The sequence below is a fragment of the Pseudoxanthomonas sp. CF385 genome, assembly GCF_900104255.1.
Taxonomy (GTDB): Bacteria; Pseudomonadota; Gammaproteobacteria; order Xanthomonadales; family Xanthomonadaceae; genus Pseudoxanthomonas_A.
On sequence record NZ_FNKZ01000002.1, the window covers coordinates 731,047 to 844,547 of the forward strand.

The 113,501-nt window shown below is 68.0% G+C and carries 105 protein-coding genes, 1 other RNA gene, 1 pseudogene and 1 riboswitch (2 of these 108 only partly in view); of the genes and pseudogenes, 48 read left to right on the plus strand and 59 right to left on the minus strand.

The window, feature by feature from the left end; all coding sequences use genetic code 11:
- The 19 genes from BLT45_RS13645 to BLT45_RS13740 form a co-directional block, all read left to right on the plus strand.
- Window positions 1–557, plus strand: the 3' portion of a protein-coding gene (locus BLT45_RS13645) for an NRDE family protein (RefSeq protein WP_093301008.1). It extends 214 nt beyond the left edge of the window; 557 of the gene's 771 nt are visible here — the last part of the coding sequence; the start codon falls outside the window, past its left edge; it ends in the stop codon at window positions 555–557.
- 286 nt (window positions 558–843) lie between these two features.
- Entirely contained in the window at window positions 844–2,064 is a 1,221-nt protein-coding gene (locus BLT45_RS13650; RefSeq protein ID WP_093301010.1) for a tyrosine-type recombinase/integrase, read from the plus strand.
- A gap of 155 nt (window positions 2,065–2,219) precedes the next feature.
- Window positions 2,220–2,855 (plus strand): hypothetical protein, encoded by a 636-nt coding sequence (locus BLT45_RS13655; RefSeq protein ID WP_139188021.1) that lies wholly within the window; start codon window positions 2,220–2,222, stop codon window positions 2,853–2,855.
- 94 nt (window positions 2,856–2,949) lie between these two features.
- Complete coding sequence (locus BLT45_RS13660; protein ID WP_093301014.1) at window positions 2,950–3,147, plus strand: helix-turn-helix domain-containing protein; 198 nt, start codon at window positions 2,950–2,952, stop codon at window positions 3,145–3,147.
- Window positions 3,144–3,371 carry a hypothetical protein gene (locus tag BLT45_RS13665; protein ID WP_093301016.1) on the plus strand — a complete coding sequence of 76 codons (228 nt, stop codon included), beginning with the start codon at window positions 3,144–3,146 and terminating at the stop codon, window positions 3,369–3,371. Before BLT45_RS13660 ends, BLT45_RS13665 begins: the two co-directional genes overlap by 4 nt.
- Complete coding sequence (locus BLT45_RS13670) at window positions 3,371–4,228, plus strand: hypothetical protein (RefSeq protein ID WP_093301018.1); 858 nt, start codon at window positions 3,371–3,373, stop codon at window positions 4,226–4,228. Before BLT45_RS13665 ends, BLT45_RS13670 begins: the two co-directional genes overlap by 1 nt.
- Window positions 4,228–5,493: a replicative DNA helicase gene (locus tag BLT45_RS13675; protein WP_093301020.1), complete on the plus strand. Its 1,266-nt coding sequence runs from the start codon at window positions 4,228–4,230 to the stop codon at window positions 5,491–5,493. The genes BLT45_RS13670 and BLT45_RS13675 overlap by 1 nt, the downstream gene beginning before the upstream one ends.
- Before the next feature lie 71 nt (window positions 5,494–5,564).
- Window positions 5,565–6,242, plus strand: a complete 678-nt coding sequence (locus BLT45_RS13680) for a helix-turn-helix domain-containing protein (protein ID WP_093301022.1) — start codon at window positions 5,565–5,567, stop codon at window positions 6,240–6,242.
- Window positions 6,239–6,421 carry a hypothetical protein gene (locus tag BLT45_RS13685; RefSeq protein WP_093301024.1) on the plus strand — a complete coding sequence of 61 codons (183 nt, stop codon included), beginning with the start codon at window positions 6,239–6,241 and terminating at the stop codon, window positions 6,419–6,421. The genes BLT45_RS13680 and BLT45_RS13685 overlap by 4 nt, the downstream gene beginning before the upstream one ends.
- A gap of 72 nt (window positions 6,422–6,493) precedes the next feature.
- Entirely contained in the window at window positions 6,494–7,066 is a 573-nt protein-coding gene (locus tag BLT45_RS13690) for a hypothetical protein (protein ID WP_093301027.1), read from the plus strand.
- A 241-nt stretch (window positions 7,067–7,307) separates the two neighbouring features.
- Window positions 7,308–8,126, plus strand: coding sequence for a hypothetical protein (locus BLT45_RS13700; RefSeq protein ID WP_217629566.1), 819 nt, complete (start codon window positions 7,308–7,310; stop codon window positions 8,124–8,126).
- A 43-nt stretch (window positions 8,127–8,169) separates the two neighbouring features.
- Entirely contained in the window at window positions 8,170–8,460 is a 291-nt protein-coding gene (locus BLT45_RS13705) for a hypothetical protein (protein ID WP_139188022.1), read from the plus strand.
- Entirely contained in the window at window positions 8,457–9,014 is a 558-nt protein-coding gene (locus BLT45_RS13710; protein ID WP_093301038.1) for a hypothetical protein, read from the plus strand. Before BLT45_RS13705 ends, BLT45_RS13710 begins: the two co-directional genes overlap by 4 nt.
- 214 nt (window positions 9,015–9,228) lie before the next feature.
- Complete coding sequence (locus BLT45_RS13715; RefSeq protein ID WP_093301040.1) at window positions 9,229–9,456, plus strand: hypothetical protein; 228 nt, start codon at window positions 9,229–9,231, stop codon at window positions 9,454–9,456.
- Between the two features lie 124 nt (window positions 9,457–9,580).
- Window positions 9,581–9,904 (plus strand): hypothetical protein, encoded by a 324-nt coding sequence (locus tag BLT45_RS13720; protein WP_093301042.1) that lies wholly within the window; start codon window positions 9,581–9,583, stop codon window positions 9,902–9,904.
- 276 nt (window positions 9,905–10,180) lie between these two features.
- Window positions 10,181–12,046 carry a DUF262 domain-containing protein gene (locus tag BLT45_RS13725; RefSeq protein ID WP_093301045.1) on the plus strand — a complete coding sequence of 622 codons (1,866 nt, stop codon included), beginning with the start codon at window positions 10,181–10,183 and terminating at the stop codon, window positions 12,044–12,046.
- A gap of 295 nt (window positions 12,047–12,341) precedes the next feature.
- On the plus strand, window positions 12,342–14,003 hold the full coding sequence (locus BLT45_RS13730; RefSeq protein WP_254771890.1) for an Eco57I restriction-modification methylase domain-containing protein: 1,662 nt from the start codon (window positions 12,342–12,344) through the stop codon (window positions 14,001–14,003).
- 16 nt (window positions 14,004–14,019) lie between these two features.
- Entirely contained in the window at window positions 14,020–14,919 is a 900-nt protein-coding gene (locus BLT45_RS13735; protein WP_175455854.1) for a XamI family restriction endonuclease, read from the plus strand.
- A gap of 398 nt (window positions 14,920–15,317) precedes the next feature.
- The gene (locus tag BLT45_RS13740; protein ID WP_139188023.1) at window positions 15,318–16,328 is read left to right on the plus strand and encodes an SH3 domain-containing protein; all 1,011 of its coding nucleotides are present in this window, start codon (window positions 15,318–15,320) and stop codon (window positions 16,326–16,328) included.
- A 413-nt stretch (window positions 16,329–16,741) separates the two neighbouring features.
- Here BLT45_RS13740 and rnpB read toward each other — a convergent pair.
- The 4 genes from rnpB to rsmI form a co-directional block, all read right to left on the minus strand.
- Window positions 16,742–17,105, minus strand: an RNA gene (gene rnpB, locus BLT45_RS13745) — RNase P RNA component class A.
- Between the two features lie 147 nt (window positions 17,106–17,252).
- On the minus strand, window positions 17,253–19,037 hold the full coding sequence (locus tag BLT45_RS13750) for a DUF885 domain-containing protein (RefSeq protein ID WP_217629567.1): 1,785 nt from the start codon (window positions 19,035–19,037) through the stop codon (window positions 17,253–17,255).
- Window positions 19,038–19,138: 101 nt separating this feature from the next.
- Window positions 19,139–20,917 (minus strand): DUF885 domain-containing protein, encoded by a 1,779-nt coding sequence (locus tag BLT45_RS13755; protein WP_217629568.1) that lies wholly within the window; start codon window positions 20,915–20,917, stop codon window positions 19,139–19,141.
- 60 nt (window positions 20,918–20,977) lie between these two features.
- A complete protein-coding gene (gene rsmI, locus BLT45_RS13760; protein ID WP_093301060.1) occupies window positions 20,978–21,799 on the minus strand; it encodes a 16S rRNA (cytidine(1402)-2'-O)-methyltransferase in 822 nt (273 codons plus the stop codon).
- A gap of 224 nt (window positions 21,800–22,023) precedes the next feature.
- Between rsmI and BLT45_RS13765 the strand changes: the two are divergent.
- Window positions 22,024–23,280 (plus strand): annotated as a pseudogene (locus tag BLT45_RS13765) (penicillin-binding protein activator); the annotation flags it as partial.
- A complete protein-coding gene (locus tag BLT45_RS13770) occupies window positions 23,270–23,647 on the plus strand; it encodes a YraN family protein (protein ID WP_093302100.1) in 378 nt (125 codons plus the stop codon). The pseudogene BLT45_RS13765 and the gene BLT45_RS13770, both read left to right, overlap by 11 nt.
- A gap of 4 nt (window positions 23,648–23,651) precedes the next feature.
- Here the strand turns inward: BLT45_RS13770 and BLT45_RS13775 are convergent, their stop codons facing one another.
- On the minus strand, window positions 23,652–25,055 hold the full coding sequence (locus BLT45_RS13775; RefSeq protein ID WP_254771891.1) for an FAD/NAD(P)-binding protein: 1,404 nt from the start codon (window positions 25,053–25,055) through the stop codon (window positions 23,652–23,654).
- Between the two features lie 234 nt (window positions 25,056–25,289).
- On the opposite strand from BLT45_RS13775, the gene BLT45_RS13780 reads away from it, so the two are divergent.
- Window positions 25,290–26,666, plus strand: coding sequence for an FAD-binding oxidoreductase (locus BLT45_RS13780; RefSeq protein WP_093301066.1), 1,377 nt, complete (start codon window positions 25,290–25,292; stop codon window positions 26,664–26,666).
- Window positions 26,667–26,681: 15 nt separating this feature from the next.
- Here BLT45_RS13780 and BLT45_RS13785 read toward each other — a convergent pair whose 3' ends face one another.
- The 12 genes from BLT45_RS13785 to BLT45_RS13840 all read right to left on the minus strand — a co-directional run bounded on the left by BLT45_RS13785 (window position 26,682) and on the right by BLT45_RS13840 (window position 37,353).
- Window positions 26,682–28,262: a CocE/NonD family hydrolase gene (locus tag BLT45_RS13785; RefSeq protein WP_093301069.1), complete on the minus strand. Its 1,581-nt coding sequence runs from the start codon at window positions 28,260–28,262 to the stop codon at window positions 26,682–26,684.
- Window positions 28,263–28,405: 143 nt separating this feature from the next.
- Window positions 28,406–29,362: a thiamine-phosphate kinase gene (gene thiL / locus BLT45_RS13790; RefSeq protein WP_093301072.1), complete on the minus strand. Its 957-nt coding sequence runs from the start codon at window positions 29,360–29,362 to the stop codon at window positions 28,406–28,408.
- A gap of 50 nt (window positions 29,363–29,412) precedes the next feature.
- Window positions 29,413–29,880: a transcription antitermination factor NusB gene (gene nusB / locus BLT45_RS13795; RefSeq protein WP_093301075.1), complete on the minus strand. Its 468-nt coding sequence runs from the start codon at window positions 29,878–29,880 to the stop codon at window positions 29,413–29,415.
- 38 nt (window positions 29,881–29,918) lie between these two features.
- On the minus strand, window positions 29,919–30,386 hold the full coding sequence (gene ribH / locus BLT45_RS13800; RefSeq protein ID WP_093301078.1) for a 6,7-dimethyl-8-ribityllumazine synthase: 468 nt from the start codon (window positions 30,384–30,386) through the stop codon (window positions 29,919–29,921).
- A gap of 63 nt (window positions 30,387–30,449) precedes the next feature.
- Window positions 30,450–31,544 carry a 3,4-dihydroxy-2-butanone-4-phosphate synthase gene (gene ribB, locus BLT45_RS13805; protein WP_093301081.1) on the minus strand — a complete coding sequence of 365 codons (1,095 nt, stop codon included), beginning with the start codon at window positions 31,542–31,544 and terminating at the stop codon, window positions 30,450–30,452.
- Entirely contained in the window at window positions 31,541–32,143 is a 603-nt protein-coding gene (locus tag BLT45_RS13810) for a riboflavin synthase (protein ID WP_093301084.1), read from the minus strand. The genes ribB and BLT45_RS13810 overlap by 4 nt, the downstream gene beginning before the upstream one ends.
- Window positions 32,144–32,281: 138 nt before the next feature.
- Window positions 32,282–32,450: riboswitch (FMN riboswitch) on the minus strand.
- An 82-nt stretch (window positions 32,451–32,532) separates the two neighbouring features.
- Entirely contained in the window at window positions 32,533–33,297 is a 765-nt protein-coding gene (locus BLT45_RS13815; protein ID WP_093301087.1) for a class I SAM-dependent methyltransferase, read from the minus strand.
- Between the two features lie 8 nt (window positions 33,298–33,305).
- A complete protein-coding gene (ribD, locus tag BLT45_RS13820; protein WP_093301090.1) occupies window positions 33,306–34,403 on the minus strand; it encodes a bifunctional diaminohydroxyphosphoribosylaminopyrimidine deaminase/5-amino-6-(5-phosphoribosylamino)uracil reductase RibD in 1,098 nt (365 codons plus the stop codon).
- On the minus strand, window positions 34,400–34,912 hold the full coding sequence (locus BLT45_RS13825) for a GNAT family N-acetyltransferase (protein WP_093301093.1): 513 nt from the start codon (window positions 34,910–34,912) through the stop codon (window positions 34,400–34,402). The genes ribD and BLT45_RS13825 overlap by 4 nt, the downstream gene beginning before the upstream one ends.
- Before the next feature lie 3 nt (window positions 34,913–34,915).
- Window positions 34,916–35,452, minus strand: coding sequence for a transcriptional regulator NrdR (nrdR, locus tag BLT45_RS13830; protein ID WP_056878001.1), 537 nt, complete (start codon window positions 35,450–35,452; stop codon window positions 34,916–34,918).
- 9 nt (window positions 35,453–35,461) lie between these two features.
- Window positions 35,462–36,715 carry a serine hydroxymethyltransferase gene (gene glyA, locus BLT45_RS13835; RefSeq protein ID WP_093301096.1) on the minus strand — a complete coding sequence of 418 codons (1,254 nt, stop codon included), beginning with the start codon at window positions 36,713–36,715 and terminating at the stop codon, window positions 35,462–35,464.
- Window positions 36,716–36,843: 128 nt separating this feature from the next.
- Window positions 36,844–37,353, minus strand: coding sequence for an RcnB family protein (locus BLT45_RS13840; protein WP_093301099.1), 510 nt, complete (start codon window positions 37,351–37,353; stop codon window positions 36,844–36,846).
- 220 nt (window positions 37,354–37,573) lie between these two features.
- On the opposite strand from BLT45_RS13840, the gene ettA reads away from it, so the two are divergent.
- Window positions 37,574–39,241: an energy-dependent translational throttle protein EttA gene (ettA, locus tag BLT45_RS13845; protein WP_093301102.1), complete on the plus strand. Its 1,668-nt coding sequence runs from the start codon at window positions 37,574–37,576 to the stop codon at window positions 39,239–39,241.
- A gap of 76 nt (window positions 39,242–39,317) precedes the next feature.
- Here ettA and BLT45_RS13850 read toward each other — a convergent pair whose 3' ends face one another.
- Window positions 39,318–40,109, minus strand: a complete 792-nt coding sequence (locus BLT45_RS13850; RefSeq protein WP_175455855.1) for a DUF3667 domain-containing protein — start codon at window positions 40,107–40,109, stop codon at window positions 39,318–39,320.
- 195 nt (window positions 40,110–40,304) lie between these two features.
- Between BLT45_RS13850 and BLT45_RS13855 the strand changes: the two genes are divergently transcribed.
- The gene (locus tag BLT45_RS13855) at window positions 40,305–41,387 is read left to right on the plus strand and encodes a methyl-accepting chemotaxis protein (RefSeq protein ID WP_093301109.1); all 1,083 of its coding nucleotides are present in this window, start codon (window positions 40,305–40,307) and stop codon (window positions 41,385–41,387) included.
- Window positions 41,388–41,400: 13 nt separating this feature from the next.
- Here the strand turns inward: BLT45_RS13855 and BLT45_RS13860 are convergent, their stop codons facing one another.
- Window positions 41,401–41,724, minus strand: coding sequence for a Rieske (2Fe-2S) protein (locus tag BLT45_RS13860; protein WP_093301111.1), 324 nt, complete (start codon window positions 41,722–41,724; stop codon window positions 41,401–41,403).
- Window positions 41,725–41,814: 90 nt separating this feature from the next.
- Here BLT45_RS13860 and BLT45_RS13865 point away from each other — a divergent pair, with 90 nt between their 5' ends.
- The 4 genes from BLT45_RS13865 (at window position 41,815) to BLT45_RS13880 (ending at window position 44,825) form a co-directional block, all read left to right on the plus strand.
- A complete protein-coding gene (locus BLT45_RS13865; RefSeq protein ID WP_093301114.1) occupies window positions 41,815–42,087 on the plus strand; it encodes a hypothetical protein in 273 nt (90 codons plus the stop codon).
- A gap of 66 nt (window positions 42,088–42,153) precedes the next feature.
- Window positions 42,154–42,861, plus strand: coding sequence for a fumarylacetoacetate hydrolase family protein (locus BLT45_RS13870; RefSeq protein ID WP_093301116.1), 708 nt, complete (start codon window positions 42,154–42,156; stop codon window positions 42,859–42,861).
- Window positions 42,862–42,938: 77 nt separating this feature from the next.
- Window positions 42,939–43,343: a large-conductance mechanosensitive channel protein MscL gene (gene mscL / locus BLT45_RS13875; RefSeq protein WP_093301118.1), complete on the plus strand. Its 405-nt coding sequence runs from the start codon at window positions 42,939–42,941 to the stop codon at window positions 43,341–43,343.
- A gap of 93 nt (window positions 43,344–43,436) precedes the next feature.
- Window positions 43,437–44,825 (plus strand): M28 family peptidase, encoded by a 1,389-nt coding sequence (locus BLT45_RS13880; protein ID WP_093301120.1) that lies wholly within the window; start codon window positions 43,437–43,439, stop codon window positions 44,823–44,825.
- 99 nt (window positions 44,826–44,924) lie between these two features.
- On the opposite strand, the gene BLT45_RS13885 is transcribed toward BLT45_RS13880, so the two are convergent.
- From BLT45_RS13885 to cysD, 6 genes are all read right to left on the minus strand, one after another.
- Window positions 44,925–45,761 carry a TrmH family RNA methyltransferase gene (locus tag BLT45_RS13885; protein WP_093301122.1) on the minus strand — a complete coding sequence of 279 codons (837 nt, stop codon included), beginning with the start codon at window positions 45,759–45,761 and terminating at the stop codon, window positions 44,925–44,927.
- A 79-nt stretch (window positions 45,762–45,840) separates the two neighbouring features.
- Window positions 45,841–46,383 (minus strand): GNAT family N-acetyltransferase, encoded by a 543-nt coding sequence (locus tag BLT45_RS13890; RefSeq protein WP_093301124.1) that lies wholly within the window; start codon window positions 46,381–46,383, stop codon window positions 45,841–45,843.
- On the minus strand, window positions 46,376–49,510 hold the full coding sequence (locus BLT45_RS13895; protein ID WP_093301126.1) for an efflux RND transporter permease subunit: 3,135 nt from the start codon (window positions 49,508–49,510) through the stop codon (window positions 46,376–46,378). The genes BLT45_RS13890 and BLT45_RS13895 overlap by 8 nt, the downstream gene beginning before the upstream one ends.
- Window positions 49,511–49,515: 5 nt before the next feature.
- The gene (locus tag BLT45_RS13900; RefSeq protein WP_093301128.1) at window positions 49,516–50,613 is read right to left on the minus strand and encodes an efflux RND transporter periplasmic adaptor subunit; all 1,098 of its coding nucleotides are present in this window, start codon (window positions 50,611–50,613) and stop codon (window positions 49,516–49,518) included.
- 151 nt (window positions 50,614–50,764) lie between these two features.
- Window positions 50,765–52,654: a sulfate adenylyltransferase subunit CysN gene (cysN, locus tag BLT45_RS13905; protein ID WP_093301130.1), complete on the minus strand. Its 1,890-nt coding sequence runs from the start codon at window positions 52,652–52,654 to the stop codon at window positions 50,765–50,767.
- Window positions 52,654–53,565: a sulfate adenylyltransferase subunit CysD gene (gene cysD / locus BLT45_RS13910; protein ID WP_093301132.1), complete on the minus strand. Its 912-nt coding sequence runs from the start codon at window positions 53,563–53,565 to the stop codon at window positions 52,654–52,656. Before cysD ends, cysN begins: the two co-directional genes overlap by 1 nt.
- A 202-nt stretch (window positions 53,566–53,767) precedes the next feature.
- On the opposite strand from cysD, the gene BLT45_RS13915 reads away from it, so the two are divergent.
- From BLT45_RS13915 to BLT45_RS13940, 6 genes are all read left to right on the plus strand, one after another.
- Window positions 53,768–55,633 carry an assimilatory sulfite reductase (NADPH) flavoprotein subunit gene (locus BLT45_RS13915; protein ID WP_093301134.1) on the plus strand — a complete coding sequence of 622 codons (1,866 nt, stop codon included), beginning with the start codon at window positions 53,768–53,770 and terminating at the stop codon, window positions 55,631–55,633.
- A gap of 96 nt (window positions 55,634–55,729) precedes the next feature.
- The gene (gene cysI / locus BLT45_RS13920) at window positions 55,730–57,433 is read left to right on the plus strand and encodes an assimilatory sulfite reductase (NADPH) hemoprotein subunit (protein WP_093301136.1); all 1,704 of its coding nucleotides are present in this window, start codon (window positions 55,730–55,732) and stop codon (window positions 57,431–57,433) included.
- Window positions 57,430–58,143: a phosphoadenylyl-sulfate reductase gene (locus BLT45_RS13925; RefSeq protein WP_093301138.1), complete on the plus strand. Its 714-nt coding sequence runs from the start codon at window positions 57,430–57,432 to the stop codon at window positions 58,141–58,143. The genes cysI and BLT45_RS13925 overlap by 4 nt, the downstream gene beginning before the upstream one ends.
- A 141-nt stretch (window positions 58,144–58,284) precedes the next feature.
- Window positions 58,285–59,547, plus strand: a complete 1,263-nt coding sequence (locus BLT45_RS13930) for a sensor histidine kinase (protein ID WP_093302105.1) — start codon at window positions 58,285–58,287, stop codon at window positions 59,545–59,547.
- The gene (locus BLT45_RS13935; RefSeq protein ID WP_093301140.1) at window positions 59,544–60,314 is read left to right on the plus strand and encodes a LytR/AlgR family response regulator transcription factor; all 771 of its coding nucleotides are present in this window, start codon (window positions 59,544–59,546) and stop codon (window positions 60,312–60,314) included. Before BLT45_RS13930 ends, BLT45_RS13935 begins: the two co-directional genes overlap by 4 nt.
- 110 nt (window positions 60,315–60,424) lie before the next feature.
- Window positions 60,425–60,784 carry a hypothetical protein gene (locus tag BLT45_RS13940; protein ID WP_175455856.1) on the plus strand — a complete coding sequence of 120 codons (360 nt, stop codon included), beginning with the start codon at window positions 60,425–60,427 and terminating at the stop codon, window positions 60,782–60,784.
- An 11-nt stretch (window positions 60,785–60,795) separates the two neighbouring features.
- Here the strand turns inward: BLT45_RS13940 and BLT45_RS13945 are convergent, their stop codons facing one another.
- Window positions 60,796–61,140, minus strand: coding sequence for a hypothetical protein (locus tag BLT45_RS13945; protein ID WP_093301142.1), 345 nt, complete (start codon window positions 61,138–61,140; stop codon window positions 60,796–60,798).
- Between the two features lie 86 nt (window positions 61,141–61,226).
- Window positions 61,227–62,210: a LysR family transcriptional regulator gene (locus BLT45_RS13950; RefSeq protein ID WP_093301146.1), complete on the minus strand. Its 984-nt coding sequence runs from the start codon at window positions 62,208–62,210 to the stop codon at window positions 61,227–61,229.
- Between the two features lie 173 nt (window positions 62,211–62,383).
- Here BLT45_RS13950 and cysG point away from each other — a divergent pair, with 173 nt between their 5' ends.
- Both cysG and cysK read left to right on the plus strand, forming a co-directional pair.
- Entirely contained in the window at window positions 62,384–63,838 is a 1,455-nt protein-coding gene (gene cysG / locus BLT45_RS13955; RefSeq protein ID WP_093301149.1) for a siroheme synthase CysG, read from the plus strand.
- Between the two features lie 21 nt (window positions 63,839–63,859).
- Complete coding sequence (cysK, locus tag BLT45_RS13960; protein ID WP_093301152.1) at window positions 63,860–64,834, plus strand: cysteine synthase A; 975 nt, start codon at window positions 63,860–63,862, stop codon at window positions 64,832–64,834.
- 180 nt (window positions 64,835–65,014) lie between these two features.
- On the opposite strand, the gene BLT45_RS13965 is transcribed toward cysK, so the two are convergent.
- The 4 genes from BLT45_RS13965 to BLT45_RS13980 form a co-directional block, all read right to left on the minus strand.
- Entirely contained in the window at window positions 65,015–65,401 is a 387-nt protein-coding gene (locus BLT45_RS13965; protein ID WP_093301155.1) for an SMU1112c/YaeR family gloxylase I-like metalloprotein, read from the minus strand.
- A 1-nt stretch (window position 65,402) separates the two neighbouring features.
- On the minus strand, window positions 65,403–66,959 hold the full coding sequence (locus tag BLT45_RS13970; protein WP_175455857.1) for an MDR family MFS transporter: 1,557 nt from the start codon (window positions 66,957–66,959) through the stop codon (window positions 65,403–65,405).
- A 140-nt stretch (window positions 66,960–67,099) separates the two neighbouring features.
- Entirely contained in the window at window positions 67,100–68,191 is a 1,092-nt protein-coding gene (locus BLT45_RS13975) for an HlyD family secretion protein (protein ID WP_093301157.1), read from the minus strand.
- A gap of 8 nt (window positions 68,192–68,199) precedes the next feature.
- Entirely contained in the window at window positions 68,200–68,673 is a 474-nt protein-coding gene (locus tag BLT45_RS13980; protein WP_093301159.1) for a MarR family winged helix-turn-helix transcriptional regulator, read from the minus strand.
- Between the two features lie 116 nt (window positions 68,674–68,789).
- Here BLT45_RS13980 and BLT45_RS13985 point away from each other — a divergent pair, with 116 nt between their 5' ends.
- Window positions 68,790–69,401, plus strand: a complete 612-nt coding sequence (locus BLT45_RS13985; protein WP_093301161.1) for a DUF6498-containing protein — start codon at window positions 68,790–68,792, stop codon at window positions 69,399–69,401.
- Window positions 69,402–69,477: 76 nt separating this feature from the next.
- Here the strand turns inward: BLT45_RS13985 and BLT45_RS13990 are convergent, their stop codons facing one another.
- The 7 genes from BLT45_RS13990 to gap all read right to left on the minus strand — a co-directional run bounded on the left by BLT45_RS13990 (window position 69,478) and on the right by gap (window position 79,601).
- Window positions 69,478–70,482 (minus strand): class I fructose-bisphosphate aldolase, encoded by a 1,005-nt coding sequence (locus tag BLT45_RS13990; protein ID WP_056877970.1) that lies wholly within the window; start codon window positions 70,480–70,482, stop codon window positions 69,478–69,480.
- Window positions 70,483–70,610: 128 nt separating this feature from the next.
- The gene (pyk, locus tag BLT45_RS13995) at window positions 70,611–72,080 is read right to left on the minus strand and encodes a pyruvate kinase (RefSeq protein WP_093301164.1); all 1,470 of its coding nucleotides are present in this window, start codon (window positions 72,078–72,080) and stop codon (window positions 70,611–70,613) included.
- A gap of 268 nt (window positions 72,081–72,348) precedes the next feature.
- Entirely contained in the window at window positions 72,349–72,990 is a 642-nt protein-coding gene (locus BLT45_RS14000; protein WP_093301166.1) for an HAD hydrolase-like protein, read from the minus strand.
- Window positions 72,987–74,162 (minus strand): phosphoglycerate kinase, encoded by a 1,176-nt coding sequence (locus tag BLT45_RS14005; RefSeq protein WP_093301168.1) that lies wholly within the window; start codon window positions 74,160–74,162, stop codon window positions 72,987–72,989. The genes BLT45_RS14000 and BLT45_RS14005 overlap by 4 nt, the downstream gene beginning before the upstream one ends.
- Before the next feature lie 74 nt (window positions 74,163–74,236).
- Window positions 74,237–75,604, minus strand: coding sequence for a DUF3999 family protein (locus tag BLT45_RS14010; protein ID WP_093301170.1), 1,368 nt, complete (start codon window positions 75,602–75,604; stop codon window positions 74,237–74,239).
- Entirely contained in the window at window positions 75,601–78,351 is a 2,751-nt protein-coding gene (locus BLT45_RS14015; RefSeq protein WP_093302119.1) for a DUF2339 domain-containing protein, read from the minus strand. Before BLT45_RS14015 ends, BLT45_RS14010 begins: the two co-directional genes overlap by 4 nt.
- A gap of 245 nt (window positions 78,352–78,596) precedes the next feature.
- Entirely contained in the window at window positions 78,597–79,601 is a 1,005-nt protein-coding gene (gene gap, locus BLT45_RS14020) for a type I glyceraldehyde-3-phosphate dehydrogenase (protein ID WP_093301172.1), read from the minus strand.
- Window positions 79,602–79,764: 163 nt separating this feature from the next.
- On the opposite strand from gap, the gene BLT45_RS14025 reads away from it, so the two are divergent.
- The 7 genes from BLT45_RS14025 to BLT45_RS14055 are packed head-to-tail and all read left to right on the plus strand — an operon-like array spanning window position 79,765 to window position 84,512.
- A complete protein-coding gene (locus BLT45_RS14025) occupies window positions 79,765–80,385 on the plus strand; it encodes an OmpW/AlkL family protein (protein WP_093301174.1) in 621 nt (206 codons plus the stop codon).
- A 57-nt stretch (window positions 80,386–80,442) separates the two neighbouring features.
- Window positions 80,443–81,258, plus strand: coding sequence for a S1/P1 nuclease (locus BLT45_RS14030; protein ID WP_093301177.1), 816 nt, complete (start codon window positions 80,443–80,445; stop codon window positions 81,256–81,258).
- Window positions 81,259–81,278: 20 nt separating this feature from the next.
- Complete coding sequence (locus BLT45_RS14035) at window positions 81,279–81,773, plus strand: hypothetical protein (RefSeq protein ID WP_093301180.1); 495 nt, start codon at window positions 81,279–81,281, stop codon at window positions 81,771–81,773.
- A gap of 26 nt (window positions 81,774–81,799) precedes the next feature.
- A complete protein-coding gene (gene modA / locus BLT45_RS14040; RefSeq protein WP_093301183.1) occupies window positions 81,800–82,585 on the plus strand; it encodes a molybdate ABC transporter substrate-binding protein in 786 nt (261 codons plus the stop codon).
- Window positions 82,586–82,592: 7 nt separating this feature from the next.
- Window positions 82,593–83,294 carry a molybdate ABC transporter permease subunit gene (modB, locus tag BLT45_RS14045; protein ID WP_093301186.1) on the plus strand — a complete coding sequence of 234 codons (702 nt, stop codon included), beginning with the start codon at window positions 82,593–82,595 and terminating at the stop codon, window positions 83,292–83,294.
- A complete protein-coding gene (locus tag BLT45_RS14050; RefSeq protein WP_093301189.1) occupies window positions 83,294–83,911 on the plus strand; it encodes a molybdenum ABC transporter ATP-binding protein in 618 nt (205 codons plus the stop codon). The genes modB and BLT45_RS14050 overlap by 1 nt, the downstream gene beginning before the upstream one ends.
- A 40-nt stretch (window positions 83,912–83,951) precedes the next feature.
- Window positions 83,952–84,512 (plus strand): flavin reductase family protein, encoded by a 561-nt coding sequence (locus BLT45_RS14055; protein ID WP_093301192.1) that lies wholly within the window; start codon window positions 83,952–83,954, stop codon window positions 84,510–84,512.
- Between the two features lie 3 nt (window positions 84,513–84,515).
- On the opposite strand, the gene BLT45_RS14060 is transcribed toward BLT45_RS14055, so the two are convergent.
- The 3 genes from BLT45_RS14060 to BLT45_RS14070 are packed head-to-tail and all read right to left on the minus strand — an operon-like array spanning window position 84,516 to window position 87,074.
- On the minus strand, window positions 84,516–85,037 hold the full coding sequence (locus BLT45_RS14060; protein WP_093301195.1) for an energy transducer TonB: 522 nt from the start codon (window positions 85,035–85,037) through the stop codon (window positions 84,516–84,518).
- Window positions 85,037–86,716 (minus strand): TonB family protein, encoded by a 1,680-nt coding sequence (locus tag BLT45_RS14065; RefSeq protein WP_093301198.1) that lies wholly within the window; start codon window positions 86,714–86,716, stop codon window positions 85,037–85,039. Before BLT45_RS14065 ends, BLT45_RS14060 begins: the two co-directional genes overlap by 1 nt.
- Window positions 86,706–87,074, minus strand: coding sequence for a BlaI/MecI/CopY family transcriptional regulator (locus BLT45_RS14070; protein ID WP_093301201.1), 369 nt, complete (start codon window positions 87,072–87,074; stop codon window positions 86,706–86,708). Before BLT45_RS14070 ends, BLT45_RS14065 begins: the two co-directional genes overlap by 11 nt.
- A gap of 111 nt (window positions 87,075–87,185) precedes the next feature.
- Here BLT45_RS14070 and BLT45_RS14075 point away from each other — a divergent pair, with 111 nt between their 5' ends.
- Window positions 87,186–89,129, plus strand: a complete 1,944-nt coding sequence (locus BLT45_RS14075; RefSeq protein WP_093301204.1) for an acetyl-CoA hydrolase/transferase C-terminal domain-containing protein — start codon at window positions 87,186–87,188, stop codon at window positions 89,127–89,129.
- Between the two features lie 60 nt (window positions 89,130–89,189).
- On the opposite strand, the gene tkt is transcribed toward BLT45_RS14075, so the two are convergent.
- The 13 genes from tkt to BLT45_RS14140 form a co-directional block, all read right to left on the minus strand.
- On the minus strand, window positions 89,190–91,187 hold the full coding sequence (gene tkt / locus BLT45_RS14080; protein ID WP_093301207.1) for a transketolase: 1,998 nt from the start codon (window positions 91,185–91,187) through the stop codon (window positions 89,190–89,192).
- Between the two features lie 100 nt (window positions 91,188–91,287).
- Window positions 91,288–92,601 carry a dicarboxylate/amino acid:cation symporter gene (locus BLT45_RS14085; RefSeq protein ID WP_093301210.1) on the minus strand — a complete coding sequence of 438 codons (1,314 nt, stop codon included), beginning with the start codon at window positions 92,599–92,601 and terminating at the stop codon, window positions 91,288–91,290.
- A gap of 141 nt (window positions 92,602–92,742) precedes the next feature.
- Window positions 92,743–94,416: a BatD family protein gene (locus BLT45_RS14090; protein ID WP_093301213.1), complete on the minus strand. Its 1,674-nt coding sequence runs from the start codon at window positions 94,414–94,416 to the stop codon at window positions 92,743–92,745.
- The gene (locus tag BLT45_RS14095) at window positions 94,413–96,179 is read right to left on the minus strand and encodes a VWA domain-containing protein (RefSeq protein ID WP_093302123.1); all 1,767 of its coding nucleotides are present in this window, start codon (window positions 96,177–96,179) and stop codon (window positions 94,413–94,415) included. Before BLT45_RS14095 ends, BLT45_RS14090 begins: the two co-directional genes overlap by 4 nt.
- Window positions 96,176–97,198 (minus strand): vWA domain-containing protein, encoded by a 1,023-nt coding sequence (locus BLT45_RS14100; RefSeq protein WP_093301216.1) that lies wholly within the window; start codon window positions 97,196–97,198, stop codon window positions 96,176–96,178. The genes BLT45_RS14095 and BLT45_RS14100 overlap by 4 nt, the downstream gene beginning before the upstream one ends.
- Window positions 97,195–97,647, minus strand: coding sequence for a DUF4381 family protein (locus BLT45_RS14105; protein WP_093301219.1), 453 nt, complete (start codon window positions 97,645–97,647; stop codon window positions 97,195–97,197). Before BLT45_RS14105 ends, BLT45_RS14100 begins: the two co-directional genes overlap by 4 nt.
- A gap of 2 nt (window positions 97,648–97,649) precedes the next feature.
- Entirely contained in the window at window positions 97,650–98,546 is an 897-nt protein-coding gene (locus BLT45_RS14110) for a DUF58 domain-containing protein (protein WP_093301222.1), read from the minus strand.
- A gap of 31 nt (window positions 98,547–98,577) precedes the next feature.
- Entirely contained in the window at window positions 98,578–99,591 is a 1,014-nt protein-coding gene (locus tag BLT45_RS14115) for an AAA family ATPase (RefSeq protein WP_093301223.1), read from the minus strand.
- 164 nt (window positions 99,592–99,755) lie between these two features.
- On the minus strand, window positions 99,756–101,702 hold the full coding sequence (locus BLT45_RS14120) for a type IV pilus secretin PilQ (RefSeq protein ID WP_093301225.1): 1,947 nt from the start codon (window positions 101,700–101,702) through the stop codon (window positions 99,756–99,758).
- Window positions 101,703–101,716: 14 nt separating this feature from the next.
- Window positions 101,717–102,229, minus strand: a complete 513-nt coding sequence (locus BLT45_RS14125; protein ID WP_093301228.1) for a pilus assembly protein PilP — start codon at window positions 102,227–102,229, stop codon at window positions 101,717–101,719.
- Window positions 102,230–102,240: 11 nt separating this feature from the next.
- Complete coding sequence (pilO, locus tag BLT45_RS14130) at window positions 102,241–102,930, minus strand: type IV pilus inner membrane component PilO (RefSeq protein ID WP_093301231.1); 690 nt, start codon at window positions 102,928–102,930, stop codon at window positions 102,241–102,243.
- Window positions 102,927–103,697, minus strand: coding sequence for a PilN domain-containing protein (locus BLT45_RS14135; RefSeq protein WP_093301233.1), 771 nt, complete (start codon window positions 103,695–103,697; stop codon window positions 102,927–102,929). Before BLT45_RS14135 ends, pilO begins: the two co-directional genes overlap by 4 nt.
- Window positions 103,697–104,755, minus strand: a complete 1,059-nt coding sequence (locus tag BLT45_RS14140) for a type IV pilus assembly protein PilM (RefSeq protein ID WP_093302128.1) — start codon at window positions 104,753–104,755, stop codon at window positions 103,697–103,699. Before BLT45_RS14140 ends, BLT45_RS14135 begins: the two co-directional genes overlap by 1 nt.
- 216 nt (window positions 104,756–104,971) lie before the next feature.
- Here BLT45_RS14140 and BLT45_RS14145 point away from each other — a divergent pair, with 216 nt between their 5' ends.
- Both BLT45_RS14145 and BLT45_RS14150 read left to right on the plus strand, forming a co-directional pair.
- On the plus strand, window positions 104,972–107,395 hold the full coding sequence (locus BLT45_RS14145) for a penicillin-binding protein 1A (protein WP_093301236.1): 2,424 nt from the start codon (window positions 104,972–104,974) through the stop codon (window positions 107,393–107,395).
- A 101-nt stretch (window positions 107,396–107,496) separates the two neighbouring features.
- On the plus strand, window positions 107,497–108,150 hold the full coding sequence (locus tag BLT45_RS14150) for a hypothetical protein (protein ID WP_093301239.1): 654 nt from the start codon (window positions 107,497–107,499) through the stop codon (window positions 108,148–108,150).
- A 132-nt stretch (window positions 108,151–108,282) separates the two neighbouring features.
- Here BLT45_RS14150 and BLT45_RS14155 read toward each other — a convergent pair whose 3' ends face one another.
- The gene (locus tag BLT45_RS14155) at window positions 108,283–108,687 is read right to left on the minus strand and encodes an Lrp/AsnC family transcriptional regulator (RefSeq protein ID WP_093301241.1); all 405 of its coding nucleotides are present in this window, start codon (window positions 108,685–108,687) and stop codon (window positions 108,283–108,285) included.
- A 104-nt stretch (window positions 108,688–108,791) separates the two neighbouring features.
- On the opposite strand from BLT45_RS14155, the gene BLT45_RS14160 reads away from it, so the two are divergent.
- Window positions 108,792–109,292, plus strand: a complete 501-nt coding sequence (locus BLT45_RS14160) for a cysteine hydrolase family protein (RefSeq protein ID WP_093301244.1) — start codon at window positions 108,792–108,794, stop codon at window positions 109,290–109,292.
- Window positions 109,293–109,346: 54 nt separating this feature from the next.
- Here the strand turns inward: BLT45_RS14160 and BLT45_RS14165 are convergent, their stop codons facing one another.
- The 4 genes from BLT45_RS14165 to recG form a co-directional block, all read right to left on the minus strand.
- Window positions 109,347–110,636 (minus strand): citrate synthase, encoded by a 1,290-nt coding sequence (locus BLT45_RS14165; RefSeq protein ID WP_093301246.1) that lies wholly within the window; start codon window positions 110,634–110,636, stop codon window positions 109,347–109,349.
- 258 nt (window positions 110,637–110,894) lie between these two features.
- Window positions 110,895–111,137: a type B 50S ribosomal protein L31 gene (locus BLT45_RS14170; protein WP_093301249.1), complete on the minus strand. Its 243-nt coding sequence runs from the start codon at window positions 111,135–111,137 to the stop codon at window positions 110,895–110,897.
- Between the two features lie 74 nt (window positions 111,138–111,211).
- Window positions 111,212–112,150 (minus strand): nucleoside hydrolase, encoded by a 939-nt coding sequence (locus BLT45_RS14175; RefSeq protein ID WP_093301251.1) that lies wholly within the window; start codon window positions 112,148–112,150, stop codon window positions 111,212–111,214.
- Window positions 112,151–112,217: 67 nt separating this feature from the next.
- Window positions 112,218–113,501, minus strand: partial view of an ATP-dependent DNA helicase RecG gene (gene recG / locus BLT45_RS14180; RefSeq protein ID WP_093301254.1) — the 3' portion only. 822 nt of this gene lie beyond the right edge of the window; 1,284 of the gene's 2,106 nt are visible here — the last part of the coding sequence; its start codon lies beyond the right edge, outside the window; it ends in the stop codon at window positions 112,218–112,220.

The window sequence follows — 113,501 nt, forward strand, 5'->3', positions numbered from 1 at the left end:
CGGCCATCGTCGTTCCGGGCGCACCGTCGCGCGGCCAGCTCGCCACGGGATTCCTGGCCTCGCCGGATGGCGCGGACCATCGCACCGCCGGTCTGCTGGTGGCGGCGGAGTCCTTCGCACCGTTCAACCTGGTGCTGGCCGATGCGACGACCTGCGAGTACCTCAGCAACTACCCCACACCCCGCCGCATTCCGTTGGCACCGGGCGTGCACGGGCTGTCCAATGGAGACCTAGACGAACCTTGGCCGAAGACGGTTGCACTGAAGGCGCGGCTGGCGACCTGGATCGCCGCCGGCGACGAGGATGTGGCGCCACTGTGGGCGGCGTTGGCCGACGAAACGCCCGCACCGGACGAGCGCCTTCCGGATACCGGCGTAGGCCTCGACCTCGAACGCCGGCTCTCTCCCGCCTTCATCCGCGACACCCGCTATGGCACCCGCGCCAGCACGCTGATCGCCATCGACCACCATGGCCACGGTTGGATCAGCGAGCGCCGCTTCGGACCGGAAGGCGTATTCGAAGGCGAGACGACGTTGCGGATTGGCATCGAGGCGTAGCGCATTCGCGACTCACGTCGCTCCCACATGAGAAACAGAACAGCCGCTCCTAATAGCCCCCTGAGTCAGGGGGCGGCGAGCGCACCGCGCGAGCGGGGGTGTGGCAGCGAAGGCCTGGGGCCCAAAGTTCGCACTGCGAACTTTGGGAGCTTCAACGCGCTTCGCGTTGAAGCTGGCGGCGGAGCCGGCCACTTAACTGATCCGGAAAATCCCTTGTTCTAGGGGCTTTGAGCTGGTCCATCGTGTCGGCGTACCCGAAAACGTACCCAATACTAAGGAAAGCCCCATGCTCACCCTGTCTACGATCAAGGCCGCCAAAGCCCAGCCCAAGCCATACCGCCTGCCTGACTTCGGCGGTCTGTTTCTGCAAGTACAGCCGTCCGGCGGAAAGGTCTGGCGCTTGCGCTATCTCCGTCCCGGCACGCGGAAAGAGAACATGCTGAGCTTCGGCTCGTTCCCGACCGTCTCGCTGCAGGACGCCCGTGAGGCCCGCGAGGATGCCCGGCGGCTGCTGAGCCGCGGAATCGACCCCGGCATGCGAAAGAAGACCGAGAAGCTGGTGACGGCCCAGAAGGCGGCTAGCACTTTCGGCGCCATTGCCGACGAGTACTTTGACAAGCGGGCACGGGAGACGGACGAAGACCCGTCCAAGCGAGAACGCAGCCGCTACGACAACCACCTGAAACCCATCATCGGCAACGTGCCGATTGCCGACGTGACGGCACCCATGCTGCTGTCCGCTTTGCGCAAGCCCGAGGCCGCCGGCAAACTGGAAACCGCTCGTCGGCTGCGGGCCATGTCTGGGCGCATCTTCCGCTACGCCATCGCCACCGGGCGTGCCACCCGCGACCCGTCCGCCGACCTCGTGGGTGCATTGACGATGCCGACGCCGACCAACTTCGCCGCGGCCACCGACCCGAAAGACCTGCCCGACCTGCTGCGCGCACTGTGGAGCTATGCGGGTGGGCCGATTGTCTCGGCCGCCCTGCAACTGACTCCCCTGCTGTTTGTTCGCCATGGTGAACTGCGCTCGGCTCGCTGGGCCGACATTGACCTCGATGCGGCCGAGTGGCGCTTCTCTGCGAGCAAGACCAAAACGCCGCACATCGTTCCGCTGGCAACGCAGGCCATTGAGATTCTCACCGAGCTGCACAAACTCACGGGACGTGGTGCATACGTGTTCCCCAGCGCCCGTGGGGGTGACCGCCACATGTCTCAGGTCGCCACTCTCTCCGCTATGCGTCGCATGGAACTGCCCGCCGACCTCGTGACCAATCACGGCTGGCGTGCCACAGCCCGCACGTTGCTGGACGAAGTGCTGGGCTTCCGTCCCGACGTCGTCGAGCACCAGCTCGCGCATGCAGTGAAAGACCCGTTGGGTCGTGCGTACAATCGCACCTCCCACCTGCCGGAGCGCAAGGTGATGATGCAGGCGTGGGCGGACTATCTGGACAGCCTGCGTACCGGCTCGAATGTTGTGGCGATTGAATCGCGCCGGAGCGCGTAAGGAAAGCAATGGGGAGGACGACTGACCGCCTGCGAAAGCACCACCCGTCACGCGGCCATGAAACGGTGTTCGACCGGTCAGATTTCACTCGATTGCTGGAAACTCATCTTGGTAGCACCCTCACCTCCGTGCGGCCGGAGGACATTACGCGCCTGATGTTCGCCATCGGTATCGCAGCGTCAGAGGAGTCGAGGATCACGGCCGGGCATGAGTCGAGGAAGGACAGCCTCGCGGCGCTCAGAGCGATGTTCCGCCTGCCTGATGACGATCTGATCGCCGTGTTACCGACTTGCGATATGGCGACGTTCGGCCGAATCCAAACAGCACAGACCGAGCTGGACTACCGCCGTAACGGGATTCCCATCGTCGAAGTGCCGAGCTCGACGCTCACTGATGCCGACGAGGTGGACGCTAGGCTGATCCATAGGCGGTCCATCGAGTTACCGACAACCGGGCGGCAACTCTACCTGCCAATGGGCATTGACGGCCTGCGTGAAGCAGTAGCGGAAGCAATCGCGGTCGCTGAACAGGAAACCGGTAGTGCGGGCAACAAGTCCAAGCCGCACATGGAAGATCTGGCGGAAGCCTGCAACGATTTCATGAGGAAGTACCCACTACCCAGAAGAAAGCACGATGCTCCATCGCGCGATGTACCCCTGTCCGCACCGGTGAGGTTCGCCACCGAGATTTACGCGCTGGCGGGAATGAACGGCATTGGTGACTCGAGGGTTGAGCAGCTACTTACTCGTGCGAGGAGGCGTACGGAGAAGGGAAATTGTAAGCCTGCCTGAAATTCCCAAATAAGTAGGGATACATCCCCTCTCACGGTTAGCAAAGTGTCCAGCAAGGGCGGCAGTGGTCGCCGAATGGCAAAGGACATTTTGTATGACGTTTCATCCGAACGACCTCCTCGATGAAAAGGAGGCGGCGAGCTACCTGAAATTCAACGCCAAGACGCTGCGCAACTGGCGGGCGACCAAGCAAGGTCCGGAGTGGGTGCGCGTCTCCACGCGCTCCATCCGCTACCGCTTCTCCGATCTGGAAGCCTTCATCGCCGCTTCGACGGCGAAGGTGGTTCCGTGAGCGCCCCGGAATCCGTTACCGACTCGGCGCTGGTGTGGGTTGATGGTCACCACTTCGTGTTCATGCACCGTGGTCGCGAGGTCTGGAGCTGCTGGCCGGCCGACACCAAAGACGTGGACATGCTGCTGGAGGTGATCCTGCCCGAGAAGAACTGGTTCACCCTCGATCATCGCAACCAATTCGTGAATCTGTTGGAGGCGCGCTTCGGCGCGAAGTTCCGCTAATGCGCGACTATGGGAAGGTTCACACTTCGTTCTGGGAAAGCCCGTCGGCGCGCGCGCTGACGGGTGATGGTCGCTACCTCGCGCTGTACCTGTTGACCTGCAAACACAACACCACTGCGGGCGCGTTCCGTTTGCCGGATGGCTATGCGTGCGAAGACCTGCAGTGGACGTTTGAGCGGCTCCACGAGGTTTTCCGCGAGCTGATCGAAAGCGGCTTCGCTACCCGTTGCGAAGTTTCGAAGTGGGTATTCATCCACAAGCATCTCGACTGGAACCCGCCCGAGAATCCGAATCAGGGCAAAGCCGTCGCCAAGGTCGCGGCGATGGTGCCCGAGTCTTGCAGCTGGAAGCAGGAGTTCGAAATGGTCTTGAGCCGTTTCCAGACCGTTCCTCAGAGCACCCGCAACCCTTCGGAAACCGTTCCGGAACCCTTCGCTAACCAGAAACAGAAGCAGAAGCAGAAGCAGAAGAATGATGGCGCTGGCGCGCCCGAATCCAGCTTTGAGAATCTGAGCAACGAAGGCAGTGAGGAGCTCGCACAGATCACCAAGCAGCCCGCTGCCCTCGGCGTCTGCGAATTGATTGCCGAGGGCATCGATCCGCAGCACGCCAAGGACTGGCTGAAGGTGCGCAAAGACAACCGCGCGCCGCTCACTCAGACCGCGTGGGACGGCGTGAAGGCAGAAGCAGCGAAGGCAGGGATCACTCCCGCTCAGGCTGTCGAGATTGCCGCTACGAGCTCGTGGCGCGGCTTCAAGGCAGACTGGGTCATGAGCGGCAGCATGAAACAGGGCACGGCCGCTGAGGTCTCCAAGGCGAGCCAGCCCGGCGGCGGGCGCAAGCGGCTGGGCTCGTAATGCAGACTCCCATCCATGCGGAAGAAGCCGTACTCGGCGGCATCTTGCTCTGCAACGACAACTATCACGACGCGGCCCGCTGGCTGACGGCCGATCACTTCACGTCCATGACTCGCAAACGAGTGTGGGGCGCGCTCCGCGAGCGCATCCTCTGCGGGGAGCTGGCCGACACGATCACCATCGCCGAGAGCCTGCCGAATGATGCGGACGAAGTGTTCGCCCTCGTCGAGGCTTGCGTAACCGCCCGGACGGTTGATACGTACATCCGCATCGTCCACAACAACTGGCGGCTCCGTGAGGCAGCCCGGATCGGGGCAAGCCTGATTGCCAGTAGCCGCGAAGGTGGGGATGGCGTGAACGAAGCCATTGGCGCGCTGCTGCGGCTCAACGCGACGGTGACGGAACACGAGTTCACCGGCCAGCAGGCGATGCGCATGGCGTTCGATCAGGCCCGCGCCGCATACGAGAACGGCGGCAAACTCCCCGGCATCACGACCGGCCTCAACAAGCTGGACGCGATCCTCGGCGGCTTCCACGACTCCGACCTGACCATCATTGGTGGCCGTCCGGCGATGGGCAAAACCGCATTTCTGCTGGGCTTGGCGGAAGCGGCGGCGCAGTCTGGAGTTCCCGTGGGCCTGATCAGCGCCGAGCAACCTGCGATCCAGATCGGCATCCGTCGCGTCTCCCTGTCCTCGGGCGTGGCCGCCGCCCGCATCCGCTCTGGCCAGTTCGAAGAGGAGGACTGGGGCAAGCTGGTGTCGGGGATGACCAAGTCCAAGGATGCCCCGGTTTGGATCTATGACCGCAGCGCCGTGACGCTGGATGAGCTGATCAGCGTCGCGCGCAAGTGGAAACACACCCACGGGATTCGCGCCTTGTTCGTGGACTATGCGCAGCGCATCACGGTGCCCGGCACTGACCGCATCACGGAAGTTGCGACCGTGGCGCGCGGCCTGAAGAACCTCGCTCGTGACCTCAACATCCCGGTGATCGCACTCGCTCAGGTCGTGAAGGGTGTCGATACCCGCGAGGACAAGCGCCCGAATGCTGGCGACCTCGCCAACTCCGACGAGCTGACCCGCGAGGCGGACCAGATCCTGATGCTCTACCGGGACGAGGTCTACAACGCTGACACCCGGAACAAGGGCACTGTCGAGGTTCTGATCGAGAAGAACCGCAACGGCCCGATTGGTTTTGAGCACTTCGCCTTCTTGCCCGAGACGATGAAATTCGCTGACCTCACGCCTGAGCCGGAATTCTAGTCACAAGCACGAGCCCCCACTCCACTACGGTGCCGCTCTGCACCGCGATTCTCACCAAGGAAGCAAAACCAATGAATGACTTTCGAACCCTCAGCCGCACCGGCACCTGTGATGCAGCCGACACCGATGAACCCATGGGCGTGTTCGAGATCCTGAACTCCTCCATGCCCGCCGCTACCAGTGCTGCATTCATTGCCACCAAGCACGATCAAGACGCCTTGATCCGCACCATCGGTCAGCGGATGCGTGAGGCTCGCGAGCTGTGCAACCTGACTCAGAGCGAGGCGGCGCGCCGGTTGGGCTACGCCAACCCCTCCAAGTTGTCGAAGGTGGAGGCGGCAACCGACACGAATAGCGTTCCGCTGTGGCTGATCCATAGCGCCAGCAAGTTGTATGAGGTCAGCGTGGACTACTTGTTCGGTATCACGGACGACTGGGAGACCGGTGTGCCGCGCGGTACGCAGGCGTTCCTACTCGACGCATGGCAGAAAATGCGCGAACGAGACCTGCTGGCGCTGGATCGCCTGCACCGGGAAGTCGTCGCGGTCAGTGGTGGCGCCGGTGCAATGCTCTGCGCGGTCAAGGAATTGTCGGCCGCCATCAGTCTCTATTGCAGCCGCAATCCCGGCTTCGCTGAGACCCTCGGCTCGGCGACCGTGATGCACCGTCTCGGCCGGCTGGAAGCGGCAGCAACCGTTGCCGAAGTTGATCTGAGGAAGCTGCGCCTCTCTTCGCAGGAGGTCGTATGACCAGCGCCCTGACCAGCCCCGACCCCGATACCAGCCACTCGACGCAAACGCTCCCTGCAGAGTCCGAATACGTGAGCGGCGGCGACACGACGTTCGTGAGCACGGAAGCTCTCGACCGCCGGACGTTCGATGAAATGGAGCGCTTGGCCCTACGCCCCTACCGTTGGGGATCGACCTAAAGTACGGAAAAAGGGCCCGAAAGCCCGCTTAGAGCGGCGAGAACATGACTCCACCATATAGGAGTCATACGAATGAAGATCCAGAACACGTTGCCGACGATCGACGGCCCGACCATGATGGAACTCTCCCGCTCGGGCGTGCTCGCCGAAGCGAATGAGGTCCGCAAGACCATCCAGCGCGCTCTGGGCGAGCTGAACCCGGCCGGCGTCGTTTCGCTCGCCCTGAGCCTCAACCCCGATGACCCGCCGGCCTCCGCCCTCTCCAAGGTCAAGGCCGGCATCGGCGAAGCCGTCAGCGCGCTGGCAGCCGCCGGCACCGCTTCGGGCAATGCGCACCGCGCTGAGCAACAGCGCCTCGCCGGCACCGTGGCTGCGGCGACGCATCGCACGCTGCAGATCGCCGGCGAGCTGGCGAACATCAAGGCGCGAATTCGGTCGGGTGAGTACCACGAGAACGGCAAGCGGGATCGCCTGCGCGCAGCGGGCCTCGACGGCGAAGAACTGGACCGCGCTGCCGCGCCGTTCGATGCGAGCGCCCTGAACGCCGAGCACGCCACACTGGTCAAAGAGCAAGACGCCCTCGAAGCGTTCCTCCGCAGCCGCGATTCGAAGCACTTGCCGGAAGGCTTCGAGGTTTCCCCGTAATGGGCGCGCCCTGCCGCGCCACCACTGGCCGCCCGCCCAGCGCCTCCGGTGTCCGCGCCGAGGCTGCGCGCCACGCCCGTGACAGTGTGCGCGTGCTGGCCGAGGTGGCTGCCAGCCACGCCACTTCCGTGCCTGACCGCGTGCGCGCAGCGGAGATCATCTTGACCTTTGCCACCCTCCGCAAGGACCGCAGCAAGGACACTCGCCCGGCACAGGAGGGGGCGACGGCATGAGCGGTGGCTTGGAGATCAGCATCGTGTCGCGCACCCTGAGTTCCGAGTGGCATGGCCTCTCGACGCACTTGATCGCCAAGTTCTACGAGGTGGCGCAGCAGGATGGCTCTTGGGTCGATGCCGGCAAGGGCGTGACGGTATGTGCTCCGCTCACTGAGGCCGAAATCGACGCGACGCTCAACTGGCAGAGCCCGTTCGAGCAGTCCGGCCCCGAATCCTCCATGCCCGCGCTCATGGCGATGCTGCAGTCCGGGGCCATCCAACCCGTGCTCAACTCGCTCGATAGTCTCGCCGAAACCGTGACGGATGCGACCGGCACGGCGCGCGTACTGAATCCCGTCAAAGACAAGGTCGCCGCGGGGCTAAAAGCCGGCGCACGGGGGCTGGAAGGCCGCACCGGCATCACGCGCTTGAACTCCATGCAGGTGTTCTCCGGAATGCCGCCCGTCAAGATCACGGTCGTCGCCCTATTCCGGGCATGGAAAGACCCCGCCAAGGAAGTCGAGGCGCCAGTGAATCAGCTCATGTCGTGGGCATTGCCGGAGCAATTGAGCGACATGGGCCCGCTCCTTTCCCGAGCGGCCGACTACGCCGCTGGGGGCTCCACTTCGCCCACCGACGTGCTCGCGCCCTCCAAGGCTCCCAGCAAGATCGCGATGACCTACAAGGGCAAGACCTACGCGCCGCTGGTGATCGAGTTCATTGGCCAGCCCATCGCATCCCCCGTGAGCAGCGACGGCCGCTACGTCGAAATGCTCGTGCCCATGACCCTTTGCACGCTGACCGCGCTGGACAGGGGAGACTGGAAGCGAATCAACGGCGGCTAACGTCTGCCACAGCAATGAACAACCGGAATAGGAGCAGGAAAACGTGGAAACCGAGAATGTGATTGCGCAGACGGGGATGCAGGTTTACGTCGCCTCGCTGATGGCCATGAAAGAGGACATGGCCACTTTCCGCTCAGATCTGGGCGCCGCCTTCGACGCGATTGACGACGCCGGCCTCCTGCGGCTCATCCGGGTCGCCTACCACGACGGCGAGCACGTCACGGACATGACCGGCCGAATCGACGCCTGCCAGTCCGCGATCAAGCGCGCACTGAGCGGTGGTGCTCTCGATTTCGCGCAGCGGCTCGCCGCCATGGAGGAGGGAGCGCCGTGACCGCGAAGAAGGCGCGGCGCAAAGCCGCCAAGGCACCGCCGGAGGCGAAGAACGGGCGCCCGACCAAGTACCGCCCCGAATTCGCCGAGCAGGCTCGCAAGCTGGCCCTGCTGGGCTTCACTGACGAGAAGATGGCCGATTTCTTCGAGGTCGAAGTCCGCACCATTTATCGCTGGAAGGCTGAGCACGCCCAGTTTTGTCAGGCCGTAAAGGCGGGCAAGGACGATGCCGACGCCACGGTCGCCAACACCCTGTATCGGTCGGCGCTCGGGGGCGGCACCGTCACGGAAGTGAAGCAGGAAACCGACGCCGACGGCAAAGTCATCCACCGGAAGACCGTGAAGGAACTCCCCGCCAACGTTACCGCGCAAATTTTCTGGCTGAAGAACCGACAGCCCCAGCAATGGCGGGAGAAGGTCATCGTCGAAGACGCGACGCCGCCGGAAGTGATCGCCGAGACGGCGGCCCGCTTCGACGAAATCATGCGAATTGCACGCGAGCGCCAGCGCACGATTCTGGCGACCCGTGGACTGCTGCAGGAGGGAGAGCAGTGACGGGGAAGACCGCACACGCCCCGCCCCGCTTTCGCGCCTCCGAAAGGCGCCGCATGGCAGCTCTCTGTGCACTGTCCGGCGATGAGGTCATTGGCGCGTCGCTGGCAGATCCGGCGCCGATGCGGATTCGCCGACCCGCGCCGAAGTCCCGAAACCGCCGCAAGAAGCCGTGAGCCATGACCCGCAGAACCCTCAAACCCTAATGGATGGACCAATGACGTCTGAAACGACAACCACCGGCATGCTGCGCGACGCAATCCGTGCACCCTACGTGAAACCCGAGGAGCCGAAGATGCGCGCTCAGGCGCGACAGAATCTCCGTACGGCGGTAGCCGCCTTGAAGGTCGAGATCGCTGCCAGCGCGGTCTACATGGCGCAGCCCCAGAAGAGGCGGATCACTGAACTGGCGAAGACACTGGAGGCGCATATCCAAATGCTGTAGACGCCCGATCTGCAAGCCATGGAAATACCGCTATTGATACCTGAAACAATACCCGTAGGGCGTCGTATCGCAGCCCGCAGCGCTCCATCATGCTCCCCACGCAATCACGCAACCGGGAGCCACCATGATGAACCTTCGCCCGACCCCAGCCGTCGCCCTGTCCAGCCTCTACGTCACCGTGAAAGAATTGTGTGCATCGCAGGATGCTGCGCTCATGCAGATCCTCACCATGGCCAAGCTGGCGCGGAACGGGCTCAACGACGACATTGAAGACGCAGCGGAACATGCCGGACATGTCCTCGACGCAATCATGCGAATCGCTGCGGCAATCATTGCTGACCTCGACGTGGCCCAGAACGAGATTGAAGATGCCCGTCTGCGTGGCGGCGAGACGGGTGACGGTTCGACCCTTGCTTCATCGCCGTTCGCGTCCCCGCAGCCGTTCTGAGGCCGGTAGAATCTTCCATGTCCGGCGGTGCGCGCGAGCTTGCCATCCGCACCTGCAAGTAGTCCATGTCCACCCTCGGGGCTACGCCGGACACCCACGCAACGGCCGCAACTCATGGCCGCTTGCTTTTTTTTGGCACGGTACCGGACTGTTTGGCCGGCACCGAAAACTGGACGACCCAAACCACAAGCAAACGGCTCGGAACTTCCTGGCGACGGCCCTGGACGGCGATCCTCCGGCATAATCTCCCTGGGCTTACTCAGCAGAGGGAAGGGCATGAAGTCGGAAACCTGGACGATCCAACAGGTGTTCCAGGAACGCCGACAGTACAAGGTGCCGTTCTACCAACGCGCATATGTATGGACGCTCAAAGGGCAATGGGAACTGCTCTGGGCGGATATCAAGGACAAGGCCAACGAACGGCTCACTGGGGTCAAGCCTGCACCTCACTTCCTCGGCGCCATTGTTGTTGAACCCCAGGAACGCATTGCGCTGCGCGGCGTCGATACTGCGCACATCATCGACGGCCAACAACGGCTAACAACGCTTCAGTATGTGCTGACCGGCTTTCGCTTAGCAGTGCGGGAACTTGGGATCAAGGAAGTGGACTCGTTCCTATCGTCGGTCTTGGACAATCCCCATCCCGATACGATGGCAAACCCCGATGTTGAAGTGTTCAAGGTGTGGCCGACCTTCAGCGATCAGGCACATTTTACTGCGTCGATGACCTCTGATTCATTGACGCAGTTGAAGCAGCGCTATCCCGATCACTTCACCCAAGCCGGAAACATCCGCAAGATAGGCAGCCTCCACCCTGGCTCCCTGGAAGCCGTCTGGGCCTTCGCTGACTGGGCGAAGGAATGGATACAGGCCAACGGTGCGGCCAGTGCGGAAGCCCTGGTGATGGCCGTGCTTCAAGACCTCAAGGTGGTGCTCATTTCGCTAGAACGGGGCGATGATGCCCAGGTGATTTTCGAGACATTGAACGGACGCGGCGCCGAACTCCACGCGACCGATCTTATCCGCAATCACTTGTTCATGAGCATGGATCCGGCCACCGAAGACCCGGCCCAGCTCTACGAAACGAAGTGGAAGCAGTTTGAATCGCCACAGTGGAAACAAGGCGAAACTCGCGGGCGCATGACCAAGCCACGCCTGGAATGGCTGGTCTACAACTTGATTCGAGCGGAAACCGGACAGGAAGGCGATCTTGCCCGGCTGTATGTCGATTTCAAGGATTATACGAAAACGCTCACGGCCACACGGCAATTGGAAGTGCTGGATACCTATGCCAGCCACTACCTGGACCTGCTGACTAAGAAGGGCGACCGACCCATTGCCGGATTTGGTCGCCGCCTCGCTGCCTATGACGCCACGACGACTCATGCCCTAGCCTTAAAAGTTTCAACGGCCAACCTCGCACCGAGCGACCAAGCTGCGATCTTCAATAGCCTAGTTTCCTACATCGTGCGCCGTCAGGTCTGCGGCCTGACCACGAAGAATTACAACAACACTTTTATGTCGCTACTGCGCCAGTGGTCGAAGGGGGCGCTGACGCATGACGCCTTCAAGGCGCTGCTGGGCGTGTCCCAGGCCGACGCCACCCGTTGGCCAGATGACGCCGAGTTCACACAGGCCCTGGTCCACGCACCGTTGTATCCCGGACGCTTGGACGCGCCGCGTTGCCGTTGGCTGCTAACCGAACTGGAAGGCTATCTGCGCAGCCAGAAGAAGAGCGAGGAACCGCAGGCACCCGACCTCTCGAATCTGGACATCGACCATCTCATGCCTCAGTCGTGGTTTGAGTATTGGCCCCTGCCGAAGGGCGACAAGGGCACGAAGATCGAAGCGGATGCCGCCTACTTGCTGGAGCTCACGGGCGGCACCTTGAGCGACCATCAGGCCGCGATCCGCACCCGCATGAGAACGGTGCCTTCACTGGGCAACCTCACACTCTTGAACTTGAGTGTGAACCGCGAAGCCCAGAACAAGGCTTTCCCAATCAAGCAGAAGCTTTTCATCGAACACACGAACCTTAGCCTGAACACGAAGCTGATTGCCTTGGACTCGTGGGACGAAACCACCATCGCCCAGCGTGGCGCGTTGCTGGCAGACGCGGCGGTGAAGATCTATCCGCGGTGAGTTGAAACCCGCCCCTGTTCGTTCCACATGGCCGTCCCAGTTGCTGCCCCACCCAAAACAGCACGCGGACTGCATGTGTCTCCTGGGCTGGCCTTGGTGAACGCGCACTTGGTACTGCCCATCGACGGCGGCATCGGGTCAGCCTCAAGTGCTCGATCTCGGTCAGCTGATACTCGCCTCACAGGGAGGGGGTGGAGGGGGGTGTATCAACCCATGAGACGCGTATGGTAAAAATGCGTTACCGGCCTGGCCTGTCCATTGTGGACACGCTGGGCCATTGCACGGATGAGAGGCCATGACAGGTGCCAAGAAAAAGCCTGCCGCTGCCCGCCGTGCCCCAGCCATGAGCAAGGGGCATCTGCAGGCGCCCCGGCTGATTAAGAACGAACGCGAATTGGTGGCGCTGTGTTTGGCGCTGCTGGGCCCACGCCCGAAGCTTTCGCCACCCGAGCGGGCGCTCGCCAACGGCGTGCGTCCCTTGGCCGAACGTGCCCTGGTCAAGCGAGCCCGGGACTACATTCGCAAAGGCGCAGACCCCCTCGGTGGGGTTTTCTTGCGCCTGCGCACCCCGGCGGTTCGCCGCGACATGGGGGCGGTCTACACCCCGGACCCCATCATCCAGTCCATGCTCAATTGGTCCGCCGACCAAGGCGTACCGGAGCGGGTGGTAGACCCTGGAGCGGGCTCGGGCCGCTATTTGCTGGCGGCAGCCGAGCGCTTCCCCAACGCCAAGTTGGTCGGAGTGGAGCTGGACCCCCTCGCCGCCCTCATGCTTCGGGCCAACATCGCGGCTCGCGGGCTGACGGCACGCGCCACGGTGGTGGTCGAGGACTTCCGTCTGGCGGAGCTGCCCTCGGTGAAGGGCAAGACCCTTTACCTGGGAAATCCGCCTTACGTGAGGCACCACGACATCGGCGACGACTGGAAGCAGTGGTTTGCCGTGTCCGCCAAGGCGTATGGGGTCAAGGCCAGCAAGCTGGCCGGCCTCCATATCCATTTCTTCCTTCGTGCCCTGCAGCTGGCGAAGCCTGGTGACGTGGGAACGTTCATCACGTCCGCCGAGTGGCTGGACGTGAACTACGGTGCCACGCTCCGGCGCCTGCTGGCCGAGCGCCTGGGTGGCGTGGCTGTCCATGTGCTGGACGCGCGCGCGCGCCCGTTCGAGGACGCTGCCACCACGGCCGCCATCACCTGTTTCCAGGTGGGGGGGCACTCCGACGGCCTTCGAGTCCGCTCGGTGGAAAGCCTGGAAGCACTCAACGGCTTGAGCAAGGGCGACGTGGTGCCGTGGGAGCGCGTCCAAAGCGCGGCCCGCTGGTCACCGCTTTTCCGGCCGGCTCGCCCCATTCCGCAAGGCTACGTGGAGCTGGGCGAACTGTGCCGGGTCCACCGCGGTCAGGTGACCGGCGGGAACAGCGTCTGGATTGCGGGTGAGCACGCCACCGCTCTCCCTGACAGTGTGCTGATGCCCACCATCACCAAGGCGCGCGACCTGCTTTCGGCCGGGGAGCAGCTAAACAGCCCGGAAGCGTTGCGCCGTGTCATCGACATTCCGGCAGACCTGGATGCGCTGAACGACGAAGACAAGCAATCCGTGGAACGCTTCTTGAAGTGGGCCAAGGCCCAGGGAGCGGACGGCTCCTACATCGCGCAGCATCGGCGTGCCTGGTGGGCGGTCGGCCTCAAGGCCCCTGCCCCCATCCTCTCCACCTACATGGCTCGCAGGGCTCCGGCCTTTGTCCGCAACCTGTGCGACGCCCGGCATATCAACGTAGCCCATGGGCTCTACCCCCGCCAAGAACTGCCGGAGGCAACGCTGGACACCTTGGCGGCCTGGTTGCGTTCGAATGTCGTCACCGACGATGGTCGGACCTACGCGGGTGGGCTGACCAAGTTTGAACCGAAGGAACTGGAGCGCGTCTTGGTGCCAAGCCTGGAAACGCTGGCCGGTCAGTGAGACGCGAGGAATGCGCGTGGACCAAGCATTGAGGGACTATCACAAGGACCAGGCGGCCCGCGCCCGTGAAATCTATATCCAGTCGCGTACGTCTTCCACAGACGTTGCCGACTGGAAAGCAGCCGTCCTAGATGCCAGGCGCTCCATCAAGCAAGCCCTTCGTGCTTCGAATTACTTAAGAGACGTCGGGGCCGCGGTCCTTGCTGACAGCGAGCACACGCGCGTATTCCGATACGCCCTGGCACCACCCCTGAGCAAAGACCAGTTCGCCCTCTGCTATCCGATCGCCAAGGGCGTCACCGGAAAGGCGAGGAAGCTGGCGGTGGCCAGCGCTTTTGCGCAGTCCATTCAAGACCGCAGGGACCAAGCCCTTACCCCTTGGCTGTTAGCTGGACGACTGCCTTCCCGGCAGGAGCTGAAGAAGTTTTTTTGGTCGATAGGCCCGCTGCTGGCCCAGCAACAATTCGCTACCGCTCAGCGCAACAGGCTGGCGAGGCTTCAAGAAAGCCAGGTAACGGCCATCCTCGACGCTAGCGGCTGGGTGAAACTGCAATCATCCCTTCTCGATGTAAAGGCCGCTCTTCCGCAACGGCACTACATGCACAAGACCCGCTTCGCCACCAACACGGCCACCCCTCAAGAAGTGGACGTAGCGCTGGGATTGCCTAACACGGTGGTGTTGGCAATGGAGTGTAAGGTTTCGAACGACGAGACCAATTCGGTCAAACGCATTAACGACGTGCTGAAGAAAGCGCACGCATGGAAAGACCACTGGGGTAGCTTCGTCAAAACCGCAGCTGTGCTCCAAGGTGTCATTGCCGCAAAAGACGTTATGCGACTGCTTGATGGCGGCGTCGAAGTCTTCTGGTCCCACGACCTACCTCGGTTTGAGCGCTGGCTCTCCGAGAACGCCTGAACCTTCTGCGTGCTGTGAGCTAAAAAGACATCGCCCCGGCCATCTTGACGGATGACCGGGGCGGCCTACTTTGAAGGGAAGGCCCCTGCGTATTAGGCATGCCGTGTATGGCCGCTTAAGCTGGAAAGCGGCACCTATAAGCCGCTCGCAACCCTATGTATGAAGACTACGAACTGAGCGCGAAGCAAGCCCACGCCGAGCGCCACAACCCCCGACGGCCATGAGTGCTTTTGTCGGAGCTGATGGCGAACTATGCTCTCGGATAGATGCCTCTTCCGAAGTGCGATACGGAATGACCACGGCACCGAAAATCAGTCTCGCCTTGACCTTGGCCTGAGGTGAATGACAGAGCAGTTCTATATGGTCAAGACGGCACTAAATTCGATAGAGATCGCAACATGGACCAAACTGAACTCAATCGTCTTCTGAATCAGATCGATCCTCTGCGTAGTGTGCGCGACATTCTGACTCAGAAGAACGGTATTGCCGCCTCATTGAATGAAGGTAAGCGGTTGCGTGACCTTGCAATGCCCACCCAAGCATTGCAACGCCTGGCCAAGGAGCAGCAAGAGCATTTCGCTTCACTGCTTCGTATCAACAACAGCTTTGCTGACCAGTTCAAACAGATGCAGGTGGTCGCCGATGCAATGCGGCCATCGCGCGTGCTAGGTGAAGCCTTCAACTCATACGCTAAGCGCGCAGCGTCAATGGCGCGCTTAGTAGAAGATATGCACGCGCCTTATGAATCAGTTCGCAAGGTATTGCTGCCTGACCACTTGCGAATAAGCGAGGTAGTTAAGCGCTTCTCGGCCAACACTGTTGCCGAGCAACTAGCGACCTATGTCCTCGATCAAGCCACAATCGACGAACTTTCGCCCGAAGGTCTCGACGAACAGCTGGTCGAGCTGAGCGCCGTTCTCGTGAATGTACGTGCTGCCGAGACCGAAGGCAGCGCCAGGCTAACTTGGGAGCAGTGGCTGGCGCTCGCGACTACGATCATGACCATCTTGATGTTCTGGTATCAATTGCGCGACTCAAAGGCGATGGAAGAGCGCCTTTCTAGAGCGATAACGACGGGCAACTCTCAGATCGAGACCCGTATCGAGACATATTCCCAAACGACGGAGGCAAAACTGGCTGAGCTCACTGCAGCCATCGAGGACCTGAAGCCGAGCAGCCATGCCCCCCCTTCCTCCCAGTACGCCGTCATAGTTGACGTATTACGAATTCGCAAGAAGCCAGAAGGCGAGGAGATCGCGCGCGCTTATGCAAATCAGATCGTCACGGTCACCGGGAAAAAAGGACGCTGGCTTCGAGTTAGATACTACGACTTCCAAGATGCGCGCCTTGTTGAGGGATGGTGTCGAGAGAACCAGCTTCAGCTAATCGAGCGCGTGGACACAAAGTAAGCAATTGTCTCTAAAGAGTGCACTCTGTCGAGGCTGAACAGCAGCCCGAAGGAGGGTCAGCGGAGCCCATGCGGAGGCCAGCCAAGACAATTCGTCGGCGCACACGTTGCTGGCGAGGCCAAAGTGGCTGGATACGCTCGCGGCGGAATCGAGCGTTTGCGCGGCGTGATGTCGGCAGCTTCCTACCCTGTAGCCCGCGCCGACAGGCTGCCGTGGGGCATACCCATGGTCGCTTCGACGGGTACGTTTCGGGTACGCCCTCCGTTCCCCCCCTCCCGTACCCATCCGAGTACCCGTCAAATCCGAGTACGATGCAGGACGCCGGAGGACGGCCAGTGACAAAGCGCCCAAGAAGAAGCCCGGACTTGCCGGGCTCTCGGGGACTCAGGGGACTTCCCGTGATCTGAATGAAGTGGCGGAGCCGGCCGGTAAGCCGGGTTCTGTCGTGGACAGTCATTCCTCTAGGCGCAACGTCACCGTTACGCTCAAGCAACCTACCCGGAGACACTGCGGGCCGCAGCATAGCCTCCCTATTTGGTCTTGCTCCCGGTGGGGTTTGCCGTGCCGGTCCGTTACCGGACTCGCGGTGCGCTCTTACCGCACCATTTCACCCTTGCCACGCATTCCGAAGAACCGTTCGGCGGTATCTTTCTGTTGCACTTTCCGTCGGCTCGCGCCGCCCAGGCGTTACCTGGCACCGTGCCCTGTGGAGCCCGGACTTTCCTCGGCATCCATCGTGACTAGCACGATCGATGACGCGACTGTCTGGCCGGCTCCGCCGACGCGCATTCTACGGCTTCGCCGTCGAATACCCCAATGTCCGCTGTGCACGTCCATACCCCATTCGCGCCAAAGGCGCGAATCGCCCCTGACTCAGGGGGCTGGCCCCGCGCCATGTAGCGCTTTGCGCGGCGCCCCGGTGATTCAAGCCATCAGCGCCGCTGCACCATCGAGGACGTCCATCGGAAGCGGCCCGGACGCCAGGATGAAATCGTTGTAGGCACGCGCGTCGAACCGCGACCCGAGGCGCTGCCGGGTCTTCTCGCGCGTCGCCAGAATCTGCTGCTTGCCGACCATGAAACTGCAGGCCTGCCCCGGGTAGACGCAATAGCGGTCGATTTCACGCTCGGCGGCGTCGCGGAGTTCGCCGGCGTGGGCCACCATCCAGTCGATGGCCTGCTGGCGGGTCCAGCGCGCGTGGTGGATGCCGGTATCGACGACAACACGGCAGGCACGGAACAGCTGCCCCTGCAGATAGCCGATGCGTCCGACGGGATCACCCTCGTAAGCACCGATTTCATCCGCCAGTTGTTCGGCATACAGGGCCCAGCCCTCGGTCCAGGCCGAGAAGCGCACCGACCGCCGGAACAGGGACAGTCCACCTGCATCGCGCAGGACGCTGTCCTGGAAATGGTGCCCGGGTATCCCTTCATGGTGCAGCAGGGTCGGGATACGCCACAGGGCGTTCTCCGCGACCGAGCGCAGGTTGAGGTAGATGATCGAAGGCTGGGCAGAATCGCTGCTGGCGCTGTAGAACGCGCCCGGCGCGCCGTCCTGGATCGCGGGCGAGACGCGCTGCACCTCGACCGGTCGATCCGGAATGACGTGGAAACCACGCGGCAGCAGGCCCTTGATCCGATCCAGGTGTGCGCTGGCGTAGTCGATGATCGCCTGGCGTCCCGCTTCCGTATCCGGCTTGAGGTAGCGCGGGTTGCGATCCAGAGCCGCCATGCGCTCACCCACCGATCCCGCCGTCAGGCCCTCGACACGCAGCAGACGATCGATCTCGGCCGACAGTTCCGCCACCCACGTCAGGCCGAGCTGGTGCAGCTCGCCTGGCGCGTAGCGGGCGGTGGTATTGGAACGCAGCGCCGAGGCGTAGTAAGCCTCGCCATCCGGCTTGGCCCAGATGCCTGCACGATCGTCGGCGCGGGATTGCAAGGCCGCGAGCGCGTTGCTCTGGCGTTGCAGGGCCGGAACGATCCGCCCGACGAAGATCGCCGAGGCGCGGCTGTCCAGATCGGCAATCCCGGCATCGCGCGCACGCGCGAGCGCCGACGTCGTCAGTGCATTGCCGGTCGGCGCGGAATCGCGCAAGGCCGCGAGCTGCTTCAGGGTCTTGGCCAGAATGAAATCGGGGGGGATGACACCCAGGCCTGCGTCGTGGCGGATCTGTTCGGTCTCCTGGTCCAGGGCCACGGCGAACTGGCCCAGCCTGTCCAGATAGCGGTCGGCATCCGCCGCATTCCTCATGGGGGAGCGTCCGCCGATATCCTCCGGCAGCCAGAAGTAGGCGCCGTTCATCTGGCTGACCACATAGGGGCTGGGGCGCAGGTTGATGTCGGAAAAGCCGTAGCGCCCGTACTGGTCCGCCATGGCCTCGTAGACGAAGCGGGCCGTGTCGTAGTCCAGGGCCGCGGCGGCCGAAAGTGCGGCACGGTCGATCCCCTTCAGTTCGTCCAGGCGCCGCGCCGTCGCCTGTCGATGACGCGCGCGTGCGGCCAGCGAATAGTCGGCCAGACGGTCCGGCCCGCCCTCCTCGGCCTTCAGGGACTGGGCATGGCGTTGCAGCAGCTCCGCCAAACGAACGTCCTCGGCGGGCGCATCGCCCGTCGTGCTGGAGACAGGCATCGAACCCGCCCTGCACACGGCCAGGGGCCACGTCACGCCGAGCGCAATGGCGCCGACCAGCAGTTCACGACGACGCATCAGGTGCACCTCCAACGTAAGGCGTCCCGAGCCTCCCATGCCGAGAGGCCGGAACGCAGAATGAGATCACGCAGTTTCCGAACAGTAAGCGCGCCCAAGTCCTACTGTGCCGCCTCGCTCGACATCAGCCAGCGGTCGATCTTGGCTTCCAGCACATCCAGCGGCAGGGCACCGGTGTCCAGTACCTGGTCGTGGAAACGCCGGATGTCGAAAGCCGGACCCAAGCGCTCGGTCGCGCGGCGGCGCAGTTCCTGCAGCTTCAGTTCGCCCACCTTGTAGGCACAGGCCTGGCCCGGATTGGTGATGTAGCGGTCGATCTCGACCGCCACATCGCGCGGGGCCATGGAGGTGTTGGCCAGCATGTAGTCGATCGCGCGTTGACGGTCCCACTGCTGGGCGTGGAGACCGGTGTCGACCACCAGGCGCACGGCGCGCAGCATTTCCATGTCCAGGTGGCCGAACCATTGGTAGGGGTCGGTGAACATGCCCAGTTCCTGGCCCAGGGATTCGGCATACAGGCCCCAGCCCTCGGTGTAGGCGGTGGCCGGCACCTGGCCGAAACGCAACAGCGCCGGCAGGCTCTCGTCCTCCTGTACCAGTGAGATCTGGTAGTGGTGGCCCGGCACGCCTTCGTGCAGTTCCAAGGTCTCCAGGGTCGGGATGGGACGCGTGTTCAACATGGCCATGTTGAAGTACAGGACGCCGGGCTCCGAAGCGTCCGGCGGACCGGCGCGGTAGTAGCCCGTGCCCCGCTGGTCCCCCAGCGCCGGCAGCGGACGCAGCTCGAATTCGGCACGCGGACGACGCGAGAACAGTTGCGGCATCCGCTCCCAGACCTTTTTTTCGATGCGTTCGAAGTGGTCGATCAGGTCTTTCGGCTCGGAATAGTAGAACTGCGGCCCGGTGCGCACGTGTTCGAAGAAGGCCGGCAGATCGCCGTCGAAGCCGGTCGTCTGGCGCGCCTGTTCCATCGCGGCGCGAATCCTGGCGACTTCGGCCACGCCGAGCTGGTGGATCTGCTGCGCGCTCATCCTGGTGGTGGTGTGCTGGACCAGCAGGGACGCATAGACCCGCTCACCGTCCTTCATCGCCCACAGGCCGACACCCTCGGTGGCGACCGGCAGATAGCGTTCGCGCAGGAACGTGCGCCAGCGCTCGTAGGCGGGCGTAGCGCGACCTTCGATGGCCTGGCGATACGCGGCCTCCAGGCGGGTGCGGTCTGCCGTTCCGATGGCGTCGGGGAAACGCGTGACCGGGGAGTAGAAGGGATTCTCCTCGACCGGCAGCTTGAGGAAGGCCTCGACCTGCCCCAGGACGTTGTTCACCACCACCTTGGGCTGGTGATAGCCCCGGGCCATCCCCTGCTCCAGGCGATCGACCGTACTGTCCATGTAGCCGGCGAAGCCCTCCAACTGGGCCAGCCCCCGCTCGTAGTCTTCCACCGTCTTGAAGCGGACGCCCGACAGGTAGTCGGGAAACTCGACGTGCAGGCCGAAGGAGGCGTTCAGCGGCACCAGGTTGCGGATCGCATGGATGCCGTTGTCGATGTCGCCGAGCGCCTGCTCGGCCTGGTAGCGGAACGCGTCGTAGGCAATCTGGTCCTTCTCGGCCAGGGAGGCGCGGTCTATGCCGGCCAGGCCCGACAGTTCGGCACGCTTGTTCGTCGCCAGCTGCCGGGCAAAGGCCTCGCTCTGGGGATCGACGAAAACAGCCCCGGTCGGCGGCAGGCCGCGCTCGGCGAGCCGCAGGGGATGGAGCGCGTCATCGGCCTTCTGGCTCTCTGCCACCAGCACGCCGAAACGCTCCCGGGCGTCCGGCGGGGTCCCCGCGATCGCGGCAGGCGATGCCGCCACGACGACCAGCATTGCGACGGCCGCCATGAGCCGTTCACGCATTCTCATCTTTATCCCCTTTCATGCGAGGCCAGCCAACACGGCTCACTATCGCGCGCCATACAACTCCTTTCTCGGCGCACCGGTGATCTCGGCCGCCAGCTTGGCGGCGAGGGAGGGCGGCAGGTGCTCGTTGAGCAGTGCGTAGACGCGACGGCCCTCCACCAACTGCGCCGTCTCGTCGTCGGCCGCGCCCTGCACCATCACGACGAACTCGCCTTTGCGTTGGTTGTCGTCGGCCTCGACGCGCCCCTGCAGGTCGGCCAGCGTGCCGTCGAGGACGGTTTCGAACAGCTTGGTCAGTTCGCGCGCCAGCACCGCCGGGCGGTCGTCGCCGAACGCGGCCCGCATGTCCGCCAGCGATTCGGCGATGCGGTGCGAGGACTCATAGAAGACCAGGGTGCGGGGTTCGCCCGCGAGCCGCTGCAGCTGCTCGCGCCGCGCGGAGGCCTTGGCCGGCAGGAAGCCTTCGAACGTGAACCGATCACTCGGTAGCCCGGCCACGCTGAGCGCGGCGATGGCGGCGCAGGCGCCCGGCAGCGGACTGACCTTGATCCCGGCCGCGCGCGCCGCGCGCACCAGGCGGAAACCGGGATCGCTGACCAGCGGCGTGCCCGCGTCGCTGACCAGCGCCAGCGATTCGCCGGCCGCCAACCGCTCCACCACGCGCTGCGCCAGCGCATCCTCGTTGTGTTCATGCAGCGCGACCAACGGCGTGGACACACCGAAATGGGCCAGCAGCTGACCGCTGCGCCGTGTGTCCTCGGCGCAGATGGCCGCGACGGAGCGCAGCACCTCCAGGGCACGCGGGGTCAGGTCGCCGAGATTGCCGATGGGGGTGGCGACGATGAACAGGGTTCCGGCGGGCATTCCAGTGAGGCTCCTTGGCTGAGGGTAGAATCGTAGCCGGTTCCCCTGCCTGAACACCGACGATGCCCATGGACCTGCAAGTTGCCCGCACGATTTCCACTCGCGTGCGCCTAGGACGGACCCTCGTCGCGGTGGCATTGGCCCTGGGCCTGGCCAGCTGCGCCACCACCTCCGGCACCGGCCCCGTCACCTCGAGCGCGCGCGTCTCGCCGGCGTTCGCCAACGCTGCCACGCTGGCGCGCCAGGACGGCGGGCTCAGCGGCCAGGCACGCAGCGACAATGCGCGCGAGATCGACCGCCTGCTCGGCACGCTCGACGACGCCACCCTCGCCCGCGATGCCGCATCGCTGCCCGCCGGCGACCCGCTGTACAACTTCGCCGGTCGCGCGCTGCAGCGTCGCGGCCTGCCGCTGCCGCGCCCGTTCGATCGTGGCGCGCAGTGGCATTTCGATGCCGGCAACCGGCCCGCCGCGGATGCGGATGGCTATCGCCCGCCGATGAAGCTGGCCGTGCTGCTGCCGCTCTCGGGCAACCTGGCCACGGCGGCCGCGCCGGTGCGCGACGGCCTGCTCGCCGGCTATTACGGCGAGCGTCGCCGTCGTCCGGACATCCAGTTCTACGACACCACCGGCACCGCCGCCGGTGCGACGGCGGCGTACGCGCGCGCCGCCGCGGAAGGCGCGGACTTCGTGGTCGGTCCGCTGGGTCGCGATGAAGTGAGCGCCCTGTTCCAGCAGCCCGATCTCGCCGTGCCGATGCTGGTGCTCAACCGCGGCACCGTGGCGCCGCCCGACGGCAAGGCCGGTTTCTCGCTCGCGCCGGAAGACGACGGCATCGCCGCCGCCGAGTACGTGCTGGCGCGCGAACGCAAGACCGTCCTGATCATCGAAGGCAGCGACGACAATGGCCGCCGCGCTTCGCAGGCCTTCCGTGAACGCTTCGCCGAACGCGGCGGCAAGGTCGCGCGCGTGATCAGCGTGCCGGAAACGCCGGGCGACCTGTCCTCTCCGCTCGCCGCCGCCGTGCAGGAAGGCGTGGATGCCGTGTTCCTGGCCGTGCGTGGCGGCACCGCGCGCAGCCTGACGCCGCAGCTGGCCCTCGCCGGGCTGGGCGGCAAGACCCGCGTGGGCACGTCGCAGCTGACGTCCGGCACCGGCAAGCCCGAAGACGATGCAGCGCTGGACGGCATCGTCTTCCCGACCGAAACCTGGACCTCGCGCGGCCTTGCCGCGCTGCCGGCCGCCAGTGTTGCCGGCGAGCGCGTGCCGACGGCGCGCGGTCCGGCGGCGCGCCTGTTCGCGTTCGGTTACGACGCCTGGTTGCTGACGGCCTACCTCGAAAAACTCGCGCTCGGCGCCAACACCGAACTCCGCGGCGCGACCGGTCGCCTGCAGCTCGACGGCTTCGGCAACGTCGTGCGCGCGCCGTCGTGGTCCATCTTCAGTGGCGGACAGGCGGTGCCCGTCGCCGATGGCGGCTGATCGCCGCACCGACGGACGCACGGCCGAAGCCGCGGCCCGCACCCTGCTGCTGAAGGCCGGCCTCACCGACATCGCCGCCAACGCGGCGTATCGCGGTGGCGAGATCGACCTGGTGATGCGCGATGGCACCGGCACCGTGGTGTTCGTCGAAGTCCGGTTCCGTCGCTCGCGCGCCTTCGGCGGTGGCGCCGCCTCGGTCGACGCCGGCAAGCGCCGCCGCATCGTGCACGCGGCGCAGCGCTTCCTGCAGGATCATCCTGCCTACGCCCACGCGCCGTGCCGCTTCGACGTCATCGACGCCGACGGCGATCCCGCGGCGCCGCGGCTGGACTGGATCCGCGACGCCTTCCGCGCCGACGACATCTGACGCCTTACAAGCCTGCGGAGAGCGCGAGTTCACGTGCGACTGCGCCTCGTCGCGTGACGCCCGCGTGCGCGGTTTCGCGCAGGCGCACGGCCAAGGCCGCCGCCGCCGCGCGCAGTTCGGGGACCGCCGTGATTTCCCACGATTGCCCGCGCAGCAGCGGCCCGAGGCAGAACAGCCCGCGCACGGTGTCACCGTTGCGATCGCGCACTTGCAGGTCGTCGCCTGCTTCCACGCCCAGCCCGTGCGGATCCGCCGCCAGCAGACCGGCCTCGTACAGGTGCGACACCAGCGGATGGGTGCTGCGCACGATGTCGGTGTCCAGGCCGGTGGCGCGGATGACGTAGTCGTACTGCTCGACATCGACGCGGTCCTGTCCGCGCCCCCGCAGCAGCACTTCCGCACCCTGGGCTCGCAGGCCGGCACGCAGCAGGCGCGCAGGTCGTACCTGCAGCTGGCCGCTGACCTGGAGCGAGGCGAGCGTCTCCGCCACGCGCGGTGCGATGCGATGGCGCGCGGCCTCCCAGTAGGCGCGGACATGGCGCAGGAAGCGTGCGCGTTCCGCGTGCGGCAGGCTGCGCCAGAACGGCTGCGTGTGCGGCCGCAACGCATCCACCGCCGCGCGCCAGTCCGGCGCCACGTGCACCACCGAGCGCACCGCCGACAGCAGCGTGCGCACACTGCGGCCACGCAACGCAAGCTGCACGCTGGGCGGGAGTTCGATCGCGGCGCCCGGCACTTCGGCATGCGCCTGCGGCAGCCGGCCATGACGGGAGATCGCAACGAGCGCGCCGCGATGGCCACGTGCGGCGAGCGTGGCCACCACATCGGCCATCGTCAGGCCCGTGCCGACGATGAGCACGCGCGCTTCGGCGGGGATGCGATCCAGCGCATCGTCCTGCCAGGGCCATCCGATGTAGCGCGCGCTGTGCGCCAGCCGCGGACCGATGCCCGCCAGCCGTTGCGGCGGCAGCGCGCCGACGGCGAGCACCACGCGATCGCTGGCGAAATAACCGCCGTCATCCAGATGCACGCGGAACCCTTCGCCGATGCGACTGACGGCGACGGCCTCTTGCCGTACCAGCGACAGATTCGTCGCCGTTTCGTTGGCTTCGCGCAGGCGCTCGGCCAGATAGTCGCCATACGCCAGGCGCGGCAGGAATTCCTCCTTTCCTCGCGCGCCCAGGCTCAACCAGCGCGCGAAGCCGGCCGCATCGTCCGGGTGCGCGCCGAGCTGGCCCGCGCGCACGTTCAGCAGGTGCTCCGGCCGCGCTTCGCCGTAGGCCACGCCGCGGGCGAACGTCTCGTCCACGCCGACGAGGCAGACGTCCGGTGCGCCCGGCTGCGATGAGGCGAGCAACGTCGCCAGGGTGCTGCCGCTGAAACCCGCTCCCACGATGGTGATGCGCATGAGGTGTCTCCGGTCGATTGGGCCGGGCGATTTCTAACAGGCGATTTCTCGGGGGATGTAAGGAATCGGTTATCGCATCGACGTGGCATCGAGCCGTGCGCCGATGCGCCACGCGCAGACGTTGATTTACCGGGCCTGACGCCCTGCCCGTCACCGTCATGGCCATCCGCCATCAGTACATGCCGCCGTCGCATCAAGGCAGGACGCCACGCGGCGAATCCGTAGAATGCACGCATGGATGCAACGCTGCCCCCTGACCTGCACGCTGCGATGTCGGCCCGCCTCGGCGATGGCTGGCTGACCGGCGAGGCGTGCCGCCCGTTCGGTGGCGACGATTCGCGTCGCTGGGCGATGCCCTCGGCCGTCGCATTGCCCAGCACGCAGGACGATGTCGTCGCGCTCGTACGGGCGTGTCGCGAGCATCGGATGCCGATCGTCGCGCGGGGTGCGGGGACGGGCACGACGGGTGCTGCCGTGCCCACGCAGGGCGGCGTGGTGGTGTCGTTTGCGCGGATGAACCGCATCCTCGAGGTCCGCGCGGCGGACCGGTGCGTGGTGGTGGAGCCGGGCGTCCTCAATGGCGAGCTGCAGCAGGCGTTGATGCCGCACGGCCTCTTCTGGCCACCGGACCCCTCCAGCGCCGACCTCTGCAGCATCGGCGGCAATCTTGCCACCAACGCCGGGGGCCCGCGCGCCGTGAAGTACGGCACCGCGCGCGACAACGTGCTGGGCCTGGTCGCGGTCACCGGTACCGGCGACCTGATCCGATGCGGCGGCGCCTACACCAAGGACGCCACCGGCTACGACCTGACCCACCTCATCGTCGGCAGCGAGGGCACGCTGGCGCTGGTCGTCGAAGCGACCCTGAAGCTGTCGCCGCGCCCACGCGCACAAGCGGGCCTGCGCGTGCTCTACCGCGATGCCGCGACGGCCGCCAGTGCGGTCTCGCGGATCATGGCGCGACCGGCCACGCCGACGATGCTGGAGTTCATGGACCGCAGCGCCATCACGCTGATCCGGCGCAACGGCAGCGACGTTCCCGACGCCGGCGCGATGCTGCTGGTCGAGGCCGATGGCGACGACGACACCCTGCCCTATGCCCTGCAGGCGCTGGCCGAGGCCGCGGAGGGCGAAGGCATGATCGCGCTCGACGTCGCCGCCGACGGCAGTGCGCGCGACCGGCTGTGGTCGGCGCGTCGCGCGTTGTCGCCGGCGCTGCGCACCATCAAGCCGGGCAAGATCAACGAAGACGTGGTGGTGCCGGTGTCGCGCATTCCCGACCTGGTTGCGGCGATGGAGGCGCTTTCCGCCGAGGCATCGCTGCCGATCGTGGTGTTCGGCCACGCCGGCAACGGCAACCTGCACGTCAACATCATGTACGACGACGGCGATGCCGCTGAAACCGCGCGCGCGCACGCCGCCTTGCCGCGCGTCTTCGCCGAGGTGCTTGCCCTGGGCGGCACGCTGTCGGGCGAACACGGCATCGGCCTGAGCAAGCGCGACTTCATGGCCGATGCGTTCTCGCCGGCCACGCTGGCGACGATGCGCGCCATCAAGGCGGCCCTCGACCCGGACGGCATCCTCAATCCGGGCAAGGTGCTGCCGCCCTGACGGCGCGGGGCGAGGTCAGCGCAGCGGCACGCGCAGCCGCGACGGCGCAGCGGCCGGCGACGAGAAAGTCACCGTACCGCCCAGCCCACTGGCTTCCGTGTAACGAGGGTCGTGCGTGTCGATCACCAGCACCAGGCGATGGCCGGCCGGCACGCGCGCCGCGTTGGCTTCCAGCGTCATGTCGAGGGTGCGCGCCTGTCCGGCCACGGCGCCGCGCAGGCTGTAGGGCTTGTGCGTGATCAGCGTGCCGGTGCCCCACGCATCCATGCTGTAGAGATAGGCGAACAGGGTGACGTTGCGCTGGCTGGGCGTGACGGTCACACGCAACGTCGGCGATCCGGCCAGCGTACGCTCGCTCGCCATCGTCGGGCCTACCCACACGCCTGCACCTGCGCGGTTCACCAGCGGCACCGATGCCGTCGTCGGCGCGCCCAGGCCTTGCAGCAGACCACTGAGCAGGACCACACCGGAATCGGCGACCGTCGGAATGCCGGTGGCGATGCGATGGCTCCACCCCGTCGACGTGCCGCCGACCAGCGCGCCTGTGGGCGCGAGCCATCCGCTGGGGGCGGCCAGACCGTATTCGGTGGGCGCCGCCTGCACCGCATTCCAGTCCGCGTACGACAGCCAGCGCCCCTCCCGCGTGGACAACCGTACCGGCGCTTCACCGTCCACGCCGTTGAGCCGACCCTTCAGGTGGCGGTCGAACCAGCGCGTCGCCGCGTCGTACACCTGATTGGGCAGGCCCAGTGCACCGGGCAGCTCCGCGGTGGCGTGGTCGCCCTGGCTGAAGACCAACTGCTTCGGCACGCGCAAGCGGTTATAGAAGTCCACGTACTGGTTGGGCGGGAACAGGCCGTCGTTGAACGCATTGGCCAGCAGTACCGCCGTGCCCTGCCGGTTGAGCGCATCCACTTCATGCACCACGCCGCGCGGGCGCGCCTGCGGCAGGAAGCCCTGTACCGCGCCGTCGAAGTCGCCAAGCACGGCATGCGCCGTGATGCGCGCGAGGTCCGGCCCCGGTCGGCCGGTCGCCACGCCCGCCGCGACCAGCAGGGTGACACCCTGCTCGCTGACGGTCTGGTGCGCGTAGAGCGACGTTTCCAGGTCCGCCCAGCCGCTCAGCGCCGCCACCGCACGGATGCGGGGATCGCGCGCCGCGGCCAGCAGACTGGTGCCTGCGCCGTAGGAGATGCCGGACGCACCGATCGCGTTCGGATTCGCCGGCGTGTGCGCCAGCGCCCAGTCGATGACGGCGCTGACATCCTCGACCGTCGCCGGTCCGGCGATATCGATCTGGCCTGCCGAATCCCAGAAGCCGCGCGAGGTGTAGCTGACAACGACATAGCCGTTCGACGCGAGCTGGCTGGCGCGGCCGACGTATTCCAGGTTGGGCAGCGCCCAGCTGGCCGGCATGACGATCAGCGGGAACGGGCCGTTGCCCTGTCCCTGCGGCACCAGCACCAGCGCGCCGAGCTCGGTGCCGTCCCAACTGCGGATGCGTTCGTAGGTCTTGCTGTAACCGGCGGCCAGGGCCGTCGAAGAGAACACGAGCAACACGACGGCCAGCAGGCCGCGCCAGACGGATCGGTTCATGCAGAGGTTCCTCACAGGCGAAGGCCGGGCCGGGGGGCCTGGCGGGAGAGCGATGCGATGGAACCCGTCGGGGGGAACGAGCGGACCGACCATACCATCAGGTATGGGGGCGGCCACGCTGCGGTGCAGCGCGGCGTGGAGGCTCACTCGAAGTGGTCGTAACCCGTGCGTGGCGGCTGCCAGGCCGTACCGGCGGCATCGACGGCGACCACGGCGGTGCCCGCGGTGATGCGGCCGATGCGGGTGATGCGCAGATCCAGCCGGGAAGCGAGCGACGCGATGCGTTCGCGGTGCGATGCGTCGGCCGTGAAACAGAGCTCGTAATCGTCGCCGCCAGCGGCCTGCAGCGCGGCGCGCGCAACGTCGTCGAACGCGTCGCGCAGTGCCTCCGACGCAGGTAAGGACGGGATTTCGATCCGTGCGCCCACGTCGCTGCGGGCGCAGATATGGCCAAGATCGGCGAGCAGACCGTCGGACACATCGACGCAGGCGCTTGCCAGCGCTGCCAGCGCTGCCAGCGCTCGCCCCGCATGCACGCGCGGCGTGGGGCGATCAAGGCGACGGCGCAGCGGATGCGCAGGTTCACGCTCCAGCAATACGAGCGCACCGGCGGCATCGCCCAGCGTGCCGGTCACCCAGACATCGTCCCCTACCTGCGCGCCATCACGACGCAGCGCGCTGCCGGCATCCACGAAGCCCATGGCCGTCACCGACAGCGACAAGGGACCTCGTGTCGTATCACCGCCTACCAGCGCGATGCCGTGTTCGCCGGCCAGCGCGAGGAAGCCGTCGAGGAACGCGTCGATCCATGTCGCATCGGACTGTGGCAACGACAGCGACAGCGTGCACCAGGCAGGTTCGGCGCCCATCGCCGCGAGGTCGGACAGGTTCACCGCCAGCGCCTTCCAGCCTATATCGGCGGGCGCGGTAACGCGCGGGAAATGCACGCCCTCGTTGAGCGTGTCGGCGGTGACGACCAGGTGCCGGCCCGGAGGCGGCGCCAGCAAGGCGGCGTCATCGCCGATGCCGAGCACGATGTCGTCGCGCGTCCCCACGCGGGCGCGGATACGGGCGATCAGGTCGAATTCGCCGGCGCCCATGGCGTCAGGCCGGCAGGCGGATCACGTCGCGCGCACCGCCGCCCATCGGGTCAGCGCCGCGCCTGCGCCTCGGCCGGGCGCCAGTCGACGGCGGCATGGTCGAGTACGCCGTTGACGTAGGTGTGGCCGTGTTCGGCACCGAAGCGCTTGGTGGTCTCGATGGCCTCGTTGATGACCACGCGGTACGGCACGTCCAGGCGATGGATCAGCTCGTATGCGGCGATGCGCAGCACGGCGCGCTCGATCGGGTCGACTTCTTCGACGGCACGGTCGAGGAAAGGCAGCAGCGCTTCGTCCAGCGAGGCGCGATGCCGCACCACGCCGCGCACCAGGTCCTCGAAGTACTCGAGGTCGGCGATCTCGTGGGCCTGCTCGTGCGCGAACTGCGCGATCACCTGCCCCACTTCGCCGCCGGACATCTGCCACGCGTACACGGCCTGCAAAGCGCGGCGACGCGCGCGCGCGCGGGTGACCGGATCGACGCCGTCCTTGCGGTGGGAATGGGGATGTCGGCTCACGGTGGCTCCTGTGCTGCGTGTTCGTTGCGTACGGATGATCAGGCCAGCTGCGACAGCAGGTGCGCCATCTCGATGGCGGCCAGCGCGGCCTCTTCGCCCTTGTTGCCGTGGCTGCCCCCTGCGCGGGCCTCGGCGTCCTCGATGCGTTCCACCGCCAGCACGCCGTTCAACACCGGCACGCCGGTGTCCAGTTGGACGCGCATCAGGCCTTCCGCGCAGCGGTCGGCGACATGTTCGTAGTGGCGGGTATCGCCGCGGATCACGCAGCCCAGCGCGACGATGGCGGCGTGGCGGTTGCCGGCCGCCAGGCGAGCCGCGGCCACCGGAATTTCCCAGGCACCGGGCACGCGCACCACGTCGACGGCGTCCTCACTCACGCCATTGCCGGCCAGGCTCTGGCGCGCACCGGCCACCAGCACATCGGTGATGCGCGGGTTCCAGCGGCTGGCGATGATCGCGAAGCGGGCGCCTTCGGGCGCGCGCAGATCGCCTTCGTAGTGGGACATGGTGGGTTCCTTGGGGGTGGGAAAGTCTACCAGCCGGGGCGGCCCGGAGGCCGCCCGGCGCGGTCAGGGCTGCACGTACTCGACCACGTCGAGGCCGAAGCCGGCCAGACCGACCTGTCGGCGCGGCGTGCCCAGCACGCGCAGCCGGCCCAGGCCGAGGTCGGCCAGGATCTGCGCACCGGCGCCGTTGCGCCGCCACTGGCCGACGTCCTTGGCGTTGGCGCGCACCTCGGGTTGCTTGCGCAGCCGGGCCAGCAGGGCCTCGGCGTTACGAGGCTCGGACAGCACCACGATCACGCCCTGCCCTTCGGCCGCGATCGCGCGCAGCGCATCGGTAGCGTGGACGCCGAAATCGTCGCGCCGCCAGTGCAACAGGTCGCTCAGCGGGTTCTCCACCTGCACGCGCACCAGCGTGGGCGTGGCCTTGTCCGGCGTGCCGCGCACGAGGGCGAAGTGCAGATCGTGGGCGATGCGGTCGCGATAGGTCACCAACCGGAACGGTCCGAACTCGGTCTCGATGTCGCGCTCGTCGATGCGCTCGACGGTGTGCTCGGTGGCCAGGCGATAGGCGATCAGGTCGGCGATCGAGCCCATCTTCAGCCCGTGCTCGCGCGCGAACACTTCCAACTGCGGGCGGCGCGCCATGGTGCCGTCGGGGTTCAGCACCTCGACCAGCACGCCGGCCGGCTCCAGGCCGGCGAGCAGCGGCAGGTCGCTGGCCGCTTCGGTATGGCCGGCGCGGGTGAGCACGCCGCCGGGCTGGGCGATCAGCGGAAAGATGTGGCCGGGCTGGCTGAGGTCGCTCGGCTTCGCATCCGGCCGCACCGCAGTGCGCACCGTGTGCGCACGGTCGTAGGCGGAAATGCCGGTGGTGACGCCCTCGGCCGCCTCGATGCTGACGGTGAAGTTGGTGTGGAACTGCGCCGTGTTCGTCTGCACCATCGGCGCCAGGCCGAGCTGCGCGCAGCGCTCGCGCGTCAGCGACAGGCAGACCAGGCCGCGCGCATGGGTGACCATGAAGTTGATGTCCGACGGCTTGACCAGCTCGGCGGCCATGATGAGGTCGCCTTCGTTCTCGCGGTCCTCGTCGTCGACGATGACGACCATGCGGCCGTTGCGGATCTCTTCCAGCAGTTCGGGAACGGGGGTGAAATTCATGCGCCGCTCCTTTCGCCCAGCAGGCGCTCGACATAGCGCGCGACCAGGTCGATCTCCAGGTTCACGGCATCGCCCACCACGTTCTGTGAGAAGGCGGTGTGCGAGACGGTGTGCGGAATCAGCGCGACTTCGAAGCCTTCGCCATCCACCTCGTTCACCGTCAGGCTGACGCCGTCCACGCAGATCGAGCCCTTCTTCGCGATGTACTTCAGCAGCGGCGCCGGCGCGGCGAAACGCCAGCGCTGTGCGCGCGCATCCTCGTGGACCGACAGCACGCGGCCGACGCCGTCGACATGACCGCTGACCAGATGGCCGCCGAGGCGATCGGTCGGGCGCATCGCCCGCTCCAGGTTCACCAGCGCGCCCGCGGCCAGGCCACCGAGCGTCGTCAACGCGAGGGTTTCGGTGGACGCATCGGCCTGGAAGCTCGACCCGTCGAACGCGATCACGGTCAGGCACACGCCGTTCACCGCGATGCTCTCGCCGAGCTGGACGGCCTCGAACGGCAGCGTGCCGACGGCGACAGTCAGGCGGACGTCGCCGCCCGCGGGTTCCAGCGCGGCGATGCGGCCGACGCCCTCGATGATGCCGGTGAACATCAGCAGGCCTCCTGGCGGAGGACGGGGAAAGCACGGGGAGTCATGGAAGGCATGGAACGTCTCTCGCGAAAGCAAAGCGGAGACGCCTCCGGGCGCGAAGGCAGCCGCACGACGCCGCGCTTCCGCGCGGTTCGGCGATGCCGTCTTCTTTCATCCGGACTATGACCGTCGGCTCCGGCATCTGACCGGATCTGCTGACCCTTCGGCGACACGTGCGAGGGACGCGCATGCTGCCCAAGGCGCTCGCGGGCTCGTCGCTGGGCGACCTACCGCCGGTGGGGAATCGCACCCCGCCCTGAAGACGTCGTTGGTGGTGCCGGCGAACCGGCCCGCGCATTCTACACCGCGCCCCTTCCGCCGGCCGGCGAACGGAGTGTTCCGCCCGGACTTCAGCCCGCCGGTTTGCGGCGCAGGTGCAGGATCAGCGGCCAGCGCATCGTGCGCAGCCGTTGCGGATCGCCCCAGGCCTCGGCCAGCGCCGGGGTGTGGGCGTAGACCGGGTCTTCGCCGGTGGCCGCCCGGTAACTGCCAGTAGCGGACAGGCTGCCGAAGTAGCCCAGCAGCGTGGGCAGGTTCCATTCGGCGGTGAGCCACAGGCGCGGCGTCGGCAGGGCCTCGAAGGGCCAGACGTAGTCGCCGTAGCCCATGTCCACGTCGGCGCGCTCCGGCGGCCAGTACGGGTCGATGTCGTCGCGGACCTTCTCGGCCACCTCGGCCAGGTCGTCCTCGAAGATGATGTCCTGGTAGGTCCAGGCCGCCAGTACGCCACCGGGCCGCAGGACGCGTTCGCAGGTGGCGAAGAAGCGATAGCGGTCGAACCAGTGCAGCGCCTGCGCCACCGCGACCAGATCCACGCTGGCGTCCGGCAGCGCGGTCGATTCCGCCGGCTCGACGGCCAGGCTGACGTTGCCGCCGGTCTGGCCTTGAGCCCAGTGGCGCTCGATCTGCGCCGCACTGGGATCGGTGGCGTGCACATGGGCGAAGCGCGCGGCCAGACCTCGCGTGGCCTGTCCGCTGCCGGCGCCCGGTTCCCACACGTTCGCACTGGCGCGCACCGCGTCGGCGATCACGTCGTACAACGCATCGGGATACGTGGGGCGGGAGGCGACGTAGACGTCGGCGACCCCGGAAAAATGGTCCTTGAAGGCCACCATGGCGAGCGTCAGCGGGCAGGTTGCAGCAGGAGGCGGTGATCTTCGCCAATCGTGCGGCTGTCCACAATCTCCAGTTTCAGCCGCTCGGCCATGGCCTGGATGCCCAGGCCGCCGAACAGCGGTCGCGCCTGGTCGCCCAGCAGCACCGGCGCGACATACAGCAGCACCTCGTCGGCCAAGCCGGCCGCGAGGAATGCGCCGGCCAGCGTGGCGCCGGCCTCCACGTGGAGCTCGTTCACCCCGCGCTGCGCCAGCAATTCGAGCACGGCTTTCAGGTCGAAATTGCTGCCCGTCGCCGGCGCCACCACGCGCTGCACGTCGGTTTCGCGCGGTGGCTTGGCATCGGCGGTATGCACGTAAAGGGTCGGCGCATCGCCCTGGCGGACATTGCCGCGGGCCACGGTCGCCAGCCCGGGATCCAGGACCACGCGCAACGGCGGCTCGAAGGCGGTGTCATCGCCGAAGCGCACCGTCAACGACGGATCGTCCGCCAGCACGGTGCCGGCCCCGGTCAGGATCGCCCCGGCGCGCGCGCGCCAGCGCATCACGTCGCGGCGCGAGGCCTCGCCGCTGATCCACTTGGAATCGCCATTGGCCATCGCGGTGCGACCGTCCAGGCTGGTGGCCAGCTTGATCCGCACCCACGGGCGCGCGCGCTCGATGCGGGACAGGAATCCACGGTTGAGGCGACGCGCCTGGGCTTCCATCAGCCCCGACTGCACGGCGATGCCCGCCGCACGCAGCCGGTCGAAACCGGCGCCGTCGACCTGCGGGAACGGGTCGCGCATCGCGGCCACGACGCGGCCGACGCCGGCGGCGATGAGCGCATCGGCGCACGGCCCGGTCCGCCCGGTGTGCGCGCAGGGTTCCAGCGTGACATAGGCGATCGCGCCCCGCGCCCGTTCGCCGGCCGCCTGCAGCGCGAAGACTTCCGCATGCGCTTCGCCCGCCTTGCGATGCCACCCCTCGCCGACGATCTCCGTGCCCTGCGCGATCACGCAGCCCACCATCGGGTTCGGACGCGTCGTGTAGGCGCCGCGCTCGGCCAGGCGCAGCGCGCGCGCCATGCACTGGTGGTCGAAGGCGGTGAAGGTCGTCTCGGTCATGCGTCATCCACGCGGTGCGGCGGGGCGCCAGTATGCGCCACGCGCTCGGCGGGCACGATCGACATGATCACCACCGGCGTGCCGTGCAACGTCGTGCGCTCCTCGACGCGCCAGCCGAGCCCCGCGTAAAAGTCCTCGTGCCACAGCGTGAACAACCGCAACACCGCAACGCCTTCGTCGGCCGCATGCGCGACGGCCGCATCGACCAGCACGCGTCCACCGCCGCGACCGCGCGCGTCGGGGCGCATGAACAGACTGCCCAGCCACGGACTGCCGCGGTCCTGCAGCGCAGGCGCGTCCTCGATCAGCAGGCTGACCGATCCCAGCAGGTCCTCGCCGTCCATCAGCAGCAGCGTGGTGGGCAGCGACGTGCGCGTAGCGTGATCGGCCAGCTCGGCCGTCGCCGCTTCCAGCGTCCAGTCGTCGTAGAGCGGGCCCCACTCGGCGTGGTGCCAGGCGGCGAGGTCCGGAATGTACTGCGGGTGCCGGCCGATCGCGTCGATGCGCACGGCTCAGCGCTTCTTGTTCTTGTCCGCGTGCTTGTCGAACGGGACGACGTCACCACCCAGCAGCGACAGCTGCCCGGCGCCGGCAGGCAGGTCGCGCTCCAGCTTCTCGATTTCCTCGCGGAAATCGGCGACATCCTCGAAGCTGCGATAGACCGAGGCGAAGCGCACGTAGCCCACATGGTCAAGCTTGCGCAGCTCGTTCATCACGAACTCGCCGATCTTGCGCGAAGCGATTTCGCGCTCGCCGCTCATGCGGATGCTGTGCACCACGGCGCGCACGGCCGCTTCGATCTGCTCTTCCGATACCGGCCGCTTCTGCAGCGCACGATCGAAACCGGCGCGCAGCTTGCGCGCATCGAACGCGTCGCGACGGCCATCGCCCTTGATGACCGCCGGCAGCTTGATCTCGATGTTCTCCAGCGTCGAGAACCGCTCCCCGCACGCCTCGCATTCGCGACGGCGCCGGATCGTGGCGCCGTCCTCGGACACGCGCGAATCGATCACGCGGGTGTCGGTGTGCTGGCAGAAGGGGCAGTGCATCGTCGTCGGTCAGCCGTAGACCGGGTACTTCCGGCACTGCGCGGTGACGTTGTCGCGCACCTTGGCCAGCACCGCTTCGTCGCCCGGGGCGTCGAGCACGTCGCAGATCCAGTTGGCCAGGTCGATGCAGTCCTGCTCGCCATAGCCGCGCGTGGTCACCGCCGGCGTGCCGATGCGCAGGCCCGAGGTCACGAAGGGCTTGCGCGGGTCGTTCGGCACCGAGTTCTTGTTGACGGTGATGTGCGCCTTGCCCAGCGCTTCTTCCGCGTCCTTGCCGCTGACGTCCTTGCCGATCATGTCGACCAGCATCAGGTGGTTCTCGGTGCCGCCGGAAACGATCTTGTAGCCGCGCGCGATGATCGTCTTCGCCATCGCCTGCGCGTTCTTCACCACCTGCGCCTGGTAGGCCTTGAATTCCGGCTCCAGCGCTTCCTTGAAGGCGACGGCCTTGGCCGCGATGACGTGCATCAGCGGGCCGCCCTGGATGCCCGGGAAGACGATGCTCTGCAGCTTCTTCTCGATCTCTTCGCCCGCGCCCTTGGCCACGATGATGCCGCCGCGCGGGCCGCGCAGCGTCTTGTGGGTGGTCGAGGTGACCACGTGGGCGTGCGGCAGCGGGTTCGGGTAGACGCCGGCGGCAACGAGGCCGGCCACGTGCGCCATGTCGACGAACAGGTAGGCACCGACCTTGTCGGCGATGGCGCGGAAGCGCGCCCAGTCCACCACCTGCGAGTAGGCGGAGAAGCCGGCCACGACCATCTTCGGCTTGTGCTCCAGCGCCAGCTTCTCGACTTCGTCGTAGTCGATGAGGCCCTTGTCGTTCACGCCGTACTGGACGGCGTTGAAGATCTTGCCGGACGCGTTGACCTTGGCGCCGTGGGTCAGGTGGCCGCCGTGGGCCAGGCTCATGCCCAGGATGGTGTCGCCGGGGTTCAGCAGGGCGAAGTAGACGGCCTGGTTGGCCTGCGAGCCGGAGTGCGGCTGCACGTTGGCGTAGTCGGCGCCGAACAGCTGCTTGACGCGGTCGATCGCCAGTTGCTCGGCGATGTCCACGTATTCGCAACCGCCGTAGTAGCGCTTGTGCGGATAACCCTCGGCGTACTTGTTGGTCAGCACGCTGCCCTGGGCCTCCAGGACGCGGGGGCTGGCGTAGTTCTCGCTGGCGATCAGCTCGACGTGATCCTCCTGCCGGCGCGCCTCGTGGGCGATGGCCTGGGCCAGTTCGGGATCGTAGGTTTCGATGCGGGCGTCGCGCGGGAACATCGGGTCTCCGGGGCAAGGGCGGGCGGGGTTTCCGATTGTAGCCCGCCAGGGGGCCAGCCACGACCCGCCCCCCGGAAAAGGAAAAGCGCGCCGGAGCGCGCTTTTCCCGTGTCCCGAGGGGGTCCGGATCAATGGTGCAGCAGCAGGTCCGCGATGATGCCGGTGGCGATGGCCACCATCAGCATGTTGCCGCGGTCGTCCCGCACCCAGTGGTAGCCGCGGGGCGGACGGCGCAGATCGTAGTAATCGTAGTCGTTCACCACGTAGACCGGGCCGCGGTAGTAGTCGCGGTAGCGCTGGCCCTTGGCCCAACGGTGCGGCGGAGGGGCCGGACGGTAGACCACGCGCGGCGGCGCGTAGTAGCGGCGGTCGTCGTAGCGACGGTCGTCGTAGCGACGGTCGTAGCGGTCGTCGTAACGGCGGCCCTCGCGATAACCGGCGCGGTAGGCATGGCGCTGGTCGCGGCGGTCGTCGCGGCGATCATGGCGATCGTCCCGGCGGTCATCGCGCCAGTCGCGGTCGTAGTGCTGGCGGCCACGGTCACGGCCGCGGTCGTCATCGCGCGCCAGCGCCGGGGCGGTGGTGGCGATCGCCAGCACGGCGATGGCCAGGCCCTGGAAGAATCGACGGCTGTTCATGGCAACTCCGTTGTTAGGGGTACGTGAGGCCATCATGCGCATTTCGTCTGAACCGCTTCCCGCTGGAAAGCGGTTACGGGACAACAGTCCCAAAACGCTGGGAAGCCGTTCAGCCAGCGGCTCCGACGGCCTGAACGGCTATACTGGGCACCTTCCCCATGTTCACCTGTTCGCCTGCCGGTCTCCGGTCGGGTGACGGGCCCTGCGTACCGGAGCCTGCATGTCCTCGCAATACATCTACACCATGAACCGGGTCAGCAAGGTGGTCCCGCCCAAGCGGCAGATCATCAAGGACATCTCGCTGTCCTTCTATCCGGGCGCGAAGATCGGTCTGCTGGGTCTCAACGGCGCCGGCAAGTCCACCGTGCTGAAGATCATGGCCGGCGTGGACAAGGACTTCGAAGGCGAGGCCCGTCCGCAGCCCGGCATCAAGGTCGGCTATCTGGCGCAGGAGCCGGAACTGAATCCCGAGCACACCGTCCGCCAGGCCGTCGAGGAAGGCGTGGGCGACGTGCTGCAGGCCCAGGCCGCGCTGGAAGCCGTGTATGCCGCTTACGCAGAAGAAGGCGCCGACTTCGACGCCCTCGCCAAGGAACAGGAGCGCTTGGAAGCGATCCTCGCCGCCGGTGACGCACACACCCTGGAAAACCAGCTGGATGTGGCCGCCGACGCGCTGCGCCTGCCGCCGTGGGACGCGATCGTCGGCAAGCTGTCCGGCGGCGAGAAGCGCCGCGTGGCGCTGTGCCGCCTGCTGCTGCAGAAACCCGACATGCTGCTGCTCGACGAACCGACCAACCACCTCGACGCCGAGTCCGTCGAGTGGCTGGAACAGTTCCTTGCCCGCTACACCGGCACCGTGGTGGCCGTCACCCACGACCGCTACTTCCTCGACAACGCCGCCGAGTGGATCCTCGAGCTCGACCGCGGCCGCGGCATTCCGTGGAAGGGCAACTACACCGACTGGCTGGTGCAGAAGGACGAGCGCCTGAAGCAGGAAGACAACCAGGAAAAGGCCCGCCAGAAGGCGATCCAGAAAGAACTGGAGTGGTCGCGCCAGAACGCCAAGGGCGGCCGTTCGAAGGGCAAGGCCCGTCTGGCCCGCCTGGAAGAACTGCAGTCGGTCGACTACCAGCGCCGCAACGAGACGAACGAGATCTTCATCCCGCCGGGTGAGCGCCTGGGCAACTCGGTGATCGAGTTCAAGAACGTCTCGAAGAAGTTCGGCGATCGCCTGCTGATCGACAACCTGAGCTTCCTCGTTCCCGGCGGCGCCATCGTCGGCATCATCGGCCCGAACGGCGCCGGCAAGTCGACGCTGTTCAAGATGATCACCGGGCAGGAGAAGCCGGACTCCGGCACGATCACCACCGGCCCGACGGTGCAGCTGGCCTACGTCGACCAGAGCCGCGACAAGCTGGAAGGCAACCACAACGTCTTCCAGGAAATTTCCGGCGGCCTGGACATCCTCAACATCAACGGCGTGGAGATCCAGTCGCGCGCCTACATCGGCCGCTTCAACTTCAAGGGCCAGGACCAGCAGAAGATGGTCGGCTCGCTGTCGGGCGGTGAACGCGGCCGCCTGCACATGGCCAAGACGCTGCTGCAGGGCGGCAACGTGCTGCTGCTCGACGAACCGTCGAACGACCTCGACATCGAAACGCTGCGTGCGCTGGAAGACGCGCTGCTGGAGTTCCCCGGCAACACGTTCGTCATTTCGCACGACCGCTGGTTCCTGGACCGCATCGCCACGCACATCCTCGCCTTCGAAGGCGATTCGCACGTGGAGTTCTTCCAGGGCAACTACCGCGAGTACGAGGAAGACAAGAAGCGTCGCCTGGGCGAAGAAGGTGCACGCCCGCACCGTTTGCGGTTCAAGGCGCTGAAGTAAGCCACCCGAGGCTTGCTGGGCATCCCAACAATAAAAGCCGGCGAAAGCCGGCTTTTATTGTTCGCGCGCAGATGGATCAATGGGTCATCGCGACGAATACGTAAGCAGCGGCCAGGGTGATCAGGCCCTGCACCAGCATGAAGCCCCCCAAGCCCACCAACGTACGCAACGCGGTGGTCCAGACCGAGTGGTTGCGGAACAACTGGACGAGCGAGAACACGGCGTAGAGGGACGCCACCGCGACGGACCATTCCTGGGCATGCGGCACCCACTTCCGCACGAGGATGGCCAGCGCCATGAAGACGAATGTCTGTACCGTCAGGAAGGCGGTCACCACGAGCCATTCAGGGTAGTTGAGGCCCCTGCCGCGGAACGCGAGCCAGAACGCAGCGGCCTCGAATGGCAGGAGGAAGAGGGTGACGGCGGTGAGGTGGACGTTGATCCAATCCTTCACCATGTTGAAGGTGCCCATCGCGACAGCGGGATCGACGCCCGAGCCCGGCTGCGTGGCGCCCGATTCCGAAAAACCTGCCTGCATCGCGGAGCCCAGCAGGTCGCCACCCAGCAGATACTTGCCGAGCAGCACGACAGCGGCGGCCGAGATCATCAGCAGCAGCAAGGGCTTCACCTGGTTCGCACGCCGCCCTTCCAGGTAGCTGCGGATCAGATGCCCGGGCCGCAGCATCAGCTCCTTGAGCGAGTACAGGATCCCTCGATCCATGTGGAGCACGCTGTGCTCCAGCTCATGGCCGAGGAAATGCCAGTCGATGCGGTGCACCGGCGTGGGCTGGCCGCAGGCGGGACAGAATTTCTGGTCGGAACCGGCGACCGCTCGGCCGCAGTTGATGCAGGTACTCGCGTCGCCCATCTCGGTCCCCTGTCCGTGGTCGGCGGATTCTAGGGAAGCGCCGAACGAACGTCCAACCCGCGAGTCCATCTCGCCCCATCGAGGGGAAAACATGCACCGTCGCGGTGCCGGTTAAAGCGCTGGACGGACCCGCCGATAGCGCTCCAATGACGGCCATGCGCACGCGCATGGACACCCCTCTACGCAAGGAGCCCCATGAACGCACGCGCCGCCGACCCCACCGACGACGCCGGCATCGACGACCACATCCAGTCCGTCTCGGGACTGTCGGACGCGCTGCTCAAGCAACTGCGGCAATCGCTGCAGAAGATCGACGAGATCAACCGCATCACCCGCATCATCTCGATGAACGCCCGCATCGAGGCCGTGCGCATCGGCACCGCGGGACGCAGCTTCGGCGTGATCGCCGAAGAGATGGACACGCTCTCGCGCCGGGTCAGCGACACCGCGCAGGAGATCGACCGCATGGCCGGCCGTACCAGCACCGACCTGCGCGAACGGCTGGAGCAGCTGCAGACCGATGTGCGCCGCACGCGCCTGACCGATCTGGCGCTGGCCAACATCGACCTGATCGACCGCAACCTCTACGAACGCAGCTGCGACGTGCGCTGGTGGGCGACCGACGCGGCCGTGGTCGCCGCCGCGCAGGACCCGCAGCCTTCGACGCTCGCCCATGCCAGCCAGCGGTTGGGGCAGATCCTGGATTCGTACACGGTGTACTTCGACCTGGTGCTCGCCGACCTGCAGGGCCAGGTGATCGCCAACGGGCGTCCGCGGCAGTACCGCTCCAAGGGCCAATCGGTGGCGCAGCAGGACTGGTTCCAGTCGGCGATGGCCACGCAGAGCGGCGAGGCCTTCGGCTTCCAGTCCATGCACGCGAGTGCGCTGGCCGGGGGCGAACGCGTGCTCGTCTACTCCTGCACGGTGCGCGAAGGCGGGCGCGTGCAGGGACGGCCGCTGGGCGTGCTCGGCATCGTGTTCCGCTGGGACGCACTGGCGCAGACCATCGTCGAGCACACGCCGCTGTCCGATGCCGAATGGCGCCGCAGCCGGGTCTGCATCGTCGATGGCCAGGGTCGCGTGCTGGCCGACACGCCGTCAGGCGATGCCACGGCGCGCCTGGACTTCCCGGGCCGCGCGAGCCTGTTCGCCGAACCGCGCGCCGCCACCGAGTTGGTCATCGACGGCCGTCCCCACTGCATAGCGCAGGCGGCCTCGCCCGGCTACGAGACCTACCGGACCGGCTGGCACTGCGTGATCCTGCAAGGCACCGGCTAGGCCGGCGCAGGGCTCAGGCGAGCCACACCTCGCCATCGCGGACCTGCACCGCGATGGCATGCAGCGCGTCGCCGCGGCACGGTCCGGCGACGCAGTCGCCACGCTGCAGTTCGAACGAGGCGCCGTGCGCAGCGCAGACCAGGTGGCCTTCCTTGCTCTTCAGGAACTGCCCCGGCGCCCAGTCCAGCCGGCGGCCCGCGTGCGGGCAGACATTGAGCCAGGCCCGGACCGCATCGCCATCGCGATGGAGGATCAAGGATTCCGCATCGTCGCCGATCACGGCCTCAACTTCGGCGAAACCGCCTTCCACGATGTCATTCAGTGCGGTCAGTCGCATACGGCTTAACGAAGTTCTCACACGGTCATATAACGGTCATCCGATACTGCGTGTACCGGCCCCCGCCGCATTCTGTCACGACGCAACGCCATGCACGCACGCCCCTTCCCGTTCAACGCCTTCCGTAACGCCTTCGCGCCCCGCAAGCCGCGTCATCCGCTGCTGCGCCTGGGCATCGGCCTGGTGGGCCTGGCCTTGCTGGCGGTGCTGGTGTTCTTCAGCGTGTTCGTCGGCGCGGCGATGATCGCCGGCGGCCTGCTCTACAAGCTGCTGCGCCAGCGCGGCAAGCCGGTGGCGCGCGACCGCGCGATGGAAGGCGAATACCAGGTGGTCAGCAAGGCAGCCCTGCCGCTGCCGCGTTAAGCGCGCCAACGCGGGACATCGTTCCCGCCTACACTCTGCGGCCTCCCGATACAGTGGATCGCCGCCATGGCCGACATCATCCCCACCCCGCCCGTGCCGCGCGTTCCCGTGCGCGGTGGCGGCACCTTCCCGGTGCGCCGCATCTTCTGTGTGGGCCGCAACTTCGCCGACCATGCGCGTGAGATGGGCGCGGCCGCACCGGCGTCGAAGGCCGAGCGAGGCGTGCCGGTGTTCTTCCACAAGCCGGCCGATGCGATCGTCACCAACGATGCGGATGTGCCTTACCCGCCCGGCACGAACGACCTGCACCACGAGGTAGAGCTGGTCGCGGCCCTGGGCGTCGATGCGCCCGTCGGTGAGCTGTCGCGCGAAGCCGCCGAGGCCCTGGTCGTCGCCTATGGCGTGGGCCTGGACCTGACCCGCCGCGACCTGCAGGGCGCCGCAAAAGCCAAAGGCCTGCCGTGGGACACCGGCAAGGGCTTCGATCATTCGGCGCCGATCAGCGAGCTGGTCGCCGCGGCGGACGTGGGCGCGCTCGACACCCGCACGCTGACCCTGCGCGTGAACGGCGATGTCCGCCAGCACGGCGCGCTGCACGACCTGATCTGGGACGTGCCCGACATCCTGCATGAACTGTCGAAGCTCTACGCACTGAAGGCCGGCGACCTGGTCTTCATGGGCACGCCTGCCGGCGTCGCGGCGCTGGTGCCGGGCGACGCGTTCGTCGCCTCGCTCGATGGCGTGGTGGAACTGCGCGGACGCATCACCGGCTAACCCTGCCTTGCGTCGTCGACGCACGGCGCTATAGTCCACGGCACAGGCGTGTCGGCGCCGTTCACGGAGATCCCTCGATGGGCATGGTCAGCGAGTTCAAGGAATTCATCGCACGCGGCAACGTGGTCGACCTCGCCGTCGGCGTGGTGATCGGCGCAGCCTTCGGCAAGATCGTCACCACCCTGGTGGACAAGATCATCATGCCGCCGATCGGGTTGCTGGTCGGTGGCGTGGATTTCTCGAAGTGGGCGTGGACGCTGAAGGAAGCCACGGTCGATGCCGCAGGCAAGGAGATTCCCGCCGTCGTGATCGGCATCGGCGAATTCCTCAACACGGTGATCCAGTTCGTCATCGTCGCCTTCGCGATCTTCCTGCTGGTCAAGGCGGTCAACCGCCTGCACCGCAAGCCCGAGGCCGCGCCCGCCGCGCCGCCGGAAGACGTGCTGCTGCTCCGCGAGATCCGCGACGCGCTGAAGAAGTAGCGATACGCGGCGTTCCGGATCGGCAACGCCGTCGACGGAAACACGGGGCCACGGGCTGCTAAGCTCGTGGCCTTCGTTTTTCCGGGACTTTCCATGCGTCTTGCTCCGCTGCTGCTCGCCCTGGCCGTCGCCACACCCGCTTTCGCCGCCTCCCGCGAAACCCGCATCCCCGATGCCTCGCTCGCCACCGCTGCGCAGCTGCGCGAGCAGGCCCTCGCCGACCGCACCGGCTGGAACGTCGTCGAATCGCTGACCACCGAAGTGGGCCCGCGCCTGGCCGGCAGCGAGGCCGATGCCAAGGCGGTGGCGTGGGCGCAGGCGAAGTTCAAGGCGCTGGGTTTCGACAAGGTCTGGATCGAGCCGGTGACGTTCCCGAAGTGGGAGCGCCGCAGCGAGCGCGCATCCGTCGTCGGCGCGCATGCGCAGCCGCTGACCGTCACCGCGTTGGGCGGCAGCCCCGCAGGCACGGTGGAGGCGGAGATCGTCCGCTTCGCCGACCTCGCTGCGCTGGACGCGGCGCCGGAGGGTTCGCTGGCCGGCAAGATCGCCTTCGTCGATTACCCGATGAAGGCCGCGCGCGATGGCAGCGATTACCGCAATGGCGGCGCGATCCGCTCCAAGGGCCCGTCGGCCGCCATCCGCAAGGGCGCGATCGCGTTCCTGATGCGCTCCGCTGGCACCGACAACCACCGCGTCGCGCACACCGGCATCACCCGTTTCGACGAAGGCCTGACGCCCGTGCCGTCGGCCTCGCTGACCATTCCCGACGCCGACCAGCTGACGCGCCTGCTGCAGCGTGGACCCGTGCGCGTGTCGCTCGCGCTGGAGTGCGGTTGGGACGGGGAATACACCTCGCACAACGTGATCGGCGAGATCACCGGGCGCAGCCTGCCGAAGGAGGTCGTGGTGATCGGCGGCCACCTGGATTCCTGGGATCTGGGTACCGGCGCGATCGACGACGGCGCCGGCGTCGCCATCACCATGGCCGCCGGCCACCTGATCGGCCAGTTGAAGCAGGCGCCCAAGCGCACGATCCGGGTGATCGCCTTCGCCAATGAGGAGCAGGGCCTGTACGGCGGCAAGGCGTACGCGGAGAAGCACCTGGGCGACATCACCCGCCACCAGATCGGCGCGGAGAGCGACTTCGGCGCGGGTCGCATCTATGCGTTCGACACCGGCGCGCCCGAACACGCACGCAAGGCCACCGAACAGATCGCGCAGGCGCTGGCGCCGCTGGGCATCGAGTACGCGCCCGGCAAGGGCAGCGCGGGCCCGGACATCAGCCCGTTCGCCGCCAAAGGCATGGCGTGGGCGTGGCTGGCGCAGGACGGCAGCGACTACTTCGACCTGCACCACAACGCCGACGACACGCTGGACAAGATCGACCCGGCCGCACTGGCGCAGAACGTGGCCGCGTACACGGTGTTCGCCTATCTCGCTGCCGAAGCAGACGGCAATTTCGGCAGCCAGCTCAAGGAATGACGGCGTAGAGCCAAGCTTGCCCGGCTGAGAGATGTCGAGAAGACCAGCGGAGCGAGCTCCGCTCTACAAAGGCAGAAGAGCAGCGGAGCGAGCTCCGCTCTACGCGCGCTGCTTCCACTGCGCCAGGAAGACTGCCGTCGCCGCCGCGACATTGAGGCTCTCGACGGCGCCGCTGCCGGGAATCGACAGGCGCGCATCGCAGGCTTCGGCAAGGCGTGCGTCCATGCCCTCGCCTTCCGCACCCATCACGTAGACGAGGCGTCGCGGCAGTTTCGCCGCGAAGAGATCGTCGCCGCCGCGCACCACGGTGGCGGCCAGCGAGAATCCTGCATTCCGCAACTGGGCGGCCGCATTGTCGGTCTGCCCCATGCGCACCAGCGGCACCTGCTCGGCGCCGCCCTCGGCCACGCGCGCGGCCGCGCCGGAGAGCGCCAGGGTCGAATCGCGCGGCAGCAGGATGCCGGCCACCCCGAAATGCGCGGCCGAGCGCAGGATCGCGCCGAAGTTGTGCGGATTCCCTACACCATCGAGCCACAGCGCCGCGACGGGCTGGCCGTCGGGCAGCGTGCGCAGCCAGTCGCCCATCGATGCCGGCTCCCGCTTCACGACGTCCGCCACCACGCCTTCGTGGTGCGTGCTGCCGGCCAGCCGGTCGAGATCGCCCTCTTCCACCACGCGATAGCCCACGCGCTGCTTCACGCACCAGGCCAGCAGGGGCTTCAACGCGTGGATGCGCGACTCCAGCAGGTAGAGCTTGCGGATCGCCTCGGGCCGTCGGTCGAACACGGCCTGCACGGCGTTCAGCCCATACAGGCGCAGCTCGCTGCGCGGCGCAGCGGGAGGTGCAGGCGCCCGAGGTTCGGTAGCGCGAGGCGCTTGCGGGCCATCGGCACGCGGAGGACGGCCGGCAGGCCGCTTGTCCCAGGGGCCGGTCATCTCATGCCCGCCTGATCGATGCTGTATCCATGCGGGGATTCTTCCACGATCGCGCCGGCCTGCGAAGCGCCGTCGCGCCCTAGACGACGAACAGGCGACCGAACAGCCTCAGATCGTGGAAGCCATCGGGCTTCTGCAGGGCGGAGCGCCGGACGCCTTCCTCCGTGAACCCGTTCTTCTCCAGCACCCGCGCCGAGGCCGGATTGACGTCGAGTACGTTCGCCTCGATCCGGCGCAGCGCGAGCACGGGCACGACCCAGTCGATGTAGGCGGCGACCACGCGCGTCATGTGGCCGCGGCCCCAGTGCCGCCGACCGAGCCAGTAGCCCAGTTCCGCGCCGTGCGCCCGTTCGCCGGCCTGCGGACGCACCGCGATGCCGCCGCAGGCCTCGCCCTCCATCTCGATGGCGAAGACCGGATGGCGGAAATCCACGACGCGGCCTGCCAGGAAGGCTTCGCCGTCGGCGCGGGTGTAGGGATGCGGGAAACGTTCGCTCAGGCCGCGCGGCACCTGCGGATCGTCGGCATGCCGCAGCAACGCGTCGAGATCGTCCTGCCGCCAGGCGCGCAGCAGGAACCCCTCGCCGTCGATGCGCACACCGTCGAACGGGCGATCAGCCATGGCCACCGACGGAGGGGGTTTCCGCTTCCAGCTTGCTCAACTCGTGCGCGACCGCTTCCGGCGAGCGCGTGAACGGGGCCAGCAGCGCGTAGAACGCCGGCACCACGTACAGCGAGAGCAGCGTGGAGAAGGTCACGCCGAAGATCACCACGATGCCGATGGTGGCGCGGCTGGCCGAACCCGGTCCGCCGGCGAGCACCAGCGGCACCGCGCCGACGACGGTGGCGACCGAGGTCATCAGGATCGGGCGCAGGCGCACGCGGGCGGATTCTGCGATGGCTTGGGCCACGCTGGCGCCGTCGTCGCGCAGCTGGTTGGCGAACTCCACGATCAGGATGCCGTTCTTCGCCGCCAGGCCGATCAGCATCACGATGCCGATCTGGCTGAAGAGGTTCAGGGTGCCGCCGGTGACCCACAGGCCGATCAGCGCACCCAGCACCGCCAGCGGCACGGTCAGCATGATGACCAGCGGATGGACGAAGCTCTCGAACTGGGCGGCCAGCACCAGGTAGACGATCAGCAGCGCCAGGGTGAAGGTCAGGAGGATCGCGCCGCCGGCTTCCTGGTACTCGCGCGATTCGCCCTTCCAGTCGATCTGCGCGTAGTCGGGCAGCTCTTCGTCCACCGCCTGCCGCGTCCATTCCAGCGCCTCGCCCATCGTGTAGCCCGGCGCGAGGCCGGCGCTGATGGTGATCGCGCGCAGGCGGTTGAAGCGGTTGAAGGTGCCGGGCTCGGCGATCTCGCTCAGGGTGACCAGGTTGGACAGCGGGATCAGCGCACCGTCGCTGCCGCGCACGTAGGTCTGCGCGAGGTCTTCGGTGTTGGCGCGCTTCTCGCGGCCGGCCTGCAGCATGACATCGTACTCCTCGCCGTTGTCCACGTACGTGGTCACCTGGCGCGAGCCCATCATCGTTTCCAGCGTGCGGCCGATCTCCTGCACCGACACACCAAGGTCGGCGGCGCGGTCGCGGTCGATGTTCACCCGCATCTGCGGACGCGTTTCCTTGTAGTCCGAATCCGGATCCTGGATGCCGGGATTGGATTCCATCCGCTGCAGGATGCGGTCGCGCCACTGCGCCAGTTCGGCGTAGTCGGGGCCGCCCAGCACCAGCTGGTAGCGCTGGCCGCGGCTGCCGACCAGGCCGCCGGCCACATTGGCGCGCGCCTGCACGCCGGGCAACTTGGAGAGTTCGGCGCGCAGGCCGTTGACGACATCGTCGGTGGTGGCTTTGCGCTCGTGCCAGTCCTGCAGGAACACGACGACCTGGCCGGTATGCATGTCCTCGCTGCCGCCAAAGCCGCGCGGCACGCGCGAGTTGGCGCGCTCGATCGGTTTGTCGCCGCCGACCTGGCCCATCACGATGCGCTCGACCTGCTGCATCTGGTTGACCATGTAGTCGAAGCCGGCGCCTTCCGGCCCGTCGACCATCACGAAGAAGCGGCCACGATCTTCCGACGGCGCCAGTTCGCTGGGCACGCGCAGGCCGAGCACAACGATGGCCACGCCGCACAGCGCCATCGCCAGCAGCACCAGGCCGAGGATGCGCTTGCCGCTCATCGCCACCAGGCGCTCGACGTGCCGCCCGTAGCCATCGCTGACGCGGCTGAGCGTGCGGTTGGTCCAGGCGTTCAGTCCACGCGGTTCGGTGTGGGGGCGCACCAGCTTGGACGACATCATCGGCGTCAGCGTCAGGGCGACGAACGCCGAGATCGCCACCGCCGCCGCCAGCGCCACCGACAGCTCGCGGAACAGGCGGCCGGTGTTGCCTTCCATGAAGCCCACCGGCAGGAACACCGCCACCAGCACGGCGGTGGTCGCGATCACCGCGAACGCGACCTGGGTGGTGCCGCGGCGCGCCGCGACCAGTGCCGGTTCGCCCAGGTCGGCGCGGCGCTGCACGTTTTCCAGCACCACGATGGCGTCGTCCACCACCAGGCCGATGCAGAGCACCAGCGCGAGCAGGGTCAGCAGGTTGATCGAGAAGCCGAACGCGTACAGCGCGATGAACGCGGAGATCAGGCACACCGGCACCGTCACCGCCGGGATCAGCGCGGCGCGCAGGCTGCCGAGGAACAGCCAGATGACCAGGAACACCAGCACCATCGCCTCGGCCAGCGTCCAGTACACGCGCTCGATGGAGGCTTCGATGAAGGTGGTGCTGTCGAAGGCGACGAAGATCTCGGTGTCCTTGGGCAGCGTCTGCTGGATCACCTCGGCTTCGGCGCGCGCGGCGCGGGCCACGTCCAACGCGTTCGCCGTGGATGTACGCACGATGCCCAGGCCGACGTTCGGGACCGCATTGCTGCGCAGGTAGGAGCGGCGCTCTTCCGCGCCCAGTTCCACCTGCGCCACGTCGCCGAGGCGCACCACGTAGCCGTCGGCACCCTTGCGCAGCGGCAGCTGCGCGAACTGTTCCGGACGCTGGTAGCCGCGCTCGACGCGCAGGGTGAAGTCGCGCGTCTGCGACTCGATCCGGCCCGCCGGCAACTCGACGTTCTGTGCGCGCAGCGCGGTCTCGACGTCGCTGGTGGTGACGCCACGCGCCGCCATCGCCTCGCGGTCCAGCCAGATGCGCATCGCATAGCGCTGGCCGCCGCCCAGCTGCACGCGCGCCACGCCATCGAGGGCGGACAGCCGATCCAGCACGTAGCGGTCGGCGTAGTCGGTCAGCTCCATCGTGTCCATCGCGGTGGAACGCATGTTCAACCAGATGATGACGTCGGCGTCGGCCTCGACCTTGGAGATCTGCGGCGGATCGGCTTCTTCCGGCAGGCGATTCATCACCCGGCTGACGCGGTCGCGCACGTCGTTGGCCGCCGCTTCGATGTCGCGGCTGAGGTTGAACTCGATGGTGACGTCGGCGCGGCCGTTGCGGCTGCTGGACTGGATGGTCTTGATGCCTTCGATGCCGGACAGGCCGTCCTCGAGGATCTGGGTGATGCGCGTCTCGACCACGGCGGCCGAGGCGCCCGGGTAGTTCACTTCCACCGAGACGATCGGCGGGTCGATGTTGGGCAGCTCGCGCAAGGTCAGGCGCAGGAACGACATCACGCCCAGCACGACCAGCAGCAGGCTGACCACCACCGCGAAGACGGGGCGCTTGATCGACAGGTCGGAGAGCTTCATGGCGCTCAGCCCTGGCCGTCGGCGGCGGGCGCGTCCTGCTTCGCCGGCGCGGCGGGCGCGGCATCGGCGACCTTCACGCCGGGACGCAGCTTGCCGGTGCCGTCGATGACGATGCGATCGCCCGCGGCCACGCCCTTCACGATTTCGACCCGGCCATCGCGACGCACGCCGGCGGCGACCGACGCCTGCTCGACGCTGCCGTCGGCCTTCACCCGGTACACGAACGAATCACGTCCCACCTGCACCACCGCGATCTCCGGGATCACCAGCGCCTGGCGCTCGGGACGGAACAGGCGCACGTCGAGCAGCATGCCCGGGCGCAGCTTGCGGCCGTCGTTGGGGAATACGGCGCGCACGGTGACCGCGCGGGTGGCCGGATCGATGCGCGCATCGACGGTCTCGACCTTGCCTTCGAAGGTTTCGCCCGGGAACGCCGTCGCGGTGGCGGTGACGGCATGGCCGCCCTCCACCGAGGCCAGGGCCGCTTCCGGCACCTGGAAGTCCACGTACATGCGCGAGACGTCGTCGAGCGTGGCGATGGTGCTGTTGGCGGTGATCAGCGAACCGGGGCTGACCTGACGGATGCCGAGTACGCCGGCGAACGGCGCACGCACGCTGCGATCGCCGATGTCGGCGCGGGCCTGGCGCACGCGCGCGGCGGCGGCATCGCGCAACGCCAGCTGGGTGTCCAGCTGCGAACGCGCGATCAGCTGCTGGTCGGCGAGTTCCTTCTGCCGGCGGTACAGGCGCTCTGCTTCGGCGAAGGTCGCCTCGGCCTGGACCAACGCAGCCTGCGCCGCGTCGCCCTTCAGGGTGACCAGCTTCTGGCCCGCGGCGACCTGCTGGCCGCTTTCGAAATGCACGTCCTGGACGATCTCGCTGACCTTCGCGGTCAGGGTGACGGACTCACGTGCCTTGGCGGTGCCCAGCGCCTGCAGCGTGTCGCTCCACGCCGATGGCTGCACCACCGCGGTGGTGACCGGAATCGGACGCTCCGCCGCGTTGCCGTTCGCCTTCGCCTGCGGCTCCGACCCGCCGCAGGCGGCGAGCAGCAGGAGCGGCAGGACGCCCGCAAGGCGGAGGGTTCCGGATCGGCTGAGCATGGATCATCCCGTAATCTTCGTTATCCACGCAGTTTAGCGAGCCTGCGTGACATACGCTGCGGTGGATGCGGCGGTTCGTGCCTGAAACGCGCCGAAGGGCGCGCGGTGGACACAGCCGACCATGACCAATGACCCTTGCGGCGACCGCCCGTCAGTCGAGGCCGAGATGGGCCAGGACCTGCAGGGCCAGCGCCTCCGGATCGCCCGCGCCCGCGTCCAGATGAAGCTCCGGCTGCTCCGGCGCTTCGTACGGGGAATCGATGCCGGTGAAGTTGGGGATCAGGCCGGCACGCGCCTTCTTGTACAGCCCCTTCACGTCGCGCGCTTCGGCCACGGCCAACGGCACATCGACGAACACTTCGACGAACTCGCCGTCGTCGAAACGTGCGCGCGCCATCCGGCGCTCGGCACGGAAGGGCGAGATGAAGCTGACCAGCACGATCAGGCCGGCGTCGGCCATCAGCCTGGCCACTTCCGCCACGCGGCGGATGTTCTCCACGCGATCCTCGTCGGTGAAGCCCAAGTCGCGGTTCAGCCCGTGGCGCACGTTGTCGCCGTCCAGCAGGAAGCTGTGGTAACCCAGCGCATGCAGGCGCTTGTCCACCAGGTTGGCGATCGTCGACTTGCCCGCACCGGACAGGCCGGTGAACCAGAGCACCTTCGGCGCCTGTCCCTTCTGCCGCGCGCGCGCCGCCTTGTCCACGTCCACGTGCTGCCAGTGCACGTTGCCCGCGCGTCGCAGGGCGAAGTCCAGCGTGCCGGCACCGGCGGTCGCGTTGTCGTAGCGGTCGATCAGGATGAAACCGCCCAGCGCGCGATTACGCGCATAGGCCTCGAACGCGATCGGCTCGTCCAGGCTGAGGTTGCAGTAGCCCACTTCGTTGAGCTCCAGCCGCTTGGCGGCCAGGTGCTCCTGCGTGTTCACGTCGATGCGGTGCTTGATCTCGGTGACCGTGGCCGACACCGTGCGTGCGCCGATCTTCAGCCAGTACGGCCGGCCCGGCAGCAGCGGCGCGTCGGACATCCACAGCAGGTGGGCGGCGAACTGGTCGGCGACTTCGGGCGGATCGCCGGCGGCGGCGATCACGTCGCCGCGGCTGATGTCGATTTCGTCGGCCAGGGTCAGCGTGACCGCCTGGCCGGCCGAAGCGGACGCGACCTCCCCATCGGCATCGAGCACCTGCGCCACGCGCGTGCGGCGCGATGACGGCAGCACGACCACCTCGTCGCCCGGCTTGACCACACCGGCCGCGATCGTGCCGGCGTAGCCGCGGAAGTTCTGGTGGGGACGATTCACCCATTGCACCGGCAGGCGCAGGCCGGCGCCACCGTCCAGCGCGTCGATCTGCACGCGCTCCAGGTGTTCGAGCAACGCGGGACCCTCGTACCAGGGCGTGCGCGCCGACCGCGACGACAGGTTGTCGCCCTCCAGCGCCGACAGTGGGATGCAGGTGACCTCGTCGATACCCAGGCGCTGCGCCAGCGCGCGGTAGTCGGCGGCAATGCGCGCGAACACGGCCGGGTCGAAGTCGACCAGGTCCATCTTGTTCACTGCGAGCACGACGTGGCGGATGCCGAGCAGCGACACGATGTAGCTGTGCCGGTGGGTCTGGGTCAGCAGGCCCTTGCGTGCATCCACCAGCACCACGGCCAGGTCCGCGGTGGACGCGCCGGTGGCCATGTTGCGCGTGTACTGCTCGTGGCCGGGGCAGTCGGCGACGATGAACTTCCGCTGGTCGGTGTCGAAGTAACGGTAGGCCACGTCGATGGTGATGCCCTGCTCGCGCTCGGCGGCCAGGCCGTCCAGCAGCAGCGCATAGTCGATGCGTTCGCCCTGGGTGCCGTGCTTGCGGCTGTCCTTCTCCAGCGCAGCCAGCTGGTCGTCGAACAGGCGCTTGCTGTCGTACAGCAGGCGGCCGATCAGCGTGCTCTTGCCGTCGTCCACACTGCCGCAGGTGATGAAGCGCAGCAGCGGCTTGGCTTCGTGCTGCTTGAGGTAGGACGCGATGTCGGTGGCGGCGCTGCTAGAAGGCGTGCTCATCAGAAGTAGCCCTCCAGCTTCTTCTTCTCCATCGACGCCCCGGGGTCGTGGTCGATCACCCGGCCCTGCCGTTCGGAACTGGTGGTCACCAGCATCTCGGCGATGATCTTCTCCAGCGAATCGGCGTCGGACTCGATCGCGCCGGTCAGCGGATAGCAGCCCAGCGTGCGGAAGCGCACGCGGCGCTGCTGGGGCACTTCGCCCTCGCGCAGCGGGAGGCGTTCGTCATCCACCATCAGCAGGGCGCCGTCGCGCTCGACCACCGGCCGCTCGGCGGCGAAGTACAGCGGCACCACCGGGATGTGCTCGCGGTAGATGTAGAGCCAGATGTCCAGCTCGGTCCAGTTCGACAGCGGGAACACCCGCACGCTCTCGCCGGTATTGATGCGCGCGTTGTAGAGGTTCCACAGTTCGGGACGCTGGTTCTTCGGGTCCCAGCGGTGCTTGTCGTTGCGGAACGAGAACACGCGCTCCTTGGCGCGCGACTTTTCCTCGTCGCGACGGGCGCCGCCGATGGCCGCGTCGAACTTGTAGTGGTCCAGCGCCTGCTTCAGGCCCTGGGTCTTCATCACGTCGGTGTGGACGGTGGCGCCGTGGCTGATCGGGCCGATGTCGCGGGCGATGCCGTCCGGGTTGATGTGCACGCGCAGGTCCACGCCGGTCTCGGCGGCGCGGCGGTCGCGGAAGGCGATCATCTCGCGGAACTTCCAGCGCGTGTCCACGTGCAGCAGCGGGATCGGCGGCCGGGCCGGGGCGAACGCCTTCAGCAGCAGGTGCAGCAGCACCGAGCTGTCCTTGCCCACCGAGTACAGCAGCACCGGGTTGCGGAACTCGGCGGCGACCTCCCTCAGGATGTGGATGCTTTCCGCTTCCAGGCGGTCGAGGTGGGACAGGCGGTGTACGGCGGTCATCGAGGGGCGCGGCAGGGGTGGAATCCGGACGCGCTAGCCTAGCAGGGCTTCGCCATGGGACCGGGAGGGCGGCCAGTATTCGGCCGCGGGCTCATGCCGGCGAAATAAGCGGGGGACATAAGCCCATAACCATGCGTCCTTTCAGCCCGCGGCAACGGCTTCCTAACATCGACCGTCCCAGTCGCGCCCGTGGGCCCTGCCGATGTCCGCCACCCAGCCTGTCCTCGCCCCCATCCCCCTCGCGGAGGAACGGCGGGCGCTGCTGGCCCAAGCGGTGGCCGGCCTGGATGGCGCCAGCCTGTGGTGGATCTCCGGGTATGCCGCCGGCCTGGCCCAGGCCCAGCTGGTCCCTCAAGTCCTCGCTGCGCATCCGCAAGCCCTGGCGGTCGTGCCCGCCGCGACGCCGCAGACCGCCCAGCGCCTGACCATCGTCTATGGCAGCCAGACCGGCAACGCGCGCCGGGCCGCCGAAGCCCTCGCCCACGACGCCGAGGCCGCCGGCCTGGTCGTGCGGCTGCTGCGCGCCGACGCCTACCCGCAGCGCGAGCTGGCGGCCGAACGCCTCCTCTATATCGTGATCAGTACCCAGGGCGAAGGCGATCCCCCGGACGACAGCATCGGCCTGGTCGAGTTCCTGCGCGGCAAGCGTGCGCCCAAGCTGCCCGAACTGAAGTTCGCGGTGCTGGGCCTGGGCGATTCGAGCTATGCCGACTTCTGCGGCATCGCCCAGCGCCTCGACACGCGCCTGGCCGAGCTCGGCGGCAGCCGGGTGCTGCCGGCCGGCCTGGCCGACCTGGACATCGATACCGTCGCCACGCCCTGGCGCGCACAGGCCCTCAGCCAGGCCCGCGAGCTGTTGAAGGCGCCGGCAGCCGCCGCGCCGCTGGCCACGGTCACCCCGCTGCGTCCGTCGGGCCAACCCGCGTGGTCGCATGAACATCCGTTCCCGGCCGAGCTGCTGCTCAACCAGCGCATCAGCGGCCGTGACTTCAAGGGCCCGCGCTTCGGCCAGCACGGCACCGCCGACAAGGACGTGCGCCATGTCGAGCTGTCGCTGGAAGGCAGCGGCCTGCATTACGAGCCCGGCGATGCGCTGGGCGTGCGCCACCGCAATCCGGTCGCGCTGGTCGAAGGCGTGCTTGATGCGCTGCGCCTGGACGGCGAGACCGCGGTCAGCGACGGCGGCGATACGCTGCCGCTGCGTGAGTGGCTGGCCGCGCGCCGCGAACTGACCCGCCTGTCGCGGCCGTTCCTGGCCACGCACGCCGCGCACGCGCAGGCGGACGACCTGAACGCCCTGCTCGGCCCGGCGAATGCGCCGTCGCTGGCGCAGCTGTTCGGCAGCCACCAGATCATCGACGTACTGCGCCGCTGGCCTGCCGGCTGGAGCGCGCAGGAACTGGTCGCCGCCCTGCGCCCTCTCGCGCCGCGCCTGTATTCCATCGCCTCCAGCCGCAAGCGCGTGGGCGAGGAAGCGCACCTGACCGTGGACGTGCTCGGCTACCAGGCCTTCGGCCACGCCCACGGCGGCGCCGCCAGCGGCTTCCTGTCCACGTTGGACGAAGGCGACCAGGTGCCGGTGTATGTCGAGGCCAATGAACGCTTCCGCGTGCCGGCCGACGGCAGCCGCGACATCCTGATGATCGGCCCGGGCACCGGCGTGGCGCCGTTCCGCGGCTTCGTGCAGGAGCGCGCCGAGACCGGCGCGCGCGGCCGCAACTGGCTGTTCTTCGGCGCCCCGCACTTCAACCACGGCTTCTTCTACCAGAGCGAATGGCAGGACGCTCTGCGCAGCGGCGAACTGCATCGCCTGGACCTGGCCTTCTCGCGCGACCAGGCCCGCAAGATCTACGTGCAGGACCGCCTGCGGGAGCGCGGCCGCGAGGTCTACGCCTGGCTGCAGAACGGCGCGCACCTGTACGTCTGCGGCGCCATCGCCATGGGCAAGGACGTGCATGCCGCGCTGCAGGCCATCGTGGCCGAGCACGGCGGACTGGATGAGGAATCGGCGCGCGAGTACCTGGTGCAGCTGCAGACGGAGGGACGCTATAGCCGCGATGTGTATTGAGTCCCGCGCGGTTGTGGGAGCGACGTGAGTCGCGATCCCAGGACTCCGGACGAAGCCATCGCGACTCACGTCGCTCCCACACCCAGGACCATCGCCATGAGCAGCCACTCCGTCGAAGACATCAAATCCGAGAGCCACCGCCTGCGCGGCAGCCTGCTCGACAGCCTGGCCGATCCGGTCACCGGCGCGCTGCGCGAATCGGACCAGACCCTGATCAAGTACCACGGCAGCTACCAGCAGGACGACCGCGACCTGCGCGACGAGCGTCGCCGGCAGAAGCTGGAGCCGGCGTACCAGTTCATGATCCGCACGCGCACGCCCGGTGGCGTGGTCACGCCCGAGCAATGGCTGAAGCTGGACGCCATCGCCACGCAGTACGCCAACCACTCGCTGCGCATCACCACCCGCCAGGCGTTCCAGTACCACGGCGTGATCAAGCGCGAACTGAAGGCCACGATGCAGGCCATCAACGCGGCGCTGATCGATACCCTGGCGGCGTGCGGCGATGTCAACCGCAACGTGCTGGTCGCCGCTAATCCGCTGGAATCACGCGCGCACGCCGAGGTGCAGGCCTGGGCGACGAAGCTCTCCGAGCACCTGCTCCCGAACACCCGCGCCTACTACGAGATCTGGCTGGACGAAGAGCGCGTGGCCGGCAGCGGCGAGGAAGAGGAGCCCATCTACGGCGCGACCTACCTGCCGCGCAAGTTCAAGATCGGTTTCGCCGTCCCGCCGGTCAACGACGTGGACGTGTTCGCCAACGACCTGGGCTTCATCGCGGTCCTCGAGGACGGCGTGCTGGCCGGCTTCAATCTGGTGATCGGCGGCGGCATGGGTTCCACCCACGGCGATGCCGAAACCTACCCGCGCGTCGGCAACGTGGCCGGCTTCATCACGCCCGAGCAGTTGCTCGACGTCGCCACGGCCGTGGTCACCACCCAGCGCGACCTCGGCAACCGCGAGCAGCGCAAGCGCGCGCGCTTCAAGTACACGATCGACGACCACGGCCTCGACACCGTCGTCGGCGAAATCGAGCGCCGCAGCGGCGTGACGCTGCAACCCGTGCGCGCGTTCCGCTTCGACCACAACGGCGATCGCTACGGCTGGGTGGAGGGCGAGGACGGGCGCTGGCACCTCACCCTGCACCTGTTCGCCGGCCGCATCGCCGACACCGCGCATGCCACCCACCTGACCGGCTTGCGCGAGATCGCCAACGTGCACCGCGGTGAGTTCCGGATGACGCCCAACCAGAACCTGGTGATCGCCGGCGTGCCCGCAGGCGAACGCGAGCGCATCGACGCGCTGGTGAAGACGCACGGGCTCGACGACGGCCAGCGCCTGGGCACGGCCCTGCAGCGCGCGGCGGTAGCCTGCGTGTCGCTGCCGACCTGCGGCCTGGCGATGGCGGAAGCCGAACGCTACCTGCCCGACTTCACCGACCGCCTGCAGCCGCTGCTGGAGAAGCACGGCCTGCGCGATGCGCCGATCCTGCTGCGCATTTCGGGCTGCCCGAACGGCTGCTCGCGCCCCTACCTCGCCGAGATCGCCCTCGTCGGCAAGGCGCCCGGCCGCTACAACCTGATGCTCGGCGGCGACGCGCGCGGCCAGCGCCTCAATACGCTGTACCGCGAGAACATCGACGAGGCGGCCATCCTCGACGTCCTCGACGGGCTCTTCGCGCGCTATGCCGGCGAGCGCCACGCCGACGAAGGCTTCGGCGACTTCCTGCACCGCAGTGGCGTCGTCGCCCTGCCGTCGTATCCCACCCACCGACAGATCGCACTGGACCTGCACGCATGAGCGCCCCCGCCCTTTCCCTGGACACCGACCAGATCGCGGAGCACAACGCCTGGCTGGAAACGCAGACCGCCGAACAGCGCGTGGCGTGGGCGCTCCGTCACGGACCTGCGGAGGCCGCGATGTCCTCCAGCTTCGGCGCGCAGGCGGCCGTACTGCTGCACATGGTCTCGCAGCAGAAGCCGGACGTGCCGGTGGTGCTGATCGACACCGGCTACCTGTTCCCGGAAACCTACCGCTTCGCCGACGAACTGGTGGAACGGCTCAAGCTCAACCTGCAGGTCTTCCGGCCGCTGGTCAGCCGCGCCTGGATGGAGGCCCGCCACGGACGCCTGTGGGAACAGGGCCTGGTCGGCATCGAGCAGTACAACAGCCTGCGCAAGGTGGAGCCGATGAAGCGCGCCCTGAGTGAACTGGGCGTGGGCACCTGGTTCACCGGCCTGCGCCGCACCCAGTCCACCAGCCGGGCGAATGCCCCGGTGCTGCAGCAGCGCGAGGCGCGCTGGAAGATCAATCCCATCGTCGACTGGACCGACCGCGACGTCTGGCAGTACATGAAGCAGCACGACCTGCCCTACCACCCGCTGTGGGAGCAGGGCTACGTCTCGATCGGCGACTTCCACACCACGCGCCGCTGGGAACCCGGGATGCGCGAGGAAGACACCCGCTTCAACGGTCTGAAGCGCGAATGCGGCATCCACGTCGAGGTCTGACGCCCGCCCGCCCCGGGGCCTGACGTTCGCGCCGGGCCAGCCCGGTTTCATCGCCGGATCGCCGGCTCCGTCGCGGCCCCCCTTCCCTCCGCAGGCCGCCCCGTTATCCTCCACGGCACTCCCCAAGCCGTGGTGCCCGACGTGTTCCCCAGCCTGCTCCTGATCATCCGCATCCTCATCGCCTGGTTCGTCGCGATCCTGATGGCGGGCTTGGTGTGGAACGGCCTGTTCGACCACACGTTCCTGTCCGGCACCGCCAGCTGGCTGTTCAACCTGGCCGCGACGCTGGTGATGATCTCGGTGCTGATCGGCCTGATCAGCCACCTGCGTCGGATCTGGCTGATCACCGGCCGCCTGGACAGCGCCACGCTGTCGAGCCGCCAGCGCCGGCAGATCGAAGTGCCACTGGACACCGCCGCGGCGTTCGCGCTGACCGAAGGCGCACTGCGCGAACTGCCCCGCGCCGAAGACGTCGAGAGCGCGCCCGACAGCCTGCAGGTGCGGGTCAAGGTGCGCCGCGCGGACAGCTTCGACGGCCCCAGCCAGCCTTCGCGCTTCAACATCATGGCCCGCTTCGCGGTGAAGCGCGATCTCGTGCAGGCCACCGTCACGCCCGGCAACGGCACCAGCAGCATCACCCTGATGGTCGGCCCCGAAGCGAGCGCATGGCTGGACCTGTTCGTGCTCGACGATGGCGTCAACGTGGAGAACGCCGAGGCCGTGACCCGCGCCATCACCCGCCGCGTCGCCGACCAGCGCCGGCAGGAGCAGGCCGACGTCGTGAAGACCGTCAGCGAGAAGGAGCTGACCGTGGCGCGCCTGAACCTGCTCAACGCGCAGGTCGAGCCGCACTTCCTCTACAACACGCTGGCCAGCGCGCAGGTGCTGACCCGCACCGATCCGCCGCGCGCCGACATCATGCTCGGCCACCTGATCCAGTACCTGCGCAGCTCGCTGCCGCGCACCGACGACGCGCTGTCCACCCTGGGCGAGGAACTGGAACTCACCCAAGCCTACCTGGAGATCCTGAAGATCCGCATGGGCTCGCGGCTCAACCTGCAGGTCGAGGTGCCGGAGGCGCTGAAATCCGTGCCGATGCCGTCGATGATGCTGCAGACGCTGGTCGAGAACGCGATCAAGCACGGCCTCGAACCCAAGACCGGCGGCGGCACGATCTGGATCCTCGCCCGCAAGCACGACGACCACGCCACGCTCACCGTCGCCGACGACGGCCAGGGTTTCGGCGGCCAGAGCACCGGCACCGGCATCGGCCTGAAGAACCTGCGCGAGCGCCTGCGCCTGACGTTCGGCAACGACGCCTCGTTCGCCATCGTCTCCAACTTCCCCAGTGGCGTCGCCGCCACGCTGACGCTGCCGCTGGACGGCAAGGCAGGTGCCGCATGAACTTCCGGGGCGTGATCGCCGAAGACGAGGAGCTGCTGCGCACCGCCCTGTCCTCGCTGCTGAAGGAGGCCTGGCCGCAGCTGGAGATCGTGGCCGAATGCGAGGACGGCGCCAGTGCGCTGGAATCGATCGCCGAGATGCAGCCGGACGTGGCCTTCCTCGACATCCGCATGCCCGGCCTGACGGGCATCGAGGTCGCCCGCGGCCTGGCCGATGCCAGCCCGCGCACGCAGGTGGTGTTCGTCACCGCGTACGACCAGTACGCCATCGACGCGTTCGAACAAGGCGCGATCGATTACCTGCTGAAGCCGATCACCCGCGAACGGTTGCTGGCCACCGTGCAGCGCATCCAGGCACGCGCGGCGGCGGGGCATCCGGATGGCGCCACCCTGGACGCGTTGCTGCGCCATCTGTCGGCGCGCCAGGCCGCACCGTCCAAGCCGCCGCTGGTGTGGATCACCGCCAGCGCGGGCAAGGACACCAAGCTGATCATGGTGGACGACGTGGCCTACTTCCAGGCCGACAACAAGTACACCACGGTGATGACGGCCGAAGGCGAATCGCTGTTGCGCACGCCGCTGCGCGAACTGCTGGATTCGCTGGACGCCACCACCTTCAAGCAGATCCACCGCTCCACCATCGTCAACATGAAGGCCGTGGCCTCGGTCAGCCGCGACGACACCGGCCGCGGCCGGCTGAAGCTGAAGACCCGTCCGGAGACGCTGACCGTCAGTCAGCCCTTCATGAGCCTGTTCCGCAACATGTAGCGCCGACGTAAACCCTGCCGCCCCGTGCGGCATCCAACGTGGCATCACCGGCATGGCGCCTGCGCGCCGTGGTGGGCATGCCCTTGCCGAATGGAAACCGAGGAACCGCCATGCGCATCATCACGTCCCTGATGTCCTGCCTGCTGGCCCTGGCAGGATGCAACGAGAAATCCAGCGTCACCACCATCCACCACAGCAGCGCGAACGGCGTGGATACGCTCTTCAGCAAGACCACGCAGCGCGATGGCGTGGCGACGTTCGAGTGCTTCGCCAGCGAGAGCGGGCAGTGTCACTACCGCGTCTACACCGAACGCTGCCCCGCGCCCGCCGCGGACGAGAACCCCGCTGCCTGCGCGCGTACGCCGCTGGAGGATTTCACGCTCGCCCCGGGCAAGACGCATGAGATCCGTGGACTGCCGGCGGGGTACCGCGAATGCGTCGGCACCCTGGCGAATGCCGGCTGCGGGTAACGAAAGCGGCGTCAGCCGCCGCAGTGCGCGCCTTCCAGCGACTTGCCGCCGCAGGCCAGGCATTTGCGGTACTTCTGCCGCTGCCGGTTGTAGCGCACGCGCGACATCATGCCGCCGCAGGCGCAGCGCAGCTCCCGGCCGCGCGCCCAGCGGTAGAGCCGCCAGGTCGAATGCAGCGCCCAGGCCGTGCCCAGCAGGATGGCGAGCAGGAACGCGAGTGAGGCCAGCCGCTGCGGGGTGATGTCGCCCAACGCACGCCCGCTGCGGGTGACCGCTTCGGCCGTGGCGAGGCCGCCCACGGCGATCACCGCCGCCGGCACGTACATGCGCACGACCATCTTCGAAATGCGGTTCATGGGTAGCGACACGTGCCCGGGAAGATGCCGCCAGCGTCGCCCGACGCCCGGCCTCCGTCAATCACGCCAACGGGGGAGCGCGGGGCCTAGCTGGTGATGGTCTGGGTCAGCGCCTGCCAGGTCGGCGGCTCGGGCCAATCGGGATCCTGGTTGCCGTCGATCACCCGGCGCAGGTCGCGGCGATCGATCTGGGGTGCCAGCGCGCGCACCAGGTCCAGCGCGTAGTCGCGCAGCACGCGTTCGCGCGGCAGCACCGCCCAGGCGATGCACTCCTTCACTTCCGCCGGCGCCGCCCACGCGCGCAGGTCGGTGTCCGCCGCGCTCACCGCCATCTCCGCCAGCAGGCCCACGCCGAGACCGGCACGCACGTAGGTCTTGATCAGGTCCGCGTCGAGCGCCGTGAGGGCGATGTTCGGTTCCAGCCCGACCTTGGCGAAGGCGCGCTGCAGCGACGAGCCGGGACGGGTCGAAGACTCGTAACTGATCAGCGGCTGGCCGGCGAGATCAGCCATGCCCGGCACGCCGCCGGCCTGTTCCAGCGCATGCCCGCGCGGCACCAGCACCAGGCGACGCCACCGGTACAGCGGCACGGCGATGCCGGCCTGCGGCTGGTCGCCCGCGGTGCTGACCACCGCCATGTCCGCGTCGCCCTGGGTCAGCAGGTCGAGCGCGGTGCTTTCCGGCGCCTGCTGCAGGTGGACGCTGACCTGCGGATAGTCGCGCTTGATCTGGGCGATGGCCGGCGGCAACACGAAGCGCGCCTGGGTGTGCGTGGTCACCAGCACCAGCTGGCCCTGGCTCTCGCGGCGCTGGTTGGCGGCGTAGGTACGGATGTTGTTGGCTTCGGCCAGCACCAGGCGCGAGCGCTCGATCACTTCCTGGCCGGCCGGGGTGATGCTTTCCAGGCTGCGGCCCTTGCGGACGAACAGCAGGAAACCGAGTTCGTCCTCCAGCTGCTTGAGCTGCTTGGACAGGCCCGGCTGGGTGGCATGCACGCGCGCCGCCGCCAGCGTGATGTTCAGGTCGGCATCGGCGATCGCCACCAGGTAGCGGAGTTGGGTCAGCGTCATCGGCGTGGGGAGCGTGAAGGGCCCACCGGAGGGGGCCTTGGAATGTAGAGGATTTCGTCGGACCGTAGCCGGCACTGCTTATAACTGCAAGGCATATGGTTTTGGTGGGATGTCATTTCCGGCGGCTATGACCGGGCAGTACGGTCATCAGCCCGCCCCTGCCCGCCGACCCCGTGAGCGCTCCGCTGTTTCCCCTGTTCGCCGATCTGCAAGGCCGCCGGGTACTGGTCGTGGGCGGCGGCGCGGTCGCCGAGCGCAAGACCGACGCCCTGCTCCGCACCGGCGCACGGCCCCGGGTGGTGGCGCCGACCCTGACCGCATCGCTGACCGCCTGGCACGCCGCAGGGAGGATCGACTGGCTGGAAGGTGTGTTCGAACCCGCGCACGTGGACGATGCCTGGCTGGTGGTCGCCGCCACCGGCGACCGCACCGTCAATCGCGCCATCGCCACGGCCGCCGAAGCGCGTCGCGTGCTGGCCAATGTGGTCGACGACGCCGCACTGTCCAGCTTCCAGGTGCCGGCCATCGTGGAACGCGGGGCGCTGCAGGTCGCGATTTCCAGCGGCGGCGGCGCGCCGATGCTGGCACGGCACCTGCGCCGCCAGTTGGAGACCCTGCTGGACGATTCGTGGGCCTCGCTCGCCGAGTTGTTCACGCGCCAGCGCCAGCGCATCCGCCAGCGCTTCCCGCGACCGGCCGAACGCCGCCGCTTCTTCGAGAAGATCCTCGCCGGTCCGTTGCCGCGGCTGTTCCGCCAGCAGTTGCATGGGCAGGCCGAACAGCAGTTCCTCGCCGCGCTGGATGACGCCTCGCCGTCGTCCCGCACCGGCAACGTCGCGGTGGTCGGCGCCGGCCCCGGCGATGCGGGCCTGCTCACGCTCAATGCGTTGCGCGCGATGAACGAAGCCGACGTCGTCCTGCACGACCGCCTCGTCAGCGAGGACGTGCTGCGCCTCGGCCGTCGCGACGCGACCTACATCGAAGTCGGCAAGTCGGCGACGGGACAAAGCACGCGACAGGAGGACATCCACGCGCTGATGCTCGAGCACGCGCGCGCCGGACGCCGCGTGGTGCGATTGAAGGGCGGCGATCCGTTCGTGTTCGGGCGCGGCGGCGAAGAGCTGGAGTTCCTGCGCGCGCACGGCATTCCGTACGAGGTCGTGCCCGGCATCACCGCCGCCATCGCCTGCGCGGCCTATGCCGGCATTCCGCTGACGCATCGCGACCATGCGCAAGCGGTGCGCCTGGTCACCGCGCACTGCAAGGATTCGCTGGACACGCTCGACTGGGCCGCGCTGGCGCAGGAGCGACAGACGCTGGCCGTCTACATGGGCGTGGCCGGGCTGGAAGGCCTGCGCGAGCGCCTGCTGGCGCACGGGCGCGCACCGACCACGCCGTTCGCCATCATCGAAAACGGCTCGCGCCGCGAGCAACGCGTGCTGAACGGCACCCTGGCCGATCTGCCGGAAACCGCGCGTTCTCATCAGGTGCGCTCGCCCGCCCTGCTGATCCTGGGCGAAGTGGCCGCGCTGGCGGGCACGCTGCACTGGTTCGGGCAGCCGCCGCTCGGCACGGTCCACCCCACACATTCCCGCAACCTTCCGGCGCCCACACTGCAGGCCGCCTGACCGCCACCCCCTGGAGATTCCATGGCCATCTACGACAGCATCCTGGACACCGTCGGTCGCACCCCGGTCGTCAAACTTCACCGCATCGCGCCGGAGCACGTCACCCTCTACGCCAAGGTGGAATCGTTCAATCCCGGCGGCTCGGTGAAGGACCGCCTGGCGCTGGCGATCATCCTCGATGCCGAAGCCAAGGGCCTGCTGAAGCCCGGCGACACCATCATCGAGGCGACCTCCGGCAACACCGGCGTGGCGCTCGCCCTGGTCGCCGCGGCGCGCGGCTACAAGTTCGTCGCGGTCATGGTGGAGACCTTCTCCATCGAACGCCGCAAGCTGATGCGCGCGTACGGCGCCAAGGTCATCCTGACGCCGGCCGCCGAGCGCGGCAGCGGCATGGTGCGGCGCGCGGAAGAACTGGCGAAGAAGCACGGCTGGTTCCTCGCCCGCCAGTTCGCCAATCCGGCCAACCCGGCCTACCACCGGCAGACGACGGCGGCGGAGATCCTGCGCGATTTCGCCGGCCTGCGGCTGGACCACTTCGTCACCGGCTGGGGCACGGGCGGCACGCTGACCGGCGTGGGCGAAGTGCTCAAGGTCGCGCGTCCGGAAGTGCGCATCACCGCCTCCGAACCGGCAGGCGCATCGCTGCTGCTGGGCAAGGAGTGGCAGCCGCACAAGATCCAGGGCTGGACGCCGGATTTCGTGCCGGAGGTGCTCAACCGCGAGGTCGCCGACGAGATCCTGCCGGTCACCGACGTGGACGCCATCGCCACCGCGCGCCGTCTCGCCGCCGAGGAAGGCATCTTCGTCGGCATCTCCGCCGGCGCCACGGTCGCGGCCGCGTTGCAGGTCGCGCAGAAGGCCAAGCCCGGCGATGTGCTGCTGGCGGTGTTGCCGGATACCGGCGAGCGCTACTTCTCCACGCCCCTGTTCGAAGGCGTCAACGAAGGCTCCGACGACGAGTGGCTGGCGTCGCTGGGCGACGCTGCGCTGCCGTAAGCCCAGCGCGCCCACTGGCTCGCTCGCTCCTCTGTAGGAGCGACGCAAGTCGCGACTGGGGACCGTGATCGCAGGGAAACATGCGGAAAGCCCGCGTGTTTTCCGCGGCGCGCCTTTCCCCGGCACCAATGTCTCCGATGGCGTGCGGTCGCGACTGATGTCGCTCCTACACCACGCGCATCAGAGCTCGTAGAGCTCCAACGGCAGGTCGTCCGGATCGGCGAAGAAGGTGAAGCGGTGCCCGGTGTACTCGTCCACGCGCACCGGTTCGGTCGTCACGCCGTGCGTCTGCAGGTGCGCGATGGCGGCATCGATATCGGCCACGCGCAGGGCCAGGTGGCGCAGGCCGCAGGCTTCCGGGCGCGACACGCGCGGCGGCGGCGACGGGAACGAGAACAGCTCAAGCTGGGTGCCATCGGGCAACGCCAGGTCGAGCTTCCAGGAGTCGCGTTCGGCACGGAAGTGCTCGGCGACGACGCGCAACCCCAGCACCTCGGTGTAGAAGCGCTTCGATCGCGCGTAGTCCGAGGCGATGATCGCGACGTGGTGCAGGCCTTCGATCCGCATGTCAGTGCGCCGCGGCCGCGTCGGCACCGGCGTTGCCGCCCGACGGCGCCTTGCCGCCGCGCATCAGCAGCACCAGCGGCATCGACACCAGCGTAAGCAGCATCATCAGCTTGAAGTCGTTGAGGTAGCCGATCGCCGCTGCCTGCCGGTTGACCTCCGCATTGAGCAGGGCCAGGCCGGTGGCCGTGGACGGATCCATCGCCGCGGGCAGCAGCGTGGTCTCCGCACCGAAGGCCGGGATGCGCGCACCGATCTCCGCGTGGTTCACCTGCAGCGCGCGCGACAGCATCGTCATCACCACCGAAATGCCCACCGAGGAACCGATGTTGCGCACCAGGCTGAAGAGGCCGGCGGCTTCGGTGCGCTGGTGCGGTTCCAGCGTCGCGTAGGCCACTGTCGAGATCGGCACGAACACCAGGCCCAGGCCCATGCCCTGCACCACGCCCAGCCAGACGATCGAATGCATGGAGGCGTTCGGGCCGAACTGGGTCATGCCGTGCAGCGAGATCACCATCAGGGCCATGCCGACCAGGATCGGCCATCGCGCGTCGATGCGGCCCAGCAGGCGGCCGACGATCATCATGCTGAACATCGTGCCCACACCGCGCGGCGCCAGCACCAGGCCGATGGTCAGCACCGGATAGTTCATCAGCGAGCTGAGGTAGGGCGGCAGCAGCGCGAGCGTGGCGAACAACACGATACCGACGACGAAGATCAGCGCGCAGCCGACGGCGAAGTTCGCGTTCTTCAACAGGCCCAGGTCGAGCAGCGCGTGATCGCGCTTGCGCCACCACCACAGGCCGTAGGTGTACAGGGCGAGGAAGGCGATCGCCGCCTCGACCTGGATCTCCAGGCTGCCGAACCAGTCTTCGCTCTGCCCGCGGTCGAGGAAAAGCTGCAGCGCGCCGATGCCCAACGCGAGCAGCGCGAGACCGAAGCCATCCAGCGGCCGTTCGTGCGGCACGTCCTTTTTGACGCTGGCCATGATGCCCACCAGCGCCAGGATGCCGATCGGCAGGTTGATCAGGAACACCCAGTGCCAGCTGTAGTTCTGGGTCAGGAAGCCGCCCAGCGGCGGCCCGAGGATGGGACCGACCATGATGCCCATGCCCCACATCGCCATCGCGGCGCCGTGCTTTTCTTTCGGGAAGGCGTCGAGCAGCAGCGACTGCGAGATCGGCACCAGCGATGCGCCGAACACGCCCTGCAGGATGCGGAACGCGACCATCTCACCGATGCCGGTGGCGATGCCGCACAGCAGCGAAGCGACGGTGAAACCACTCACCGCGATGATCAGCAAACGGCGGCGGCCGAGGCGGCCGGCGAGCCAGCCCGTGACCGGCGTCAGGATCGCCGCGGCGACGATGTAACTGGTCAGCACCCACGACACCTGGTCCTGGGTGGCCGACAGCGAGCCCTGCATGTCCGGCAGCGCGACGTTGGCGATGGTGGTGTCCAGCGCCTGCATCAGCGTGGCCAGCATCACCGAGCCGACCAGCAGCGTGCGCTTGCCGGTGTCGTCCTGCGCGGGTGCAGCGGGAGCGGCGGTTGTGCTCATGGGAAATTCCGGAAGTGATCGGCGTGCGCGCGGCACGACGATCCAGAGGTCACCCGGGGCGCGGCGTCAGCGGGGCCGGGCCCCACCACAGTGCCCTCGCCCGCATCCGCGCACGCCCGGGATGACATGGAAACAGGGACTCAGCGTGCGGCGGTGGCGCGGCTGGAGGCCGTGCCGCCATCGCGCAGTTCGACATGCACGTCGGCGCTCATGCCGGCGCGCAGCTGCGGCGCATCCGCGGCGGCGCTGTCGATTTCCAGGCGCACCGGGATGCGCTGGACGATCTTCACCCAGTTGCCGGTCGCGTTCTGCGGCGGCAGCACGCTGAACTCGGCACCGGAGGCCGGCGCGATGGAGGCCACGTGCGCCTTCCACTTCACGCCCGGATAGCTGTCGACCTCGATGATCGCCGCCTGGCCGACCTTCATCTTCTCCAGCTCGGTTTCCTTGAAGTTGGCTTCCACCCAGATCGGCGACGTGGCGACCAGCGGCATCGCGGTCTGGCCGACGTTGATGTATTCGCCCACCTGCAGGTCGTGCAGGCCGACGATGCCGTCGACCGGCGCACGCACCTCGGCGTGGTCCAGGTCCAGTCGGGCCTTGGCCAGCATCGCCGCGGCGGCGCGATACTCGGGCAGTTCCTGCGTCGGCGTGCCCGGGCTGCCGCTCAGCGACGCGGTGGCTTCGGACTGGCTGGCGATCGCGTCGGCCAGGTCGGTGCGCGCTTCGGCGACGGCGTGGCGCGCGTCGTCCAGCATCTTGCGCGACACCAGCTGCTGGCTGGCGAGCTGCTGCATGCGCTGCAGGTCGCGCTGCGCCCAGGTCAGCGTTTCGCGCGCGGCCTGGATCGAGGTGCCGGTGCCCACCACCTTGGCGCGACTGGCGTTGGCGGAGTTGGCCATGCGCGCGACCAGCGCTTCGTTCTGCGCGACGGCGATCGTCAGCGGATCGGCGTCGATGCGGAACAGCAGGTCGCCCTTCTTCACCGGCTGGTTCTGCTGCACGGCGACTTCGACCACGCGTCCGCCGACCTGCGGCGCGATCAGGATGCGCTCGGCCTTGATGTAGGCGTTGTCGGTGCTGACCTCGCGGCCGGAGGCGACGTACTCCCAGCCGAAGAAGCCGGCGACGGCGAGCGGGCCGGCCACCCACAGCCACAGGGGCACGCGGCGGCGCTTGGGAGCGGGAGCTTTTGCCGCGTTCTCGGCGGCTTCGTTGATCTTGCTGGTCATGGTGGGGGTCAGCTCTTGCGGAGGGAGGACTCGCCGCGGCTGGCGCGGTCGAGCTGGGAGAGGTTTTCGCGGATCTGGCCGAGCACCTTCAGCGCGGTGGCCAGTTCGTCCGCCTCGATGCCGGCCAGGCAGTCCTCGCGGACCGACACGGCGACGGCTTCGATGTCATGCATCACCGCTTCCGAGGGGGGCAGCAGGTGCAGCCGCCACACGCGGCGGTCATCGGGGTCGCTGCGGCGTTCGACGAAGCCGGCCTTCTGCAGGCGGTCGATGACGCGCCCGACCGCGATCGGCTCCATGTCGAGCAGGTCCGCCAGTTCGGACTGGGTGATGCCTTCGCTCTGGTGGATGCGCTTGAGCGCGCGCCACTGCACGCGGGTCAGGCCCAGGTGCGAGGCGCGCCGGTCGAACACGCGGCCGAACAGCCGGCTGAGGTCCGCGATCAGGTATCCGATGGTGCTGTTGCCGGCAGGGGTCTTCATGGCTGCCTATGATATAGATGCTTAGGCAATAATGTTCAAGGCAGTGGTATTCCGTTCAGGTTGGAGCCGGCGGATCCCTTGTGCGGCAAGGCCCAGGCCTGCCGTATCCTGAACGGATGCGCCCCTCTACCCTCGCCCTGCTCGGTTCCAACCTGCTGACCTTGGTCCTGGCCCTGGTCTTCGACTGGGAGACCGGCTGGCTCGTCTGGCCGTACTGGATCCAGAGCGTGGTGATCGGCTGGTACGCCCGCAAACGGATGCTGGCCCTGCGCGACTTCACCACCGAGGGCTTCACCTCCGGCGGTCAGCGCGTCAGCGAGGACGAGGCCGGCAAGCGCTCCACGGCCAGTTTCTTCTCCCTGCACTACGGCTTCTTCCACGCCGTGTACTTCGTGTTCCTGTGCGTGCACCACACCGTGGCCAACCCGCGCGACATCGTCTTGCTGGTGCTGTGCGGCCTGTCGTTCGTCTATTCGCAGCGGCAGACCTATGCCGTGCAGCACGCCGCCGACATCGACGGCAAACCCAGCCTGGGCGCGCTGATGTTCCTGCCCTACCTGCGCGTGATCCCGATGCACCTGATCATCCTGGCCAGTGCCGCACTGGGCAGCGGCGTGCTGATGACGCTGTGCTTCACCGCACTGAAGACCGCTTCCGACCTGACGATGGATTACGCCGACCGCCGGATGGCGGAGAACGCGGCGAAACGGGCTCGCGCGAGCGCCTAACGAAAAACGCCGGCTTGCGCCGGCGTTTCCTGGATCACGGACGGCCCTGAGGGCCGTCACCGCTGAGCGCAGGCGCTCAGCCTTCCCACTTGCCCAGCGCGGCCAGGCCATTTTCCTTCGCGCGCTCGTACACCACGGCCTGGGCCTTGGCGAAGTTGCCCTTCAGGTCCTGCGACCACAGCTTCAGCGCGGCCTGCTGCATGGCGCGGCCGTAGGAGAAGCTGAGCGGCCACGGCAGGCTGCCGAGCTGGTTCATCGCATTGAGGTGGGCGGTGGACTGCTCGTCGGTCTGGCCGCCGGACAGGAACACGATGCCCGGCAGGATCGCCGGCACGGTGCTCTTCAGGCACATCACGGTGGACTCGGCCACTTCGTCGACGTCGGCCTGCTCATCGCTGTCCTTGCCGGCGATGACCATCGAGGCCTTCAGGATGGTGCCTTCCAGCAGCACGTTCTGCTCGTACAGCGCGCCGAACAGCGAACGCAGCACGGCTTCGGTCACTTCGTAGCAGACTTCGATGTTGTGGTCGCCGTCCATCAGCACTTCCGGCTCCACCATCGGCACCAGGCCGCATTCCTGGCACAGCGCGGCATAACGGGCCAGCGCATGGGCGTTGGCTTCGATGCAGGTGCCGGACGGGATGTCTTCGCCGATGGTGATCACCGCGCGCCACTTGGCGAAGCGGGCACCCAGCTTGTAGTACTCCTTCAGGCGGTCGCGCAGGCCGTCCAGGCCTTCGGTGACCACTTCGCCGGGGCAGCCGGCCAGGGCGTGCGTGCCCTTGTCCACCTTGATGCCCGGGATGATGCCGTGCTCGCTCATGTACTTGGCGAACGGCACGCCGTCCTTGGTGGACTGGCGGATCGTTTCGTCGTACAGGATGGCGCCGGAGATGTAATCGGACAGCTTGGGCGTGGTGAGCAGCAGCTCGCGGTAGGCGCGGCGGTTCTCTTCCGTGTTCTCGATGCCCACGCCCTGGAACCGCTTGGCGATGGTGGTGGTGGACTCGTCGATCGCGATGATGCCCTTGCCCGCGGCCACCATGGCCTGGGCGGTTTCGGCAAGCTGTTCGATGCTCATGGGGTTCCTGGGGAAGCGGCGGGAAAGATACCAATTGTAGCCCGCGCCGCGCCGGCAGCGGGCAACCCTGATGATGAACGCGCCGCGGCGCGCCCGGATCCGGACGCGGCGGGAATCCCGGAAACCGGTTACAGCTCGCCCAGTCCCTCGGCCTTGCCGCGCTCGCCCATCTGCAGCAGGCGCAGCGTGTTGGTGGCGCCGTGCTGCTCCATGTGGTCGCCGCTGGTGAAGATCACGCGGTCGCCCTCGGCCAGCAGCGTGCGGTCGTGCAGCACGCGCATCGCATCGCGCGCGGCTTCGCGCGGCGCCAGGCCGCGGCTGTCGAACGCGATCGGAAACACATCGCGGATCATCGCCATCTTGCGGCGGGCGCCGTCGTGGCGCGAGAACGCGTAGATCGGCGCGCTGGAGCGGAAGCGCGACAGGAAGCGCGCGGTGCCGCCGGATTCGGTCATCGCCACGATCGCACGCACGCCGATGTGCTCGGATAGGAACATCGTCGCCATCGCGATCGCCTGGTCGGCGCGCTCGAGATTGCGCGGCGCCTTCTCGAAATCGGTGTCCATCTCGAACTGCTTCTCGGCGCCCAGGCAAATGCGCGCCATCGCCTCCACCGCGCGCACCGGATAGCTGCCGGCGGCGGTTTCGGCGGAGAGCATCACCGCGTCGGTGCCGTCGATGACGGCATTCGCCACGTCCAGCACTTCGGCGCGCGTCGGGATCGGGCTGTCCACCATCGACTGCAGCATCTGGGTGGCGGTGATCACCACTTTGTTCTGCGCCAGCGACTCGCGGATGATCTTCTTCTGCAGGCCCGGCAGCTCGGCATCGCCGATCTCCACGCCGAGGTCGCCGCGCGCCACCATCACCACGTCGCTGGCATCGACGATCTCGGTCAGGTTCTCGATGGCTTCGGTGCGCTCGATCTTCGACACCAGTGCGGCATCGCAACCGTGCTGGCGCGCGATGCGGCGGGCCTCGTTCATGTCTTCGGCGTTGCGGCAGAACGACACGGCGATGAAATCCACGCCGATGTTCTCGGCCACGTACGCGATCAGTTCGCGGTCGCGCTCGGTCAGCGCGCCCAGCGACAGGCCGCCGCCCTGCTTGTTCAGGCCCTTGCGGTCGGACAGCACGCCGTCGTTGAGCACCGTGCAGACGATGCGCTCGCCGTCGACCTGCACCACCTGCAGCTGCATCAGGCCGTCGTCGAGCAGCAGCACATCGTCCGCCGCCACGTCGCCCGGCAGGCCCAGGTAGCTGACGCCGACCTGGTGGATGTCGCCCGGAGGCGCGTCCGCGTTGGCGACCAGATCGAAGCGGTCGCCTTTCTTCAGCACGATCTTGCCTTCGGAGAAGCGCTCGATGCGGATCTTCGGGCCCGGCAGATCGGCGAGGATGCCGACTTCGGCGCCCACACGCTGCGCGGCGAGGCGCACGGCGGCGGCGCGCTTGGCCTGGCCCGAGGGATCGCCATGCGAGAAGTTCAGGCGCACCACGTTCACGCCGGCGCGGAACAGCTCCTCGAGCACGCCGGGCGGGTCCGTCGCCGGTCCGAGGGTGGCGAGGATCTTGGTGCGGCGCTGGCGTTCGGTCATGGTGCGGATTCCCTGTAATCGCACAAACGCTACCACAGCGATTGAACGCCGCAACGACCGATGATCTTCATGCTTGCATGCTGTCCCGGGACAGCCTCGCGCATGCCTGCCCGGGATCATGGAAACCGCTGTTTTCAAGCGCTTTCACGCGATTCCGCAGGATCGCGCGACTGGTATTTTTTTGGTCTGAGCATCGGGCCACGATGCTGCGCACGCACACCCGACTGCGCAAACGCAACGGATGAAACGCGCGTTTGATCGTAACGTTTCAGCCGAACAACGGTGCCAGTTGCCCAGGCGCTTTCACGAGATGATCCGCGCCCGCATCGCGCAATTCCTGTTCTCCGCCGAAGCCCCACAACACGCCGACGTTGCGCATGCCGTGGTGGCGCGCGCCTTCGATATCCATGCGGCGGTCGCCGATCATCCAGCAGGCGTCCGGCGTGAGCGCGAGCCGCCGCAGGGCTTCTGCGATCAGGTCCGCCTTGTGGCTAAGACGGCCATCGGCCGTCGCGCCGATGATGTTCTCGAAGCGGTGCCCGAACGGCAGGTGCGCGAGGATCTTGCGCGCGTGCGGCTCGTTCTTCGCGGTGACCACGGCGAGCCGATGCCCGTCCGCATGCAGGGCCTCGATCGCGTCGCCGATGCCGGCATAGACCTGGTGCTCCAGCCAGCCATGCGACTCGAAGCGCTCGAGATAGAGCTCGACCGCCGCCTCCACACGTGCCGGATCGCCCAGCAGCGGCATGAAGCTCGTACGCAGCGACGGGCCGATCCAACCGCGCAGTTCGGCCTCCGTCGGCACCGGATGATCGAGCTGCGTCAGCGCGTGCGCGACGCAGCGGGTGATGCCGATGGCGGAATCGATCAACGTGCCGTCGAGATCGAAGAACAGCGTGGGACGGCTCACGCGCCGCGCGCCTCCAGGGCGGCGACGGCAGGCAGCGTCTTGCCTTCCAGGAACTCGAGGAACGCGCCGCCACCGGTGGAGATGTAGCTGACGTCGTCGGCGATGCCGTACTTGTCGACCGCGGCCAGCGTGTCGCCGCCACCGGCGATGGAGAAGGCCGGCGACTGCGCGATCGCGCGCGCCAGCGTCTCGGTGCCCTTGCCGAAGGCGTCGAATTCGAACACGCCGACCGGGCCGTTCCACACCACGGTGCCGGCGGACTTGATCAACTCGGCATAGCGCTGCGCAGTGGTCGGACCGATGTCGAGGATCAGGTCATCCGCGCCGACCGCATCGACGGCCTTGACGGTCGCCGGCGCATCGGCCGCGAAGGCCGTGGCCACCACCACGTCGTCGGGCAGCGGGATCTCGGCGCCACGGGCCTTGGCGTCGGCGTCGATCTTCTTCGCCGTCTCGATGAGGTCGGCCTCGTACAGCGACTTGCCCACCGTGTGCCCTTCGGCGGCGATGAACGTGTTGGCGATGCCGCCACCGACGATCAGCTGGTCGACCTTGCCGACCAGGCTGGTCAGCAGTTCGAGCTTGGTGGACACCTTGCTGCCGGCGACGATGGCCAGCAGCGGGCGCGCGGGGCTGGCCAGCGCCTTGTCCAGCGCATCCAGTTCCGCCATCAGCAGCGGGCCGCCCGCCGCCACGGCCGCGAAGCGGATCACGCCGTGCGTGGAAGCCTGCGCGCGGTGCGCCGTGCCGAATGCGTCCATGACGAACACATCGCACAGCGCGGCGTACTTCTTCGACAGGGCCTCGTCGTCCTTGCCCTCACCGACGTTCATGCGGCAGTTCTCGAGCAGGACGATCTGGCCCGGCTGCACGTCCACGCCGTCGACCCAGTCCTTCACCAGCGGCACGTCCACGCCCAGCAGTTCGGTCAGGCGCGCAGCGACCGGCGCCAGCGAATCGGCCTCGCTCCACACGCCTTCCTTCGGCCGGCCCAGGTGCGAGGTAACCATCACCGCCGCACCCTTCTGCAAGGCCAGCTTCAGCGTGGGCAGCGACGCGGTGATGCGCTGTTCGGAGGTGATGCGGCCGGCGTCGATCGGCACGTTGAGATCCTGGCGGATCAGCACGCGCTTGCCGGTCAGGTCGAGGTCGGTCATGCGGACGATGGGCATCGGGGGAGTCCTGGGCAGCCGGAAAGACGCCTATTGTCCCGGCTGCGCACCGACGCCGCAAACCCGCGGGCGATCTACTCCGCGGGACGCTTGCGCAACAGGCTGAAGGCGAAGGCGACGACCAGGGCCGCACCGAGCAGCAACAGGCCCCACAGCAACCAGGCCTTCCAGTCGCGCTGCGGCGGCGGCGGCACCAGCGCCGCATCGCCGGCGAAGGCGGCGGCGGGCGACAGATAGGCCGGTGCAGGTTGCCAGTCCTGGCCGCGATCGCGGCGCAGCGCATCCACCAGTTCCGGCATCGGCACGGCCGCACGGCGCGCCGACGCACTGCCCGCCACCAGGGCGTACGGCGGCGTGCCCTGCGCCAGGAACACCATCACCTCCGGCCGGTAGCCCACCCGCAGGGTCGGGGACTGTTCGGGCAAGGGGCCCCGGCTGCGCAGCCGCCAGTAGCGGTCGCGCACCGGCCCGCTCGACAGCGGCTGCTCGGGCGAAGCACTGGGGCGGTCGCCATCCACGCGATACGCCACCCACGGGCCCGCGCGCAGCCGCCATGGCGCATCGTCCGCATCGCGGCTTTCCAGCGTCCATTCGCCCACGGCGAAATCGTCCATCGCCAGGTCCGCGAGCGCGACCGGATAACGCCCGTCGCTCTGGTAAACGTAACCGTCGACGCCCTGCTCGCTGACGCGACGGCCGCGCAGGTCCGACCACGCCACCGTTTCCTGCATGCGCGCGGCGTCCAGCCGCACGCGCACTTCGCGGATCGGCAGCGCGTCGGCGGCATCCAGGGGCACGAAGCGCACATAGCGGTAGCCGCCGCGGATCGGCGCTTCGGCGCGCACGAGGCGCTGTCCACCCCGCTGCAGTTCCACCAGGGTCACGCGGTCCTGCAGCACATCCCAGGCTTGCAGGTCCTGGCTGCCCTCGATGCGGAAGGCGGCTTCGCGCGAAGCACCCGGCTCCCAGCTGATCTCCAGCGCCTCGGGATCGTCGCGGATACCGCTCAGGTCCACCAGGAAAGCCCGGCCATGGCCGTCCACGGTGGCCGACGCGCCGCCATCGGCGTCGATCCGCACGATGCGCCCGTTGTCGCCGAACTGCGCCGATACCCGCGAGGGCCCCACCGTGCCGGCAGCCGCACCCGGCAGCGGGAACCACGGCACCACGACGCGACGCGCCGGCAGCGCCGTGGGTTGTTCGGGACCGAACAACGCGGCGGCGACCGGCTTGCCTTGCGCATCCAGCACGTCGACATCGCGCAGGTCGGGCCACGCGGTGGTGGCGTAAACGGTGCGATCGAGCTCGACGCGGTAGGCGCCCGCGCGTTCGGCCGACAGGGCCAGCGGCCAACGCTTCGCGTACGCGGCGTTCGTCGGCGCCTGCGCGAGCGCCGCAGGCGAGGCCGTCAGCAATGCCAAAGCAAGCAGCAACGTCCTCATGCGGTGGCCTCCTTCGTGTCGGCGCGACGCGGCGGCGCCGGCGCCAGGTAACCCACCACCGTGCAGAGCAGGCCGTAGGCGATGAACGAACCGATGCCCAGCAGGTTGCCCAGGTGCTGGCGATCCACCGTCATCAATTTCACCAACACCACGCCCATGAGCACGGCGCCACCCAGCCACAGCATGCGCTGGCCACGACGTGAACCGATCACCCAGCCCAGCACGCCCAACACGCTCCACACTACCGTCAGGCTGGTCTGCGCGAGGCTGCCCGATAGCAGCGCGCCATCCCACGGCACGCCGCCCCAGTGATGCACGGCATGCAGCACGACCGAGGTGACCCAGACGAAGGCCGCCGCGGACAGCAGCACGATCTGCGCGGGCGCCATGCTGCGGTCTTCCGGCATCCACCAGCGCAGCAGCAAGACGAGCACCGCGAGCTGCGCGAGTTCCAGCGGATTCACCACCGGGATCCACGGCAACGGCGTGGCATCGCCGGCGACGAACAGCGAACCCACCCACCACAGCGCGAGCACGGAGAACAGCACGCCGAGCAGCGGCGTGCGCCAGCCGTCGAAACGCTCGCCCAGCGGTGCCGCCAGCCAGGTCCAGCGGAACAGCGCCAGGGCGACGACCACCAGCCACGGCAGCGCGATCAAACCGGCCGTCCAGCCCTGGCCCATGCCCTCCAGCCAGTCGGGCAGCCATGCGAACAGCAGGCTTGCCACCAGCGGCCACACCAGCCACCACACGAACTGCGCCGCACCGGCGAGGCGATGCTCGCTGTCGCGCAGGCACAGCAGACTGCGCACGCCCAGCACCGCATAAGCCAGCCAGGCCCATGCGCCGTTGCCTGCGAAGGGCTGCTGGTGCACATCGGCCTGCCACAGCGCCAGCGGCACCGCAGAGGCCAAGGCCGCCAGCGTCGTCCAAGCCAGTCCACCCGAAGGACGACGACGATGCACTTCGGCCGCCAGCCATCCGCTCAGCGCCACGAAGGCGAGCATCGCGTCGGGCTCGTCCCGATGGCCCAGGTACCGGCTGATCTCCAGCGTGCCGTTGCCCAGCCACCAGGCCAGGCCCCACAGGTAGTACAGGCCCGCGAGGGCGCCCTGCCGACCGCGGTAGCTCCACGCGCTGGCAAAACCGGCGATCGCGATCAGCAGCGCGCTCATGAAGGGCGCATTGGCGAACATCGGCGCGCCCGGCACGTCGAACGCATTGCCCGACGTCCACGCATCGGCACGCGCGATGAAGAACGCACATGCCGCGGCCAGCTGCAGGCCCGCGCCGGTGAACTGCGGCAGCAGGCGCGACTGGCGCAGGCCCAGCCACACCAGCGCCGCGCCTTCGAGCGCGAACACGCACGCGGTGGCCTGCGCCGACAACGCCAGCGGCACGGCCAGCGTGGCGAAGCCCACGGCGAGCAGCGCATAGGACTGCGCGAGCACGTCGTATCCGTCGCGACGACGCAGCAGCCCTGCCAGCCCCGCGTACAGCACGCCCAGCCCCAGCGCGCAGAACGCCAACGGCAGGCGGCTGTCTTCGAACGTGCCGCCCTGCATCAGGCCGGCCTGCAGCGAGAACGCCACCAGCGGCATGCCGAACACCAGGCAGCCATCGATGAAGTCGCGGCGGCTGGCCGGCTGGCGACGCGCGAACAGCAGCGGGATCAGCAGGTAGAAGACGAAGAACAGCGCCAGGAACGGCTGCGTGGTGCCGTACTTCTCCGGCGCGTAGTCGAACAGGCCCCACGCGGTGCCGATGCCGAAGGTGAAGGCGAACCCGAGCAGGTTGAGCAAGCGCCAGGACTTGTACCAGGCGATCCCGACGATGGCCGCGTTGAGCACCGCGTAGTACGAGAACAGCGCCACGTGGTTGCCGCTGCCGGTCGACAGCCAGATCGGCGCGAGGAAACCGGCCAGCAGCGCGAACACCGCCAGCGACTTCGCATCCTGCAGCACGGCCAGCATGCCCGCGCCTGCAACGAGCGCGATGCTCAGCGCGAAGGCCGCGCCGACCGGCATCAGACCGAAGATCTTGAAGGCGGCGAACACCACCAGCAGCAGCACGCCGATGGCACCGCCCTGCAGGCTGAGCGCGAAGACGCGGTTGCTCTCGCGCTTGCGCCAGGCGAACACCAGCGCACCCAGGGCAGCGGCGGCGACACCGGCCAGGCGCAGCTCCGGCGGCAGGGTGAACCAGCCTTGGTCGGCGCCGTACTTCAGCAGCGCGGCGACGCCGGAGAACAGCACCAGCACGCCGATCTTCACCGGCACATTGCCGACGGTGAACCAGCGCTGCACCGCGCGGAGGGCGACTTCCAGCAGGCCAGGCGTGGCGGGACGTGCAGGCGGCGCGGGGCGCGGCGGCAGCGGTTGCGGCAGCGGTTGCGGCGGCGGACGCGGCGCCTCCGGCGCGGGAGGAATCGGCGGCGGACCGGCCGTGCGGCTCGCTGCCGCAGCGGCGGGTGCGGGCGTCGCGCGCGGCGGCGGCGTGGGCGCGGCGTCGCGCATCAGGTCCGCCAGCGTGGGGCCTTCCTCGACCGGCGGCGCGGCGGGCGTCGCCGTCGCCACGCTCGCGGGTGGCGCCGCGGCTTCGGCGGCCCGTGCCGCGCGCAACTGCGCGATCTGCGCTTCCAGCGTCGTCACCCGGCGCTTCAGGCCGCTGACCGACACCAGCGCGATGATGAGCAGGACGGGCATGGCCAGTACGGCCAGCCCCACCAGGACCAACAACCCGACCACGTCATCCATTCCCCGACCTCGCCTGTGCGTGTTTCCGGTGCAAGGACGCGGAATGCCGCATCCTCCGGCCGTCCATGCAGCCGCGTCCGCAGCCTCGGGCATGGCCCGGGGATTTGCAAGATTCCGATCCGCGGGTGGTAGCGGACGGCGCATCGGGTATCACCTGGCGATACCCGGAAACGATACGGGCGCCCTGGAGGCGCCCGTATCGGGTCATGCGGCCGCCGCCCGGGCCGCGCTTCGGCTTACTTGCCGGCGACGACGCGGACCATTTCCAGGCACTTGTTGGAGTAGCCCCACTCGTTGTCGTACCAGGCCACCAGCTTGACGAAGGTGGGGTCCAGCGCGATGCCGGCCTCGGCGTCGAAGATCGAGGTGCGGGTGTCGCCGCGGAAGTCGGTGGCGACCACCTTGTCTTCGGTGTAGCCGAGGATGCCCTTCAGCGCGCCCTGGCTCTGCGCCTTCATCTCGGCCTTGATCTCTTCGTACGTGGCCGGGTTCTCCAGCTCGGCGGTCAGGTCGACCACGGACACGTCGCTGGTCGGCACGCGGAACGACATGCCGGTGAGCTTCTTGTTGAGCGAGGGGATCACCACGCCGACGGCCTTCGCCGCGCCGGTGCTGGACGGGATGATGTTCTCGAGGATGCCGCGGCCGCCGCGCCAGTCCTTGTTGCTCGGGCCGTCGACGGTCTTCTGCGTCGCGGTCGCCGCGTGCACGGTGGTCATCAGGCCGCGCTTGATGCCCCACTTGTCGTGCAGCACCTTGGCGATCGGCGCCAGGCAGTTGGTCGTGCACGAGGCGTTGGAGATGATCGCCTCGCCGTTGTAGGTCTTGTCGTTCACGCCGTAGACGAACATCGGCGTGTCGTCCTTCGAAGGCGCCGACAGGATGACCTTCTTCGCGCCGGCATCGAGGTGCTTCTGCGCCGTGGCCTTGTCGAGGAACAGACCGGTGGACTCGATGACGACGTCGGCGCCGACTTCGTCCCACTTCAGGTTGGCCGGGTCGCGCTCCTGGGTGAGGCGGATCTTCTTGCCGTTGACGAACAGCGCGCCGCCTTCGACCTTCACGTCGCCGTCGAAGCGGCCGTGCACGGAGTCGTACTGCAGCATGTACGCCAGGTAGTCCGGTTCCAGCAGATCGTTGATGGCGACGATCTCGATGTCGTTGCCGAAGTTCTGCACGGCGGAACGCAGCACGTTGCGTCCGATGCGGCCGAAGCCGTTGATACCCACCTTGATCGACATTGCTCAGGACTCCTGCGGCCGCGCCCGGCGCGGCGGGGTTGACGGGGGCCGTCATTCTATCAGGCCACCCCGCCCGCACGCCGTGGCGGGCATTGATCAGGATCAAGGCGGCGCCGGATACGCGGGCGGAGACTGGCCCCACATTCCAACGAGCGTCACCACCATGAAGAAGACCCTGATCCCGATTGCCATCGCCCTCGCCCTCGGCGCCGCCGTGCCCGCCTTCGCCCAGTCCAAGGGCGACTGGACCCTGGGCGTCGGCGCGCACCAGGTGAACCCGAAGTCCGACAACGGCACGCTGGCAGGCGGCACGCTGCCGCTGGACATCGACAGCGACGTCAAGCCGACCATCACCTTCGAGTACTTCCTGCGCGACAACCTGGGCCTGGAAGTGCTGGCCGCGCTGCCCTTCAAGCACGATATCGCCGTCGACGGCGTCGGCACCGTGGGCAGCACCAAGCACCTGCCGCCGACCGTCTCGCTGCAGTACCACTTCAACAGCAAGGGCAAGGTCTCGCCGTTCCTCGGCGCCGGCCTGAACTACACCACGTTCTTCAGCGAGGACACGAAAGGCGCGCTGGAAGGCACCAAGCTGAAGCTCGATGACTCGTGGGGCCTGGCCGCGCACGTCGGCATGGACATCAAGGTCAGCGAGCGTGGCGCGGTGCGCGTGGACGCCCGCTGGATCGACATCGATACCGACGTCAAGGTCGACGGCGCCAAGCTGGGCACCGCGAACATCGACCCGCTGGTGTACGGCGTGGCTTATGTAGTGAAGTTCTGAGCCACGCTCAGCACGCAACGCGCAATGGGGACGGCCCGTGTCGGTTAAAGTACCGGCATGGTCCGTCCCCTTCTTCTTGCCGCCACCCTCGTCGTCTTCCTCGCCGGCGTCCTCGTGTCCGCACCCGCGTGGGCGTGGGGCCCGATGGGCCATCGCCTGGTCGCGCAGCTCGCGTGGGACGACCTGACGCCGGCGGCGCGACGCCAGGCCGAAGCGCTGCTGAAAGGCGAACCGGACCCCACCCTGGCCGGCATCGCCAGCTGGGCGGACGATCTGCGCGACAGCGATCCCGTGCTCGGCAAGAAGACCGCGCGCTGGCACTTCGTCAACATCGGCGAACACGATTGCGCCTACGAACAGGTGCGCGACTGCCCCGGCGGCAACTGCGTGGTGGAAGCGATCAGGACGCAGGCCGCAATCCTGGCCGACCCGGGTCGCACGCGCACCGAACGGCTGCAGGCGTTGAAATTCGTCGTCCACTTCGTCGGCGATGTGCACCAGCCGCTGCACGCCGGTTACGGCCGCGACAAGGGCGGCAACGACGTGCAGATCAACTTCAACGAACGCGGCACCAACCTGCACACGCTGTGGGACAGCCGCATGCTGCTGTCCACCGGACGCAGCGAAGCCGACTACCTGCGCCGGCTGCGTGCGCTGCCGCGCCCGAAACTCGGCGCGGTCATGCTGCCGCCACCCTCGGCGGACTGGGCCGAGCGGTCGTGCCGCGTCGTGACCCGACCCGACTTCTACCCGCGCCGCACCAAGCTGGCGCAGAGTTACGTGGACCAGCACCTGCCCATCGTGGAGCGCCAGCTGCGCGCCGGTGGCGTGGCCCTGGCCGCGGTGTTGAACCAGGCACTCGATACCCACTGATCCACCCACGGGAGCATCCCATGAGGCATCGGTTCCGTACGTCCGCGCTGATCCTGTGCTGTTTGGGCGTGCCGCTCGCATCGGCCTTCGCGCAATCGCATGCGGCGCATGCGCCCGCCTCACCGGTGCCTGACCGCATGGAACTGGCATGGAGCCCGGCGCTGATCGATGGCCTGCCGCGCCACGATGTCAGCATCGACGTGCACGGTACGCCGCTGCGCTGCGAGGGCGTCGCCCTGGTGGACCTGCTGCGGCGCGCCGGCGCGATGCCTGCGGAACCGCTGCGCGGCGCGCACCTTGCGCGCCGGGTGGACGTGATGTCGAGCGACGGCTATCGCGTGGTGTTCTCGCTGGGCGAACTGGATCGCTCGCTCGGCAAGCAGGCGGTGTACGTGGCCGACCGCTGCAACGGCCAACCGCTGGACGCCCGCGAGGGGCCCGCACGCCTGCTCGTCCCCGGCGACAGCCGGCCGGCGCGCAGCGCACGCCAGATCAAGACGTTCGTCATCGAGTAGTGTCCCTTCCCCCAAGGAGTGCCTGCATGAACCTGTCTCCGCTCCGCTCGCCGTTCGCCGTCCTCGTGCTGCTCGCATCGCTGCTGGTGCCGGGCGTCGCACGGGCGCAGGACAATACCGGCCTCACCGTCTTCGCCGCCGCCAGCCTGAAGGAATCGCTGGATGAGGCTGCCGCGGCCTACCAGAAGCAGACCGGCGTGCCGGTGCGCGTCTCGTATGCCGCGAGCTCGGCGCTGGCGCGCCAGATCGAACAGGGTGCGCCGGCCGACGTGTTCTTCTCCGCCGACCTCGAGTGGATGGACTACCTGCAGCAGCGCGACAAGCTCGACGTCGCCACCCGCCGCTCGCTGCTGGGCAACCAGTTGGTGCTCGTCGCACCGAAGGCGAGCAAGGCGCGCGTCGACCTGAAGCGGCCCGCGACCTTCCTCGCCGCACTCGGCGACGGCCGCCTGGCGGTCGGCCAGACGCAGACCGTGCCGGCCGGCAAGTACGCCAAGGCGTCGCTGGAATCGCTGTCGCTGTGGAACGGCGTCAAGGCACGGCTCGCCGAATCGGAGAGCGTGCGCGCGGCGCTGATGCTGGTGGCACGCGGCGAGACTCCGCTGGGCATCGTGTACGCCTCCGACGCGAAGGCGGAGCCGGCGGTGCGCGTGGTGGCCACCTTCGCCGAAGACACCCATCCACCCATCGTCTATCCCGTGGCGGCGCTGCGTGGACCGCGCTCCCCACAGGCCACGGCGTTCGTGCAATGGCTGGCGTCGCCCGCCGCCGATGCGATCTTCCAGCGCCGTGGCTTCGCGGTAAAGAACTGACCCGCACGTGTTCGACGCGTTCTCGCCGGAAGAACTCACCGCCATCCGCCTCAGCCTGAAGGTGGCGCTGGTGGCGGCGCTGGCCAGCCTGCCGTTCGGCGTGCTCGTCGGCTGGCTGCTGGCACGCACGCGCTTCCCCGGCAAAGCGCTGCTGGACGCCGTGGTGCACCTGCCGCTGGTGCTGCCGCCGGTGGTGATGGGGTATGCGCTGCTGGTCACGCTGGGCGCGCAGGGCAGCGTGGGCGGTTTCCTGAAGGAGCACCTAGGCATCGTGTTCGCGTTCCGCTGGACCGGCGCCGCGCTGGCCTGCGCGGTGATGGGATTCCCGCTGATGGTGCGCGCGATCCGCCTGTCGCTCGAAGCCACCGATCGTCGTCTGGAACAAGCCGCCTCAACGCTGGGGGCGGGCCCTTGGCGCGTGTTCTTTACCGTCACGCTGCCGCTCGCATGGCCCGGACTGGTCGCCGGCAGTTTGCTCGCCTTCGCCAAGGCGCTCGGCGAGTTCGGCGCCACGATCACCTTCGTGTCCAACATCCCCGGCGAGACGCAGACGCTGTCGTCCGCGATCTACGGCCTGATGCAGGTGCCCGGCGGCGAAGCCGGCATCTGGCGGCTGGCCGCGGTGGCCGTGGCGATCTCGCTGGCCGCGCTGCTGTTCTCCGAATGGCTGGTGCGCCGCCACTACACGCGCCAGGACGAGGACGTCTGATGCTGCACCTGGACATCGAACTGCGGCGCGGCCACTTCCACCGCCATGTGCGGATCGACGACGACGCCCGCGTAATCGCGCTGGTGGGGCCCTCGGGCGCAGGCAAGACATCCGTCCTCAACGCCATCGCCGGACTGGTGACGCCGGTCGCCGGCCGCATCGACGTCGACGGCCACTGCCTGTTCGACAGCGCGCGCCGTATCGATGTGCCCGTGCACCAGCGCCGCATCGGCTACGTCTTCCAGGATGCGCGGCTGTTCCCGCACCTGGACGTGCGCCGCAACCTGCTTTACGGACGCCATGGCGGACGCGGGGCGCCGCGCTTCGGTTTCGACGCGGTCGTGGAGCTGCTCGGCATCGGGCCGCTGCTCGGCCGCCGCACGCGCAACCTCTCCGGCGGCGAAGCGCAACGCGTGGCGATCGGCCGCGCCCTGCTGGCGCAACCGTCGCTGCTGCTGTTCGACGAGCCGCTGTCGTCGCTGGACCAAGCGCGTCGAGAGGAACTGATCCCGTACCTGCAGCGCGTGCGCGACGAGATCCGCCTGCCCATCGTCTATGTCAGTCACCATCCGGACGAAGTGCGCCGGGTGGCCGACTCCACACATACCCTCGACTGACGCGCCCGTATCCTGCGGCGACGCCATCGGAGCCGTCCGCATGAAGCCACCGAAACGCTGGAAGTCACTGCCCGTGGAGCAGACGCGCCGCTACCTGGAACCGGGCCCCGTGGTCCTGCTCAGCACGGCGCACCGCGGCGAACGCGCGATCATGACGCTGGGCTGGCACATGATGCTGGGCTACGACCTGGTGGGCACCTATATCTGGCAGGCCAACCGGAGCCACGCACTGGCCCGTGCCAGCCGCCAGTGCGTCATCAACCTGCCGACCGAAGACCTGCTGGATACCGTCGTGCGCATCGGCAACTGCAGCAGCACGGAACAGGACAAGTTCGAGCGCTTCGATCTCAGCGCCCTGCCCGCGCGCGAGGTGGATGCGCCGCGCATCGCCGAATGCCACGCGCAGTTCGAATGCCGGCTGCACGAAACCCGGATCACCGCCGACTACCCGCTGTTCGTGTGGCGCGTCGTGGCGGCCCACATCGCGCCCTCGCCGCGCGTGCCCCGCACGGTGCACTACCGGGGCGACGGCCGCTTCATGGTCGCCGGCCGCGAGGTGTCCCGACGCCGCCTGTTCCGGCCGGACATGCTGGAGCAATAGGCATCAGCGCTTGGCGGTGGCCACGCGCTGCCGGCCCTCGCGGATCTCGAAGGTGAACGCATAGGCTAGGGACACCGGCACGATGCGCGCCTGGACGCGTTCGCCGGCGCACCCGTAGCCGTTCCAGTCACGATCGCGGCTCACGGCGTCCGGATAGTCGCAGAACATCGCGGGCTCGAATGACCATCCGGCCACCGCGGCGAGCGCCGCGTCGCGCAACAGCGGTTGCGCGGCGCCATCCGCGCAGCCTGGCTGCCTCAGTGGCGCGACCTCCGTCGCCTTGCCCGTGTCATCCACCACGAAGGCCACGCACAGCGTGAACGCCGGCAGTTCGCGCGGCATGCCCGCCGAAGGAAATGCGGGGCCGGCCGTATCGATGGGCACCGGGTAGACGAAGGCTTGGTGGGCCGCCATGTCGTACCGACCCGCCGCTTCGGGCATCAACAAGCGTTGATCGATGCTGTCGATGCGATGCGCGCAGCCGCTGGCCAGGTACATCGCCATGGCGCAGGCGAGGAATCGCATCACTGACTCTTGGCGATGCGCTGCCCGCAGGACACCTTGCGTGGGTCGTCTCCATCGACCTTCATCTCATCGCAATCCAGCGTCCTGAGCGAGGTCGACTGCGTGATGTCGAGCGTGCTCCACGCCGTACGCGGATCGGTATCCGGCGATCCTTCGCCGCTGCCGTCCGGATCGCCCTTGACGTCGTAGCGGATCGGCACGCGTACCCAGCCTTCGCCGCGCACGCCGTTCTCCGTCGGCGGCTCGAAGGTCCATTGCCGGGCCGCCGCGAGCGAGGCCTCGTCGAACAGGCCGGCGGGTTCGGACGATTCCACGATCGCCTCGCGGACGCGGCCATCCGGGCCCACCCGCAACTTCAGCACCACCAGGCCGCTCTGGCCGTGCGCCTTCGCGTCCTCCGGATATGCCGGCGCGGGCTGCTTCGGCACGCTCGCCGCGTCCGGCCCGGGCGCGCCATCGTGCTGGCTGACGACCATCGACAGCGCGAACGTCGAACTGCCATCCGGCGGCGTCACCTCGATGCGCATCGCCTGGTCCAGCGCGCCGATCAGGATCGGCTTGGAGACGGGCTTGCCGTCCACGCTGATGTCGCCGCTGAGTTTCACCTGGCCGCGCTGCTCCGCCGGATCGACGGTCAGTTCGATCCGCCAGGCGCGCCCGGCCTTCGTCGTCGACGCGAAACCCACCTTGCGGCCCGGCCAATCGCGCAAGGCGACGTCCTGGCGCTCGCCGTCGACCTCGAGCGTCGCGCCGATGCGGTAGTGGAAATCGTGTGCCGCCTGCGCCTGCGCGGCGGGTTGCGCGGCCCAGGCGGCGATAGCGGAGCCCGCGACCGTCAGCATGACCAGGGTGGCCGCCGCGAACCGGCGGGTGCGACTGCGCAAAGGGTGCTTCAGCATGGCGATCCTCTCCTTGAGCGGGTGGTGGTGCGTCCAATGGCAGCCCACGGGCAGCGGGATGCCGGCCAGATGCGCCTTCAGCATCGCTTCGCCATAGCGGCGGCGTTCGCCGGGATGACGCGCGATGACGGCGGCATCGCAGGCGAACTCCTGGTCCAGGCGATGCAGTCGCGACGCCAGGTGCATCAGCGGGTTGAACCAGAACAGGCTGCGCAGCAGCGCGGCGGCCAGATTGCCGAGCAGGTCGCCGCGACGGATGTGCAGGCGTTCGTGGCACAGCACCAGCGCACGTTCGGCGTCCGTGTAGCGATGATCGAAGTCCGCCGGCAGCAGGATCCGGGGCCGCAGCACCCCGTAAGCCGCCGGTAGACCGGCGCTTGCGCTCGCGCGCATCACGCCCGGCGTTGCCTCCGTCACCGGTCCCACGGCACGGAGGAAGCGCCGCTGTTGCACGGCCAACCGCACGACCATGAAGACGACACCCGTGCCCCACAGCGCAAGCAGCCACGCCGGCAGCACGGACCACGACACGTTCGCTTCGATCACGGCAGCCGACGTCGGCTGCAGCACGGCGACCTGCGGCAGCGCCCAGTGCGTCTCGGCCTGGCGGGCCGGCAGCAGGATCGCCACGCAGGCCATCGGCACGCTGACCCACAGCGCGTGCGCCGCGGTGGCACCGAAGTGGCGACGCAGCGGAATGCGCAGCGCCATGACCAGCAGGATCGCCAGCGTGCTGGCGGTCGTCGCTTCCAGTAATGACACCAGCAGGTCATTCGCCATCGTCGAGCTCCGCGATCAGGCGCTTCAGGTCGGCGATGTCGGCCGGCGAAAGCTTGCGTTGCTCGCTGAAGTGCGCGACCAGCGGCGCCACGCGCCCACCGAACACCCGGTCCACCAAGCCGGTGCTCTGCTCGGCCAGCCAGGCCTCACGCGCCAGCACCGGCGAGTAGAGATAACGACGCCCCTCCTTCTGCGCGCGGATCGCGCCCTTGTTGAGCAGGCGATTGAGCAGGGTCTTCACGGTCGGCTCGGCCCATTCGGCCCGACCCGCCAGGGCCGCGACCACGTCTTCCGCGCTGGCGGGATGGCGCTGCCACAGCACGTCCATCACCACGGCTTCCGCTTCGCTGATCGACATGCGTTTACATCCGTAATTTTTATTGATTACGCCCGTAAACGGACTCCCTGTCAAGCCCTGTCCGATACGCGTTCGTCGGCGGATCACCTCCGGTCGCCTAAGCTGCGCACCATGACCCCTCGCCATCTGACCGATCTCGACGAAGCCGTCGACCTGATCCTGGCCCACACCTACGGGCCGCTGCGCATCGGCGCGCCGCTCGGCATCGGCAAGCCGCACCGGCTCCTCAATGCGTTGTACGCGCGGGGCGCGCGCGATCCGTCGCGGCCGTGGTCGCTGTACACCGCGCTTTCGCTGGACCCGCCATCGGGCGGACAGGGGCTGGAAGGGCGCTTCGTGAAGCCGTTCGCCACCCGCCACTTCGGCGACGACTTCCCGCGCCTGGACTACGTGCAGGCGATGAAGCGCGACGCGCTGCCCGCACACATGGAAGTGGAGGAGTTCTACATGCAGGGCGGCGCGCTGCTGCGCTCGACGACCGCGCAGCGGCTGTACGCCAGCCTCAATTACACGCATGTCGCCCGGGCGCTCGCCGACCGCGCGCTCAACGTCATCGTGCAGAAGGTCGCGCGCGAGCCCGGCGGCACGCGCCTGTCGTTCTCCTGCAACAACGACCTCACCCAGGACGCCGTCGACGCCATCGTCGCGCGCGGGTTGGCGCGCCCGCTGCTGGTGGCGGAAATCGACCCGCAGCTGCCGTGGATCGGCGGCACCGCGGCGATGGACGAGGCGTACTTCGATATCGTGATCGCCCCACCGGGCCCGTACCCGCACCTGTTCGGCCTGCCGCGCCAGCCGGTATCGGATGCCGAATACGCGATCGGCCTGTACGCCAGCGCGCTGGTGCGCGATGGCGGCACCCTGCAGATCGGCATCGGCGCGCTCGCCGATGCGCTGTGCCATGCGCTGGTCCTGCGCCATACCGACAATGCGACCTACCGGCGCATCCTGTCGGCCCTCGACCCCACGCTGGAGCAGCACCCGGCCGTGCTCGCGAGCGGTGGCCTGGACCCGTTCGCCATCGGTCTGTACGGGTGCAGCGAGATGGTCAACGAAGGCTTCAAGCGGCTGGTCGAGACCGGCGTGATCCGGCGCAAGGTGGTGGACGATGAAGCACTGATGCGGCGGATCGCCGACGGCTCCGCCAACCTCGGCGACCAAGCCCGGCTCGAACGCGACGGCGAATACCTGCACGGCGCGTTCTATCTGGGCTCGCCGGCGTTCTACCAATGGCTGCGCGAGTTGCCGGACGATCAGCGCCGCGCCATCGGCATGCGCCGGATCAGCCTGATCAACGAGCTCCAGCGCGATCACGAACCACTGGCACGACTGCAACGCCACGACGCGCGCTTCTTCAACTCCTGCATGATGGCCACCGCGCTGGGCGCGGCGGTGTCCGACGGGCTCGAGGACGGCCGCGTCGTTTCCGGCGTCGGCGGCCAGTACAACTTCGTCGACATGTCCAACGCGCTGGACAACGCGCGCAGCGCGCTGATGTTCCGCGCCGTGCGCGACGACGCGGGCAAGGTCGCCTCCAACGTGCGCTGGAACTACGGCCACACCACCATTCCCCGCCACCTGCGCGACCTGTACGTAAACGAGTACGGCATTGCCGATCTGCGCGGGAAGAACGACGAGGACTGCGTCATCGCGATGGGCGGCATCACCGATGCGCGTTTCCAGCAGGCGCTGGTGGAACGGGCGCAGCGCGAAGGCAAGCTGCGCGACGGCTTCCACGCACCGGGCCACTGGATCGACAACACGCCCGTGCACCTGTCGGCGCGGCTGCGCGCATTCCGCCGCGATGGCAAGCTACCGGACTATCCGCTGGGCAGCGACTTCACCGAGGTGGAACAGCGCATCGTCAAGGCGCTGGGTTGGCTGAAGGCGAACACCGCCACGCCGTGGAAGAAGCTCTCCACCGTGGCCAAGGCCCTCGTCGCGACGGTGGACGATGGCGACGCGATGACCCGCATGGCGCTGTCGGCGCCGGCGACGCTGGGCGAACGCCTCGAGGCGAAACTGCTGTCGCTCGGCTTGCGCGAGACCCGGTAAACGCCGGGCAAGAAAAAAGCCGGGCATGCCCGGCTTTTTTCGTCCTCGTGGAACGAGTGCTCAGAGCGACTTCGCGGCCTCGACCACCGCCTCGGTGGTGATGCCGAAGTGCTTGTACAGCGCATCGGCCGGCGCGGAGGCGCCGAACGTGGTCATGCCGATGACGGCACCGTCCAGGCCCACGTACTTGCGCCAGAAGTCCGCGATCGCCGCTTCGACGGCGACGCGCTTGCGCACGGCCTTGGGCAGCACGGATTCGCGGTAGGCGGCGTCCTGGCGGTCGAATACGTCGGTCGACGGCATCGACACCACGCGCGTCTTCAGCCCCTGCGCGTCCAGCGTGGCCTTGGCCTGCGTGGCCAGGCCGACTTCCGAGCCGGTGGCGATCAGGATCACGTCCGGCGTGCCGTCGGCATCGGCCAGCACGTAACCGCCGCGCGCGATGTCGCCCACCTGCGCGTTCGAGCGCGGCTGGTGCGGCAGGTTCTGGCGCGAGAACACCAGGCAGCTCGGGCCGTCCTGGCGGACGATGGCCTGCTTCCACGCCACCGCCGACTCCACTGCGTCGCAAGGGCGCCACACGTCGTTGTTCGGGATGTAGCGCAGCGAGGCGAGGTGCTCGACCGGCTGGTGGGTCGGGCCGTCCTCGCCCAGGCCGATGGAGTCGTGCGTGTACACGTGGATGGCGTGCGCCGGAATCAGCGCGCTCATGCGCACGCCGTTGCGCGCATAGTCGCTGAACACCAGGAAGGTCGCGTCGAACGGCACGAAGCCGCCGTGCAGCGCCAGACCATTCGCGATCGCGGTCATGCCGAACTCGCGCACGCCGTAGTACACGTAGTTCGCGTTCGGATCGGTGGTGGAGACCGACTTGCTGGCCTTCCACAGCGTGAGGTTGGAATGCGCCAGGTCGGCCGAACCACCGACCAGTTCCGGCAGCAACGGCGCGAAGGCTTCGATGGCGTTCTGCGAGGCCTTGCGCGAGGCGATCACCGGGCCTTCGGCCTGCACCTTGGCGATGTAGGCATCGGCCTGTGCGACGAAGTCGGCGGGCAAGTCGCCGGAGGCACGACGCTTCAGTTCGGCGGCCTGCTCGGGATACTGCGCGGCATAGGCGTCGAAAAGCACGTTCCAGTCGGCTTCCATCGCCTTGCCGGCCTCGACCTTGTTCCAGCCGGCGTAGAGGTCGGCTGGGATCTCGAACGGACCGTACGGCCATTCCAGCGCGGCGCGCGTGGCTTCCAGTTCGTCCTTGCCCAGCGGGGCGCCGTGGCTGGATTCCTTGCCCGCCTTGTTCGGCGAACCGAAGCCGATCGTGGTGCGGCAGCAGATCAGGGTCGGCTTGTCGGCGGTCTTCAGGGCAGTGTCGATGGCGGTCTTGATCTCGACCGGATCATGGCCGTTGACGTTGCGGACCACCTGCCAGCCGTAGGCCTCGAAGCGCGCCGGGGTGTCGTCGGTGAACCAGCCGTCGGTGTTGCCATCGATGGAGATCTTGTTGTCGTCCCAGAAGCACACCAGCTTGCCCAGGCCCCAGGTGCCGGCGAGCGACGCGGCCTCGTGCGAGACGCCTTCCATCAGGCAGCCGTCGCCCATGAACACGAAGGTGCGGTGATCGATGAGGTCGTGACCTTCGCGGTTGAAGCGCTGCGCCAACAGCTTCTCGGCCAGCGCGAAACCGACCGCGTTGGCGAAGCCCTGGCCGAGCGGGCCGGTCGTGGTCTCCACGCCCGGGGTCTCGTGGCGTTCCGGATGGCCGGCGGTCTTGCTGTGCAGCTGGCGGAAGTTCTTCAGTTCCTGCAGCGGCAGGTCGTAGCCGGCCAGGTGCAGCAACGCGTACTGCAGCATCGAACCGTGGCCGTTGGACAGGATGAAGCGGTCGCGGTTGAACCAGTGCGGGTTCGACGGGCTGTGGCGGTAGTAGTCGTTCCACAGCACTTCGGCGATGTCGGCCATGCCCATGGGCATGCCGGGATGGCCGGAATTGGCGGCCTGCACCGCGTCGGCGGCGAGGAAACGGATGGCGTTGGCGAGCTGGCGGCGGGTGGGCGTCGTCATGGGAGTCGGAACAGAGGGGGCGGCGCCCGGCGGGCTGCGGGCCGCCCATTGTCCCACCCCCCGCCCGCCCTGTCGCGGTTGCGGCGTGCTTTTCGGGGTGCTAGCCCGGCTGGCCCGGCACGTTCACGTCGGTGCGTTCGCCCTTGGCCACCAGCGAGGCCAGGGTCAGGTCTCCGGTGACATTCAGCGTGGTCCGGCACATGTCGAGGAAGTGGTTTACGCCCAGGATCAGGCCGATACCGATGGGGTTCACGCCCACCATCGCGCAGATCAGCGCGACCACCGGCAGCGAGCCGGACGGCACGCCGGCCGTGCCGATGCCGCCCAGGATGCACACCAGCATCACCATGAACTGCTGGCCCAGCGACAGGTCCACGCCGAAGAACTGGGCCAGGAAGATCACCGTCACGCCCTCGAACAGCGCCGTGCCGTTCTGGTTGGCGGTGGCACCCACGGTCAGCACGAAGCGCGACACGGTGCGCGGCAGGCCGAGCTTCTCGTCGGCCACGCGCAGCGCGGTGGGCAGTGTCGCGTTGCTCGACGCGGTGGAGAACGCCATCACCATCGCTTCCTGCGCCCCACGGAAGAACTTCAGCGGCGAGTAGCCGGCCATTTTCAAGGCGACCGAATAGCTGACCAGCAGGTGCAACGCGAGCGCCAGCACCACCACGAACACGTACTGGCCCAGCCGCACCAGCAGGTCGAAGCCGAAGATCGCGGCCAGGTTGAACATGAAGCACGCGACCGCATACGGCGCCAGGCGGATCACCAGGCCGATCAGCGTCATCGAGATCTCGAACACGCCCTCGATGCCGCGCTTCAGGATGCCGGTGTTTTCCGATGGCGTGAGCACCAGGCCGACGCCGAACATCACCGCGAAGAACATCAGCGACAGGATGGCGGCATTGCTCGAGGCGGCGCCGATCACGTTGTCCGGCACGATCGACAGCAGCATGTCCATGCCGGTCGGCTGGCTGCCGACGCTGGCGACGATCTCCTTCGTTCGTTCGGCGTTCTCGGCGATCAGCTGCTGCGCCAGCGCGGGATCGACGCCGACGCCGGGCTTGAACAGGTTGACCAGCACCAGGCCGAGGAGCACGGCCACCGCCGACAGCAGGACGGTGTAGGCCAGCGTCTTCCAGCCGATGCGACCCAGCGCCCGGATATCACCCATCTCGGCGATGCCGCAGACCAGCGCGGAGAACAGCAGCGGCACGATCAGCATGAAGATCAGGTTGAGGAAGATCTTGCTGAAGGGCGTGGTGACGTACTTCGTGACGTCCTGCACCCAGCCCGCGTCGCCCTGGCCGGTGGCGTGCACGATGAGCCCGACGATCAGGCCGATGCCGAAGCCGATGGCCATCTTCCAGTGCAGAGGCAGCTTGGCGCGGGTGGCGGGCACGGCGTCGGTCATCGGCGGGTCCTGCAAAGGCAAAGGCGGGAGCTTAGCAAACCGGCCCATGTCGCCCGTCGATACGCGACGTGCGGGGCCCGACCTGCGGCGATGGCATCGTCGCCATCGCCAGGAAGATGACGAACGTCGGCTCGGTTTCCCTTACCGCGGATACAGCGGAGGGAGGGTTTCGTCCACGGCGGCACGCGCTTCGGTGTGCCATCGGGGTCCGCCACGGAAGGCTTCTCGCAACGCCGCCCGCGCCTGCGCGGCGTCGCCTCCGGCCCACCGGGCGCGACGCAGCAGATCGACGGCACCGCGTTGGGCGGACGATGCGAGCCGGCGGTGCAGGTCGTCGAGGTCCACGGCCTTCGGCCGGGCCATGCCGCGCAGCACGTCCTCGATGTCGTCGAGATCGCCCGCGTCCAGCACGCGTTTGAGGTCGGCCGCGGTGTGCGTGGCCGGCGGCAGCGCCGACGCCGTGCCGGCATCATCACGACCGCGTGCACGCTCGGTCGATGCGGCCGATCCGTGACGCGTCAGGCCCCACAGCAGCGTGGCCAGCCACAACACCGCGAAGCCGGCGGCGAGCCACGGCCACAGATGGGCAGGCAGCCGTCGTTCGCTTTCGAGCAGGATGTCGTCGGTCCCGGCAGCCGATGCGGCCACGCCCGACGACGCGCCTGCGACAGGTGGGGATGATGGTGCGCCGGTTCCGACCACGACGGGCAGGCTCAGGTCGGGAAGCGTCGCGCGCCGCGACGCGCCCGCGCGCACGTCCCACCACGCCATCGCAGCGCCCGGGATCGCCAGCGTGCCCGCCTGCGACGGCACGATCGAATAGCGGCGGGTCAGCGTGACCTGCGGGGTGCCACCGACGAAACGTTCGTCGTACTGCGGCGGCTCCGCGAACACCTGCGCGCCCGGAATCGAGGGGGCGGGAAGTTCCGGCAACTGCGATTGGGTCGCGCCGACGACGGTCGTCTCGATGCTGAGCGTGGCCGCCTCGCCGGTGCGCAACTGCTGCGGAACGGCGGTGTAGCGCAAGCGCAGATCGCGCACGGGCAGCCACGGTTGTGGTGCGCCCGCCGGTTGCGCGCGGACCTGCAATGCGCGTGGCGCGCCCGTGATGTTCACCTCGCGACTGTTGCCGCCGAGCAGGTCGTCCATCCAGCCACCGGCGCCGCGCCCCTCGAAGCGGGCACCCGGCAGGGTCAGCGTGCCGCTGCGCTCGGGGACCAGCAGGAAGCGGCGCTCGGCCGTGCTGTAGCGACGCCCGTCGATCTCGCGACTGGATTGCACGATCTCGCCCACGCGCTGCAGCAGCGCGCCGTCGGGCGGATCCAGGTCGAGCTGCCCCGATACCAGCGGCGTCGCGTAGTACAGGCGCACGGTGACGCCGACGGATTGCTGCACATAAGGGCTGGCATCGTCGACTTCGGTCTCGACGAACACCAGGCCATTGGACGCGGCACGCGCCGTGGCGGTCGCACTGACCTCCAGCACCAGCGGCGCCGTGCGTTCGTTGCCGACCTGCAGCGCGGGAATCGCCAGCGTGCCGGCGCGGCGCGGCCGAAGGGTCAGCGAGAACGTGGTGCTGGTGCTCATGCGCCCGTTCACCAGCCGCACGCTGCGGCTGTCGGACTGTCCCTCCACTTCGAAATCACGCATCAGCGGCGTGAGGTCGGGCGTAGCGGACACGGCATCCGTCTCCACGTTGAGCGTGACCGCCTGGCCGAGCGCGACCTGGGTCTGCTCCAGCCACGCCCGCGGCGCCGCGAGCGTCGACAGCGGCCAGATCAGCAGGGCCAACAGGATCCAGATACGGCGCTTCATCGTCCTTCCTTCTGCCGGCGCTCGTATTCGAGCCGGAACTTCGCCTTGAGCAGCGAGCCGGGTTCGTCCGGCACGCGACGCAGCCACGCATCGACCGCCTGCCGGCGCTCGCGCTGCTCGGCGGTCTCGGCCTGCGTCGCGGCGGCGTCCTTCGACGCCGGTTGGGTGCGCGACCCCTTCTGTTCGCCCACGGCGGCGCGCATGCGTTCGCGCTGGGCGGCATCGGCCGCGGCTTGCGCCGCAGGATCGGGCGATGCCTTCGGCGGCGTGCGCGGCGGCTGTGCGTCCTTCCCCGCCTGCGCCTGGCCCGGCTTGCCCGAGGGCGGCGTCGATGCGCTTTGCGAAGAAGGAGACGCCGGCTGCGGCTGGCCCGCTTTCTTCCCTTCGGAAGGATCGCCCTTCGCGCCCGAGGATGCCTGATCGCCGCTGCCCTGTTGACCGGGCTTGCCCTGCCCGTCACCCGGCGAAGGCGGTCGCTTGCGGGCCGCATCCACCGCGGCACGGTTCGCGACCGCATCGGCCATGCCCGGCTGCAGCCGCAGCGCGCGGTCGTAAGCGGCGACCGCATCGTCGTAGCGCTGCTGCTTCGCCAAGGCATTGCCCAGGTTGTACTGGCCCTCGGCCGTGTCGATGCCGTTGAACGCCTGTTCGGCCGTCGGGTAGTCGCCCTGGCGATAGGCGTCGGCGCCCTTTTCGAGGCGCGCATGCGTGGCCTGGTCGCCGCGCTGCCACCAGTCGATGCCGGCGGCCTGCGCAGGCGATGCCATCGGCAGCCACAAGGCGCCGACGAGGATCAGCGCGGCGCCGCGCCGGAACCACAACAATGCCAGCGCCATCAGCGGGATCAGCAGCCAGTAGCCTTCGTCGCGCCACGCCTTGCCGCCACCGGGTGTCGCCGACGCACCCACGGTCTCCAGCGCCGGCGATGCCACGCCAAGCGCAGCGAGATCGCCGTTGTCGGGGGTTGCCGGTTCGTAGCGCCCGCCGCCGGCCGCGGCCATTGCACGCAGCGATGAGGCGTCCAGCGCCGCATGGCCGATGGTGCCGTCGTTGCTGCGATACGCCGCACCTGCGGCCGTGCCCAGGCCGAGCACGGACACCAGGTAGCCTTGTGCGCGCGCCTCGGCGGCGGCGTTTGCAGCGCCGTCACCGGCCTGATCGGTGAGTACGAGGATGTCGCCGTTGCGGAAATCTGCCTGCGCCAATAGGCGCGCTGCCGAGGCGATGCCGCGATCGGCGCGCTGGCCGTCCACCGGCATGATCTCCGGCGACAGCTCGTCGAGGTAGAGGCGGATGTTGGCCGCGTCGTCGGTCATCGGCGCGACCGTGAACGCATCGTCCGCGACGGCGACCAACGCGACCGGACTGCCGGCGCGCGCGTCGAGCAGGCGCGCCAGCTTCGCCCGCGCCTGCAGGAGTCGCGACGGTGGCAGGTCCGACGTCGTGATCCGGCTGGAAAGATCCAGCACCACCACCAGCGGTCGCTGGGCCTGCCACAGCGGCTGGTCGCCCTGCCGCCAGCTCGGCCCGGCGAGCGCGAGCACCGCGAGCGCGTACGCCAACGCGGCCACGATCATCCCCGCGCGCGCCGCACCACCGCCCCGCACCAGCAGATGCTGCAACAGATGCGCGTCCACATGGCCCTGCCACGCGTTCAGGCGGTGCCGCTGCACACGCCACCACCAGGCCAGCAGCGGCAGCGCGAGCAAGGCCCACAGCCAGTGCGGGCGCAGAAAATGCAGCGCGTTCCAGAAGGCGCTCATGCGCGCCTCCGCGGCCACGCGAACGCGAGCAGCGCGAAACCGAGTGCCGCCGCCAAGGGCCACTGATAGCGCTCGATGCGCGGACGCACGGCCTTGCCCGCCTGCTGGACCGGCTCCAACCGGTCCAGTTCGGCGTAGATGCCTGCCAATTCGTTGGTGTCGCGCGCACGGTAAAAGCGTCCACCGGTCTGCGCGGCGACATCGCGCAGGGTCGCTTCGTCGATGTCTTCCGGCGAGCTGGCGGGCATAGGCAGCGGAATGCCGAACAGGCTCATCCCGCCGTCGCTGCCGAAGGCGATGGTATGGATGCGCACGCGCTCCTCCTTCGCCAGCTCCGCCGCTTTCTGTGGGGTCAGCACACCGGCGGAATTCACGCCATCGGTCAGCAGGATCAGGACACGCTGGCCGTCCTCCTGCGTGCGCAGGCGGCGCACGGCGAGTGCGATGGCATCGCCGATCGCGGTCTCCCGACCCGCCAAACCGGCCACGGCGTCGCGCAACTGCTCGCGCACGGTCTGCAGGTCACGCGTCAGCGGCGTCATCGCATAGGCACGCTGGCCGAACACCAGAAGGCCGACGCGATCACCGTCGCGACGGTCGAGGAAGTCGGCGAGCACGGCTTTCGCCGCGGTCAGGCGATCGACGACCGTGCCGCCCAATTCCATGTCGGGCTCGGTCATGCTCCCCGAGAGGTCGACCGCAAGCATCAGGTCGCGCCCACTCACCGGCGGCGTCACCGCGTCGCCGAATTGCTGGGGACGCGCGACGGCCGCACACAACAGGAACCACACCAGCCACGCCAATGCCGCGCCGCGTCCGTGCAACCCTCGCCCACCCTGTGCGGCGATCGCCTGCACGGCACTGCCGTACGGCACCTTGAGGGCATCCGACTGCGCGCGTCGCGGAGGCAATGCCCAACGCACCAGCCAGGGCAGCGGAAATACCAGCCATGCCCAGGGCCAGGCGAACCCGGCGTAGCCGTCCTGGAGCAACTGCAGCGTCGGCAGCGAAACGCTCATCGCTTCGCGGCCATCAACTCGAGGAAACGCACCCGCGCCACCGCGAGCGCCGCGGCCAGCTCGGCAGGCGCGACATCGCGACGGTAGCCACCGTCGAGCAGCACCCGCCCGGGGCCTTCGCTGAAGGTGCGCCCCTGCTTGCCATCGAGGAACTGCAACCACGCCTCGCCCTCGAGGCGGTCAGCGGCGGGCGACACGCGTCGCGCGGCCCGGCGCAGCAGCTCCGAGACGGCAGCGACCTGTTCGGCCGACGTCCTCCCCTGCGGCACCGCGTCGAACCATCGCTGCCAGCGCTGGCGGCGCCGATGCCGGTGCCAGCGCCATGCGCCGACGCCCAGCAGCACCAGCACGAGACCGGCCGCGACCAGCCACCAGCCCGCCGCGGGCGGCCACCATGACGGTGCCGGCGGCACGTGCACATCGCGGAGGACCAGCGTATCCGGCGCCACGCTCAGGCCACCTGCGGCTGCGCGCGGCCGAGCGCCACCAACCAGGCATCGCTGGCGGCCTCGGTGGACAACGTGTGCACCTGCACGCCGCGCGAGGGCAGGCGATCCAGCGCGCGTTCCAGCGGCGCCTGGAATTCGCTTCGCCACGCATCGCGCTGCGCCTGGCTGGCAAGATCCAGTTCGATCCGTCGGTCACCCGTGGCGAACGGCAGCGGGCGCGAAGGCGGGTCCGTCTCCAGCGGGTCGGTCAGCAGGAGCACCACCACATCGTGATGTGCGGCCAGGGCGGTCCAGCGCGTGTCCGGGATGCTCGCTACGCTGTGGGGATCCGCCAGGACCAGCAGGCGCGAGCCCGGACGAAGCAGGCGCGCGGCGTGGTCGAGGGCGAACGCGAGGCCGAGATCGTCCGCGGGGGGCTTTGCGTACCAGCGGACCAGCGCGTCCAGCACACGCAGCGCACCGCGCGTTCCCGACGCCGGCGGCACCGGGGCTTCGGTCGCGCTACCCCGCAGGATCGCCAGCCGGTCGCCCTCGCGCACGGCCTGCCACGCGGCGACCGCCCCTGCGCGCGCCGCCTGCACGGACTTGAAGCGGGTCCGCGTGCCGAAGTACAGCAACGGCGAGGTGTCGGCCACGATCAGCGTCAGCCGTTCGCGTTCGGCCTGGAAGAGCTTGGTGTGGGTGCGGCCGCTGCGCGCGGTCAGGCGCCAGTCGATGTGGCGCACGTCGTCGCCGGCCACGTACTCGCGCGACTCGGCGTATTCCATGCCTCGCCCCCGCAACGGCGAAGCCGAGGGGCCGGTGACGGAGTGCCGGCCCCGGCGCGCGGGCGGCCGCCGCTGCGCGCTGGCGCGCAGGGCGATCAGTTCCTGCAGCGTGGGAAGGATGCCGTCGCTCATGCGTAGGGGGTCGGGGCGTGCAGCGCTGCGGTCAGGGCAAGGGCACTACGTCCAGCAGCGCCTTCACCAACCGGTCGCCATCCCAGCCTTCGGCGGTGGCCTCATAGCTGGGCAGCACGCGGTGGCGCAGCACGTCGGGCGCGATCGCGCGGATGTCGTCCGGCGTGACGTAATCGCGCCCCGCCAGCCAAGCACGCGCACGCGCGCAGCGCTCCAGCGCGATCGAACCACGGGGGCTTGCGCCCCAGGCGATGCGTCGCGCGAGCGCGGCGTCGTAACGCGTGGCATTGCGCGAGGCCAGGACGAGTTCGATCAGGTAGCGCTCCAGCGCCGGTGCGAGGTGCAGGTCCAGCACGTGGGCACGGGCGCGGAAGACGTCCTCCAGCGGCATGCGCTCGATGACGGCCGGCACCGCCTGCATCTCGTCGCGGGCGCGATCGCGCGCCAGCCGCAGGATGTCGGCCTCCGCCGCCGCTTCCGGATAGCCGATCTTCACGTGCATCAGGAAGCGGTCCAGCTGCGCTTCCGGTAGCGGGAACGTGCCCTCCTGCTCGATCGGGTTCTGCGTGGCCATCACCAGGAACAGCGCAGGCAACGGATACGTGTGCCGGCCCACGGTCACCTGGCGCTCGCCCATCGCCTCCAGCAGCGCGGACTGCACCTTGGCCGGCGCACGGTTGATCTCATCCGCCAGCAGCAACGGATGGAACACCGGTCCTGCCTGGAATTCGAAGCGCCCTTCCTGCGGGCGCCAGACCTCGGTTCCGGTCAGGTCCGCCGGCAGCAGGTCGGGGGTGAATTGCACGCGCGCGAATTCCGCCTGCAGGCGCGAGGCCAGCGCACGGATCGCGGTCGTCTTCGCCAGGCCCGGCGCGCCTTCGACGAGCAGGTGGCCATCCGCCAGCAGCGCGATCAGCAGGCGCTCCACCAGCGCGGCCTGGCCCACGATGGTCCGCGACAGGTCTTCACGCAGGCGCGTGAAGGCGGCATGCAGCGCTGCCTGCCCATCCGCGGCGGGGTCGGTGATGCCGGAAGTGGAGTCCATGGAAAGGCCGGAAGTCGGAACAGAGGCCGATTTTGACCCACCCGCGCCCTGTTGGTTCACAGGACCATCGGCACGGGACAGGCCGATTCAGGTAGCGGATACACGAAAAGAAAAGGGGGCCGAGGCCCCCTTTCTTCGGATCTGTCGAACCGTCTGCGTCTGGCTCAGCGGCGCTCGGCCACGCGCAGGACCTTCGGAGTGACGAAGATCAGCAGTTCCGCCTTCTCCTTGCTGCGACCCTTCTTCTTGAAGAGGTTGCCCAGGAAGGGGATATCGCCCAGGAAAGGCACCTTGGCGATGCTGGTGCGGTCACTGAATTCGTACACGCCACCGATCACGACGGTCTGGCCGTCCTCGATCAGCACGGCAGTGTTGATCTCGCGGCGAGCCAGTTCCGGCACCTGGCCAAACTGACCCAGGCTGATGAAGCGCAGGACCTCGTCCTTTTTCACGTTGAGATTGAGGAAGACGCGGTTGTCGTCGGTGATCGTCGGAATGACCTTCAACTCGAGCAGAGCTTCCTTGAACTGCACGGTAGGTACCGCCGCTCCGCCGCCGCTACCCGACCCCGTAATGGTCAGGTAACCCACTTCGCGACCCTGCTTGATCACGGCCTCGCGCTGGTTGGTCGTCACCAGGCGCGGGTTGGAAATCACTTCGCCACGACCCTCTTCCTGCAGAGCGGAAAGCTCGAGGTCCAGGTTGAAGTTCCGACCCAGCAGCGTGTACGCGATGCTGCTGGCCGGGTTGGTGGTGAAGGTGCCGGCGGGCAGGTTGACGTTCAAGCCATCGCTACCTGTGTCACCCTCGACATCCACGGGCCAGACGTTGTCGTTCACGATGGTCACGTTGCCACCGATGGTGCCGCTGATAGCCTGCGTACGGTCACCCGTACGCTTGCCCATGATGCCGAACTTCGCGCCCAGATCGCGGGCGAAGGTATCGGTGGCGATCACGATGCGGCCTTCGATCAGCACCTGGTCGACGGGCCTGTCGATCACCGCGATCAGTTCGCGCATCTGCGCGACCTTCTTCGGGATGTCGCTGATCATCAGCGTGTTGGTGCGTTCGTCGGCGACCAGACGGCCTCGCTGCGACAGGAACCCGTTCTCGTTCTGGTTGCCGCCGCCGCTACCGCCGCCGCCGCCGGTGTTGCCGACACCCTTGGCTTCCGTCAGCGCCTTGAAGATCGCGCTGGCCGAGTGGTAGTTGATCTGGACGTAGTCCGTGATCAGGTCTTCGCGGTTCTCGATCGCGATGCGCGCGTCTTCCTTGTCCTGCTCGAACTTCGCAAGCTCGGGCTGGGGCGCGACCCACACGACGTTGCCGTCGCGACGCTTGTCCAGACCCTTGGCGCGCAGCACGATATCCAGCGCCTGGTCCCACGGCACGTTGACCAGGCGCAGGGTGACGTTGCCCTGCACGGTGTCGGAGGCGACGATGTTGAGGTTGGATTCCTCGGCGATCAGCTGCAGGACGGTCCGCACCGGCACATCCTGGAAGTTGAACGTCACCGGCCGGCCGCCATAGCGGCGTGCCTCGCTGGCAACCTTCTGCGCCGCGGCCACGATCGCCGAGGAACTGGTCCCGGCGGTGGCGCTCGGGCCGCCGACGGCTTTCTGGCCGGCGCGCGGCACGATCTCCACGACGTATTCGTTGCCCGACTGGTAGGCGAGCGATTCGAACTCGCCCCGCGTGCTCAGTACGAGCTGCGTGCCACCTGCCTTCGACTGCGCTTCGACGCGTTGGACCGGCGTGGCGAAGTCGACCACGTTCAGGGGCCGCTGCAGCGAAGCGGGAAGCGTCGCGTTGCCGACGTCCACGACGACGCTGTCGCCCTGGTTGCGCAGGTCGGGTGCGGCGCCCTGGCCATCGAACTTGAGGATCAGGCGGCCCGCGCCATCTTCCCCTCGACGGAAGTCGATGTTGGACACCGATACCGCCTGCGCCTGTTTGGCGGAAGCGACGGGTGCGTTTGCCTGCTCACCCGCGGGCGTGGCGCCGGCGGCGCTGGCGGCGGCCAGCAGGCCGATGGCCAATCCCAGAGAGCAGGCCCGGAGGGTGGCCAGGCGCCGGGACGGCCGCAGGCGGTAGGCGTTCGAAGCGGTCATCGTGTATCCCCCAATCATTGATCTTCAAGCGCGATGGACGCCGGCCGTTCCAGCCAGCCACCTGCGCCATCCGGCACTAGTTCGACAAGTTCCAAGCCATCATCGCGGACCGAGGTGACCCGGCCATCGCTCTGCCCCAGGTAGTTCCCCGGACGTACCCGGTAGGTGACCTTGTCGGGCCCCATCACCAGTGCCACCAGAGCCGCACCCTTGCCGATCGTGCCGACCATGTCGAGGCTGTCCAGCGGATACTGTTCCAGCGTTTCCTTGCGGCGGTTCGGATCCGGCCGCAGGCCGCCTCCCTCCGCGTTGTTCCAGGCATCGCTGAATGGATCGCGCAGCGTCTGCGCGGCGTACTCGAAGGTTTCGAACTGCTGCATCACGGGCAACGGATCGAGCGGCGGCGCGGGTCGCGCGCGCACGTCGGCCACCCAGCTTTCGAGGTTGGGGGCATCGCCAGGGGTACTGGTGATGCCGCGGGCGCAGCCGCCCACGCATACAAGCACGCCCAGCATCAACCAACGCATGTCAACGCGGATCATGGTGCTCCCCCTGCTGCGGGCGCGGGCGTTGTCTGGCCGCCTGCGGCGGCAGCGGCCGCGGCTTCCTGATCGGCGACTTCCTTCTCGTCGAGGTACCGGTAGGTCTTCACCGTACCAGACAGTTCGAGCGCGCCGCGGTTGACGCCGCCCTTGCCTTCCTTCGGCTTCAGCGAGATGTCATGCATGGTCAGGATCACCACGCGCGGCAGCGAGGCCACGCCGCTGACGAAGGCACCGAACTGGTGGTAGTTGCCCACCATGCGAAGCTGGATCGGCTTCTCGGCGTAGAACTCCTTCAGCGTCTCCGGCTCCGGCTGGAACAGCTCGTTGGCCAATCCGCTGGAAAGCGCGGTCTGGGAGATGTCGATGATCAGGTCGGGCATCTCGGTCTTGCTCGGGAGCTGGCGCAGCATCTGCTGGAGCACCTGCTCCATCTGGGCGAGCTGCTGCTTGAGCGGTTCGAGGTTGGCGGCCTTGGCCTGTTCCTTCTCGAAGTCCTGGCGCAGGCGCACTTCCTCCTGCTCCAGTCCGTCCAGCGTTTCGGTCTTTCCCTTGATGAAAAGGAAGTAGGCGAACGCCAGGATGAACAGTGCGACGATCACGCAGAAGCCGATCTTGGCGTTCTGCGGCCAGGCGCCGATGTTGTTGATGTCCAGGTTCTTGAGCGACTGCTTCTTCTGGCTCATGAGGCGCTCCCGGTGGCCGGGGGAGTGTTACCGGCCGGCGCGGCTGGCGGCGGATTCGCGGGCGCTGCAGGTGCGGGCGCTGCGGGTGCAGGCGTCGCGGGTGCCGAAGGCTGGCCCTCCAGCGGCGCGGCCGGCGCGGCACCCGGTGCCGTCTGGGCGGCACCGGCAGCGGCCGTTTCCGCTTCCTGTTCGGCGGTCGGGTTCGCCAGGCGGACCGTCAGCTTGAACACGTAGGGCAGCGCACGGCCCGCACCCGTGTTGGTCAGTGTCTTGACCTCTTCGGGCTTGGCTTCGATGATCGACAACTCGGGCTTGGTCATCCAGCCCGACGTCTCGAGATTGCGCATGTACGCGCTCACCCGGGCGTTGGACTGCGCGCGGCCTTCGAGCGTCAGTACTTCGCCATCCTGCTTGATGTTGCCCAGCATCACGCCGTCGGGGATGGTCCGGACCAGCGAATCGAACAGGTGCACCATCTGCGAGCGGTTCGCCTGCAGCTTCTCGATCACTTCCTTGCGCGCCAGCAGACGACGCTTCTGCTCGTCCAGACGCTCGATTTCCTTGTTCTGCGCCTGGACGGTGGCGATCTCGGCCTTCAGGAAGTCGTTGCGGACAGTCTGCCCCGCCACCTGGCGGTCGTAGTGGAACCACAGCAGGAAGGACAGCAGCAGGCCGGCGATGGCCGCGGCCCCTAGCATCACGTAGAACTCGCGCTGCCGCTGGGCGCGACGCTCCGCGCGCCACGGGAGTAGGTTGATTCTTGCCATCAGTCGAAGCTCCTCAAAGCCAAGCCGGTGGCGATCATCAGCGCGGGCGCGTCCTGGGCCAGCGCGTGCGCCTGCACGCGCGGACCGAGCGTCATCTGCGCCAGCGGATTGGCGACGACCGTGGGCACGCCCAGCTGTTCTTCGACCATTTCCGGCAGGCCGGCCAGCGCGGCGCAACCGCCGGCCAGGACGATCTGATCGACGCGGTTGAACTCGCTGCCCGCGTAGAAGAACTGCAACAGGCGGCTGACCTGCTGGACGGTCGCTTCCTTGAAAGGCTCCAGCACTTCGACTTCGTAGCTTTCCGGCAGACCGCCCTGGCGCTTGGCCAGGCCGGCTTCCTCGTAGGTCAAGCCGTAGCGGCGCATGACTTCGTCGGTGAGCTGCTTGCCGCCGAACACCTGTTCGCGGCTGTACAGGCTGCGCCCGCGGCGCAAGACGTTGAGGGTGGTCATCGTGGCGCCTATATCGACGAGGGCGACCACGCCGTCCTGCGGGACCGGCAGGTCGTTGGCCATCAGGGCGAAGGCGTTCTCGACCGCGAAGGCCTCCACGTCCATGACCTTGGCGGTCAATCCGCCCAGTTCGAGCGCGGACTGGCGAAGCTCGACGTTCTCCGAGCGGGACGCGGCCAGCAGGACCTGCACCATCTCGGGATTGTTGGGCATCGGACCCAGCACCTCGAAATCGATGTTCACTTCCTCGATCGGGTACGGGATGTAATTGACGGCCTCGAGCTCGACCTGGGCCTCCAGATCGCTTTCGTCCAGGTCCGCGGGCATCGGGATGATCTTGGTGATCACCGCCGAACCGGCGACGGCCGCGGCCGCATGCTTGGCCTTGCTGCCGGCCCGGTTCACGGCGCGACGGATGGCCTCGCCGACCGCTTCGACTTCCACGATGTTCTTCTCGACCACGGCATTCGGCGGCAGCGGCTCGACGGCGTAGTGTTCAACCCTGAAACGGTTGCCCACGCGCGACAGCTGCAGCAGTTTCACCGCAGTCGAACTGATATCGACGCCGATCAGCGGCGATTGGCTTTTTGGGAGTAGCCCCACGGTCTTTCCCCTTCCGACGGGCACAAGGCGCACGACGCGCGCCCACATTAATAACCAAGTTTTTACGCTTGGCAACCGCCGTTGACGTGGCTGTGCGGCTTGTCACGTTTCACGAGGGTTGTTCCCCAAGTCCCTGTTCCCCTTGGGATCACCTGTGGCGATCCCGGCGGTCATCTATACTCTGCCGCCACGAATTCTGCAATCGGAAAGCACTGGATGTCCCGGTTCCGTCGTCTTCTCCGTTGGACCCTCATCACGTTCCTGATACTTGCCCTGGCCGGCGCGGTCGGCCTGGGGGTGCTCTACTACACGGTCTCGTCCAAAGTCCCGGACGTCCAGGCCCTGCGGAACGTCGAGCTGCAGGAACCCCTCTACATCTACGCCAGCGATGGCCGCCTGATGGGACTGTACGGCGAGATCCGCCGGTATCCGGTCCGGATCGACCAGGTCCCCCCCCGGGTCAAGCAGGCCTTCATCGCCGCCGAGGACAGCAAGTTCTACGAGCACAACGGCGTGGATCCCACCGGCATCGCGCGCGCGGTCTGGCAGATCGCCAGCCGCAAGGAAGGCCGCGTGGCGGGTGGCAGCACCATCACCCAGCAGGTCGCGCGGCAGTGGTTCCTGAGCTCGGAATACAGCTATACCCGCAAGCTGGTGGAGATGATGCTGGCGGTCCGCATCGAGAAGATGCTGACCAAGGACGAGATCCTCGAGCTCTACCTCAACAAGAGCTTCTTCGGTAATCGCTCCTACGGCGTGGCCGCGGCCGCGGAGTACTACTACGGAAAGCGCCTGGACCAGCTGAGCCTGGCCGAGGCCGCCACCCTGGTGAGCGCGCTGAAGTTCCCGTCCAGCGGCAACCCGATCAGCAACCCCGGCCGCAACCAGCAGCGCAGTGCGTATGTCGTGGAACGCATGCGCGAGGACGGCTACATCACCGCCGCGGAGGCCGCGGCGGCCAAGGCCGAACCGATGCACGCCAAGCCGCACGAGCGGCCGATCGAGGTCTACGCGCCGTACGTGTCCGAAATGGTGCGCCAGGAAATGATCGCGCGCTTCGGGCCCGAGGCGCTGACCAAGGGCTATCACGTCACCACCACGCTGGATGCCCCCCTGCAGGACGCCGCCAACGCGGCCGTCCGCGACGGCCTGGGGCTGTACGACCATCGCCATGGCTGGAACGGCGTGGAAGCGCATTTCGATGTGGCCGCCGATGCGGATGCCGCCACGCTGGCCACCCACCTGCGCGGCGTCCCTGCCCAGAACGGCCTGCAACCGGTGGTCGTCGCCCGCACGCACGACGATGGCGGCGCGACGGTCGTCATGGCGGACGGCAAGGAACTCACCCTGCCGGCGGCCGCCAGCAAGTGGACCGGCCGCACGCCGGCCAAGCTGTTCAAGCGGGGAGACCTGACCCGCATCAAGGCGGGCAAGGAAGAGGGCAGCTACGTCATCGACCAGATTCCGCGCGCCCAGGCGGCCCTGGTCTCGCTGGATGCCGGCAACGGCGCCCTGCGGGCGCTGGTCGGCGGCTACAGCTTCGCCGGCAACAAATTCAACCGCGCCACCCAGGCGAGGCGGCAACCGGGCTCCAGCTTCAAGCCGTTCCTGTACGCCGCCTCGTTCGAGAAGGGCTTCAACCCGGCCTCGATCGTGCTCGACGCACCGGTCGTGTTCCGCGATCGCCGCGGCCACATGTGGCGCCCGCAGAACGACGGCGGCGGCTTCCGCGGACCGATGCGCCTGCGCGAGGCCCTGGTGCAGTCGCGCAACCTGGTGTCGGTGCGCCTGCTGGACGGGATCGGCGTGCCCTTCGCGCGCACCTACATCAGCCAGTTCGGTTTCGAAGAGTCCGAGCTGCCGCCCAACCTTTCCATGTCGCTCGGCACCGCGTCGCTGACGCCGCTGTCGGTGGCGCGCGCCTATGCGGTGTTCGCCAACGGCGGCTCGCGGGTGACGCCGTGGTTCATCGACGAGGTCAAGGACCGCGAAGGCAACGTGGTGTTCAAGGAGAACGCCGCGGTCGCCTGCCGGGGTTGCGGACAGGGCCAGTACGGCGCCAGTACGCCGGCCAGCCAGGTCGTGGACGGTTTCAACTTCGGTCCCGCCGCCGCCAAACCTGCGGCCCCCGCCACGGCGGAAACACCGAAAGCCGAGCAGAAGCCGGCCGATCCGAACGCCGTCACCGCGCCGCGCGCGATCGACGAGCGCACGGCCTATCAGCTGGTGTCGATGATGCGCGACGTGGTCCAGCGCGGCACGGGCACCGCCGCGAAGGTGCTGGGTCGCGAGGACGTGGGCGGCAAGACCGGCTCCACCAACGATCACCGCGATGCGTGGTTCGGCGGCTTCGGCGGCCAGTACGCCACCGTGGTGTGGGTCGGCCGCGACAACTTCCAGTCGCTGGGGTATCGCGAGTACGGCGGCAAGGCAGCGCTGCCGATCTGGATCGACTACATGCGGGTGGCGCTGAAGGACAAGCCGGTCGCCTCGAACGATCCGCCGGACGGCATGGTCCAGGCCACGCTCAACGGCGTGACCGAGTGGGTGAAGGTCGAAGACATGGACCGCATCCAGGATTACGACCTGTACGGCCCCGAAGACGCCGTGCCGGACGAAGAGGCCTTCGACATCTTCTGATCCGCAAGCGGGTGAAGGATCGATGACGGCGCAGCCGGACCGTCATCGACATCACGAGGGCATGGTGTACATTCGGGACAGGTTCGACGCGGAGGCCTGCCATGCACCACGCCCGTCAGCATGCCGAAACCCGTACCCGAGAGCGCCGCCAGCGGCTCGCGCACGAAGCCGCCCGCCTGATGGCGGAAGGCGGCATCCGCGACTTCCATCAGGCCAAGCTCAAGGCGGCCAGCCGGCTCGGCATCCACGACGACGCCTCGCTGCCCCGCAACCGCGAGATCGAAGACGCCCTGCGCACGTACCAGCGCCTGTTCGTCGGTGACGCGCATGCGGCCGGCCTGCTGCGCCGGCGCGAAGCCGCGCAGCGGGCGATGGAGTTCCTCTCCGCCTTTTCACCGCGGCTGGTGGGCCCGGTGCTGGACGGCACGGCCGACGGCAATGCGCCCGTGCAGCTGCATGTCCACAGCGACGACCCCGACGCGGTCACCCGCTTCCTCGAAGAGCATCGCATCCCCGCCGAAGCGCGCACGCGTCGGCTTCGCCTGGATCGGGAGCGCGTCGCCGACCTGCCGGTCTGGGTATTCGGCGCGGAAGAGCTTAGCTTCGACCTGACCGTGCTGCCCCATGACGCCCTCCGGCAGGCGCCGTTGTCCGCCATCGACGAGAAGCCCATGAAGCGCGCGTCGGCCACGCAGCTGCGCGAGTTGTTGGCGGAGGCGGAAATCGCGGGCTACGAGTCCGCTTCCCTGCGCTGACCTGACGCCTCGACGACGCGAGCGAGAGCCGGCCGGCTTCCCGCACGAGATCGTCGCCGCGACGGCCCCGCGCTTGCGTGGTGGCCAGGACGGGCGCCTGGACCTGCCGCGACGAGGTGCGCCAAGCGCCGCTCAGTCCTTCACGCGCCGCATCTCGCTGGCCACCTTGTAGCGGCCGTACTCCAGCAACGCCTGGGTGAAGGCATCCAGCGCCGCATCGTCCTCACAGGCGAGGACCACGTGGTAGCAGCCCTCGCCTGCGATCTTGCTTGCGCTCTCGACGTCCTCGCGTGCCTGGAGAAAGGCTTCGAAGGCGTCGAAACGCGGCGTGTCCATGAACACGGTGACGAAGTAACGCCGCAGGTCGCCGCGCACGACGGTGAAGCGGCGGATCGTGCCGTCATCGACCATCTGCTGCACGCGGGTCGCCACGGCCTGCCCGGTCAGGTGCACCTGGCGGCCCAGCGCCTGCCAGGTGGCGCGCGCGTCGCGCCCGAGGTGGGCCAGGATGGTCCGGCTCATCTTGTCCAATGGCATGTCTTCCAATCCTCAAGCGGAACGGCGCGAATTCTTGCGGAGTGCAATTCACCGGCGTGGCGCGGCTTCCTAACCTGTCCGCACCCTACTGCCCAAGGTAAGCCATGGACACCGCCCTGATCATCATCGACGTGCAGAACGACTATTTCCCCGGTGGCGCGTTTCCGCTCTGGAATGCGGAAGCGGTGCTCGACGCCACCGTTGCCGCCATTGAACGCGCACGGGCGCGCGGCGAACGGGTCGTGCTGGTGCGGCATGAATCCGCTTCGGCCGACGCCGGCTTCTTCAGGCCCGGCAGCCCGGGTGCCCGGATCCATCCCCGCATCCTCGCCGCCGCACCCGACGCGCCGGTGGTGGTGAAGCAGTTTGCCGACAGCTTCCACCAGACCTCGCTGGGGGCCTTGCTGGCCGAGGACGGGGTGGCGGGCCTGCGGATCGCCGGGATGATGACCCAGAACTGCGTGGCATTCACCGCCGTGTCGCCAGGCGCGGCACCGTATGCGGTCTCCGTGCTGTCGGACTGCACGACCACCGTGGACGCGACGATCCATGCCTTCGCACTGCATGCGCTGTCCACGCGCGTCGACGTGGTCCCGGATGCCTGATCCCGGAAACGCAGAAGGCCCCTTGCGGGGCCTTCCGTCTGCCGTCGGGGAGGCTCAGCGCTTCCCGGTAGGCACGTAGTCGCGCGGCGCGTAGCCGGTGTAGATCTGGCGCGGACGACCGATCTTCGCTTCCGGGTCGACCTGCTGCTCCAGCCAGTGCGACACCCAGCCGGCGGTGCGGCCGATGGCGAACATGACGGTGAACATCTCGGTCGGGATCTTCAGCGCCTTGTAGATGATGCCGCTGTAGAAGTCGACGTTCGGATAGAGCTTGCGCTGGATGAAGTACTCGTCCTTCAGCGCGGCTTCTTCCAGCCTCATCGCCACTTCCAGCAGCGGATCGTCCACGCCCAGCTCGCCCAGCACCTTGTGGGTCATCTCACGGATGATCTTGGCGCGCGGATCGAAGTTCTTGTAGACGCGGTGGCCGAAGCCCATCAGGCGGAAGCCCGACTCCTTGTCCTTCGCCTTGGCGACGGCCGACGCGACGTTCTTCGCATCGCCGATCTCTTCCAGCATCTTCAGCACGGCTTCGTTGGCGCCGCCGTGCGCGGGACCCCACAGCGCGGTGATGCCGGCGGCGACCGAGGCATACGGATTGGCACCGGTCGAACCGACCAGGCGCACCGTCGACGTCGAGGCGTTCTGCTCGTGGTCCGCGTGCAGGATAAACAGCAGGTCCAGCGCCTTGGCGACGACCGGGTTCAGTTCCAGCGGCTCGCTCGGCACTTCGAACATCATGTGCAGGAAGCGGTCGACGTAGTCGAGGTTGTTGCGCGGGTAGCGGATCGGCCAGCCGATCGAGTAACGGTAGGCGGCGGCAGCCAGGGTCGGCATCTTCGCCAGCAGGCGGATCGCGGCAAGGCGGCGCTGTTCCGGATCTTCCAGGTCCAGCGTGTCGTGGTAGAAGGCCGACAGCGAGGCGACCGTGCCGGCCAGCATGGCCATCGGGTGCGCGTCGTAATGGAAGCCGTGCAGGAAGTTCTTCAGCGACTCATGCATCATCGTGTGATGCGTGACTTCGTGCTCGAACTTGGCGAATTCGGCCGGGGTCGGCAGTTCGCCGTTCATCAGCAGGTACGAGACTTCCAGGAAGTTCGAGTGCTGGGCCAGCTGCTCGATCGGGTAGCCGCGGTACAGCAGCACGCCATTGTCGCCATCGATGTAGGTGATGGCCGACTTGCAGCTTGCCGTCGCGGTGAAACCGGAGTCGTAGGTGAAAAGACCGGTTTCCTTGGTCAGCCTGGCGATGTCGACGCAGTCGTTGCCAAGCGTGGGTTTCAGGACGGGCAGGACGACGGACTTGTCGCCCGCATTCAGCGTGACCTGGTCGAGTTCGGACACAGTGTGCGCTCCTTCGTGGGGAAACGCCGGCCGGAGGCCCGGTCGGCGTGTGACGGGAGTCCAGGGAGTGAACCTTGGATGACCCGAATTATCGCACACAGGTTCTGGAGCCGTCGCTCGACAGGGGACCAAAGTCAGACCAAAGAATGAGGCCGCAGGTGCAACCGACCGTTCCGGGCGCACGCATGATACGAGTCGCACAAACGCGAACGGCCGCGCACGAGGCGCGGCCGAACCGGTACAGCGAACGAAGCTCGATTAGCGCGCGTAGCGCTTCTGGAACTTGTCGATGCGACCGCTGGTGTCGATGACCTTGTGCTTGCCCGTGTAGAACGGGTGCGAGGCCGAGGAGATTTCGACCTTGATCAGCGGGTATTCGTTGCCGTCTTCCCACTTCGTCGTTTCCTTGGTGCCCAGCGTGGAGCGCGTCAGGAACTTGAAATCGGAGGTCACGTCGTGGAAGACGACTTCGCGGTAGTTGGGATGGATGTCGGCCTTCATGGCGGGCACACCGTGTAGCGGGAATGGAAGAGCGGCATTGTAGCCCGCCCTCCCCTGCCGGCGCAACCCGGCGATCAGCCGGCGGCCAGCGCCGCCCGGATGAGGTCCTGGAACCGGGCCTGGTCGTAGCGCAGCAGGATGTTGGCCTGGTCCGGCCGGCCGCCCTCCCGGCGCCAGTCGACCACCGAGGCCCCGCGGGCATGCTGGCCCTGCAGTTCGATCGCCAGCGGGCGCTCTGCCAGTTCCAGCGCACCCTCCGGCGCGAGCACGAAGGCCATAGCCAGGGCGTCGGCGGCGAACCAGTGGTCGCCGCGGCGGTCGGCCGACCACAGCCGCGTCTTTTCCGAGATGCGCGCGTAGAACCGGGCCCTCTCGCTGTCGGCGGCCAGCCAGACGTCGACCTGGTCGTGCGGCAGGCCGTGGGCGATGGTGGCTTCCCAGTCGGCCAGGTCGTAGCGCTCGAACGCCTGCAGGGTGATGTGCGCGGCTTCGGGATCGAAGTAGAAATTGAACTCCGCCGCCGGCGTGATGTTGCCGTGGCACGTGACCGCACCGCCCATCACGACGAAGCGTGCCACCCGCTGCGGCAGGGTCGGGTCCAGCTTCAACGCCAGGGCGATATTGGTCAGCGGGCCCAGGGCGACCAGCACCAGCCGCCCCGCGTGCACGTGCGACAGGCGCAGGATCGCCAGCGCGGCGTGTTCGGCTTCGGCCTGCTTGGCCGCCGGCGCGAAGCCGACGTCGCCGAAGCCATCCTGCCCGTGCACGTAGCCGGCATCGGGCGAGGGATGCAGCAGTGGCGCAGGCGCGCCCGCGAACACGGGAATGTCGCTGCGGCCCGCGACTTCGCACAGCTTCAGCGCATTGCGCACGGTGTGCTGCAGGCCCACGTTGCCGGCTGCGATGGTGAGGCCGACGATCTCGTGGCGCGCATCGTTGAAGGCCATCAGCAGGGCGAGGGCGTCGTCGACACCGGGGTCGGTGTCGATGAGCAGGGGAATCTGGTCCGTCATCGTTCTTCGCTTCTTCTATCGGGGGTGGAGTCTCGCACCGATGGATGACCAGCGGAAGGCGCGCCGCTCATGCCGAGGCGTAGCGCGCCGCACCCCCGACCCAGCGGTGGATCACGCGATCCGCGGCCGTCGGGTCATCGGCCAGCAAGCGCTCCGCCAGCGCATGCACCTGCGGGAGCAGGCCTGCATCGCGGGCGAGATCGGCCACGCGGAACGCCGCGAGGCCCGTCTGCCGCGTGCCCAGCAACTCGCCGGGACCGCGCAGTTCCAGATCCTTCTCGGCGATGACGAAGCCATCGTTGGTCTGGCGCATCGTCGCGAGACGATGTTTCGCCATCGCCGAGAGCGGCGGCTGGTACATCAGTACGCAACTGGACGCGGTGGCGCCACGCCCCACCCGCCCGCGCAGCTGGTGCAGCTGCGCCAGGCCGAGACGCTCGGCGTTCTCGATGATCATCAGCGAGGCGTTGGGCACGTCAACCCCGACTTCGATGACGGTCGTCGCCACAAGCAGGTCGGCCTCGCCCTGCTTGAAGCGGCGCATCGTCGCCTGCTTGTCGGCCGCCTTCATGCGACCATGCACGAGCGCGACGCGCAGCTCGGGCAGCGAGGCAGACAAGGCTTCGAACGTGGTCTGCGCCGCCTGTGCGACCACCTCATCGCTGTCGTCGATCAGCGTGCAGACCCAATAGGCCTGCCGCCCTTCCGCGCAGGCCGCGCGGATGCGCTCGACCAGCTCCGGCCTGCGCTCCGCGCTGAGCGCGACGGTCTGCACCGGCGTGCGGCCCGGCGGCAGTTCGTCGATGGCCGATACGTCGAGGTCGGCATAGGCCGCCATCGCCAGCGTGCGCGGGATCGGCGTGGCCGTCATCACCAGCTGGTGCGGCACGCGGTCACGGCCCGCGCCCTTGTCGCGCAGCGCGAGGCGCTGGTGCACGCCGAAGCGGTGCTGCTCGTCCACGATGGCCAGGCCGAGATCGTGGAAGACCACCGCCTCCTGCATCAGCGCATGCGTGCCCACGATGACCTGCGCCTCGCCGGACGCCACCTCCGCCAGCACCTGCGCACGCGCCTTGCCGGTCACCTTGCCGGCCAGCCATGCCACGCGCACGCCCAGCGGTTCGAGCCACGCCTTGAGGTTGGCCAGGTGCTGTTCGGCCAGCAGCTCCGTGGGTGCGGCAAGCGCGACCTGCTTGCCCGCCTCCACGGCCAGCATGCCGGCCAGCGCCGCGACCACGGTCTTGCCGCTGCCCACGTCGCCCTGCACCAGGCGCAGCATCGGCGAGGGGCGCGCGATGTCCTCGCGGATCTGCGCGAAGACGCGCTGCTGCGCCCCGGTGAGCGCGAACGG

Excerpts from the sequence above, each read along its gene's own strand:
- BLT45_RS13650 (WP_093301010.1), top strand. The coding sequence starts at position 844 with ATGCTCACCCTGTCTACGATCAAGGCCGCCAAAGCCCAGCCCAAGCCA.
- BLT45_RS13655 (WP_139188021.1), top strand. The coding sequence starts at position 2,220 with ATGTTCGCCATCGGTATCGCAGCGTCAGAGGAGTCGAGGATCACGGCC.
- BLT45_RS13660 (WP_093301014.1), top strand. The coding sequence starts at position 2,950 with ATGACGTTTCATCCGAACGACCTCCTCGATGAAAAGGAGGCGGCGAGC.
- BLT45_RS13670 (WP_093301018.1), top strand. The coding sequence starts at position 3,371 with ATGCGCGACTATGGGAAGGTTCACACTTCGTTCTGGGAAAGCCCGTCG.
- BLT45_RS13675 (WP_093301020.1), top strand. The coding sequence starts at position 4,228 with ATGCAGACTCCCATCCATGCGGAAGAAGCCGTACTCGGCGGCATCTTG.
- BLT45_RS13680 (WP_093301022.1), top strand. The coding sequence starts at position 5,565 with ATGAATGACTTTCGAACCCTCAGCCGCACCGGCACCTGTGATGCAGCC.
- BLT45_RS13685 (WP_093301024.1), top strand. The coding sequence starts at position 6,239 with ATGACCAGCGCCCTGACCAGCCCCGACCCCGATACCAGCCACTCGACG.
- BLT45_RS13690 (WP_093301027.1), top strand. The coding sequence starts at position 6,494 with ATGAAGATCCAGAACACGTTGCCGACGATCGACGGCCCGACCATGATG.
- BLT45_RS13715 (WP_093301040.1), top strand. The coding sequence starts at position 9,229 with ATGACGTCTGAAACGACAACCACCGGCATGCTGCGCGACGCAATCCGT.
- BLT45_RS13720 (WP_093301042.1), top strand. The coding sequence starts at position 9,581 with ATGATGAACCTTCGCCCGACCCCAGCCGTCGCCCTGTCCAGCCTCTAC.
- BLT45_RS13725 (WP_093301045.1), top strand. The coding sequence starts at position 10,181 with ATGAAGTCGGAAACCTGGACGATCCAACAGGTGTTCCAGGAACGCCGA.
- BLT45_RS13730 (WP_254771890.1), top strand. The coding sequence starts at position 12,342 with ATGACAGGTGCCAAGAAAAAGCCTGCCGCTGCCCGCCGTGCCCCAGCC.
- BLT45_RS13740 (WP_139188023.1), top strand. The coding sequence starts at position 15,318 with ATGGACCAAACTGAACTCAATCGTCTTCTGAATCAGATCGATCCTCTG.
- BLT45_RS13750 (WP_217629567.1), bottom strand. The coding sequence starts at position 19,037 with ATGCGTCGTCGTGAACTGCTGGTCGGCGCCATTGCGCTCGGCGTGACG.
- BLT45_RS13755 (WP_217629568.1), bottom strand. The coding sequence starts at position 20,917 with ATGGCGGCCGTCGCAATGCTGGTCGTCGTGGCGGCATCGCCTGCCGCG.
- rsmI (WP_093301060.1), bottom strand. The coding sequence starts at position 21,799 with ATGCCCGCCGGAACCCTGTTCATCGTCGCCACCCCCATCGGCAATCTC.
- BLT45_RS13770 (WP_093302100.1), top strand. The coding sequence starts at position 23,270 with ATGGCGGCTGATCGCCGCACCGACGGACGCACGGCCGAAGCCGCGGCC.
- BLT45_RS13775 (WP_254771891.1), bottom strand. The coding sequence starts at position 25,055 with ATGCGCATCACCATCGTGGGAGCGGGTTTCAGCGGCAGCACCCTGGCG.
- BLT45_RS13780 (WP_093301066.1), top strand. The coding sequence starts at position 25,290 with ATGGATGCAACGCTGCCCCCTGACCTGCACGCTGCGATGTCGGCCCGC.
- BLT45_RS13785 (WP_093301069.1), bottom strand. The coding sequence starts at position 28,262 with ATGAACCGATCCGTCTGGCGCGGCCTGCTGGCCGTCGTGTTGCTCGTG.
- thiL (WP_093301072.1), bottom strand. The coding sequence starts at position 29,362 with ATGGGCGCCGGCGAATTCGACCTGATCGCCCGTATCCGCGCCCGCGTG.
- ribH (WP_093301078.1), bottom strand. The coding sequence starts at position 30,386 with ATGTCCCACTACGAAGGCGATCTGCGCGCGCCCGAAGGCGCCCGCTTC.
- ribB (WP_093301081.1), bottom strand. The coding sequence starts at position 31,544 with ATGAATTTCACCCCCGTTCCCGAACTGCTGGAAGAGATCCGCAACGGC.
- BLT45_RS13810 (WP_093301084.1), bottom strand. The coding sequence starts at position 32,143 with ATGTTCACCGGCATCATCGAGGGCGTCGGCCGCATCGCCGCGCTGGAA.
- BLT45_RS13815 (WP_093301087.1), bottom strand. The coding sequence starts at position 33,297 with ATGGTGGCCTTCAAGGACCATTTTTCCGGGGTCGCCGACGTCTACGTC.
- ribD (WP_093301090.1), bottom strand. The coding sequence starts at position 34,403 with ATGACCGAGACGACCTTCACCGCCTTCGACCACCAGTGCATGGCGCGC.
- nrdR (WP_056878001.1), bottom strand. The coding sequence starts at position 35,452 with ATGCACTGCCCCTTCTGCCAGCACACCGACACCCGCGTGATCGATTCG.
- glyA (WP_093301096.1), bottom strand. The coding sequence starts at position 36,715 with ATGTTCCCGCGCGACGCCCGCATCGAAACCTACGATCCCGAACTGGCC.
- BLT45_RS13840 (WP_093301099.1), bottom strand. The coding sequence starts at position 37,353 with ATGAACAGCCGTCGATTCTTCCAGGGCCTGGCCATCGCCGTGCTGGCG.
- ettA (WP_093301102.1), top strand. The coding sequence starts at position 37,574 with ATGTCCTCGCAATACATCTACACCATGAACCGGGTCAGCAAGGTGGTC.
- BLT45_RS13850 (WP_175455855.1), bottom strand. The coding sequence starts at position 40,109 with ATGGGCGACGCGAGTACCTGCATCAACTGCGGCCGAGCGGTCGCCGGT.
- BLT45_RS13855 (WP_093301109.1), top strand. The coding sequence starts at position 40,305 with ATGAACGCACGCGCCGCCGACCCCACCGACGACGCCGGCATCGACGAC.
- BLT45_RS13860 (WP_093301111.1), bottom strand. The coding sequence starts at position 41,724 with ATGCGACTGACCGCACTGAATGACATCGTGGAAGGCGGTTTCGCCGAA.
- BLT45_RS13865 (WP_093301114.1), top strand. The coding sequence starts at position 41,815 with ATGCACGCACGCCCCTTCCCGTTCAACGCCTTCCGTAACGCCTTCGCG.
- BLT45_RS13870 (WP_093301116.1), top strand. The coding sequence starts at position 42,154 with ATGGCCGACATCATCCCCACCCCGCCCGTGCCGCGCGTTCCCGTGCGC.
- mscL (WP_093301118.1), top strand. The coding sequence starts at position 42,939 with ATGGGCATGGTCAGCGAGTTCAAGGAATTCATCGCACGCGGCAACGTG.
- BLT45_RS13880 (WP_093301120.1), top strand. The coding sequence starts at position 43,437 with ATGCGTCTTGCTCCGCTGCTGCTCGCCCTGGCCGTCGCCACACCCGCT.
- BLT45_RS13885 (WP_093301122.1), bottom strand. The coding sequence starts at position 45,761 with ATGACCGGCCCCTGGGACAAGCGGCCTGCCGGCCGTCCTCCGCGTGCC.
- BLT45_RS13890 (WP_093301124.1), bottom strand. The coding sequence starts at position 46,383 with ATGGCTGATCGCCCGTTCGACGGTGTGCGCATCGACGGCGAGGGGTTC.
- BLT45_RS13895 (WP_093301126.1), bottom strand. The coding sequence starts at position 49,510 with ATGAAGCTCTCCGACCTGTCGATCAAGCGCCCCGTCTTCGCGGTGGTG.
- BLT45_RS13900 (WP_093301128.1), bottom strand. The coding sequence starts at position 50,613 with ATGCTCAGCCGATCCGGAACCCTCCGCCTTGCGGGCGTCCTGCCGCTC.
- cysN (WP_093301130.1), bottom strand. The coding sequence starts at position 52,654 with ATGAGCACGCCTTCTAGCAGCGCCGCCACCGACATCGCGTCCTACCTC.
- cysD (WP_093301132.1), bottom strand. The coding sequence starts at position 53,565 with ATGACCGCCGTACACCGCCTGTCCCACCTCGACCGCCTGGAAGCGGAA.
- BLT45_RS13915 (WP_093301134.1), top strand. The coding sequence starts at position 53,768 with ATGTCCGCCACCCAGCCTGTCCTCGCCCCCATCCCCCTCGCGGAGGAA.
- cysI (WP_093301136.1), top strand. The coding sequence starts at position 55,730 with ATGAGCAGCCACTCCGTCGAAGACATCAAATCCGAGAGCCACCGCCTG.
- BLT45_RS13925 (WP_093301138.1), top strand. The coding sequence starts at position 57,430 with ATGAGCGCCCCCGCCCTTTCCCTGGACACCGACCAGATCGCGGAGCAC.
- BLT45_RS13935 (WP_093301140.1), top strand. The coding sequence starts at position 59,544 with ATGAACTTCCGGGGCGTGATCGCCGAAGACGAGGAGCTGCTGCGCACC.
- BLT45_RS13940 (WP_175455856.1), top strand. The coding sequence starts at position 60,425 with ATGCGCATCATCACGTCCCTGATGTCCTGCCTGCTGGCCCTGGCAGGA.
- BLT45_RS13945 (WP_093301142.1), bottom strand. The coding sequence starts at position 61,140 with ATGAACCGCATTTCGAAGATGGTCGTGCGCATGTACGTGCCGGCGGCG.
- BLT45_RS13950 (WP_093301146.1), bottom strand. The coding sequence starts at position 62,210 with ATGACGCTGACCCAACTCCGCTACCTGGTGGCGATCGCCGATGCCGAC.
- cysK (WP_093301152.1), top strand. The coding sequence starts at position 63,860 with ATGGCCATCTACGACAGCATCCTGGACACCGTCGGTCGCACCCCGGTC.
- BLT45_RS13965 (WP_093301155.1), bottom strand. The coding sequence starts at position 65,401 with ATGCGGATCGAAGGCCTGCACCACGTCGCGATCATCGCCTCGGACTAC.
- BLT45_RS13970 (WP_175455857.1), bottom strand. The coding sequence starts at position 66,959 with ATGAGCACAACCGCCGCTCCCGCTGCACCCGCGCAGGACGACACCGGC.
- BLT45_RS13975 (WP_093301157.1), bottom strand. The coding sequence starts at position 68,191 with ATGACCAGCAAGATCAACGAAGCCGCCGAGAACGCGGCAAAAGCTCCC.
- BLT45_RS13980 (WP_093301159.1), bottom strand. The coding sequence starts at position 68,673 with ATGAAGACCCCTGCCGGCAACAGCACCATCGGATACCTGATCGCGGAC.
- BLT45_RS13985 (WP_093301161.1), top strand. The coding sequence starts at position 68,790 with ATGCGCCCCTCTACCCTCGCCCTGCTCGGTTCCAACCTGCTGACCTTG.
- BLT45_RS13990 (WP_056877970.1), bottom strand. The coding sequence starts at position 70,482 with ATGAGCATCGAACAGCTTGCCGAAACCGCCCAGGCCATGGTGGCCGCG.
- pyk (WP_093301164.1), bottom strand. The coding sequence starts at position 72,080 with ATGACCGAACGCCAGCGCCGCACCAAGATCCTCGCCACCCTCGGACCG.
- BLT45_RS14005 (WP_093301168.1), bottom strand. The coding sequence starts at position 74,162 with ATGCCCATCGTCCGCATGACCGACCTCGACCTGACCGGCAAGCGCGTG.
- BLT45_RS14010 (WP_093301170.1), bottom strand. The coding sequence starts at position 75,604 with ATGAGGACGTTGCTGCTTGCTTTGGCATTGCTGACGGCCTCGCCTGCG.
- gap (WP_093301172.1), bottom strand. The coding sequence starts at position 79,601 with ATGTCGATCAAGGTGGGTATCAACGGCTTCGGCCGCATCGGACGCAAC.
- BLT45_RS14025 (WP_093301174.1), top strand. The coding sequence starts at position 79,765 with ATGAAGAAGACCCTGATCCCGATTGCCATCGCCCTCGCCCTCGGCGCC.
- BLT45_RS14030 (WP_093301177.1), top strand. The coding sequence starts at position 80,443 with ATGGTCCGTCCCCTTCTTCTTGCCGCCACCCTCGTCGTCTTCCTCGCC.
- BLT45_RS14035 (WP_093301180.1), top strand. The coding sequence starts at position 81,279 with ATGAGGCATCGGTTCCGTACGTCCGCGCTGATCCTGTGCTGTTTGGGC.
- modA (WP_093301183.1), top strand. The coding sequence starts at position 81,800 with ATGAACCTGTCTCCGCTCCGCTCGCCGTTCGCCGTCCTCGTGCTGCTC.
- BLT45_RS14050 (WP_093301189.1), top strand. The coding sequence starts at position 83,294 with ATGCTGCACCTGGACATCGAACTGCGGCGCGGCCACTTCCACCGCCAT.
- BLT45_RS14055 (WP_093301192.1), top strand. The coding sequence starts at position 83,952 with ATGAAGCCACCGAAACGCTGGAAGTCACTGCCCGTGGAGCAGACGCGC.
- BLT45_RS14060 (WP_093301195.1), bottom strand. The coding sequence starts at position 85,037 with ATGCGATTCCTCGCCTGCGCCATGGCGATGTACCTGGCCAGCGGCTGC.
- BLT45_RS14065 (WP_093301198.1), bottom strand. The coding sequence starts at position 86,716 with ATGGCGAATGACCTGCTGGTGTCATTACTGGAAGCGACGACCGCCAGC.
- BLT45_RS14070 (WP_093301201.1), bottom strand. The coding sequence starts at position 87,074 with ATGTCGATCAGCGAAGCGGAAGCCGTGGTGATGGACGTGCTGTGGCAG.
- BLT45_RS14075 (WP_093301204.1), top strand. The coding sequence starts at position 87,186 with ATGACCCCTCGCCATCTGACCGATCTCGACGAAGCCGTCGACCTGATC.
- tkt (WP_093301207.1), bottom strand. The coding sequence starts at position 91,187 with ATGACGACGCCCACCCGCCGCCAGCTCGCCAACGCCATCCGTTTCCTC.
- BLT45_RS14085 (WP_093301210.1), bottom strand. The coding sequence starts at position 92,601 with ATGACCGACGCCGTGCCCGCCACCCGCGCCAAGCTGCCTCTGCACTGG.
- BLT45_RS14090 (WP_093301213.1), bottom strand. The coding sequence starts at position 94,416 with ATGAAGCGCCGTATCTGGATCCTGTTGGCCCTGCTGATCTGGCCGCTG.
- BLT45_RS14095 (WP_093302123.1), bottom strand. The coding sequence starts at position 96,179 with ATGAGCGCCTTCTGGAACGCGCTGCATTTTCTGCGCCCGCACTGGCTG.
- BLT45_RS14100 (WP_093301216.1), bottom strand. The coding sequence starts at position 97,198 with ATGAGCGTTTCGCTGCCGACGCTGCAGTTGCTCCAGGACGGCTACGCC.
- BLT45_RS14110 (WP_093301222.1), bottom strand. The coding sequence starts at position 98,546 with ATGAGCGACGGCATCCTTCCCACGCTGCAGGAACTGATCGCCCTGCGC.
- BLT45_RS14115 (WP_093301223.1), bottom strand. The coding sequence starts at position 99,591 with ATGGACTCCACTTCCGGCATCACCGACCCCGCCGCGGATGGGCAGGCA.
- BLT45_RS14120 (WP_093301225.1), bottom strand. The coding sequence starts at position 101,702 with ATGACCGCTTCGAACGCCTACCGCCTGCGGCCGTCCCGGCGCCTGGCC.
- BLT45_RS14125 (WP_093301228.1), bottom strand. The coding sequence starts at position 102,229 with ATGCGTTGGTTGATGCTGGGCGTGCTTGTATGCGTGGGCGGCTGCGCC.
- pilO (WP_093301231.1), bottom strand. The coding sequence starts at position 102,930 with ATGAGCCAGAAGAAGCAGTCGCTCAAGAACCTGGACATCAACAACATC.
- BLT45_RS14135 (WP_093301233.1), bottom strand. The coding sequence starts at position 103,697 with ATGGCAAGAATCAACCTACTCCCGTGGCGCGCGGAGCGTCGCGCCCAG.
- BLT45_RS14145 (WP_093301236.1), top strand. The coding sequence starts at position 104,972 with ATGTCCCGGTTCCGTCGTCTTCTCCGTTGGACCCTCATCACGTTCCTG.
- BLT45_RS14150 (WP_093301239.1), top strand. The coding sequence starts at position 107,497 with ATGCACCACGCCCGTCAGCATGCCGAAACCCGTACCCGAGAGCGCCGC.
- BLT45_RS14155 (WP_093301241.1), bottom strand. The coding sequence starts at position 108,687 with ATGCCATTGGACAAGATGAGCCGGACCATCCTGGCCCACCTCGGGCGC.
- BLT45_RS14160 (WP_093301244.1), top strand. The coding sequence starts at position 108,792 with ATGGACACCGCCCTGATCATCATCGACGTGCAGAACGACTATTTCCCC.
- BLT45_RS14170 (WP_093301249.1), bottom strand. The coding sequence starts at position 111,137 with ATGAAGGCCGACATCCATCCCAACTACCGCGAAGTCGTCTTCCACGAC.
- BLT45_RS14175 (WP_093301251.1), bottom strand. The coding sequence starts at position 112,150 with ATGACGGACCAGATTCCCCTGCTCATCGACACCGACCCCGGTGTCGAC.